91 protein-coding genes, 7 tRNA genes, 10 rRNA genes and 1 riboswitch (2 of these 109 only partly in view) are annotated in these 115,343 nt (G+C 62.4%); of the genes, 49 read left to right on the forward strand and 59 right to left on the reverse strand.

Annotation, left to right across the window (positions count from 1 at the left end; translation table 11 throughout):
• From EWM63_RS08935 to rsmB, 3 genes are all read right to left on the reverse strand, one after another.
• On the reverse strand, positions 1 to 111 hold the 5' end (the start) of the coding sequence (locus EWM63_RS08935; RefSeq protein ID WP_130186218.1) for a sensor histidine kinase. Its footprint begins 2,199 nt before the window's first position; only the first 111 of its 2,310 coding nucleotides appear in the window; its start codon is at positions 109 to 111; its stop codon lies off the left edge, out of view.
• Positions 112 to 651 (reverse strand): DUF4390 domain-containing protein, encoded by a 540-nt coding sequence (locus EWM63_RS08940; protein WP_229487818.1) that lies wholly within the window; start codon positions 649 to 651, stop codon positions 112 to 114. It lies immediately after the preceding gene.
• A 203-nt stretch (positions 652 to 854) separates the two neighbouring features.
• Complete coding sequence (rsmB, locus tag EWM63_RS08945) at positions 855 to 2,168, reverse strand: 16S rRNA (cytosine(967)-C(5))-methyltransferase RsmB (protein WP_229487936.1); 1,314 nt, start codon at positions 2,166 to 2,168, stop codon at positions 855 to 857.
• 546 nt (positions 2,169 to 2,714) lie between these two features.
• Here rsmB and argS point away from each other — a divergent pair.
• The 7 genes from argS to EWM63_RS08980 are packed head-to-tail and all read left to right on the forward strand — an operon-like array spanning position 2,715 to position 8,972.
• Positions 2,715 to 4,427, forward strand: coding sequence for an arginine--tRNA ligase (gene argS / locus EWM63_RS08950; RefSeq protein WP_130186220.1), 1,713 nt, complete (start codon positions 2,715 to 2,717; stop codon positions 4,425 to 4,427).
• A gap of 25 nt (positions 4,428 to 4,452) precedes the next feature.
• Positions 4,453 to 5,133, forward strand: coding sequence for an SPOR domain-containing protein (locus tag EWM63_RS08955; RefSeq protein ID WP_130186221.1), 681 nt, complete (start codon positions 4,453 to 4,455; stop codon positions 5,131 to 5,133).
• A 10-nt stretch (positions 5,134 to 5,143) separates the two neighbouring features.
• Positions 5,144 to 5,827 (forward strand): thiol:disulfide interchange protein DsbA/DsbL, encoded by a 684-nt coding sequence (locus tag EWM63_RS08960; protein WP_130186222.1) that lies wholly within the window; start codon positions 5,144 to 5,146, stop codon positions 5,825 to 5,827.
• Positions 5,827 to 6,669, forward strand: a complete 843-nt coding sequence (locus EWM63_RS08965; protein WP_130186223.1) for an SDR family oxidoreductase — start codon at positions 5,827 to 5,829, stop codon at positions 6,667 to 6,669. Before EWM63_RS08960 ends, EWM63_RS08965 begins: the two co-directional genes overlap by 1 nt.
• Positions 6,666 to 7,478 carry a biotin--[acetyl-CoA-carboxylase] ligase gene (locus tag EWM63_RS08970; RefSeq protein ID WP_229487819.1) on the forward strand — a complete coding sequence of 271 codons (813 nt, stop codon included), beginning with the start codon at positions 6,666 to 6,668 and terminating at the stop codon, positions 7,476 to 7,478. The genes EWM63_RS08965 and EWM63_RS08970 overlap by 4 nt, the downstream gene beginning before the upstream one ends.
• A 20-nt stretch (positions 7,479 to 7,498) precedes the next feature.
• Entirely contained in the window at positions 7,499 to 8,281 is a 783-nt protein-coding gene (locus EWM63_RS08975) for a type III pantothenate kinase (RefSeq protein ID WP_130186224.1), read from the forward strand.
• Entirely contained in the window at positions 8,268 to 8,972 is a 705-nt protein-coding gene (locus tag EWM63_RS08980) for an SPOR domain-containing protein (protein ID WP_229487820.1), read from the forward strand. The genes EWM63_RS08975 and EWM63_RS08980 overlap by 14 nt, the downstream gene beginning before the upstream one ends.
• 115 nt (positions 8,973 to 9,087) lie before the next feature.
• On the opposite strand, the gene EWM63_RS08985 is transcribed toward EWM63_RS08980, so the two are convergent.
• The 6 genes from EWM63_RS08985 to EWM63_RS09010 form a co-directional block, all read right to left on the reverse strand.
• Positions 9,088 to 10,116, reverse strand: a complete 1,029-nt coding sequence (locus EWM63_RS08985; protein ID WP_443094124.1) for a septal ring lytic transglycosylase RlpA family protein — start codon at positions 10,114 to 10,116, stop codon at positions 9,088 to 9,090.
• Positions 10,117 to 10,136: 20 nt separating this feature from the next.
• A complete protein-coding gene (gene rodA / locus EWM63_RS08990; RefSeq protein WP_130186226.1) occupies positions 10,137 to 11,252 on the reverse strand; it encodes a rod shape-determining protein RodA in 1,116 nt (371 codons plus the stop codon).
• A 1-nt stretch (position 11,253) separates the two neighbouring features.
• On the reverse strand, positions 11,254 to 13,473 hold the full coding sequence (gene mrdA / locus EWM63_RS08995; protein WP_130186227.1) for a penicillin-binding protein 2: 2,220 nt from the start codon (positions 13,471 to 13,473) through the stop codon (positions 11,254 to 11,256).
• A gap of 17 nt (positions 13,474 to 13,490) precedes the next feature.
• Positions 13,491 to 14,003, reverse strand: a complete 513-nt coding sequence (mreD, locus tag EWM63_RS09000; protein ID WP_130186228.1) for a rod shape-determining protein MreD — start codon at positions 14,001 to 14,003, stop codon at positions 13,491 to 13,493.
• On the reverse strand, positions 14,000 to 15,157 hold the full coding sequence (gene mreC / locus EWM63_RS09005) for a rod shape-determining protein MreC (RefSeq protein ID WP_130186229.1): 1,158 nt from the start codon (positions 15,155 to 15,157) through the stop codon (positions 14,000 to 14,002). The genes mreD and mreC overlap by 4 nt, the downstream gene beginning before the upstream one ends.
• A gap of 148 nt (positions 15,158 to 15,305) precedes the next feature.
• The gene (locus tag EWM63_RS09010; protein WP_050409489.1) at positions 15,306 to 16,349 is read right to left on the reverse strand and encodes a rod shape-determining protein; all 1,044 of its coding nucleotides are present in this window, start codon (positions 16,347 to 16,349) and stop codon (positions 15,306 to 15,308) included.
• A gap of 357 nt (positions 16,350 to 16,706) precedes the next feature.
• On the opposite strand from EWM63_RS09010, the gene gatC reads away from it, so the two are divergent.
• From gatC to EWM63_RS09030, 4 genes are all read left to right on the forward strand, one after another.
• Positions 16,707 to 17,006, forward strand: a complete 300-nt coding sequence (gene gatC, locus EWM63_RS09015; protein WP_130186230.1) for an Asp-tRNA(Asn)/Glu-tRNA(Gln) amidotransferase subunit GatC — start codon at positions 16,707 to 16,709, stop codon at positions 17,004 to 17,006.
• Between the two features lie 24 nt (positions 17,007 to 17,030).
• Positions 17,031 to 18,515, forward strand: coding sequence for an Asp-tRNA(Asn)/Glu-tRNA(Gln) amidotransferase subunit GatA (gene gatA, locus EWM63_RS09020; protein ID WP_207221315.1), 1,485 nt, complete (start codon positions 17,031 to 17,033; stop codon positions 18,513 to 18,515).
• Between the two features lie 2 nt (positions 18,516 to 18,517).
• Positions 18,518 to 19,996, forward strand: a complete 1,479-nt coding sequence (gatB, locus tag EWM63_RS09025; protein ID WP_259772512.1) for an Asp-tRNA(Asn)/Glu-tRNA(Gln) amidotransferase subunit GatB — start codon at positions 18,518 to 18,520, stop codon at positions 19,994 to 19,996.
• 87 nt (positions 19,997 to 20,083) lie between these two features.
• Positions 20,084 to 21,103 carry a DUF1176 domain-containing protein gene (locus EWM63_RS09030; RefSeq protein ID WP_130186232.1) on the forward strand — a complete coding sequence of 340 codons (1,020 nt, stop codon included), beginning with the start codon at positions 20,084 to 20,086 and terminating at the stop codon, positions 21,101 to 21,103.
• Positions 21,104 to 21,174: 71 nt separating this feature from the next.
• Here EWM63_RS09030 and EWM63_RS09035 read toward each other — a convergent pair whose 3' ends face one another.
• From EWM63_RS09035 to pyrE, 4 genes are all read right to left on the reverse strand, one after another.
• Positions 21,175 to 21,696: a pyridoxamine 5'-phosphate oxidase family protein gene (locus EWM63_RS09035; protein ID WP_130186233.1), complete on the reverse strand. Its 522-nt coding sequence runs from the start codon at positions 21,694 to 21,696 to the stop codon at positions 21,175 to 21,177.
• A gap of 65 nt (positions 21,697 to 21,761) precedes the next feature.
• On the reverse strand, positions 21,762 to 22,655 hold the full coding sequence (locus tag EWM63_RS09040) for an alpha/beta fold hydrolase (protein WP_229487824.1): 894 nt from the start codon (positions 22,653 to 22,655) through the stop codon (positions 21,762 to 21,764).
• A gap of 15 nt (positions 22,656 to 22,670) precedes the next feature.
• Positions 22,671 to 23,036: a hypothetical protein gene (locus EWM63_RS09045; protein ID WP_130186234.1), complete on the reverse strand. Its 366-nt coding sequence runs from the start codon at positions 23,034 to 23,036 to the stop codon at positions 22,671 to 22,673.
• A gap of 102 nt (positions 23,037 to 23,138) precedes the next feature.
• The gene (pyrE, locus tag EWM63_RS09050) at positions 23,139 to 23,795 is read right to left on the reverse strand and encodes an orotate phosphoribosyltransferase (RefSeq protein ID WP_130186235.1); all 657 of its coding nucleotides are present in this window, start codon (positions 23,793 to 23,795) and stop codon (positions 23,139 to 23,141) included.
• 39 nt (positions 23,796 to 23,834) lie between these two features.
• Between pyrE and EWM63_RS09055 the strand changes: the two genes are divergently transcribed.
• Entirely contained in the window at positions 23,835 to 24,605 is a 771-nt protein-coding gene (locus tag EWM63_RS09055) for an exodeoxyribonuclease III (RefSeq protein WP_130186236.1), read from the forward strand.
• A 16-nt stretch (positions 24,606 to 24,621) separates the two neighbouring features.
• Here the strand turns inward: EWM63_RS09055 and EWM63_RS09060 are convergent, their stop codons facing one another.
• The 12 genes from EWM63_RS09060 to EWM63_RS09115 form a co-directional block, all read right to left on the reverse strand.
• The gene (locus EWM63_RS09060) at positions 24,622 to 25,530 is read right to left on the reverse strand and encodes a pseudouridine synthase (protein WP_229487825.1); all 909 of its coding nucleotides are present in this window, start codon (positions 25,528 to 25,530) and stop codon (positions 24,622 to 24,624) included.
• Between the two features lie 32 nt (positions 25,531 to 25,562).
• On the reverse strand, positions 25,563 to 26,471 hold the full coding sequence (locus EWM63_RS09065) for a M48 family metallopeptidase (RefSeq protein ID WP_130186237.1): 909 nt from the start codon (positions 26,469 to 26,471) through the stop codon (positions 25,563 to 25,565).
• A gap of 80 nt (positions 26,472 to 26,551) precedes the next feature.
• Complete coding sequence (gene metW / locus EWM63_RS09070) at positions 26,552 to 27,166, reverse strand: methionine biosynthesis protein MetW (RefSeq protein ID WP_130186238.1); 615 nt, start codon at positions 27,164 to 27,166, stop codon at positions 26,552 to 26,554.
• On the reverse strand, positions 27,163 to 28,341 hold the full coding sequence (metX, locus tag EWM63_RS09075; protein ID WP_130186239.1) for a homoserine O-succinyltransferase MetX: 1,179 nt from the start codon (positions 28,339 to 28,341) through the stop codon (positions 27,163 to 27,165). Before metX ends, metW begins: the two co-directional genes overlap by 4 nt.
• 81 nt (positions 28,342 to 28,422) lie before the next feature.
• Positions 28,423 to 30,168 (reverse strand): phosphoenolpyruvate--protein phosphotransferase, encoded by a 1,746-nt coding sequence (ptsP, locus tag EWM63_RS09080; protein ID WP_130186240.1) that lies wholly within the window; start codon positions 30,166 to 30,168, stop codon positions 28,423 to 28,425.
• A 24-nt stretch (positions 30,169 to 30,192) separates the two neighbouring features.
• Entirely contained in the window at positions 30,193 to 30,462 is a 270-nt protein-coding gene (locus tag EWM63_RS09085) for an HPr family phosphocarrier protein (RefSeq protein WP_130186241.1), read from the reverse strand.
• Positions 30,463 to 30,476: 14 nt separating this feature from the next.
• Positions 30,477 to 30,878, reverse strand: coding sequence for a PTS sugar transporter subunit IIA (locus EWM63_RS09090; protein ID WP_130186242.1), 402 nt, complete (start codon positions 30,876 to 30,878; stop codon positions 30,477 to 30,479).
• Between the two features lie 11 nt (positions 30,879 to 30,889).
• A complete protein-coding gene (gshB, locus tag EWM63_RS09095) occupies positions 30,890 to 31,831 on the reverse strand; it encodes a glutathione synthase (RefSeq protein WP_130186243.1) in 942 nt (313 codons plus the stop codon).
• Positions 31,832 to 32,018: 187 nt separating this feature from the next.
• On the reverse strand, positions 32,019 to 33,317 hold the full coding sequence (gshA, locus tag EWM63_RS09100) for a glutamate--cysteine ligase (RefSeq protein WP_130186244.1): 1,299 nt from the start codon (positions 33,315 to 33,317) through the stop codon (positions 32,019 to 32,021).
• Between the two features lie 181 nt (positions 33,318 to 33,498).
• Positions 33,499 to 35,034, reverse strand: a complete 1,536-nt coding sequence (amt, locus tag EWM63_RS09105) for an ammonium transporter (protein WP_130186245.1) — start codon at positions 35,032 to 35,034, stop codon at positions 33,499 to 33,501.
• A 21-nt stretch (positions 35,035 to 35,055) separates the two neighbouring features.
• Positions 35,056 to 35,394, reverse strand: a complete 339-nt coding sequence (locus tag EWM63_RS09110; protein ID WP_130186246.1) for a P-II family nitrogen regulator — start codon at positions 35,392 to 35,394, stop codon at positions 35,056 to 35,058.
• A gap of 18 nt (positions 35,395 to 35,412) precedes the next feature.
• Complete coding sequence (locus EWM63_RS09115; RefSeq protein ID WP_130186247.1) at positions 35,413 to 36,171, reverse strand: TorF family putative porin; 759 nt, start codon at positions 36,169 to 36,171, stop codon at positions 35,413 to 35,415.
• A gap of 205 nt (positions 36,172 to 36,376) precedes the next feature.
• Here EWM63_RS09115 and EWM63_RS09120 point away from each other — a divergent pair, with 205 nt between their 5' ends.
• From EWM63_RS09120 to EWM63_RS09140, 5 genes are all read left to right on the forward strand, one after another.
• Positions 36,377 to 36,631 carry an accessory factor UbiK family protein gene (locus EWM63_RS09120; protein ID WP_130186248.1) on the forward strand — a complete coding sequence of 85 codons (255 nt, stop codon included), beginning with the start codon at positions 36,377 to 36,379 and terminating at the stop codon, positions 36,629 to 36,631.
• 94 nt (positions 36,632 to 36,725) lie between these two features.
• On the forward strand, positions 36,726 to 38,237 hold the full coding sequence (locus tag EWM63_RS09125; RefSeq protein WP_130186249.1) for a YifB family Mg chelatase-like AAA ATPase: 1,512 nt from the start codon (positions 36,726 to 36,728) through the stop codon (positions 38,235 to 38,237).
• A gap of 47 nt (positions 38,238 to 38,284) precedes the next feature.
• Positions 38,285 to 38,788, forward strand: coding sequence for a hypothetical protein (locus tag EWM63_RS09130; protein ID WP_130186250.1), 504 nt, complete (start codon positions 38,285 to 38,287; stop codon positions 38,786 to 38,788).
• Between the two features lie 78 nt (positions 38,789 to 38,866).
• Positions 38,867 to 39,217 carry a DUF1840 domain-containing protein gene (locus tag EWM63_RS09135; protein ID WP_130186251.1) on the forward strand — a complete coding sequence of 117 codons (351 nt, stop codon included), beginning with the start codon at positions 38,867 to 38,869 and terminating at the stop codon, positions 39,215 to 39,217.
• Positions 39,218 to 39,320: 103 nt separating this feature from the next.
• Positions 39,321 to 40,340 (forward strand): IS110 family RNA-guided transposase, encoded by a 1,020-nt coding sequence (locus EWM63_RS09140; RefSeq protein ID WP_130185598.1) that lies wholly within the window; start codon positions 39,321 to 39,323, stop codon positions 40,338 to 40,340.
• Positions 40,341 to 40,769: 429 nt separating this feature from the next.
• On the opposite strand, the gene rrf (EWM63_RS09145) is transcribed toward EWM63_RS09140, so the two are convergent.
• From rrf (EWM63_RS09145) to EWM63_RS09185, 9 genes are all read right to left on the reverse strand, one after another.
• Positions 40,770 to 40,882, reverse strand: a 5S ribosomal RNA gene (rrf, locus tag EWM63_RS09145).
• A 144-nt stretch (positions 40,883 to 41,026) separates the two neighbouring features.
• Positions 41,027 to 43,902 (reverse strand): 23S ribosomal RNA (locus EWM63_RS09150).
• A 218-nt stretch (positions 43,903 to 44,120) separates the two neighbouring features.
• Positions 44,121 to 44,196 (reverse strand) — tRNA-Ala (locus tag EWM63_RS09155).
• Between the two features lie 13 nt (positions 44,197 to 44,209).
• A tRNA-Ile gene (locus EWM63_RS09160) sits at positions 44,210 to 44,286 on the reverse strand.
• 95 nt (positions 44,287 to 44,381) lie between these two features.
• Positions 44,382 to 45,912 (reverse strand): 16S ribosomal RNA (locus EWM63_RS09165).
• The 16S, 23S and 5S rRNA genes sit together here with 2 tRNA genes alongside, the layout of an rRNA operon.
• Before the next feature lie 378 nt (positions 45,913 to 46,290).
• Positions 46,291 to 47,025 (reverse strand): phosphatase PAP2 family protein, encoded by a 735-nt coding sequence (locus EWM63_RS09170; protein WP_130186252.1) that lies wholly within the window; start codon positions 47,023 to 47,025, stop codon positions 46,291 to 46,293.
• A gap of 4 nt (positions 47,026 to 47,029) precedes the next feature.
• Positions 47,030 to 48,670, reverse strand: a complete 1,641-nt coding sequence (locus tag EWM63_RS09175; protein WP_229487826.1) for a phosphoethanolamine transferase — start codon at positions 48,668 to 48,670, stop codon at positions 47,030 to 47,032.
• Between the two features lie 78 nt (positions 48,671 to 48,748).
• A complete protein-coding gene (locus tag EWM63_RS09180) occupies positions 48,749 to 50,041 on the reverse strand; it encodes a sensor histidine kinase (RefSeq protein ID WP_130186253.1) in 1,293 nt (430 codons plus the stop codon).
• Positions 50,034 to 50,717, reverse strand: coding sequence for a response regulator transcription factor (locus tag EWM63_RS09185; protein ID WP_130186254.1), 684 nt, complete (start codon positions 50,715 to 50,717; stop codon positions 50,034 to 50,036). The genes EWM63_RS09180 and EWM63_RS09185 overlap by 8 nt, the downstream gene beginning before the upstream one ends.
• Positions 50,718 to 50,760: 43 nt before the next feature.
• On the opposite strand from EWM63_RS09185, the gene cobT reads away from it, so the two are divergent.
• The 15 genes from cobT (at position 50,761) to EWM63_RS09260 (ending at position 66,130) form a co-directional block, all read left to right on the forward strand.
• Positions 50,761 to 51,792 carry a nicotinate-nucleotide--dimethylbenzimidazole phosphoribosyltransferase gene (gene cobT / locus EWM63_RS09190; protein ID WP_130186255.1) on the forward strand — a complete coding sequence of 344 codons (1,032 nt, stop codon included), beginning with the start codon at positions 50,761 to 50,763 and terminating at the stop codon, positions 51,790 to 51,792.
• A gap of 2 nt (positions 51,793 to 51,794) precedes the next feature.
• Complete coding sequence (locus tag EWM63_RS09195) at positions 51,795 to 52,559, forward strand: adenosylcobinamide-GDP ribazoletransferase (RefSeq protein ID WP_130186256.1); 765 nt, start codon at positions 51,795 to 51,797, stop codon at positions 52,557 to 52,559.
• Positions 52,550 to 53,095, forward strand: coding sequence for a histidine phosphatase family protein (locus tag EWM63_RS09200; RefSeq protein ID WP_130186257.1), 546 nt, complete (start codon positions 52,550 to 52,552; stop codon positions 53,093 to 53,095). The genes EWM63_RS09195 and EWM63_RS09200 overlap by 10 nt, the downstream gene beginning before the upstream one ends.
• 33 nt (positions 53,096 to 53,128) lie before the next feature.
• A riboswitch (cobalamin riboswitch) is annotated at positions 53,129 to 53,359 on the forward strand.
• A 71-nt stretch (positions 53,360 to 53,430) separates the two neighbouring features.
• Positions 53,431 to 55,269 carry a TonB-dependent receptor domain-containing protein gene (locus EWM63_RS09205; protein ID WP_130186258.1) on the forward strand — a complete coding sequence of 613 codons (1,839 nt, stop codon included), beginning with the start codon at positions 53,431 to 53,433 and terminating at the stop codon, positions 55,267 to 55,269.
• A gap of 73 nt (positions 55,270 to 55,342) precedes the next feature.
• Positions 55,343 to 56,365 carry a FecCD family ABC transporter permease gene (locus EWM63_RS09210; RefSeq protein ID WP_130186259.1) on the forward strand — a complete coding sequence of 341 codons (1,023 nt, stop codon included), beginning with the start codon at positions 55,343 to 55,345 and terminating at the stop codon, positions 56,363 to 56,365.
• A complete protein-coding gene (locus EWM63_RS09215) occupies positions 56,365 to 57,138 on the forward strand; it encodes an ABC transporter ATP-binding protein (protein WP_130190286.1) in 774 nt (257 codons plus the stop codon). Before EWM63_RS09210 ends, EWM63_RS09215 begins: the two co-directional genes overlap by 1 nt.
• Positions 57,135 to 57,755, forward strand: a complete 621-nt coding sequence (gene cobO / locus EWM63_RS09220; RefSeq protein ID WP_130186260.1) for a cob(I)yrinic acid a,c-diamide adenosyltransferase — start codon at positions 57,135 to 57,137, stop codon at positions 57,753 to 57,755. The genes EWM63_RS09215 and cobO overlap by 4 nt, the downstream gene beginning before the upstream one ends.
• Positions 57,755 to 59,056, forward strand: a complete 1,302-nt coding sequence (locus tag EWM63_RS09225; protein WP_130186261.1) for a cobyrinic acid a,c-diamide synthase CobB — start codon at positions 57,755 to 57,757, stop codon at positions 59,054 to 59,056. The genes cobO and EWM63_RS09225 overlap by 1 nt, the downstream gene beginning before the upstream one ends.
• Positions 59,053 to 59,610 carry a bifunctional adenosylcobinamide kinase/adenosylcobinamide-phosphate guanylyltransferase gene (gene cobU / locus EWM63_RS09230; RefSeq protein ID WP_130186262.1) on the forward strand — a complete coding sequence of 186 codons (558 nt, stop codon included), beginning with the start codon at positions 59,053 to 59,055 and terminating at the stop codon, positions 59,608 to 59,610. Before EWM63_RS09225 ends, cobU begins: the two co-directional genes overlap by 4 nt.
• The gene (locus EWM63_RS09235) at positions 59,604 to 60,560 is read left to right on the forward strand and encodes a CobD/CbiB family cobalamin biosynthesis protein (RefSeq protein WP_130186263.1); all 957 of its coding nucleotides are present in this window, start codon (positions 59,604 to 59,606) and stop codon (positions 60,558 to 60,560) included. The genes cobU and EWM63_RS09235 overlap by 7 nt, the downstream gene beginning before the upstream one ends.
• Positions 60,553 to 61,539 carry a threonine-phosphate decarboxylase CobD gene (cobD, locus tag EWM63_RS09240; RefSeq protein ID WP_130186264.1) on the forward strand — a complete coding sequence of 329 codons (987 nt, stop codon included), beginning with the start codon at positions 60,553 to 60,555 and terminating at the stop codon, positions 61,537 to 61,539. Before EWM63_RS09235 ends, cobD begins: the two co-directional genes overlap by 8 nt.
• Positions 61,536 to 62,420, forward strand: a complete 885-nt coding sequence (locus EWM63_RS09245) for a cobalamin-binding protein (protein ID WP_130186265.1) — start codon at positions 61,536 to 61,538, stop codon at positions 62,418 to 62,420. Before cobD ends, EWM63_RS09245 begins: the two co-directional genes overlap by 4 nt.
• A gap of 1 nt (position 62,421) precedes the next feature.
• Positions 62,422 to 63,864: a cobyric acid synthase gene (locus EWM63_RS09250; protein ID WP_130186266.1), complete on the forward strand. Its 1,443-nt coding sequence runs from the start codon at positions 62,422 to 62,424 to the stop codon at positions 63,862 to 63,864.
• A gap of 87 nt (positions 63,865 to 63,951) precedes the next feature.
• A complete protein-coding gene (locus tag EWM63_RS09255; RefSeq protein WP_130186267.1) occupies positions 63,952 to 65,409 on the forward strand; it encodes a DHA2 family efflux MFS transporter permease subunit in 1,458 nt (485 codons plus the stop codon).
• A gap of 79 nt (positions 65,410 to 65,488) precedes the next feature.
• Positions 65,489 to 66,130, forward strand: a complete 642-nt coding sequence (locus EWM63_RS09260) for a glutathione S-transferase family protein (RefSeq protein ID WP_130186268.1) — start codon at positions 65,489 to 65,491, stop codon at positions 66,128 to 66,130.
• A 152-nt stretch (positions 66,131 to 66,282) separates the two neighbouring features.
• On the opposite strand, the gene EWM63_RS09265 is transcribed toward EWM63_RS09260, so the two are convergent.
• The 15 genes from EWM63_RS09265 to EWM63_RS09335 form a co-directional block, all read right to left on the reverse strand.
• The gene (locus EWM63_RS09265; protein WP_130186269.1) at positions 66,283 to 66,738 is read right to left on the reverse strand and encodes a hypothetical protein; all 456 of its coding nucleotides are present in this window, start codon (positions 66,736 to 66,738) and stop codon (positions 66,283 to 66,285) included.
• Between the two features lie 169 nt (positions 66,739 to 66,907).
• Positions 66,908 to 67,020: ribosomal RNA gene (gene rrf / locus EWM63_RS09270) — 5S ribosomal RNA — on the reverse strand.
• Positions 67,021 to 67,141: 121 nt separating this feature from the next.
• Positions 67,142 to 67,254: ribosomal RNA gene (rrf, locus tag EWM63_RS09275) — 5S ribosomal RNA — on the reverse strand.
• A gap of 144 nt (positions 67,255 to 67,398) precedes the next feature.
• Positions 67,399 to 70,274: ribosomal RNA gene (locus tag EWM63_RS09280) — 23S ribosomal RNA — on the reverse strand.
• Positions 70,275 to 70,483: 209 nt separating this feature from the next.
• Positions 70,484 to 70,559 (reverse strand) — tRNA-Ala (locus EWM63_RS09285).
• Positions 70,560 to 70,597: 38 nt separating this feature from the next.
• A tRNA-Ile gene (locus EWM63_RS09290) sits at positions 70,598 to 70,674 on the reverse strand.
• Between the two features lie 107 nt (positions 70,675 to 70,781).
• A 16S ribosomal RNA gene (locus EWM63_RS09295) occupies positions 70,782 to 72,312 on the reverse strand.
• 392 nt (positions 72,313 to 72,704) lie between these two features.
• The gene (locus EWM63_RS09300) at positions 72,705 to 75,050 is read right to left on the reverse strand and encodes a penicillin acylase family protein (RefSeq protein ID WP_165390787.1); all 2,346 of its coding nucleotides are present in this window, start codon (positions 75,048 to 75,050) and stop codon (positions 72,705 to 72,707) included.
• Positions 75,051 to 75,184: 134 nt separating this feature from the next.
• Positions 75,185 to 77,629, reverse strand: a complete 2,445-nt coding sequence (locus EWM63_RS09305; protein ID WP_229487827.1) for a penicillin acylase family protein — start codon at positions 77,627 to 77,629, stop codon at positions 75,185 to 75,187.
• Between the two features lie 473 nt (positions 77,630 to 78,102).
• A 5S ribosomal RNA gene (gene rrf / locus EWM63_RS09310) occupies positions 78,103 to 78,215 on the reverse strand.
• A gap of 143 nt (positions 78,216 to 78,358) precedes the next feature.
• A 23S ribosomal RNA gene (locus EWM63_RS09315) occupies positions 78,359 to 81,234 on the reverse strand.
• Positions 81,235 to 81,441: 207 nt separating this feature from the next.
• A tRNA-Ala gene (locus EWM63_RS09320) sits at positions 81,442 to 81,517 on the reverse strand.
• Between the two features lie 27 nt (positions 81,518 to 81,544).
• A tRNA-Ile gene (locus EWM63_RS09325) sits at positions 81,545 to 81,621 on the reverse strand.
• 97 nt (positions 81,622 to 81,718) lie between these two features.
• Positions 81,719 to 83,249 (reverse strand): 16S ribosomal RNA (locus EWM63_RS09330).
• A gap of 390 nt (positions 83,250 to 83,639) precedes the next feature.
• The gene (locus EWM63_RS09335; RefSeq protein WP_130186271.1) at positions 83,640 to 84,416 is read right to left on the reverse strand and encodes an enoyl-CoA hydratase; all 777 of its coding nucleotides are present in this window, start codon (positions 84,414 to 84,416) and stop codon (positions 83,640 to 83,642) included.
• Between the two features lie 89 nt (positions 84,417 to 84,505).
• On the opposite strand from EWM63_RS09335, the gene EWM63_RS09340 reads away from it, so the two are divergent.
• A complete protein-coding gene (locus EWM63_RS09340; protein WP_130186272.1) occupies positions 84,506 to 85,777 on the forward strand; it encodes an MFS transporter in 1,272 nt (423 codons plus the stop codon).
• A 51-nt stretch (positions 85,778 to 85,828) separates the two neighbouring features.
• Positions 85,829 to 86,266 carry a universal stress protein gene (locus EWM63_RS09345; RefSeq protein ID WP_130186273.1) on the forward strand — a complete coding sequence of 146 codons (438 nt, stop codon included), beginning with the start codon at positions 85,829 to 85,831 and terminating at the stop codon, positions 86,264 to 86,266.
• 6 nt (positions 86,267 to 86,272) lie between these two features.
• Here EWM63_RS09345 and mltA read toward each other — a convergent pair whose 3' ends face one another.
• Positions 86,273 to 87,511: a murein transglycosylase A gene (mltA, locus tag EWM63_RS09350; RefSeq protein WP_130186274.1), complete on the reverse strand. Its 1,239-nt coding sequence runs from the start codon at positions 87,509 to 87,511 to the stop codon at positions 86,273 to 86,275.
• 141 nt (positions 87,512 to 87,652) lie between these two features.
• Positions 87,653 to 88,027 carry a Co2+/Mg2+ efflux facilitator ApaG/CorD gene (gene apaG, locus EWM63_RS09355; protein ID WP_130186275.1) on the reverse strand — a complete coding sequence of 125 codons (375 nt, stop codon included), beginning with the start codon at positions 88,025 to 88,027 and terminating at the stop codon, positions 87,653 to 87,655.
• A 184-nt stretch (positions 88,028 to 88,211) separates the two neighbouring features.
• On the opposite strand from apaG, the gene rpe reads away from it, so the two are divergent.
• From rpe to trpC, 7 genes are all read left to right on the forward strand, one after another.
• Positions 88,212 to 88,877: a ribulose-phosphate 3-epimerase gene (rpe, locus tag EWM63_RS09360; RefSeq protein ID WP_130186276.1), complete on the forward strand. Its 666-nt coding sequence runs from the start codon at positions 88,212 to 88,214 to the stop codon at positions 88,875 to 88,877.
• Between the two features lie 2 nt (positions 88,878 to 88,879).
• Positions 88,880 to 89,629, forward strand: a complete 750-nt coding sequence (locus EWM63_RS09365) for a phosphoglycolate phosphatase (protein WP_130186277.1) — start codon at positions 88,880 to 88,882, stop codon at positions 89,627 to 89,629.
• A 237-nt stretch (positions 89,630 to 89,866) separates the two neighbouring features.
• On the forward strand, positions 89,867 to 91,363 hold the full coding sequence (trpE, locus tag EWM63_RS09370) for an anthranilate synthase component I (RefSeq protein ID WP_130186278.1): 1,497 nt from the start codon (positions 89,867 to 89,869) through the stop codon (positions 91,361 to 91,363).
• A gap of 1 nt (position 91,364) precedes the next feature.
• Positions 91,365 to 91,949, forward strand: a complete 585-nt coding sequence (locus tag EWM63_RS09375; RefSeq protein WP_130186279.1) for an anthranilate synthase component II — start codon at positions 91,365 to 91,367, stop codon at positions 91,947 to 91,949.
• 2 nt (positions 91,950 to 91,951) lie between these two features.
• Positions 91,952 to 92,989, forward strand: coding sequence for an anthranilate phosphoribosyltransferase (gene trpD / locus EWM63_RS09380; RefSeq protein ID WP_130186280.1), 1,038 nt, complete (start codon positions 91,952 to 91,954; stop codon positions 92,987 to 92,989).
• Between the two features lie 13 nt (positions 92,990 to 93,002).
• Positions 93,003 to 93,701, forward strand: a complete 699-nt coding sequence (locus tag EWM63_RS09385) for a LysE family translocator (RefSeq protein ID WP_130186281.1) — start codon at positions 93,003 to 93,005, stop codon at positions 93,699 to 93,701.
• Between the two features lie 19 nt (positions 93,702 to 93,720).
• A complete protein-coding gene (gene trpC / locus EWM63_RS09390) occupies positions 93,721 to 94,521 on the forward strand; it encodes an indole-3-glycerol phosphate synthase TrpC (RefSeq protein ID WP_130186282.1) in 801 nt (266 codons plus the stop codon).
• A gap of 173 nt (positions 94,522 to 94,694) precedes the next feature.
• On the opposite strand, the gene EWM63_RS09395 is transcribed toward trpC, so the two are convergent.
• The 6 genes from EWM63_RS09395 to EWM63_RS09420 all read right to left on the reverse strand — a co-directional run bounded on the left by EWM63_RS09395 (position 94,695) and on the right by EWM63_RS09420 (position 101,916).
• Positions 94,695 to 96,530 (reverse strand): M61 family metallopeptidase, encoded by a 1,836-nt coding sequence (locus tag EWM63_RS09395; protein WP_130186283.1) that lies wholly within the window; start codon positions 96,528 to 96,530, stop codon positions 94,695 to 94,697.
• Positions 96,527 to 97,138 (reverse strand): nucleotidyltransferase family protein, encoded by a 612-nt coding sequence (locus tag EWM63_RS09400; RefSeq protein WP_229487828.1) that lies wholly within the window; start codon positions 97,136 to 97,138, stop codon positions 96,527 to 96,529. Before EWM63_RS09400 ends, EWM63_RS09395 begins: the two co-directional genes overlap by 4 nt.
• Before the next feature lie 3 nt (positions 97,139 to 97,141).
• Positions 97,142 to 99,382: a xanthine dehydrogenase family protein molybdopterin-binding subunit gene (locus EWM63_RS09405; RefSeq protein WP_130186284.1), complete on the reverse strand. Its 2,241-nt coding sequence runs from the start codon at positions 99,380 to 99,382 to the stop codon at positions 97,142 to 97,144.
• Between the two features lie 10 nt (positions 99,383 to 99,392).
• Entirely contained in the window at positions 99,393 to 99,851 is a 459-nt protein-coding gene (locus EWM63_RS09410; protein ID WP_130186285.1) for a (2Fe-2S)-binding protein, read from the reverse strand.
• A gap of 82 nt (positions 99,852 to 99,933) precedes the next feature.
• Positions 99,934 to 100,656, reverse strand: coding sequence for a DsbC family protein (locus EWM63_RS09415; RefSeq protein WP_130186286.1), 723 nt, complete (start codon positions 100,654 to 100,656; stop codon positions 99,934 to 99,936).
• A 45-nt stretch (positions 100,657 to 100,701) separates the two neighbouring features.
• Positions 100,702 to 101,916, reverse strand: coding sequence for an FAD-dependent monooxygenase (locus EWM63_RS09420; RefSeq protein ID WP_130186287.1), 1,215 nt, complete (start codon positions 101,914 to 101,916; stop codon positions 100,702 to 100,704).
• Between the two features lie 264 nt (positions 101,917 to 102,180).
• Between EWM63_RS09420 and EWM63_RS09425 the strand changes: the two genes are divergently transcribed.
• The 6 genes from EWM63_RS09425 (at position 102,181) to EWM63_RS09450 (ending at position 108,477) form a co-directional block, all read left to right on the forward strand.
• A tRNA-Phe gene (locus tag EWM63_RS09425) sits at positions 102,181 to 102,256 on the forward strand.
• A gap of 366 nt (positions 102,257 to 102,622) precedes the next feature.
• A complete protein-coding gene (locus EWM63_RS09430) occupies positions 102,623 to 103,312 on the forward strand; it encodes a YajG family lipoprotein (protein ID WP_207221265.1) in 690 nt (229 codons plus the stop codon).
• 26 nt (positions 103,313 to 103,338) lie between these two features.
• Positions 103,339 to 104,199 (forward strand): hypothetical protein, encoded by an 861-nt coding sequence (locus EWM63_RS09435; RefSeq protein ID WP_130186288.1) that lies wholly within the window; start codon positions 103,339 to 103,341, stop codon positions 104,197 to 104,199.
• 741 nt (positions 104,200 to 104,940) lie between these two features.
• Entirely contained in the window at positions 104,941 to 106,284 is a 1,344-nt protein-coding gene (gene gdhA / locus EWM63_RS09440; RefSeq protein WP_130186289.1) for an NADP-specific glutamate dehydrogenase, read from the forward strand.
• A gap of 350 nt (positions 106,285 to 106,634) precedes the next feature.
• Entirely contained in the window at positions 106,635 to 107,597 is a 963-nt protein-coding gene (locus EWM63_RS32020; RefSeq protein ID WP_207221266.1) for a hypothetical protein, read from the forward strand.
• A 370-nt stretch (positions 107,598 to 107,967) separates the two neighbouring features.
• On the forward strand, positions 107,968 to 108,477 hold the full coding sequence (locus EWM63_RS09450) for a host attachment protein (protein ID WP_130186290.1): 510 nt from the start codon (positions 107,968 to 107,970) through the stop codon (positions 108,475 to 108,477).
• A gap of 278 nt (positions 108,478 to 108,755) precedes the next feature.
• Here the strand turns inward: EWM63_RS09450 and EWM63_RS09455 are convergent, their stop codons facing one another.
• Positions 108,756 to 110,759, reverse strand: coding sequence for an LTA synthase family protein (locus EWM63_RS09455; RefSeq protein ID WP_229487829.1), 2,004 nt, complete (start codon positions 110,757 to 110,759; stop codon positions 108,756 to 108,758).
• 207 nt (positions 110,760 to 110,966) lie between these two features.
• On the opposite strand from EWM63_RS09455, the gene EWM63_RS09460 reads away from it, so the two are divergent.
• Positions 110,967 to 114,398 (forward strand): hybrid sensor histidine kinase/response regulator, encoded by a 3,432-nt coding sequence (locus EWM63_RS09460; RefSeq protein ID WP_130186291.1) that lies wholly within the window; start codon positions 110,967 to 110,969, stop codon positions 114,396 to 114,398.
• Positions 114,379 to 115,305: a response regulator transcription factor gene (locus EWM63_RS09465; protein WP_130186292.1), complete on the forward strand. Its 927-nt coding sequence runs from the start codon at positions 114,379 to 114,381 to the stop codon at positions 115,303 to 115,305. The genes EWM63_RS09460 and EWM63_RS09465 overlap by 20 nt, the downstream gene beginning before the upstream one ends.
• 18 nt (positions 115,306 to 115,323) lie before the next feature.
• Here EWM63_RS09465 and urtE read toward each other — a convergent pair whose 3' ends face one another.
• A protein-coding gene (gene urtE, locus EWM63_RS09470; RefSeq protein ID WP_130186293.1) for an urea ABC transporter ATP-binding subunit UrtE crosses the window boundary here: on the reverse strand, positions 115,324 to 115,343 show its final stretch. Its footprint extends 679 nt past the window's final position; 20 of the gene's 699 nt are visible here — the last part of the coding sequence; its start codon lies beyond the right edge, outside the window; it ends in the stop codon at positions 115,324 to 115,326.

Raw genomic sequence — 115,343 nt, forward strand, 5'->3', positions numbered from 1 at the left:
ATAATAACGGTCGAAGAAACCGGAACTGTCGGAAGCGGACGCCAGCAGGAACAGCAAGATGCTGCACACGGCCCCTGCAACGACGAACAGATACCGCAAGGTCTGGGTCACTTACTCCGCCCTGTACTGGAAGGTTCTCTTTTGCGAAGCCAGGTTCCAGTCGCGGTTGTTGAAGGCATTGAGCTGGATCGGCTTGGGCAGGTAGTCGCGGTCCATGCCCATGCTGAGGGTGACGTTATAGATTTCGCCCACCTTCAGCGCGCCCCGCGGGGCCACGACCCAGCGCGTGGGGCGCCGGATGAAAAACAGGGCATCTTCCAGGGAATCGAAATTCTGCCGCACGCTGCCTTCGATCTGCACGTGGTACTGGCGCGTCAGCACATTGTACCAAAGCTTGTGGGTGCGTCTGGCGGTCACGGCCTTCTCGTCGAACCAGTACCAGCGCGGCCGGGTGAACGTGATCTGCGTGGCGAAATTCACGGGCACGCCGTATTGCAGCGCGTCTTCCAGGCCGTGGTTCAGGTCGAACGAGTACGCGGCGGACAGGCGGTAGCCCTCTTCCGCCGCTTCGATGTAGGCACGGGTGATTTCGACGGTTCCTTCGGCGGCGCGCGCCGCCTGCGGCAGGGCGCAGGCCAGCATCAGCAGCATTTGCCAGCAGAGGAATCGAACGAATCTGGGGATCACTTGCGCTTGGGTTGGTGCTTTAGTTGGTTAAGGCCGAAAACAGGGGCTAAAAGCCGGAAGCCAAGCCGGGAGCCAGTCAGCCAGGCGCCAAAGAGCCTGGACTGGCCGGAAATTCCACGCGCCACCGGAATCATGCATCCTTCGAATCGTGCCTCCTTCGAACCAGACTATGCATCCTTGCGGAACAACGCGTAAAACAATCCATCGTGATCCTGTTCGGCCCCACCCGCGGGCAGCAGCTGACCGGGCGCATCGAGTCGCGTGGCGCGATTGCGCACCGCGAAAGCGGCCGCCTGCGCCTCGGATTCCTGCGGCCACAACGAACATGTCACGAACAGCAATTTACCATTGGGCCGCAGCATCTGCCAAAGATTGTCGAGAATTTGCCCGGAAAGTGTTGCAAGTTGGAGCGTATCGCCCTTGCGGCGCAGCCAGCGGATATCCGGATGGCGGCGCACGATGCCCGAGGCCGTGCACGGCACGTCGGCCAGGATGCGGTCGAAAGGCTGGCCGTCCCACCACTCGCGGCCCTGGGCTGCGGCCGCCTGCAGCGTGGCCGACAGTTGCAGCCGGTCCAGGTTCTCGCGCACGCGCGCCAGCCGCTGCGGGTCCACGTCCAGCGCCGTCAGGTCGGCATCGGCCAGCTCCAGGATATGGCCGGTCTTGCCGCCGGGCGCGGCGCAGGCATCCAGCACGCGCATGCCGTCCTGGACATCGAGCAGCTGCGCGGCAAGCTGGGCGCCGGCATCCTGTACCGACACGAGGCCGGCATCGAACCCGGGAATCAGGTGCACGCCCATCGGCTTGTCGAGGCGCACCGCGTGCTCGCCGATGCGGCGCGCGCCGATGCCGGCCTGCGCGAGTAACTCCAGGTAAGCATCGACAGTGCCCTTGCGGGTATTCACGCGCAGCGTCAGCGGTGGCGCCACGTTGCCGGCCGCGAGTACCTGCTCCCATTCCTGCGGATACGCGGTGATGGCGGCATCGATCCACCACTGCGGGTAGTTCCACTGCGCCACCGGCTGCTGCAGCACATCGGCCAGCAGCGCCTGCTGTTCGCGCAGGAAGCGGCGCAGCAGCGCATTGACCATGCCTTTCGCGCGCGCCGTATCGGGGTGCGAACCGGCCGCGGTCACGGCCTGGTCGACGACGGTGAAGGCTTCGTAGGGCGCCGGCCCGTCTTCGCCCGCCCCCATCAGCGGCAGCGCGGCGGCCAGCAGCGCCCCCACCAGCGGATCGGGTGCCTTCGGCGCCATCGCGGCCACCAATGCATCGCTGCGGCCAAGCTGGCGCATCGCGCGGTAAGCCACGTCCTGGATGGCACCGCGCGCCTGCGGCGTGGTGGCAGGGTTGGCGAACACGCCGGCCAGTGCCTGCGGCAGCGCCATACCGCCGCGCACCTGGACCACGGCGGTCGCCGCGCCCAGCAGCGCAAAGGCCAGCGAATCGGACTTCAGCTCGGCCTGGAATTCCGTTTGCAGCCGCGGCTTGAGGTCGCGGTGGTGGCTGGCGCGCGGGCCGGGTGGCGCTTCCGGACGGGGCCGCGGCCGCGGCGGCTCGGCCGGGCGCGGCGCGGACTTGCGCTCCGCACCCCTGGCGCGGGTGCCTTCCCAGGGGCTCGATGCCGGCCGCTGCTGAGCCGCCGGCGTGGCTGGCGTGGCTGGCGTGGCTGGCTTTGCGGCTGGCTTTGCGGCTGGCTTTGCAGCAGGTGCCGACGACGGCTTTACCGCGGGCTTTGCGGCGGGCTTCGCTGCCCCGGTGGCGTTGGCCGGCGCCGGTTTGCGGGCGGCCGGCTTTTTGGTGGCCGGGGCTGGCTTGCTCTTCAGCGACAGCGTCGGGCGCTTGTTCATCGTGTTCTTTCGTGGTGCTCTGTCAAGGGCAGGATTGTAGCAGTGCGGCGCGGCCCGCCGCGCCACTTGTCATTTATCAAAGGGGAACGCAAACCGGTATAATGTCCGATCTTCGAGACGCGTTCTGCGCGTTTTTTACACCGATTTACTTCCGTTCAGATCCGTACGAATCCGCCCATGCTCGCCCAACAAAAACAACAGATCGCCGCCCTGTTCCAGGCCGCCCTCGCCCCCCTGCTGGAAGGCACTTCCGTGACCGCCAACGTGGTGCTCGAGCGCCCGCGCGACCCGGCGCATGGCGACGTTGCCTGCAACATCGCCATGCAACTGGCGAAGCAGCTGAAAATGAACCCGCGCGAACTGGCCACGAAAATCGTCGCCGCGCTGCTGGAAAATCCCGATGGCAAAGGGCTGGTCGCCTCGGCGGACATCGCCGGCCCCGGCTTCATCAACCTGCGCGTGGCCGACGCCGCCAAGCAGGCCATCGTCCGGACCGTGCTGGCGCAAGGCGCTGCCTATGGCCGCGGCGAAGCAGGCACCGGCAAGAGCGTGATCATCGAATTCGTGTCGGCCAACCCGACCGGGCCGCTGCACGTGGGCCACGGCCGCCAGGCGGCGCTGGGCGATGCGCTGTCGGCGCTGTTCGAGGCGCAGGGCTTCGGCGTGACGCGCGAGTTCTATTACAACGATGCCGGCGTGCAGATTCACACGCTGGCCACCTCCACGCAGGCGCGTGCGCGCGGCCTGAAGCCGGGCGACGCCGGCTGGCCCGAATCGGCCTATAACGGCGACTACATCGCCGACATCGCCGCCGACTTCCTGGCGAAAAAGACAGTGTCCGCCAGCGATGGCGCGCCGGTCACCGGTTCCGGCGACGTGGAAGACCTGGAATCGATCCGCGCGTTTGCCGTGACCTACCTGCGCAACGAGCAGGATATCGACCTGCAGGCGTTCGGCGTGAAGTTCGACAATTACTACCTGGAGTCCTCGCTGTACAAGGACGGCAAGGTGGAAGCGGCGGTCGGCGCGCTGGTGGCGAACGGCCACACGTACGAGGATGGCGGTGCGCTGTGGCTGCGCACCACTGACTACGGCGACGACAAGGACCGCGTGATGCGCAAGACCGACGGCACGTTCACGTACTTCGTGCCGGACGTGGCTTACCATATCGTCAAGTTCCAGCGCGGCTTCACGCAGGCGATCAACGTGCAGGGCTCCGACCACCACGGCACCATTGCGCGCGTGCGCGCCGGCCTGCAGGCGGTGGGCCTGGGCATCCCGCAGGGCTACCCCGACTACGTGCTGCACAAGATGGTCACCGTCATGAAGGATGGCGCCGAAGTAAAGATCTCCAAGCGCGCCGGCTCCTATGTCACGGTGCGCGACCTGATCGAATGGTCGGGCGGCGGCGACATCGCCAAGGGCCGCGATGCCGTGCGCTTCTTCCTCATCTCGCGCAAGGCCGATACGGAGTTCGTATTCGACGTGGACGTGGCGCTGAAGACTTCCGACGAGAACCCGGTGTATTACGTGCAGTACGCGCATGCGCGCATCTGCTCCGCGCTGGCCAACTGGGGCGGCGACGAGGCGCAACTGGCCGGCGTCGACCTGTCGCTGCTGACGGCGCCGCACGAGGCCAGCCTGCTGGCCAAGCTGGCCGAGTACCCGGAAATGCTGCAGCGCGCCCAGGCCGAGCTGGGCCCGCACCAGGTCGCGTTCTACCTGCGCGAGCTGGCCGGCGAACTGCACAGCTATTACTTCGCCCACAAGTGGCTGCTCGATGACGACGAGGCATTGAAGCTGGCCCGCCTGGCGCTGGCGGTGGCGACCCGCCAGGTGCTGCGCAACGGCCTGGCGCTGATCGGCGTATCCGCGCCGGAGAAAATGTAAGACGACTGAAAGGACTTCCCGCACAATGAGTTTCCGCACTTCCCCCCTGCTGCGCACGCGCCAGCAGGGCAGCACGCTGGTCGGCATCATCATCGGCCTGGTCATTGGTCTCGTCATCGCGGTCATCGTGGCGCTGGTCATCACCAAGGGGCAGTCCCCGTTCACCGAACGCACGGCGCGCGCCAACAAGCCGGCCGAATCGTCCGGCCAGATCGCCGATCCGAACAAGCCGATGTACGGCAACCGCGAAGCGGCGCGCAGCGCCAACCGCGACTTCGAACGCGAGCAGAAACAGCCGCAGGCGGCACCGGCACCCACGCCGGCCGCCGATCCGCTGCAAGCCGTGGTGGACCGTATCCAGAATGGCGGCGAGCCGAAGGCCGGCACGCCGGCCTCGCCGGTACCGCCCAACACGGCCGCGCCGCCGACGCAATCGGCCGCTCCTGCGCCATCCCCGGCGGGCGAGGACAAGTGGGTGTATTACCTGCAGGCCGGCGCCTACCGTGAAACGGCCGATGCCGAAGCCGTGCGCGCCAAGCTGGCGCTGCTGGGCTTTGAAGCGTCCGTTACCGACCGCACCACCGATTCGGGCGTGCTGCACCGCGTGCGCGTGGGTCCGTTCACGCAGGTCGAGGCGATGAACAAGGTGCGCGGCAAGCTGTCCGAGAACGGCGTCGATGTCGCCGTCGTCCGCAACCAGAAATGATGGAGCCCTCATGCGCTTGTTGAAGCCGACCTTGAAGCAGATCCTCTCCGCCACCGTGTTCGCCTTCTTCGCCGCCGGCGCGGCCGCCTCGCCCGCCGCGCCGAAGGAAGGCGCCGAGTACAAGGCGCTGCCGACGCCGCAGCCGACCGACACCGGCAAGAAGGTCGAGGTGATCGAGTTCTTCGCCTACTGGTGCCCGCATTGCCACACATTCGATCCGACCCTGTCGGCCTGGGTGAAGAAGCAGGGCGACAACATCGTCTTCAAGCGCGTGCACGTGCCCTACAACGAGCGCCTGGCGCCGCAGCAGAAGCTGTACTACTCGCTGGAATCGCTCGGCCTGGCCGATGCGCTGCAGCCGAAGGTGCTGGCGGCACTGCACGGCGGTGGCCAGACCTTTACCCGCGACGACGAAGTATTCGACTGGGTGGCGAAGCATGGCGTCGACCGCCAGAAGTTCATCGACACCTATCGCTCGTTCGGCGTGGCCGGCAAGGTGCGCCGCTCGGCCGCGCTGATGGAAAGCTACAAGGTCGAGTACTGGCCGCTGATCATCGTCGATGGCCGCTGGCAGGCGTCGCCCAGCCTGACGGGCGAAGCCAACAAGAACCTCGATACCGAGGCCGCGCAGCAGCAGGCCACCACGCAGGTGCTCGACTTCCTCGTCGCGAAGGCGAAGGCCGAGAAAAAATAATGGCTGATGTATTGGCCAGCGTATCGGCCAAGGCATCGGCCACCGCATTGACCAAGCTTTCGGCCGCTGCCGGCCCGCGCGTGTTCATCACGGGCGCTTCCAGCGGTATCGGCGCCGCCCTCGCCGCCCGGTATGCGGCGCAAGGCGCCACCCTCGGCCTGTTTGCCCGCCGCGAGCCGGTATTGCGCGAACTGGCCGCGTCCCTCCCCTTCCCCGAAAAGCACAGCATTCATGCCGGCGACGTCTGCGACCACGCGGCGCTCGCCGCCGCGGCCCGCGCCTTCATCGCGCACGCCGGCGGCATCGACATCGTGATCGCCAGTGCCGGCATCTCGCACGGCACGCTGACCGAAGTGCCCGAAGACTTGCCGGTCTTCGAAACGATCATCGCCACCAACGTGACCGCCACGGTGGCCACGTTCGCGCCCTTCATCGAGGCGATGCGCGAACAGGGCCACGGCACGCTCGTCGGTATCGCCAGCGTGGCCGGCGTGCGCGGGTTGCCGGGCGGCGGCGCCTACAGTGCCTCGAAGGCCGCCGTCGTCACGTATTGCGAAGCGCTGCGGCTGGAAATGCGCCGTCACGGCATTCGCGTGGTCACGATCGCCCCCGGCTACATCGACACGCCGATGACCCGCCAGAACAAGTACCACATGCCATTCCTGATGACGCCGGAACGCTTTGCCGCCAGCGCGGTGCGGGCGATTGCCGGCGGCGTGCGCTACCGTGTGATTCCGTGGCAGATGGGCGTGGTGGCAAGGCTGCTGCGCTGGCTGCCGGACGCGCTGTATGATCTGGCCTTTGCCCGCGCGCCGCGCAAGGCGCGCAAATCCGCATCATGACCGATTCCATGTCCTTCGCCCCCGCTTCGCTCCTGGACCCTGGCAGCATCGGCGCGCGCTGCGCCGCCAGCGCTTCCCACGTGGCCATCGAGGCCGTGGCGGAAACCGGTTCCACCAATGCCGACCTGCTGGCCCGCCTGCCGGCCGGCACGCTCTCCGGCCCCGTGCTGAGGATCGCCGACGTGCAGACGGCCGGCCGTGGCCGCGCCGGGCGCCCATGGCTGTCGGCACCCGGCGCATCGCTGACGTTTTCGCTGGCATGGCCGTTCAAGGGGCCGCTGCAGCGGCTGGCCGGGCTGCCGCTGGCGGTGGGCGTGGCGCTGGCCGAAACGGTGGCGTCGCTCGACGTGCCGGTGCAGCTGAAATGGCCGAACGACCTGATGAAGGATGGCGCCAAGCTGGCCGGCATTCTCGTCGAGACGGGCACCGCGCCCGATGGCACGCTGTGGGCCGTGATCGGCTGCGGCATGAACCTTGTCATGCCCGACGATATGGAGGCGCAGATCGGCCGCGCCGTCGCGTCGGCGCCCTGGCTGGCGCGGATGGATCGCAACGCGCTGGTGGCGCTGCTGCTGTCGCGCCTGGCCGCCGTACTGGCGGAGTTCGACGATACGGGCTTTGCGCCGTTCCGCGACCGGTGGAATGCGCTGCAGGCATGGCGCGGCGAGCCCGTCAATATCCTGGACCAGGGCAACATCATCCAGCAAGGGATCGCCGCCGGTGTCGACGACGCCGGCCGGCTGCTGCTCGATACGCCTGGCGGCCGCGTGGCCGTGCTGTCAGGCGACGTGTCGCTGAGGCTTGCGTGATGGTGGCGGCGACGGTGGACATGAAAGCGGAATCTGCCGGCACCTGGCTGCTGCTCGATGCCGGCAATACCCGCGTCAAGTGGGCGCTGGCCGATGCCGACGCGCCGCTGGGCCAGTGGCGCGTGCAGGGCGCGATGGCGCATGGCCTGCTCGACACCTTGATCGCCGAGTGGCAGGCGGCGGGTATCGTGCCAGCACGGGTGCTGGCGGCCAACGTGGCCGGTGGCGGCGTGCGCGCCGCGATCGAAGGCGCGCTGCGCGTTTGCGCGCCGGCCGCGGCGGTCGAATGGTTCGCCGCCGTGCCCTCGCGCGCCGGCATCGTCAACGGCTATGCCAATCCCGCGCAACTGGGCTGCGACCGTTTTGCCGCCGCGATCGGCGTGCGCGCGCTGGTACCTGGCCGCCCCGTGGTCATCGCCAACTGCGGCACGGCGACCACGGTGGATGCCGTGACGGCGGACGGCACGTTCATCGGTGGCATGATCCTGCCGGGGCTGCGACTGATGTCCGGCGCGCTGGCGCGCAACACGGCGCAGCTGCCGCAGATCGACGCGGGTACCGTACTGCCGCCGACGTTCGCGGACAACACGCATGATGCGATCCTGTCCGGCTGCCTGGCCGCCCAGGCCGGCGCAATCGAACGCGCGGTGGGCGCCCTTGGCGGTGCCGCATGTATCATCTCCGGTGGCGCCGCTCCCCTGATCGCCCCGGCATTGAACGTGCCTGCGCGCCATGTGGACAATATCGTGATGCTCGGCCTGCACGCGGCGCTGCTGGCCGGCGAAATGGGTGAAACATGCTGACTACGCCATGCTGAAATTCTGCTTCTTCGCGCTGCTGGCCGCGAACGTGGCACTGTTCGCCGTCGGCAAGGGCCTGGTGGGCGACGTGGCCGAAGGCGAACGGGAACCCGCGCGCATGGAAAAGCAGCTCAATGCCAAAGCGCTGAAAGTGATTGCGCCCACGCAGGCTGTCGCGGCCGCCGCGCAAGCCGCTCCGCCCGGCCCGGCGCCGAAGGATGAAGCGGTGGCTGTGGCCTGCATCGAAGTCGGCAACTTCGTGCTGGCCGAGGCGCGCCGCTTCGAGGCCGAACTGGCACCGCTGGAACTGGGGGACCGCCAGTCGCGTCGTAACGTGCAAGGGCAGGATGTGTCGGGCTACGTCGTCAACATCCCGCCCTTCCCCAACCGGGACGCGGCGAACCGCAAGGCCGCCGAGCTGCGCGCGAAAGGCGTGGAAAACTTCTACATCATCCCCGATGGCCAGCCGATGAAGCTGGCGATCTCGCTGGGCGTGTTCAAGCAGGAAGCGGCCGCGCAGACGCAGCTCGCGGCACTGGTCAAGCAGGGCGTCACCGGCGCCCGCATCAGCCCGCGCTATGCTCCATCGAAGCAGCTCGTCTTCCAGTTCCGCGACATCGGTGCCACCACCCGTGCCCGGCTAGAGAAAATCGCCGCCGGCTTCAAGGAACAGCAGCTGCGCAAGTGCCAATGAAAAATTGCCTGAAACCGGGGGCGCGGCAGGGGTTTCGCAGAGCATGCTCTGCGCCTGCCAAGCAGTATTGGCATGCATGCCAATACTCCTTCCAGACCCGGTTTCGGCAATTTTGTTAATTCACTTCGCGCTGCACGATAAGGGGCTTGAGCTGCAGCGCGGTGGGCAGCCGTGCGGCGGCCGCGGCGGCTTCTTCGCGTGAGCCGTACGGGCCGCCGTACAGACGGTACAGCGAGCCGGCCTGCACCACGGCGAAGTCGCTGCCGCGGGTTGCCCCGGCAAGCCGTTCGCGCATCCTGGCGGCACTGTTTTCCTTGGCATAGGCACCCAGCTGCAGGTAGTAGCCGCTGGACGATGGCGCGGCCGTGTCGGTTGCCGTGTCACGCGACAGGATGAAGTCTTCCAGTTCGTCCGGCCCCGCGCCCGGCAGCAGCGGCGCTCCCGGCCGCAGTGCGCTGGCCGGCACGCCCTCGACGGCCGCGATGACGGCACCGGCCTTGCGTGCCGCGACCATCCGCTCGATCTCGTCCGGCATGATGCGCGTGACTTCCAGCTCGCTGCTGCCATTGAGCAGCAAGCCCAGTTTCAGCGCCGCCGTGTAGGAAACATCGATCACGCGCGACGACTTGAACGGCCCGCGGTCGTTGACCCGCACCACGACCGACTTGCCGGTCGCCAGGTTCGTGACCCGCGCATACGAAGGGATCGGCAGGGTCGGGTGGGCGGCCGACATCTTGTACATGTCATACAGTTCGCCGGACGACGTGCGCTGCCCATGGAACTTCTTGCCATACCAGGTGCCCATGCCGCGCACCGTGTACGGCTTGTCGTTCGGGATCGGCTCGTAGGTGGTGCCGAACACGGTGTACGGCCGGTTGGAGCGTGGCAGCAGCGGATCGTTGCGCACTTCGGCATCGGGCGTCTGCAGCAGGTTCGGCGGCGGGTTCTCGCCCGGGCCGTCGTCCTTGTAGTAGCCGCCGCGGCCGGAGCCGGCCGGCGGCAGCACGGGCACGCCGGCTTCGCGCTGCTTCGGCTTGACCTTCGGTGCACCCGGCAAGTGGCTCACGACCTCGGGGCCGCCGCAGCCGGCCAGCGCCAGCAGCGCCGTCAGCAGCGTGCACGAACCTGCGCGCGACAAGGACAAAGACAAAAACCGGCGCGCCATCAGGTCTGCACCAGCTTACGGTGACGCTGCACGCTCATCAGGATCCCGGACACGATCCCCAGCGTCAGCAAGGCGGTGCCGCCATAGCTCATGAAAGGCAGCGGCACGCCCACCACGGGCAGGATGCCGCTCACCATTCCCATGTTCACAAAGGCATAAGTAAAGAAAATCATCGTCATCGCTCCTGCCAGCAGGCGTGTGAAGAAATTGGGTGCGTTGGCCGCGATCATCATGCCACGGCCGATCAGCAGCAGGTATAGCAGCAGCAGGAACAGGTTGCCCGCCAGGCCAAACTCCTCCGAGTAGACGGAGAAGATGAAGTCGGTGGTGCGTTCGGGAATGAATTCCAGGTGCGTTTGCGTGCCCTTCGTCCACCCTTTCCCCATGATGCCGCCCGAGCCGATCGCGATCGTCGACTGGATGATGTGGAAGCCCTTGCCCAGCGGGTCGGCGGTCGGATCGATCAGCGTCATCACGCGTTCACGCTGGTAATCGTGCATCATCGACCAGGCCACCGGCATGAAGCACGCGCCCGCCACCACCAGCGCAAGCATTGCGCGCCATGGCAGTCCGGCGAGGTAGATGACCGCGAATCCCGCGGCCACCACCAGCAGCGAGGTGCCGAGATCCGGCTGGCGCATCACCAGGCCCACGGGCACCATCAGCAGCAAGGCACCGACGAGGTAGGAGTGCCAGCGCAGGTGCCCCTGCTGGTTCTGGAAATACCAGGCCAGCATCAGCGGCACGGCGATCTTGGCCAGTTCGGAGGGCTGGATGTCGATGAAGCCGATATGCAGCCAGCGCCGCGCGCCGAGCTTGATGGTGCCGAACAGCGCCACCGCGACCAGCAGCAGCACGGTCACCGTGTAGGCAGGCACCGCGATCCGCATCAGGTTCTGCGGCGAGATATTCGATGTGATCCACATGACGAGCACGCACATCGCGATATTGCGCAACTGGTCCTCGATCTTGCCTTCGATACCCAGGCTGGCCGAGAACAACGTGATCAGGCTGGTCGTCAGCAGCAGCACGAGCAGGAGCAGCAGCGGCGGATCGAATACCGCCACATAGGGTTTCACGCGCCGCCACAGCGAGCGTCGTTCGTTGATGCGCATATTATTCCCAGTTCCTTGGCGGGACGGCCGGCGCCGCGGCCGGTGCCCTGGCAGCCGGTGCCCTGGCGGCGGGCTGCGATGGCGACGGCGACGGTGCGGGCGCGCGGCCGGCAGGCGGAGCCGTCGTCGCCGGACGTACCGGCATCAGCCCCGGCCCGGGCGGCGTCGCGGCGGGCCGGCCGGCCGCGTTCGGCGCCGCGCCGGCGGCCGGTTGCGCCGGCGTCCCCGCAGGTGGCTGTGCACCGGCCTGGCCCGCCAGCTGTTCACGCGCCAGCGCCGCCTCTTCCTCGGCAAGCGGGCCTTCGATGGGCTCGAACACTTCAGCGTCCTCCTTGGGTACCTTGTCCGTGTTCTTCTCGGTCGGCCGCTTGCCGAGTATGTAGTAATCGAGCACCTTGCGGGCGATCGGCGCCGCCACGGCGCCGCCGAAGCCTGCATTCTCCACCACCATGGCGAGCACGATGCGCGGCTTTTCCGCCGGGGCGAAGGCCACGAACAGCGCGTTGTCGCGCAGGCGCTCGGCCAGTGTCTTGGCGTTGTACTTCTCGTTCTTGCGAATGCCCACGACCTGCGCGGTACCCGTCTTGCCGCCCACGGTGTAGCCCACGCCGGCGAACGCGCGGGTGGCGGTGCCGCCCTGCTCGCTCACCACGCCCACCATCGCATCCTTGATGAGGTCGATGTTCTGCTGCTTCAGCGGAATGCGGTAGCTTTCCTTTGGCACGGTCAGCGTGCGGGCGCGCGTGCCGCCATCCTCGATGATCTTGACGAGGTGCGGCTTCATGACGACACCATTGTTGGCCAGGTTCGCCACGGCGTGCGCGATCTGCAGCGGCGTGTACGAGTTGTAGCCGGAACCGTTCGACACCGAGATCGTGTCCCCGCCCACCCACTTGCCCGCCGCCGGGTTCTTCTTGTAGCGCGACTGCTTCCATGCCTTCGACGGCAGCACGCCGGTCTTTTCGTTATCGAGGTCGATGCCGGTCTTCTGGCCGAAGCCGAACGGCTTCATGAAGTCGTGGATCATGTCGATCCCCATGTCGCGGCCCAGGTGGTAGTAATACGTGTTGCACGACACGACGATCGACTTGCGCAGGTCCACCGTGCCGTGGCCGTGCACCACGTCGTCGCGGAATTTGTGGGTGCCCAGGTACATGTAGCCCGGATCGAAGATCGCCTGCGACGGCGTGCGCTTGCCAGTCTCCAGCGCGGCCAGCGCCATGAACGGCTTGAAGGTGGAACCCGGCGCATAGGTGCCGGACAGCGGCCGGTTCACCATCGGCCGGTCCAGCGAAGTATTGAGTTCATTCCAGCTCTGCGTGTCGATGCCGTCGACGAACAGGTTCGGATCGTAGCCCGGTCGCGACACGTAGGCCAGCACGTCGCCGGTCGACGGTTCGATCGCCACCAATGCGCCGCGCCATTCGCCGAACGCTTCTTCGGCGATCTTTTGCAGCTCGATGTCGATCGACAGGATCAGGTTGCTGCCGGAGGTCGGCGGCTTGCGCGACAGCGTGCGGATCGCGCGGCCGCCGGCGGACACCTCCACTTCCTCGTAGCCGGTGATGCCATGCAGGTGCTTTTCGTAGCTCTTCTCCAGGCCTTCCTTGCCGATGTAGTCCGTACCGTTGTAGTTGGCCGCGTCCTCGCGCTCCTCGATCGCCTTGGCCTCCTTCTGGTTGATGCGGCCGATGTAGCCGATCACGTGCGAGGCCGCCTCACCCAGCGGGTAGTTGCGGAACAGGCGTGCCTGCACTTCGACGCCGGGGTAGCGGAAACGGTTCGCCGTGAAGCGCGCCACTTCCTCGTCGGACAGCCGGGTGCGCAGCGGAATGCTGGCGAAGTTCTTCGACTCGTCCATCAGCTTCCTGAAGCGGCGGCGGTCCTTCGGCGTCACTTCCACGATCAGGGCCAGTGAATCGATCATTTCCTCGAGAGGCACGCGCAGCTTCGACGGCGTGATCTCGAGCGTGTAGGCCGAATAGTTGCGCGCCAGGACCACGCCGTTGCGGTCGAGGATCAGCCCACGGTTCGGCTGGACCGGCACCACGGCGATCCGGTTGTCCTCCGCCTGCGCCATGTAGTCGCTGTGCCGGATCACCTGCAGCCAGACCAGGCGCGCAAGCAGCAGCGCGAAGCAGATGAAGACGAGGGAGCCGAGCAGCGTCAGCCGCACCCGGAACAGGTGCAGTTCGCGCTCGTTGTTCTTCAGCTCTGTCATGATTGGCTATCGGCGCATCAGATCGGACGGGTATGGTCCTTGTCGACCGCGCGCCGCTGCGGCGCCAGCAGCAGCACCGTGATCAGGGGCCACAGCAGGGCCGACACGAAGCTTTCGACGAAGTAGAACCAGCCGGGAAACTTGCCGGAGACAATAAAGCGCACCAGCAACTGCACCGCCTGTGCCAGCAGCAGCAGCGGCAGCACATGCATCGCCTGGGTACTGATGCGGAACCACAGCACGCGCCGGTGCATCATGATCGCGCAGTAGGACAGCAGTGTATACGCCAGCGCGTTCTCGCCGAGCAGGGTGGCATCGTGCACGTCCATCAGCAGGCCGAGGCAGAACGCCGTGCCGATCCCGACCCGGCGAGGCTGGTGCACACCCCAGAACACGAGCACCAGCGCCACGAAATCGGGTGCGGCGATGAACTGGCCCCAGGGCATCAGGTTCAGCAGGAACGCGGCAATCAGGCTGATCGCGATGAAGATGGGGCTGACGGGCAGCAGGATGTACTGTGGACGGTTCATCGGGTCTCCCTCGGCGCCACGGGCGCGGGTGCTGTTGCCGGTGCGGCTGCACGTGGCGCCGGCGTGGCGGCCGGCGTCGTCGCCAGCGGTTGCGGCGGCGCGGCGGGCCGCAGGCCGGGTCCGGCCGCGGGTGCATTCGCGGCGGCGGGTATGGCGGCCGGCGCATTGACCGCCGCGTTGACCGCTGTATTTACCATCGCGGCACCGGCAGCGGCCGGCGCCCCGCCGGCGGTGGTGCCCTGCGCCCCGGCGGCCGCATCAGCCGCCTTTTTCTTCTTCACCGGCTTGGTCGTATCTTCTTCCGGTGGCCGCGGCGGCATCTCCGGCAGCGACATCAGCACCAGCAGCTGCGTATTGCGCTCGATGCCGGCCAGCGGCTGGCAGACCACGCGGCCGAACATGCCGTTCGCGCTGTTCTCGACCTGGATGACGCGGGCCACCGCCAGGCCGGCCGGATACACGCCATCGATGCCGGACGTGATCAGGATGTCGCCCACCACCACGTCGGCATTGGGTGCCATGAAGCGCAGGTCGAGGTTGCCGGACTGGCCGCGGCCGTAGGCCACGCTGCGCAAGCCGTTGCGCAGCACCTGCACGGGGATGGCCTGCTCCTTGTCGGTCAGCAGCGTGACTTCGGACGTGAAGGGAAACACGCGCGTCACCTGCCCTACCACGCCCTGGTTGTCGATCACCGGCAGCCCGGCCCGCACGCCCTGCTGCGTGCCGCGGTTCAGGATCACCTTGCGGGTGAACACGTCGCGCGCGTCGTAGAGGATTTCGGCCAGCATCGTCTTGCCGGGCACCTTTTCACGGGCTTCGAGCAACTTGCGCAGTTGCGCATTCTCGGCCTGCGTGAGCTGCGCCTGCTGCAGCGTCTGCGCCATGGCGATCTGCTGCGTCTTCAGTTCGCGCACCTGCCGTTCCAGGCCGGACAGCGTGGAAAAATACGTGCCCACGCCCAGCAGCGCATCGCGCGGCAGCATCGCCACCACCTGCAGCGGGTACAGCACGGTACCGACCACCTGGCGCACGACGGTCAGCGCGCCCACGCGCGAATCGAACAACAGCAATGCGATCGAAATGCACGCGCAGATCATCATCTTGGCGCGCGCGGACGCCCCTTGCTTGAAGAGTGGCGGCGGACTGTATTCCATAGATCCTGAAAGGACGCGAGCGGCCGTGCGCAATGCACGGGCCGCCCTGGTATTTCCAACGTTATTGCTAATGCTCTGCCAACGCTATTGCAAACGCCCGGTTGCGATCACCTGCAACGATCGATCGCGACCACGGTCGTGGCAGCGATCACTCGTAGGAGAAGATCGATCCCAGCTGGTCCATGCGTTCCAGCGCCATGCCCGAACCGCGCACCACGCAGGTCAGCGGATCTTCGGCCACCAGCACCGGCAGGCCGGTTTCTTCCATCAGCAGGCGATCCAGGTCGCGCAGCAGCGCACCACCGCCCGTCAGCATCATGCCCTTTTCGGCGATATCGGCGCCCAGTTCCGGCGGCGTCTGTTCCAGCGCGTTCTTCACGGCCGACACGATATTGTTCAGCGGGTCGGTCAGCGCTTCGAGGATCTCGTTCGACGAGATCGTGAACGAACGGGGAATGCCTTCGGACAGGTTGCGGCCCTTGACTTCCATTTCCTTCACTTCGGAGCCCGGGAACGCGGAGCCGATCGCCTTCTTGATCGCCTCGGCCGTCTGTTCGCCGATCAGCATGCCGTAGTTGCGGCGGATGTAGTTGACGATCGCTTCATCGAACTTGTCGCCACCCACGCGCACCGAGCCCTTGTAGACCATGCCGCCCAGCGAGATGATGCCCACCTCGGTGGTGCCGCCGCCGATGTCGACCACCATCGAACCCGTTGCGTCGGAGACCGGCAGACCGGCGCCGATCGCGGCCGCCATCGGTTCCTCGATCAGGTACACCTGCGAAGCGCCGGCACCGAGTGCCGATTCGCGGATCGCGCGGCGTTCCACCTGGGTCGAACCGCACGGCACGCAAATGATGATGCGTGGCGACGGGCGGAAGAACTTCGAATCGTGCACCATGCGGATGAACTGCTTGAGCATCTGCTCGGTCACGGTGAAGTCGGCGATCACGCCATCCTTCATCGGGCGGATCGCCTCGATGTTGCCAGGCACCTTGCCCAGCATCTGCTTGGCTTCCTTGCCTACCGCCTGGATGGTCTTCTTGCCGTTCGGGCCGCCTTCCTGGCGGATCGCCACCACGGATGGCTCGTCGAGCACGATGCCCGAGCCGCGCACGTAGATGAGGGTATTTGCCGTGCCGAGGTCAATGGCCAGGTCGGACGAGATGTACCTGCGTAAAAAACCAAACATGAGTATCCTGTAGCGCTTGCCCGCGCGTGGGCAGTTAAAAGTAGCCAGTACTGCGTCGTCCAGTACTGCGTTGTCCTGTAATGCGTCGTGCTGTGGCGTCGTGCCGTGGCGCCGGGCTCGCAACCGGGCTTGCAACCGGGTCCTGCCCTATATGGCGGCCACCGGGATGCCGGCAACGCATCAACCCGGCATTCTACCTTATAATTCACGGGCTATTTGCCCTGAATCCACTCAAATGTGCGGACCCCGAAGCCTGTGTTTATGCAGGTTTGCCGGGGTTTTAGGGCGAGATGGCCGATGTTACAAAAGTCTTTTGAAATCCCCTGTTTCTAAATCCTGCGCTTCGCGCCCGAAATCATGTCCCTGACAACGAACGACGTAAACCGCATCGCCAAGCTGGCGCAACTGGAAATGGACGAGCAGCATTCCGCGGCGATGCTGGACAAGCTGAACGGCATTTTCGCGCTGGCCGAGCAGATGCAGGCCGTGGATACCGAAGGCGTGCCGCCGCTGGCGCACCCGCTGGCCGCGCACATGCAGGTCGCGCTGCGCCTGCGTGAAGACGTGCCGACGGAACCGAACCGCCGCGACGATTACCAGCAGGTGGCGCCGAAGACCGAGGACGGCCTGTACCTGGTACCGAAGGTGATCGACTAACATTTCGCCGCAGACCATATGATCATCCATACCAAGACCCTCAAAGAACTGTCCGCGCTGCTGCAGTCGAAAGAGATCTCCGCCACTGAGCTGGCGACCCATTACCTCGACCGTATCGAGGCCAGCGACCTGAACGCATTCCTGCACGTCGACCGCGCGCTCACGCTGGCCCAGGCCGCCGATGCCGATACCCGCCTGGCGGCCGGCAACGCCCATGCACTGACCGGCGTGCCGATCGCCCACAAGGATATCTTCGTGACCCGCGGCTGGCGCTCCACCGCCGGCTCGAAGATGCTGGCCAATTACACGAGCCCGTTCGATGCCACCGTGGTCGAGAAGCTGCACGGCGTCGGCATGGTTCACCTGGGCAAGCTCAATTGCGACGAGTTCGCAATGGGTTCGTCGAACGAGAATTCGGCCTTCGGTGCCGTGAAGAACCCGTGGGACGCGAATGCCGTGCCCGGCGGTTCGTCGGGCGGCTCCGCCGCGGCCGTGGCCGCGCGCCTGGCGCCGGCCGTGACCGGTACCGACACGGGCGGCTCGATCCGCCAGCCGGCGTCGTTCTGCGGCATCACCGGCATCAAGCCCACCTACGGCCGCGTATCGCGCTTCGGCATGATCGCGTTTGCCTCGTCGCTGGACCAGGGCGGCCCGATGGCGCAAACCGCCGAGGATTGCGCCTTGCTGCTGTCGGCCATGGCCGGTTACGACGAGCGCGATTCGACGAGCCTGGCACCGGAACAAGGCGGCGTGCATGAAGACTTCACGCGCAACCTGAACGAGCCGTTGACGGGCCTGCGCATCGGCGTGCCGAAGGAATACTTTGGCGAAGGCCTTTCCGCCGACGTGGAACAGGCCGTGCGCGCCGCGCTGGAACAGTTCGTGAAGCTGGGCGCCACGCTCGTCGACATCTCGCTGCCCAACACCGCGCTGTCGATCCCGGCCTACTACATGATCGCGCCGGCCGAGGCATCGTCGAACCTGTCGCGCTTCGATGGCGTGCGCTACGGCTTCCGCGCCGAGGGCTATAAGGATCTGCAGGATATGTACAGGAAGACGCGCGCCCAGGGCTTCGGCCCCGAGGTGCAGCGCCGCATCATGGTCGGCACCTACGTGCTGTGCCATGGCTACTACGATGCCTACTATGTGAAAGCGCAGAAGATCCGCCGCCTGATCGCCGACGATTTCGCCAAGGTGCTTTCCGGTCCGGACGCCGTGTGCGACGTCATCATGGGCCCGGTGGCCCCGACCGTGGCCTGGGACCTGGGCTCGAAGGCGGACGACCCGGTGGCGAACTACCTGGCCGACATCTTCACGCTGTCCACCAGCCTGGCCGGCCTGCCCGGCATGTCGATCCCCTGCGGCTTCGGCCAGGGCGACAAGAATGCGAACCGGCCGGTGGGCCTGCAACTCATCGGCAATTACTTCGCCGAGGCGAAGCTGCTGAACATCGCCCACCAGTTCCAGCAGGCGACCGACTGGCACACGCGCGCGCCCGCGGGCATCTGAAGATCAAAGGAAGAACAGCTATGGAATGGGAAGTCGTCATCGGTCTCGAGAACCACGTGCAGCTCACGACCGATTCGAAAATCTTCAGCGGCTCGCCGACCGCGTTTGGCGCCGAGCCGAACACGCAGGCCAGCCCGGTGGACCTGGCATTGCCGGGCGTGCTGCCGGTGATGAACAAGCAGGCCGTCGATCGCGCGATCCGCTTCGGCCTGGCCGTGGGCGCGAAGATCGCGCCGCAATCGATCTTCGCCCGCAAGAATTATTTTTACCCCGACCTGCCGAAGGGTTACCAGATCAGCCAGATGGATGACCCGGTCGTGCAGGGCGGCTCGCTGACGTTCGGCTTCGAGAAGGATGGCAAGTTCGTCACCAGGACCGTGAACCTGACGCGCGCCCACCTCGAGGAAGATGCCGGCAAATCGCTGCACGAGGATTACCATGGCATGTCCGGCATCGACCTGAACCGTGCCGGCACGCCGCTGCTGGAAATCGTGTCCGAGCCGGAAATCCGCTCGGCGCAGGAAGCGGTGGCGTATGCCAAGGCGCTGCATGGCCTGGTGATGTGGCTGGGCGTTTGCGACGGCAATATGCAGGAAGGCTCGTTCCGCTGCGACGTCAACGTGTCCGTGCGCCCGAAAGGCCAGACCGAGTTCGGCACGCGCTGCGAGATCAAGAACCTGAACTCGTTCCGCTTCATCGAAGAAGCGGTCAATGTGGAAGTACGCCGCCAGATCGAGCTGATCGAGGATGGCGGCAAGGTAGTGCAAGCCACGCGCCTGTACGACCCGGACCGCAAGGAAACCCGCGAAATGCGCAGCAAGGAAGATGCGCAGGACTACCGCTACTTCCCCGACCCGGACCTGCCGCCGCTGGCCATTTCCGAGGAATGGATCGAGCGCGTGAAGGCGGCGATGCCGGAACTGCCGGCCGTGATGCGCGAGCGCTTCGTCAATGAATACAAGCTGCCGGAATACGATTCGCTGGTGCTGACGTCGTCGAAGGCGATGGCCACGTACTTCGAAGCCGTGGTGGCGGCGGCCGGCCAGGAAAATGCCAAGGCCGCCGCCAACTGGCTGATGGGCGACGTGTCATCCACGCTGAATCGCAACGACGTCGACATCGCCGACGCGCCCGTGAAGCCGGCGCAGCTGGCGCTGATGCTGAAGCGGATTGCCGACGGCACGATCTCGAACAAGGCCGCCAAGGAAGTGTTCCAGGCGCTGTGGGAAGCGAACTCGGACGACGCGGCGCTGGTCGATGCCATCATCAAGGAAAAAGACCTCGGCCAGGTATCCGATGCGGGCGCCCTGGTGGCGATCGTCGACGAAGTCCTCGCCAACAATGCCAAGTCGGTGGAGCAGTACCGCGCCGGCAAGGAAGCGGCGATCAATGCGCTGATCGGCCAAGCGATGAAGGCTTCCAAGGGCAAGGCCAACCCGGCCCAGCTGACGGAGTTGTTGAAGGCAAAGCTGGCTGGTTGAGCCCCCCAGCGTTGCCGGCCCAAAACCGGTGACAGACACCGGTTTTCAAAAAAGGCGCTGCGGCGCCTTTTTTGTTATCTTCTCGGCATGAGAACCCCGATCACCATGCTGCTGGCCACCCTGGCCTTCCCCGCGCTGGCCGGCGAACCGGCCGGCATCCACTTCACCCATCACGACTGGGAAGTCGCGTGCGACAACACGCGCACCTGCCGCGCCGCCGGCTACCAGTCGGAGGAAACCAAAGGCCCCGCCATCTCGGTGCTGCTCGAGCGCAAGGCGGGCCCGCGGCAGCCCGTGAAAGCCTTGCTGCAAACCGGCACGTACGACGACGACGCGCCCGCGCCGAAAGACGCGCTGACGATGCGTATCGATGGCAAGCCGCTGGGTGAGCCGGACCTGGCGGACGACGGCAATTACCGGCTCACGGCGGCGCAGACCGCCGCGCTGCTGACCGCCCTGGCGAAGAACAGCAAGCTGCAGTGGACGGACGGTACCACGACGTGGACGCTGTCCGGCAAGGGTGCCGCGGCCGTGCTGCTGAAGATGGATGAGTTCCAGGGCCGCCTTGGCACCGCTGGTGCCCTGGTGCGCAAGGGCGCGAAAAGCGAGGATGCCGTGCCGGCGCCGCTGCCGGCGCCGGAAGTATCGCCCGCCTCGGCCGGATCCACCGAAGTGAACCTGGCGCCAGCCGCGCGCACGGCGCTGCTGCGCGAGCTGCGCGGCACGCTCGGGGCCGACGATTGCGATGCCCTGCAGGCGGACCAGCTGATGGCGCTGCGCCTGACGCCGGACAAGCTGCTCATCCACATGCCTTGCTGGGCCGGCGCCTACAACGAGGGCTCGGCCTACTGGGTGGCGAACAAGGCCGCCCCCTACGCGCCCGTGCTGGTGACCCTGGCCGCCAGCGACTACGCGGCCGGCACCATCAGCGCCAGCCAGAAAGGCCGCGGGCTGGGCGACTGCTGGTCGAAGCAGGAGTGGACGTGGGATGGCCGCCGCTTCGCGCCGACGCTGGCGGCGACCACGGGCATGTGCCGGCTGGTGGCCGCCGGCGGCGCCTGGGAATTGCCGACCTGGGTGGCAAAGGTCACCCGCGGCCTGCGCTGAGGTGTTCTCCACTGCAGCGCCCCGCGCTGCAGTGCTCTCGCCGCAGTGCCCCCCGATAAGGCGCTCCCTCGTCAGGGCGCCACGCGCCCCTCGATCGAATCGTCCATCGTCTTGCCGATGGCGGCGCCCACCATGATCTTCAGGCCGGCCACGAGGTTGCCATGCTTGTTGTCCCAGTAGTAGCCATCGGTGGGCACCACGCGGATCAGCGTGATGCGCGGGTCGCCCAGCCCACCCGTGAACCACGTGGCCAGTTCCGGGCTCCACAGTTCGCGGATCCGGTTCGGGTCCGTCGAGATCGTGGCGATACCGTCCAGGTACAGGAAGCCGGCATGTTTCGACGCCTGGAAATACAGGCGCACTTTCGGGTCCGCCGCGACTTCCGCGTTCTTGTGGCTGTCGGCAGCGCTCATGAACCACAGGCTGCCGGCCGCGTCGACATCGAGCACGGACATCGGCCGCGCATCGGTGCCGCTGCTGACGAAGAAACAGCTGGCCGCGTCGTCGACGATGTGCCGGATGCGCTTGACGGCGTCGTGCCCCGTCAGGTCCTTGTGGGTCTGTTCCGCCTGGTTGCGATTGATCGAATCCATGACATCCTCCAGTTCGTGGGAGACTTCGATGCTAGCGGCATTTTGACCGGCGGTATGTGGTGTTTTTAACCTTCCCGTTCTTCCAGCACGCGGGCGATCCACTCGTCGATGCCGGTAAAGAGATCATCCCGGTTCAGCTCGTTGAAATTCTCGTGGCGGTTGTTCGCCTCGATCCGGCAGGTCAGCAGGTGCGGCGGCACGGCGCGCAGCAGTTGCTGGCAAGCGTTCGTGTCGGCCAGCTGGTCCTGCCCCGCCAGCACGACATACAGCGGATGCCGCCAGCCCTCCAGGGCCAGGCCGCGCTGCGCATGCTGCAGCGCATGGCCGAAGCGCATGGTGATCTCGGTGGCGCGAATACCGTCCGCTTCGTCGCGGTGATGGCGCGCCGTGATGGCCGCATCGTGCGTCAGCACATCGGTCAGCGGCGCCAGCGGCACTTTCATCGCCGGGGCCAGCCGGGCCAGCACGCTGGACAGCTTTTGCAGCACGGCCGGCACGGGCACCGCGTTGACGTAATAAGGTGAAGAAAGAATAAAGCCGGCAACGCCGTCGCCGCCTTGCAGCCCGAACTTCGTCGCGACCAGGCCGCCCATCGAATGCGCGATGACGAACACGGGTATGCCCGGCCAGCGCGCGCGGATCCAGTCGAGGAACAGGCCGGTCTCCTCGACGAAGATGTCGAAATCGGGAATGTCGGCGCGCTTGCCCGCGCCATGGCCGCACAGGTCGAATGCCACGGTGGCAATGCCGCGTGCGCGGAAGTACAGGGCCGGCGTGACCCAGTCGCCGCCATGGGCCATGCCGCCGTGCAGCGCCAGCAGGATGGCCAGGGGTGCCGCCGCTGCGGGCGGTTCCCAGATGCGCACGGTGCGCGTGGCGCCGCCACGGCCGGAGAACGTGTCGAGCCGGTCTTCGGAAAAGCGCATCGGCCGCTGAGGATCGTCCCTGGAATCAGCCATGGATCGGCCGGCGGATCAGCCCGTGATACTGAGCGTGATCCCCATGTTGACGAACAGGGTCAGGTCGGCGATCGAGAAATCGAGCGCGTCGTCCGGCCCCACGTCCGTGACCGCGATGCGCAGTTCGGCGGCCAGCGGCGGCATGTCGAACGTGATGCCGCGGGACTCGCATTCGTGCAGCCAGGCGCGCAGGTGCCGCATCAGGGCGACCGGATTCGCGTCCTGCCCCAGGTCCACGTAAAAACCGGCATCGATGCGCACGCGGCCATCCGGGCGCACGTCGCCCTTCTGCCAGCTGTGCTCGGGCTCGCTGGGCAGGCCGTCGCGCACGTCGGCAACGAATGCTTCGTCGCCGTAAACCTTCAGGGATGCCTTGTTCATCGCCACCTCCTCGCGTTGCCGCTATTTTCGTTGCCTCTATTTAAGCACAACGGGAGGAGGATGCGAATGGGTCGTAAACGTTCGAGAACGTTCAGGAAACGTTCAGGAGACGCCGTAGCGGTCGCGGTAGGCGGCCACCGCATCCTTGTGCTGTGCCAGCGCCGGGTCGGCGGACAGGTAGCCCAGCAAATCGGCCAGGCTGCCGATCGAGATCACGGGAATGCCGTAGTTCTTGCTCACTTCCTGCACGGCGGACAGTTCGGACACGACACCGTCCTTGCCGCCCCGCTCCATCCGGTCCAGCGCGATCAGCACGGCGCATGGCTCGGCGCCGGCGTTGCGGATCATCTCGACCGATTCGCGCACCGAGGTGCCCGCCGAGATCACGTCGTCGATGATGACGACCTTGCCGGTGAGTTTCGCGCCGACGAGCGTGCCGCCTTCGCCGTGATCCTTGGCTTCCTTGCGGTTATAGGCGAACGACGTGTTGCGGCCCTTGCCGGCCAGCGCCATCGCCGTGGCCGAGGCCAGCGTGATGCCCTTGTAGGCAGGGCCGAACAGCATGTCGAATTCCACGCCGGAATCGAGCAGGGTCTGGGCGTAGAAGTCGGCCACTTTCGCCAGCGTGGCGCCGTCGTGGAACAGGCCTGCGTTGAAGAAATAGGGCGACTGGCGCCCCGCCTTGGTGGTGAATTCGCCGAATTTCAGCACTCCCGCCGAGACGGAAAACGCGATAAACTGTTGCCTCAAATTATTCATATGCTGGTCCTGTTTCTAAAAGTGCCCGTATTTTAATCCATGCCAAAGATCATTTCCGCCAACCTGAATGGCATCCGCTCCGCCGCCAAGAAGGGCTTTTTCGACTGGATGGGCACCCAGTCCGCCGATTTCATCTGCGTGCAGGAGCTCAAGTGCGTCGCCAGCGACATGACGGACGAGTTCCGCAATCCGCACGGCTACCACGGCCATTTCCACTATGCCGAGAAGAAGGGCTACTCGGGCACCGGCATTTACAGCAAGATCGCGCCGGACGCAGTGAAGATCGGCTTCGGCAGCCCAGAATTCGATGCTGAGGGCCGTTATGTGCGCTGCGATTTCGGCGACCTGACGGTCATTTCCGTGTACTGCCCGTCCGGCTCGTCGTCGCCGGAACGCCAGGAAGCGAAATTCCGCTTCATGGACCTGTTCCTGCCCCACCTGGTCGAACTGCGCGCCGAAGGCCGCGAAGTCGTCATCTGCGGTGACTGGAACATCGCCCACAAGGAAATCGACCTGAAGAACTGGAAGGGCAACCTGAAGAATTCCGGCTTCCTGCCGGAAGAGCGCGCGTGGCTGACGCGCATCTTCGACGAGTGCGGCTACGTGGACGTGCACCGCGGCCTCGATCCGCGCCCGGAGCAATACACATGGTGGAGCAACCGCGGCCAGGCTTACGCGAAGAACGTGGGCTGGCGCATCGACTACCATGTGGCCACCCCCGGCATCGCCGGCTGCGCGCAAGCCGTTTCCGTCTACAAGGACGTAAAATTCTCCGATCACGCGCCACTGATCATCGACTACCTGCGCTGAGAATCCGCTTGGCAGCCTACAGGGTACGCCGGCTTTCAAAGTAACGCCATTCCCCGGTCAGCGGATCGGGAAAGCCGATCGCCCGCGCCAGCAGTTTCAATGGCGCCGACACATCCTCGCCCTTGCACGGCAGCGCCACCGGATAGAACGCGTCGTTGACGATCGGAATGCCCAGCGCGGCCAGGTGCACGCGCAGCTGGTGCTGCCGCCCCGTGTGCGGCCACAGGCGGTACAGCACGTGCTCGCCCCGCTGCTCGACGACATCGATCATCGTTTCCGAATTCGGCTCGCCCGGTTCTTCCTTCATCGTGAAGAATTTATCGCCCTGCACCATGCGGCTGCGGTAGCTGAACGGGAACTGGCGGTCCGGCAGCGGGCCGGCCAGCGCCTCGTATTCCTTTTGCACGACACGCTGCTGGAACAGCGACTGGTAGGCGCCCCTGCTGTCGAGGTTGCAGGAAAAGACGACGACGCCAGCTGTTTCGCGGTCGAGCCGGTGGATCGGCACGAGTTCCTCGATGCCGAGCTTCGCGCGCAGGCGCACCAGCAGTGTCTCCTTCAGGAAGCGGCCGGTGGGAATCGTCGGCAGGAAATGCGGCTTGTCGGCCACCACGATGTGCTCATCCCGGTACAGCACTTCCTCCTCGAACGGAATCGGCGCTTCGGCTTCCAGCTCGCGGTAGTAAAAGATGCGCAGGTTGCGCTTGTAGGGCGAATCGGGAGCCAGCGCCCTGCCCTGCGCGTCGACGACGTCGCCGCGCGCCATCCGTTCGCGCCATTGCGCCTCGGTCACGGCGGGATAGTTGGCCACCATGAAGGTGATCAGGTCGGGCCAGTCGCCCTCGGGCAGCCACAGGTAGCTGGGCGTGACGCCATCGCGCATCGGCAATGGCGCCTTGCCGTGAAACTTGACGGTGGAAGACATGCAGGAAACGGTAAGACGCGCAGTGCGTCGCTTTATGACTTGGGCAGCGGCGTGGTGCGGTAAGCCGGCAGCTTCGCCACCGTGGTGCCCTTCGTGCGCGCATACACCGGCAGCACCAGCGGCATGCTCTTGTTCATTTCCCCGATGCGGGTTTCGCCGCTCGGGTGGGTGGACAGGAATTCGATGGGCGCGCGCGCATTGACGGCGCCCATCTTCTGCCACAACGCGATGCCGGCGCGCGGATCGAAGCCGGCGCGCGCGGCCAGGTCGATGCCCACCAGGTCGGCCTCGGTTTCCTCGCCACGCGAGAATTTCAGCACGGCTGCCTGGGCCGCCATGCGGCCACCGAAATCAGTGAGGTTCGGGTCGATGCCGAACAGCGCCGAGGCGGCAATGCCGCCCACCTTGCCGGCGATCGCCGCCAGCTGCGATTCGCCCTGCCGCTTGCGCGCATGTTCACGCAGCGCATGGGCGATTTCGTGGCCCATCACCATGGCCACTTCGTCATCCGTCATGTTCAGCTTTGTGAGGATGCCGGTGAAGAAGGCGATGCGCCCGCCCGGCATGCAGAAGGCATTCACCTGGTCGGAATTGAGCAGGTTCACTTCCCAGTTCCAGTCCGCCGCTTCGGGATTCCAGCGGCCCACATGCGGGATGATGCGTTTCGCAATGGCGCGCAGGCGCTGCACCTGCGGATGGCTGTCGTCGACCAGCGCATTCTTCTGGTCGGCTTCCTTGATCAGCGCATCGTATTGCAGCTTTGACTGCTGGTTGACGGCCTGCTCGTCGGACAGCACGCGCAGGCGCGACAGGCGCGTGACGGGAATGCCGTCCGACGCGGGCGCGGCGGCCTGGTGCGCCGGCGCGGATTGATGGGCTGCCGCCAGCTGCATGCTGGAGGCGAGGGCAATGAGAGCCAGGCTATGTTTGAGTGATTTCATGATTTGTATCCATACGACCGTGACATTCTGACAAAATTCACGGCCGTTCGTCACACGATATCACACGCCGCTACCGCCCGTTAGCGCCCGTTCTTCTTGCGCAGCCGGAACACGGCCAGTTCCCCGCGCAGGTTCGGCAGGAAGTCGACGATCCGCCCGTCGGCCAGCGCCACGTATTCCAGCACTTCGACACCCACTTCGGCGGCCAGCGCGCGGAAGTCCTCGATCGTGGCGCAGCGCACGTTCGGCGTGTCGTACCACTGGTACGGCAGCGTCTTCGACACGGGCATCCGGCCCTTCAGCAATGCCACGCGGTGCGGCCAGTAGGCAAAGTTCGGGAACGATACGATCGCCTCGTTACCGACGCGAACGATGTCGCGCAGCAGCGCTTCCACGTGCTGCATCATCTGCAGCGCCGACAGGCACAGCACCGTGTCGAACGAGTTGTCGCCGAAAAGTGCCAGGCCGCCCTTCTCGAAATCCTGCTGGATCACGCGCACGCCGCGCTGGGTGCTTTCCAGCACCTTGTCGTCTGCCAGTTCCAGGCCATAGCCGGTGCAGTGCTTGTCCGTCTGCAGGTAATCCATCATGAAGCCGTCGCCGCAGCCCACGTCCAGTACGTGCGCACCAGGCTGTATCCAGTGGGCGATGAAGGCCAGGTCGGGGCGCGATCGTTTCAGGTCATCGAACGTCATGCCGCACCTCCTTTCGAACCGGCGGCAGTCTCGCCGTGGATCTGCCCGAAGTACGCCCGCACCATGCCCATGTAGCGTGGATCCTCCAGCAGGAAGGCATCGTGGCCATGCGGCGCATCGATTTCCGCGTACGTGACTTCGCGGCGGTTGGCCAGCAGTGCCTGCACGATCTCGCGCGAGCGCTCCGGCGAGAAACGCCAGTCGGTGGTAAACGACGCCAGGAAGAATTTCGCCGTGGTTTTTGCCAGCGTGCGCGTCAGGTTGCCGTCGTGCAGCCGCGCCGGGTCGAAGTAGTCGAGCGCTTTCGTGATCAGCAGGTAGGTGTTGGCGTCGAAGTACGTGGCGAACTTGTCGCCCTGGTAGCGCAGGTACGATTCGATCTCGAAGTCGATGCCGAAGCCGAATTTGTAGCCGACGGTCTCGGCCCCGCCCTTCTCCGCCATGTTCCTCAGCTTGCGGCCGAATTTCTCGGCCATGTCGTCGTCCGACAGGTAGGTGATGTGGCCGACCATCCGCGCCACCTTCAGGCCGTTCTTCGGCACCACGCCGTGCTCGTAGAAATCGCCGCCGTGGTAGTCCGGATCGGACAGGATGGCCTGGCGTGCCACGTCGTTGAAGGCGATGTTCTGCGCCGACAGCTTGGGCGTGGAAGCAATGACCACGCAATGGCGCAGCCGGTCCGGATACATGATGCTCCAGGCAAGCGCCTGCATGCCGCCCAGCGAACCGCCCATCACGGCGGCGAACTGGCCAATGCCCAGGCGGTCGGCGAGGCGCGCCTGCGCGGTCACCCAGTCTTCCACCGTCACCACGGGGAACGCGGCGCCGTAAGGCTTGCCGGTGGCCGGGTTGGCATGCATCGGGCCGGTGGAGCCGAAGCACGAGCCGAGGTTGTTGACGCCGATGACGAAGAACCTGTTCGTGTCGACCGGCTTGCCGGGGCCGACCATGTTGTCCCACCAGCCCACGTTCTTCGGGTCGCCGGCATACCAGCCGGCCACGTGGTGCGAGGCATTGAGCGCGTGGCAGATCAGCACCGCGTTCGATTTGTCGGCATTCAGGGTGCCATAGGTTTCATACATCAGCGTGTACTCGCGCAGCGACGCACCGCTTTGCAGGGGCAAGGGTTCCGCGAACGCCATGGCTTGCGGAGAGACGATTCCTATCGAGGACATGTTTTCGAGTTATTGTGTACTGCGCGGCCCCGCGGGCCAGTGATGATGGCGGGGCCCGAATGGGGGCACCCGCTATGGTTTCTACATCGTCTGCAGAGACAGGACGGCATCCGCGATGACGTCCGGGTCCATGGAACGAAGTATCTTGCGCGTATGCGGCAGGATCCGGGCCAGGTCGGTGTTGAGGATCTCCTGCTTCACCGACAGCAATTGCGCCGGGTGCATCGAGAAATCGCGCAGGCCCATGCCGAGCAGCAGGCGGGTGAGCTTCACGTCGCCCGCCATCTCGCCGCACACGGCAACATCGATACCGGCCTTGTGGCCGGCGGCTATGGTCATCGAAATCAGTTGCAGTACGGCGGGATGCAGGGGATTGTAAAGGTGCGCCACCTCATAATCAACCCGGTCGATGGCCAGTGTGTACTGAATGAGGTCGTTCGTGCCGATCGACAGGAACTTCATCTTCCGCACGAACATCGGCAGCGCCAGCGCGGCGGCGGGGATTTCGATCATGGCACCCACGTCCACGCCGGGGTCGTACTTGATGTTCGCTTCGCGCAGTTCGGCCTTGGCCAGCTCGATCATCGCCAGCGACTGGTCGATCTCGTGCGAATGCGCCAGCATTGGAATCAGGATGCGCAGCTTGCCGAACGCGGAAGCGCGCAGGATGGCGCGCAGCTGCGTGAGGAAGATCTGTGGCTCGGACAGGCAGTAGCGGATCGCGCGCAGGCCCAGCGCCGGATTCAGGGCGGTGTGCTCGGTGGTGTCCAGCGGCTTGTCGGCGCCGATGTCGAGCGTGCGGATCGTGACCGGCCGCCCCTTCATCGCCACGACGGCGCGCCGGTACTGCTCGAACTGCTCGTCTTCCGACGGCATGTCGCTGGCGCGGCCCATGAACAGGAATTCGGAGCGGAACAGGCCCACGCCATTGGCGCCCGCTTCCAGCGCGGGGCCGCAATCGTCCGGCAGCTCGATGTTGGCCAGCAGCGTGATCGCCGTGCCGTCCTTCGTGACGGCGGGGGTCTTTTTCAGCTTCGAGAGTTTTTTCCGGGCCCGCTGCGCGGCCAGCTGGCGTTCGCGGTACTGTTCCAGCACCAGCGCGCTGGGGCTGACGATGACCACGCCGGCATCGCCGTCGATGATTACCCAGTCATCCTGCTCGATCAGGCTGGAGGCCTGCGACACGCCGACCGCGGCCGGGATATCGAGACTGCGCGCCACGATCGCCGTGTGCGAGTTCTGCCCGCCCACGTCGGTGACGAAACCGATGAACGAGCGGTCGCGGAACTTGAGCATGTCCGCCGGCGAGATGTCGTGCGCCACCACCACCATCTGTGCCTGGAATTCGTCGTCGTCCGGCTCCACCGGCACGGGCAGCGGCTCGCTGCCCAGCAGGATCTTCAGCACCCGCTCGGCCACCTGCTGGATGTCGACCTTGCGCTCGCGGAGGTAGGCATCCTCGATCTCGTCGAACTGCGCCGACAGTTCCTCGATCTGCGTGACGAGGGCCCACTCGGCGTTGTAGTGGCGGCTGCGGATGATGTCCAGCGGCGCCTCGGAGATCATCGGATCGGACAGGATCAGCGCATGGACGTCGATGAACGCGCCCAGCTCGGTCGGCGCATCCTTCGGCAATTCATTCCACAGCGTTTGCAGTTCGCGGTGCACGGTGGCCAGCGCCGACTGCAGGCGCACCACTTCCGCTTCCACGTGTTCCTCGGCGATCAGGTAATGCTTGACGTCCAGCGCGGCCGGCGCAAGGATCTGGGCGCGGCCGATGGCAATGCCGCGCGAGACCGGAATGCCGTGCAGTGTGAACGATGCCATCGGTGCTCCCCGGTCAAACGGCATTTACTCGCCTTCGCCGAACTTGTCGTTGACCAGCCCGGCAAGCGCGGTGATGCACTCCTGTTCGTCGGCCCCATCCGCTTCCAGCGTGACCTTGGCGCCCTTGCCGGCGGCCAGCATCATGACGCCCATGATCGATTTGGCATTGATGCGCCGGCCATTGCGGGTCAGCCAGACATCGCTCTTGAAACGTGCGGCCAGCTGGGTGAACTTGGCGGAAGCACGCGCGTGCAGACCGAGCTTGTTGATGATTTCGAGTTCTTGCTGAATCATGTTTGCTTGTTTGTTTAGTTGACCCGAATCCGGTTGTCCACCCGCACGGCACCGCTCTGCGCGCCGGCGAGCGCCATTTCCACCACCACGTCGAGCGTATCCATGCGATAGGTGATCGCCCGCAGCAGCATCGGCAGGCTGATGCCGGCAATGACTTCCACGTGACCCGCATCGGCGAGCTTGTTGCAGCAATTGGCCGGCGTGCCGCCCTTCACGTCGGTGATCACCAGCACGCCGGAGCCGTCGTCCAGCCGCTTGATCGCCGCCGCGGCCAGCGCCTGCACGTCGCCCAGGTCCTGGTCCGCCACCACGTCGATCGCTTCGAGGTGCTCGACCTTGTTGCGGAACACGTGGGCGACCGCCGCAAGGAATGCCTCGCCCAGCGGCGCGTGCGTCATCAGTAGAATGCCAACCATATTCGTCCCTGTCAGGCTGCCTGTTCGACCGCGTCGATGAACATGGCGGCTACCTGGAAGCCTGTCTGCTGCGTGATCTCCTGGAAGCAGGTCGGGCTGGTGACGTTCACTTCGGTCAGGTAGTCGCCGATCACGTCCAATCCTACCAGCAATAAGCCGCGCTCGGCCAATACCGGACCGATCGCCTCGGCAATTTCACGGTCGCGCTCCGTGAGCGGCTGGGCCACGCCGATGCCGCCGGCCGCCAGGTTGCCGCGCACCTCGCTGCCCTGCGGAATGCGGGCCAGCGAGAACGGCACCGGCTTGCCGCCGATGACGAGGATGCGCTTGTCGCCCTTGACGATCTCGGGAATATAGCGCTGCGCCATGATCGTCTGGCGGCCATTCTGCGACAGGGTTTCGATGATCGAACCAAGGTTCAGCGCATCCGCCTTGACCCGGAAGATGCCCGTGCCGCCCATGCCGTCCAGCGGCTTGAAGATCACATCGCCATGCTCGGCGTGGAAGGCGCGCAGGCGCGTTTCATCGGACGTGACGATCGTCGGCGACGTGAATTGCGAGAATTGCGCGATCGACAGCTTTTCGTTGTGGTCGCGGATCGCCTGCGGGCTGTTGAGCACTTTGACGCCCTGCTTTTCGGCGAGCTGCAACAGGTAGGTGCCGTACACGTATTCCATGTCGAACGGCGGATCCTTCCGCTCCAGGATCACGTCGAATTCGCCCAGCGCCACGTCTTCCGACGGCGCCGCCTCGTACCAGTCTTCCTGCCCGCCACCGGTCATGGTGATGCGTGAAACCCAGGCGCGGACGATGCCGTTCTCCAGCGCCATGTGGCGCTGCTGGAACGCGTACACCTCGTGGCCGCGCTTTGCAGCCTCGGCCATCATCGCGTACGTGGAGTCCTTGTAGATCTTGAAGTTCGCCAACGGGTCGGCAAGAAAAGCGATTTTCATGGGCACATCCATTCTGGGTAATGGCTGATTCTAGCCGAGATTGCAAAGCGTCATCGGTTCAGCCCAGCACCCGCCAACCCGTGGCGCTGCACCAAATCGGTGACTACATCGGTGACAGGCGCCAGTTCTTTGGAACATTTCCTGAAAACGGGTGTCTGTCACCGGTTTTCAGGAAACATCGGGCGCCTCAGTACACTTCGGGATTCGGATCGGTGCGTTCCATTTCCAGCGACGCGGCCAGCAGCGCCAGCCGGGCCACCACGCCGTACACGTAGAACCGGTTCGGCGCGGCGGTGCCGGGCTTGGCCTTCAGATCGGGCACGGCGTGCTGCTGCGCGAACGCCAGCGGCACGAACTCCGAGCCCGGCGCGTTCAGGTTCTGGTCCACGCCCCGCTCCGCGTGCACGCGGTAGAAGCCGCCGACCACGTAGCGGTCGATCATGTAGACCACCGGCTCGGCCACCGCGTCCTTGATGCTCTCGAACGTGGGCACGCCTTCCTGGATGTTCAGCTCGCTGATGACCTGGCCATCCTTGACCACCGACATGCGCTCGCGCTGCTGCGGCGACAGGTCCTTCAGCTCGGCCGCGTCGCGGATGCTGATGATGCCCTTGCCGTAGGTGCCCGCATCCGGCTTGATGATGACGAACGGCTTTTCCTTGATCCCGTATTCCTTGTATTTCTTGCGGATCTTGGCCAGCACCGCGTCGACATTGCCCGCCAGGCAATCCTGGCCTTCGCCCGATTGCAGGTCGACTTCGCCGCAGCGGGCATGGAACGGGTTCACCATCCATGGATCGACGCCGATCAGCTTGCCGAATTTCTTGGCCACTTCGTCGTAGGCGGTGAAATGGTTGTGCTTGCGGCGCATGCCCCAGCCGGCGTGCAGCGGCGGCAGCAGGCTTTGTTCATGGATGTTTTGCAGGATGTCCGGCGTGCCGATCGACAGGTCGTTGTTCAGCAGGATCGTGCACGGATCGAAGTCCTTCAGCCCCACGCGGCGGCCGTTGGTCGAGCGCTCGAGCGGCTCGACGACGAGCATGTTCCCGTCCGGCAGCGCCAGCGGCGTAGGCTGCGTGATCGACGGATCCAGCGTGCCCAGCCGCACGTGCAGGCCCGTCTGGCGGAAGATCTGCGCCAGGCGCGCCACGTTTTCCAGGTAAGTGGGATGGCGGTTGTAGCTTTCGGGGATCACCAGCAGGTTGCGGGCATCGGGGCAATATTTGTCGATCGCGGCCATCGCGGCCTGCACCGACAGCGGGAGCATTTCGCTGGCCAGGTAGTGGAAACCGCCGGGGAACAGGTTCGTGTCCACTGGGGCGAGCTTGTAGCCGGCATTGCGCAGGTCGACCGAACAATAGAACGGCGGCGTGTGTTCCTGCCATTCCAGCCGGAACCAGCGCTCGATGGCGGGGGTCGCGGCCAGGATTTTTTCTTCGAGATCGAGCAGCGGTCCGGTCAGGGCCGTGACGAGGTGGGGAACCATGCTTACTTCCTTGTAGTGATGGGCGAACTGCGTGCCCGCCTTGCAATTCTGAAGGCGGACTCACCAAATCAGGGCAAAAATGCCATTTTAAAGGTGCGCAAAGCAAAAAAGCGCCCCGGAGGGCGCTTTTGGCGGTAAAACCGCGGTGTTGAGCGGTTGTAGAGCGAGAAACCGCGTGCTATCAGATGTGATATGCCGTTTCGCCGTGGCTGTTGATGTCCAGGCCTTCACGCTCCTGTTCTTCCGGCACGCGCAGGCCGATGACGATGTCGACCAGCTTGTAGGCGATGAAGGCCACGATGCCCGACCACAGGATCGTGACGCCCACGCCGATCAGCTGGGTGACCACCTGGCCGCCGATCGAGTAGTCGGCGGAAGCCTTGTTGGCAACGTAATCCCAGATGCCCTGCCCGCCCAGCGACGGCGCAGCGAACACGCCCGTCAGCACCGCGCCCAAAATACCGCCCACGCCGTGCACGCCGAACACGTCCAGCGAGTCGTCGGCGCCCAGCATGCGCTTCAGGCCGTTCACGCCCCACAGGCAGACCACGCCGGCCAGCAGGCCGATGACCAGGCCGCCCATCGGGCCGACGAAGCCGGCGGCCGGGGTGATGGCCACCAGGCCGGCAACGGCACCGGAGACGGCACCCAGCATCGATGGCTTGCCCTTGAAGATCCATTCGGCGAACAGCCAGGACACGGTGGCGGCGGCAGTCGCCAGCAGCGTGTTCACGAAGGCCAGTGCGGCGATGTCGCCCGCTTCCAGCGCGGAACCGGCGTTGAAGCCGAACCAGCCCACCCACAGCAGCGAGGCGCCGATCATCGTCATCACGAGCGAATGCGGTGCCATCGATTCACGGCCGTAACCCACACGCTTGCCCATCATGTAGGCACCGACCAGGCCGGCGACAGCGGCATTGATGTGCACCACGGTGCCGCCGGCGAAGTCCAGCGCGCCGTGGCCCCACAGGTAGCCGCCCTTGGCGGTCACGGTGGCCAGCGAGGCCGCATCGGTGATCGCATCCGGGCCGCTCCAGAACCAGACCATGTGCGCCATCGGCAGGTAGGCAAAGGTGAACCAGATCACGATGAAAGCCAGCACGGCGGCGAATTTCGCGCGCTCGGCGAAGGCGCCCACGATCAGGCCGCAGGTAATGGCCGCAAACGTGCCCTGGAACGCGACGAAGATGAATTCGGGGATGACGACGCCCTTGCTGAACGTGGCCGCATAGGCGAACGTTCCGGCGACCGGGTCGTAGATGCCGTTCAGCAGCGCGCGGCTGAAGCCGCCGAAGAACGCATTGCCTTCGGTGAACGCGATCGAATAGCCGTACAGGCACCACAGCACGATGATCAGCGAGAAGATCGTGAAGATCTGCATCAGGATGGACAGCATGTTCTTCGAGCGCACCAGGCCGCCGTAGAACAGGGCCAGGCCGGGAATCGACATCATGATGACCAGCAGCGTGGACACGAACATCCAGCTCGTATCGCCCTTGTGCGGCGTGGGGGCGGCGGCTGGTGCCGCTTCGGCGGCGGCCGGTGCGGCCGCGGCTGGTGCCAGGGCCGGTGCGGCTTCAGCCGCGGCGGGCGCGGTGGCCGTTGCGGTGGCAGCCGGCGCATCGGCCGTGGCCGTATCCTGCGCCCAGGCCGGCGCGGCGCTGAACGCCATCAGCATGGCTGCCCCGGCCAGCCATTTGGTGATCATTTTCTTCATCTGATTCCCCTTTTTTTGTCTTTAGAGAGCGTCGTTGCCGGTTTCGCCGGTACGGATACGAATGACCTGTTCCAGGTTATAAACGAAAATCTTGCCGTCGCCGATCTTGCCCGTGCGGGCAGCCGTTTCGATGGCTTCGATGGCCTGCTCGACGATCGCGTCGTCGACCGCCGCTTCGATCTTGGTCTTGGGCAGGAAGTCGACCACGTATTCGGCGCCGCGGTACAGCTCCGTATGGCCTTTCTGGCGACCGAAGCCCTTGACTTCGGTAACGGTGATGCCTTGCACGTTGATCGCGGAGAGGGCTTCGCGCACCTCGTCCAGCTTGAACGGCTTGATGATGGCGGTAATCATTTTCATGGCAGGCCTCGTTTTATATCAGAAGGTTTTGGACAGGGTCAGCACGGCGCCGGATTTCCCCAGATCCTTGCCGTTCGGTGCGAAATACGCTTTGGCATCGGTATCGACATAGGCCAGCGATACGGTGGCGATGCCGAAGTCCTTGGTGATGCCCACTTTCCAGTCGGTGTAGCTGGAAAAATCGTTGTTCTTGACTTTCTGGTGGCCCACGTGCAGGTTCAGGATGAAGCCTTCACCCAGCTCCTGGTTGACGGAGGCATCCAGGTACTGGCTGTTCTTGCTGTCGGCAAAGCCGAACAGGTTCGTCAGCGAATGGGAGTATTTCAGCGTGGCGGGGCCAAAGCCGACCTGGCCGTACAATTCGAAGGTGTTGGCGCTGGTGGGCAGCGAGTTCGAAGGGTAGATATAGCCGAGGCCGCCGACGTCGTACGTGAAGCCGGAGCCGAGCTCTCCGCGCTTGCCCGCGTACACGTCCCATTCGACGCTGCCGTCGCCGCCGCCGTCCTTGACCCACTTGATGGTGGACAGCCAGGTACCGGCGTAGAAACCTGTCGGGTTGTTGACCCAGTCGGCGCCGCCCTGCAGCGCGGGTTTCAGGCGTGTCTGCGAAATGCCGCGGTAACGGTAATCGCTGGTGACGGCCGCGTTGAAGCTGATCTCATTGTCCGGTTTCGCCTCGGGTGCCGCGGCGGCTTCCTGTGCCTGTGCCTGGCCCATCGCGATGCACGCGAACAGGACGGCGATGGACAGGGCGGAGCGCTTGCTCGGGTATGACATGGCGATTTCCTTTTGAGTGAACTTTTATTGCGGTTTAAAATTCGTCTGACTCGTTGTCCCTTTAGCTAAAGCAGAATGCGTGCCAGCAAACAGTTGCTGAGCCGATAGCCTAGGCCTGGAGTGCGACGCCCCTTTCGCACCAAATAATCTTCGTACTGGCACCATTGTGGTGCATTCGTGCGAAAAACCTCACCTGGAGCCCACCGTGGACATGAACGCCTTTTTCACCGACCTGCAATCCAAGATCAACAACGTCATCGAGAACTCGCCCGCCAAGGATATCGAGCGCAACGTGAAGGCAATGATGACGCAGGGCTTTTCCAAGCTCGACCTCGTGACACGCGAAGAGTTCGACATCCAGGCCCAGGTGCTGGCCAAGACCCGTTCCCGCCTGGAGCTGCTGGAAACGCGCCTGGCCGAACTCGAAGCGAAAATCGCCGCCGAAAAAGCGCCGCTGTAAAGATTTTTCCCTTTGTCGCGGCACAAGGCCGCGCCCGCTGCAACGGCCTACGATGCAAGATCGTTTGTCCATCCACAGCTTGCAGCGGGGAATCATGAGCCTGGCCGTCCTGAAAAGCCGTGCGCTGAACGGCATTGAAGCGCCTGAAGTCAGCGTCGAGATCCATCTCGCCAACGGCTTGCCGGCGTTTCACATCGTTGGGCTGGCCGAAACCGAAGTCAAGGAAGCGCGCGACCGCGTGCGTGCCGCCATCGTCAACGCCGGCTTTGAAATGCCCGCGCACCGCATCACCGTCAACCTGGCGCCGGCCGACCTGCCCAAGGAATCGGGCCGTTTCGACTTGCCGATCGCGCTTGGCATCCTGGCCGCTTCCGGCCAGATCCCCGCCCCGCCATTGGCCCGCTACGAATTTGCCGGTGAACTGTCGCTGACAGGTGAGTTGCGGCCGATCCGCGGCGCGCTGGCGATGACGTTCGCAATGCAGCGCGCGCACACGTGCAATGCCTTCATCCTGCCGCGGGCCAACGCGGACGAGGCAGCCCTCGTCGATGGCGCGGCGGTGTACCCGGCCGCCACGCTGCTGGAAGTGTGCAACCATTTCTGTGCGGCGGACGATTCGGCGCGGCTTGCCCGGCATCGCCCCGCCCCGCGTCCGCAGCTTGTGGACTACCCGGATTTTGCGGAAGTGAAAGGACAGTGGCATGCGAAGCGCGCGCTGGAGATAGCGGCTGCCGGCTCGCACAGCATCGTGATGGTTGGGCCGCCAGGCGCGGGCAAGACGATGCTGGCGTTGCGCTTCCCGGGCTTGCTGCCATCGATGACGAACGACGAAGCGCTGGAAGCCGCCGCCGTGCAGTCGCTGACAGGCACCTTCACGGCGGCGGCATGGAAGCGGCGGCCCTTCCGCGCGCCGCATCACACGTCATCCGGCGTGGCGCTCGTGGGCGGCGGCAGCGTGCCACGGCCGGGCGAGATCTCGCTGGCACATTGCGGTGTCTTGTTCCTCGATGAATTGCCCGAGTTCGACCGCCGCGTGCTCGAAGTACTGCGCGAGCCGCTCGAATCGGGGCGGGTGACGATTTCACGTGCAGCGCGGCAGGCCGAGTTTCCCGCGCGGTTCCAGCTGATCGCCGCGATGAACCCTTGCCCTTGCGGATATCACGGCCAGCTTTCCGGTAAATGCAAGTGTTCGATGGATACGATCACGCGTTACCAGGACCGCATTTCCGGCCCGCTACTGGACCGTATCGACATGCAGATCGACGTCGGCCCGGTGCCGACCGATACCCTGCACACGGCCGAGGATGGCGAGCCTTCGCAGGTGATCGCCGCCCGGGTGGAGGCCGCTTTCCAGCGGCAGCTGGACCGCCAGAACAAGAGCAACCGCCATCTCACGTCGCGCGAGATCGACCGGTACTGCAAGCCCGAGCGTTCCGGGCAGGACATGCTGCACAAGGCCATGCTGCAATTCCACTGGTCGGCGCGCGCCTATCACCGCGTGCTCCGGGTGGCGCGCACGGTGGCCGACCTGGCCGGTTCGGAAACCGTGCTGGCGAAGCACGTGCTCGAAGCCATCCAGTTTCGTCGCGTATTGCGCGCATCCTGACGCCTGCTCAGATGGCGTCGGGTTCCTGACGCTGCTACCATCGTGGCATGAGACTTCATCTTTCGATTCCCTTGGCCGTGGCCGTTGCCACGGTACTCGGCGCCTGCAGCCCGCAGTTCAACTGGCGCGATTACCGTGCCGCCGATGCACCCTATTCCGTCATGTTCCCCGGGAAGCCTGCGTCGCACACGCGTACCGTGACGCTCGAAGGCCACCAGGCCGCCATGACGATGACGGCCGCCGAAGTCGAAGGAACGATGTTTGCCGTCGGCACCACCGAACTGGCCGATGCGGCGCAGGCCAAGGATGCCGCGCGGTCGATGCAGGCCGCGATGGTGCGCAATATCGCCGGCAAGATATCGAAGGAAACACCGCACGCGGATGGCGTGGAACTGGAAGCCCATGGTGCGAACAATGGGCGCCCGATGCAGTTGCACGGCAGGTTTTTGTCCCGTGGCAAGCGCGCTTACCAGGTTGTCGTCATCGGGCCGGAGCGCGCCGTGGACGCAGAGAATATTGACACTTTCATTCGTTCATTTAAGCTGAACTGAAACGCTGGCGTGCGTGCCGGTGTCTCGCGGCAAGCCGTGATATCGTTGGATCATTACAACAATAGATCAGGAAGCGCCATGTTAATCACATTCAAATCCCAGTCTTTTTCCGATGTCACGATGTACCAGGAGCATGCTCAGCGGATCCTGGATGTGCTGAACAAGAACCACACGCGTGGCGTCATCACGGCCGCCGAGGCAGCCCATGCCGTGCAACTGCTGGAGCAGGAAATCACGCTGAGCAAGCTGCACCCGGAGGTGGATGCCGGGCACGCCAATCACTCGCACCCGCATCATTTGCCCGAGGAAGACGAGTCCACGGAGATGGCCGACAAAAACCACATCGGCTTCGCGCAGCGGGCATTCCCCTTGCTGGAGATGCTGCGTGCGGCCCGGGATGGCGGCGACAGCATCGTCTGGGGAGTCTGAAGTTCCGGCAAAACCAATGGGATGGACGCCCCCACCCTAAAACGGCATCAATGTGCCAAAGTGGAGTTGTCGAGAAACCACTTAGCTAGAGGGGGGCGTCACCATGAAGATTACGGTATGCGGTGTTGATTTGGCAAAGGAAGTTTTCCAATTCCACGGTGTGAATGCGGCTGGCAAGGTGGAGAAGCGTATCCAGCTGAGGCGTGGCAAGGTAATGGAATTTTTCGCCAACATGGCACCGTGCCTGATCGGGATGGAGGCATGTGGGAGCGCGCATTACTGGGCGCGGCAGTTACAAAGCCTGGGGCACACGGTCAAGCTGATAGCTCCGCAGTTCGTCAAGCCGTACGTGAAGACCAACAAGCACGATGCAGCAGATGCAGAAGCGATCTGCGAAGCAGTGCAACGACCAAGCATGCGTTTCGTGCCGATCAAGAATATCGAACAGCAGGCGATCCTTGCTGTCCACACGGCCCGGGCAGGATTCGTCAAGCAGCGCACGGCGCAGGCTAATCAGATTCGCGGGCTATTGGCGGAGTTTGGATTGATCGTGCCAAAGGGCCTGGCCCTGCTTAAGGAGCGGGTGCCGACATTGCTCGATGAAGCGAAGGATGAACTGCCCGGCGCGTTCCGCCAGACCATCCTCGAACTTCTTGATCACTTGAACGTATTGGACAAGCGAGTTAAGCAATTCGAGCTGGAGATCCAGAATTGGCATCGCTCGAATTCGATGTCTCAGCGACTAGAGAAGATACCGGGCATTGGTCCGATTACAGCGAGCGCATTGGTGGCAGCGATCGGTAACGCCAAGCACTTCGCCAACGGCCGACAGCTCGCTGCATGGCTTGGCCTGGTGCCGAAACAGCATTCAACGGGCGGCCGAACCAACCTTCTTGGCATCAGCAAACGAGGCGATACGTATCTGCGGACGTTGCTCATTCATGGCGCCCGAGCAGTAATCCGGCACGCAGCCAACAAGATCAAGCAAGACTGGCTTCATTCGCTACTTAGCCGGCGACACAAGAATATCGCTGCCGTGGCCTTGGCCAACAAAAATGCAAGAACAGTGTGGGCGTTGTTAGCACATGACAGAGAGTTCCGGGTCGATTACGCTGCCGCGTAATCGACCCGGTTAAGGGTCCCTTGTCGAAGGGAGGCAAACAGTTTTTGGAAGCAGTGCCGGTACATTCCACCGATTGCACAAGCGATCAAGCAGTGATGGCAAACTAGGTAAGACCGTGGTTGGCTAAGCCCGTCTGTCACCAAGCACTTCGAGTGCGTTAAACCGCCGGGGCGTCGACCAGCAAATCCCATCAGGGACAGTGGCATCGGCCACATCAAAGTCCGAATGTACGGGTGCAATCTTTACCTAAAGCCGTCATGAAAAGAAAGCTTGGCATACCGGGGGCGTCCATGTACGGTGACAGACACCAGTTCTTCCGCAATTTTTGTTCCGAAAAACGGGTGTCTCTCACCGGTTTTACTGCTAAAACGGCATTCCAAATGCAAAAAACCCCGCCAGCACACGCTAACGGGGTTTTTCTATATAACAGCCTGACGATAACCTACTTTCACACTGGTTGCAGCACTATCATCGGCGCAAAGTCGTTTCACGGTCCTGTTCGGGATGGGAAGGGGTGGGACCGACTTGCTATGGTCATCAGGCATGACTTGTACGCAGTGCCGTTCCCTATGGGGCAACGTCACTGCTCAATCTGGAAGAAGTAAGTTTGGGTTGTAGTGTTGAACTACGTCTCATCAAAGAGTAAATGCAAGGAATCATTATTGATTCATAACCGTCAAGGTTATAGGGACAAGCCGTACGGGCAATTAGTATCAGTTAGCTTAATGCATTACTGCACTTCCACACCTGACCTATCAACGTCCTGGTCTCGAACGACCCTTCAAGGAGCTCAAGGCTCCGGGAAATCTCATCTTAAGGCAAGTTTCCCGCTTAGATGCTTTCAGCGGTTATCTCTTCCGAACTTAGCTACCCGGCAATGCCACTGGCGTGACAACCGGTACACCAGAGGTTCGTCCACTCCGGTCCTCTCGTACTAGGAGCAGCCCCCTTCAAATTTCCAACGCCCACGGCAGATAGGGACCAAACTGTCTCACGACGTTTTAAACCCAGCTCACGTACCACTTTAAATGGCGAACAGCCATACCCTTGGGACCGGCTACAGCCCCAGGATGTGATGAGCCGACATCGAGGTGCCAAACTCCCCCGTCGATATGAACTCTTGGGAGGAATCAGCCTGTTATCCCCAGAGTACCTTTTATCCGTTGAGCGATGGCCCTTCCATACAGAACCACCGGATCACTATGTCCTACTTTCGTACCTGCTCGACTTGTCGGTCTCGCAGTTAAGCACGCTTATGCCATTGCACTATTAGCACGATGTCCGACCGTACCTAGCGTACCTTCGAACTCCTCCGTTACACTTTAGGAGGAGACCGCCCCAGTCAAACTGCCTACCATGCACTGTCCCCGATCCGGATAACGGACCAAGGTTAGAACCTCAAACAAACCAGGGTGGTATTTCAAGGTTGGCTCCACGAGAACTGGCGTCCCCGCTTCAAAGCCTCCCACCTATCCTACACAGATTGGTTCAAAGTCCAATGCAAAGCTACAGTAAAGGTTCATGGGGTCTTTCCGTCTAGCCGCGGGTAGATTGCATCATCACAAACACTTCAACTTCGCTGAGTCTCGGGAGGAGACAGTGTGGCCATCGTTACGCCATTCGTGCAGGTCGGAACTTACCCGACAAGGAATTTCGCTACCTTAGGACCGTTATAGTTACGGCCGCCGTTTACTGGGACTTCAATCAAGAGCTTGCACCCCATCATTTAATCTTCCAGCACCGGGCAGGCGTCACACCCTATACGTCCACTTTCGTGTTTGCAGAGTGCTGTGTTTTTATTAAACAGTCGCAGCCACCATTTTATTGCAACCCTGTCACCCTTCCACAGTAAAGTGGTCAAGCTACTGGGGCGTACCTTTTCCCGAAGTTACGGTACCAATTTGCCGAGTTCCTTCTCCCGAGTTCTCTCAAGCGCCTTAGAATACTCATCTCGCCCACCTGTGTCGGTTTGCGGTACGGTCTCGTATGACTGAAGCTTAGAGGCTTTTCTTGGAACCACTTCCGATTGCTACAGGGTCAATGACCCTTCGTCCCAGTCCCTTGAATTATGTGCCCGGATTTGCCTAAGCACCTTCTATGAACCAGAAACTGACTATTCCAACAGTCAGACAACCTTCCGCGATCCGTCCCCCCATCGCATCATACGACGGTGCAGGAATATTAACCTGCTTCCCATCAGCTACGCATCTCTGCCTCGCCTTAGGGGCCGACTCACCCTGCTCCGATGAACGTTGAACAGGAAACCTTGGGCTTACGGCGTGCGGGCTTTTCACCCGCATTATCGCTACTCATGTCAGCATTCGCACTTCTGATACCTCCAGCATCCTTTACAAGACACCTTCGCAGGCTTACAGAACGCTCTCCTACCATATGTACAAGTACATATCCGCAGCTTCGGTGACTGGCTTAGCCCCGTTACATCTTCCGCGCAGGACGACTCGATCAGTGAGCTATTACGCTTTCTTTAAATGATGGCTGCTTCTAAGCCAACATCCTGACTGTTTTAGCCTTCCCACTTCGTTTTCCACTTAGCCAATCTTTGGGACCTTAGCTGGCGGTCTGGGTTGTTTCCCTCTTGACACCGGACGTTAGCACCCGATGTCTGTCTCCCAAGCTCGCACTCATCGGTATTCGGAGTTTGCAATGGTTTGGTAAGTCGCGATGACCCCCTAGCCATAACAGTGCTCTACCCCCGATGGTGATACTTGAGGCACTACCTAAATAGTTTTCGGAGAGAACCAGCTATTTCCAAGTTTGTTTAGCCTTTCACCCCTATCCACAGCTCATCCCCTAATTTTTCAACATTAGTGGGTTCGGTCCTCCAGTGCGTGTTACCGCACCTTCAACCTGGCCATGGATAGATCACTTGGTTTCGGGTCTACACCCAGCAACTAACGCCCTGTTCGGACTCGATTTCTCTGCGGCTCCCCTATTCGGTTAACCTCGCTACTGAATGTAAGTCGCTGACCCATTATACAAAAGGTACGCCGTCACGGAACAAGTCCGCTCCGACTGTTTGTATGCACACGGTTTCAGGATCTATTTCACTCCCCTCCCGGGGTTCTTTTCGCCTTTCCCTCACGGTACTGGTTCACTATCGGTCGATTACGAGTATTTAGCCTTGGAGGATGGTCCCCCCATATTCAGACAGGATTTCTCGTGTCCCGCCCTACTTGTCGCATGCTTAGTACCACCGGTCTGGTTTCGCGTACGGGGCTATCACCCGCTATGGCCGCAGTTTCCAATGCGTTCCACTACCAGTCCGACTATCACATGCAGGCTCTTCCCATTTCGCTCGCCACTACTTTGGGAATCTCGGTTGATTTCTTTTCCTGCAGCTACTTAGATGTTTCAGTTCGCCGCGTTCGCTTCACACACCTATGTATTCAGTGAGTGATGACCTATAAGGCCGGGTTTCCCCATTCGGAAATCTTCGGATCAATGCTCGTTTGTCAGCTCCCCGAAGCTTATCGCAGACTTCTACGTCCTTCATCGCCTGTAATCGCCAAGGCATCCACCATGTGCACTTATTCACTTGTCCCTATAACCTTGACGGCTATAGCTACAAGCATTTACTACTGTGTTTGATGAGTTTTTTGTATGCGTCCTTTCGGACACTACCCTAAGTGTGCGATGTCTCGCACGCTTAATAAAACTTTACTTCTTCCAGATTGTTAAAGAACGAAACAGCAGCAGTCTCTAAAAGACTAAACATAAAAGTGACGCGTCACACTTATGTTTAATATCTCGAGTAGATCTTGGTGGAGGATGACGGGATCGAACCGACGACCCCCTGCTTGCAAAGCAGGTGCTCTCCCAGCTGAGCTAATCCCCCTGGGCTTGATACGTGGTGGGTCTGGTTGGGCTCGAACCAACGACCCCCGCGTTATCAACACGGTGCTCTAACCAGCTGAGCTACAGACCCGCATTGTTACCAGCGGTGCTACTGTTTCTTCTTCATTCGACAGTCGATAAGTGTGAGCGTTTGATGCACGATCTTGCGATCCGTGCCGACTCTAGAAAGGAGGTGATCCAGCCGCACCTTCCGATACGGCTACCTTGTTACGACTTCACCCCAGTCACGAATCCTACCGTGGTAAGCGCCCTCCTTGCGGTTAAGCTACCTACTTCTGGTAAAACCCGCTCCCATGGTGTGACGGGCGGTGTGTACAAGACCCGGGAACGTATTCACCGCGACATGCTGATCCGCGATTACTAGCGATTCCAACTTCATGCAGTCGAGTTGCAGACTACAATCTGGACTACGATACACTTTCTGGGATTAGCTCCCCCTCGCGGGTTGGCGGCCCTCTGTATGTACCATTGTATGACGTGTGAAGCCCTACCCATAAGGGCCATGAGGACTTGACGTCATCCCCACCTTCCTCCGGTTTGTCACCGGCAGTCTCATTAGAGTGCTCTTTCGTAGCAACTAATGACAAGGGTTGCGCTCGTTGCGGGACTTAACCCAACATCTCACGACACGAGCTGACGACAGCCATGCAGCACCTGTGTTCAGGTTCCCTTTCGGGCACTCCCAGATCTCTCCGGGATTCCTGACATGTCAAGGGTAGGTAAGGTTTTTCGCGTTGCATCGAATTAATCCACATCATCCACCGCTTGTGCGGGTCCCCGTCAATTCCTTTGAGTTTTAATCTTGCGACCGTACTCCCCAGGCGGTCTACTTCACGCGTTAGCTGCGTTACTAAGTCAATTAAGACCCAACAACTAGTAGACATCGTTTAGGGCGTGGACTACCAGGGTATCTAATCCTGTTTGCTCCCCACGCTTTCGTGCATGAGCGTCAGTCTTGACCCAGGGGGCTGCCTTCGCCATCGGTGTTCCTCCACATCTCTACGCATTTCACTGCTACACGTGGAATTCTACCCCCCTCTGCCAAACTCTAGCCTTGCAGTCTCCATTGCCATTCCCAGGTTAAGCCCGGGGATTTCACAACAGACTTACAAAACCGCCTGCGCACGCTTTACGCCCAGTAATTCCGATTAACGCTTGCACCCTACGTATTACCGCGGCTGCTGGCACGTAGTTAGCCGGTGCTTATTCTTCAGGTACCGTCATGAGGCACGGATATTAGCCGTACCCTTTTCTTCCCTGACAAAAGAGCTTTACAACCCGAAGGCCTTCTTCACTCACGCGGCATTGCTGGATCAGGGTTGCCCCCATTGTCCAAAATTCCCCACTGCTGCCTCCCGTAGGAGTCTGGACCGTGTCTCAGTTCCAGTGTGGCTGGTCGTCCTCTCAGACCAGCTACTGATCGTCGCCTTGGTGAGCCTTTACCTCACCAACTAGCTAATCAGATATCGGCCGCTCCAGGAGCATGAGGTCTTGCGATCCCCCACTTTCATCCATAGATCGTATGCGGTATTAGCGTAACTTTCGCTACGTTATCCCCCACTCTTGGGCACGTTCCGATATATTACTCACCCGTTCGCCACTCGCCACCAGGCCGAAGCCCGTGCTGCCGTTCGACTTGCATGTGTAAAGCATGCCGCCAGCGTTCAATCTGAGCCAGGATCAAACTCTTCAGTTTAATCTCTGTTTTCGCGAACCACCGAAATGGTTCTTATCAGTCCACTGGACTGATAAGCTCACTCAAATAACTGACGAATCATCCGAAGATGATTACGTTTATTACTTGTGTAAGCGTTTGTTGCTATATTTTGAGCATTCCGGACCAAAGTCCGGAGGCACATCGCATCAAACGCCCACACTTATCGACTGTTGATTGTTAAAGAATTCTTCGCTTTTCAGCGGCGCCGCATTTCCGGTTGAACCCGGCGACAAATCGTTGTGTTTGTCAGCAGCAGAGAGATGAGATTATGCGGTGTTTCGTGCAGCTCGTCAACCCCTCGGTTTGTATCGCAATGTTTCGCTAGCGATTCAAACTACCCTTCGCATCGTTTTGTTTTCACTCATACGCTGCGGCAGGGACGGAATTATAGCCAGTGGCTTTCGGCCTTGCAAGCCCCTTCGCATTCATTGAATAAATAACCAGAACCATGGCACAGGCAATCCATGCGGACCATAGCGTATGGGTCAGGAAATGCGCACCGCGCAACTGCTGCATCCAGCCGACGGTCATCCCGACGAACAGCATGCCAATCGCAACGCCGATACTCTTTCTCCGACTGTACGGCCACCAGAATGCCGCGATCGAAACCAGCCATAGCGCACTCGATGCATGCCCCGCCGGCATGCAATGCCCTGGGCTGGTCGCGGCAGGTACCCACTCCAGCAAGCGGACATATGGCTCGGAACCGCGATAACGCTGCAAATCCCATGGACAGTGCGAAATACTGAACCGTTTGAACACGGTAATCATGGATGGCACCAGTACGGCCGAGATGGCGACAACCCGCAGCCCGATCCGGCGCGATTCGCTCCAGTAATGCGACGGCCGCACCGTATCCCATGAGGCGAGCACGACAGCCAGCGCGGCCATTGCCGACAGTACCGTCTTGAGGATGACATGATTGAATGTCTCCGTCAGCCATGCGTGCTGCATCGGAAAAGTGCGCGTCGCCTTATCGAAGGCCAGATCAGCCAGCGCCAGGTCGATATCGGTGAACTGGCCGATCCACAGGATCAGCAGGGCGGACAGCAGCAAGCCGCCGGCCGCAATCGAGCCATTACGGAAACGCATGACGTCAGTTACCACGCGTGCACGGATGGATCACATCGAGCTTCGGGTTATAGACGGCCGTGCTCACATTGAGCATTCCCAGCACCGTATGGAACACGTTATCGTGCGAAAACGGCTGGGCGGCGCGGGCCGCCAGGCAACTGTGATCGATATGGAATCGCTGGCGGAAGCCATCGGACAACCACATCATCATCGGCACTTGTCGCTGCTCGGCCGGAGAAATGATATAGGGCGCCCCATGCAGGTACATATTGTGCTCGCCCAGCGATTCGCCATGATCCGAGAAATACAGCATGCCCGTATCGACGCCGTCTTCTATGGCGGCGGCACGCAGCAGGTCGATCGTCCTGCTCAATACCAGGTCGGTGTACAGGATCGTATTGTCGTAGGCATTCATGATCGATTCGCGCGTGCACTCTTCCAGCTCGTTGGTCTGGCAGACAGGCCCGAACCTGCCGGATCCGGCCGGATAACGCTTCCAGTATTCAGGGCCATGGCTGCCTTTCTGGTGCAGCACGATGACCATATCCCGCTTGGCGTCGCGGATCATTTGCCGCAAGCTTTCCAGCAAGCGCTCGTCGTAGCATTCCTCGGGCCCGCATGACGGATCGCCGGGCCGCGGTTGCGACACGTCCTCATAACGCACCCGGTCGCAAGCGCCCTTGCAGCCGGAATTATTGTCACGCCAGAGAACATCGAAGCCCGCATGCTGCAACACGTCCAGCAACCCTTCCCGGCTGCTTGCCTTGTCGGCCGTATAGCCATCGCGGCCGAGATTGGAAAATACGCAAGGCACCGACACCGCTGTCGCCGTGCCGCATGAACCCACATCGCGGAAATTGACGAGGCCAGCTTGCGCCGACAGGTGCGGATTCGTCTGGCGGCCATAGCCATTCAGCGAAAAATTCATCGCCCGCGCGGTTTCACCGACGACGAGGATCGTCACCGTTCGCCTGCCTGGCACGGCCCATTTGATGCCGCGGCCTGCATCCGTGCCCAGTGGCGCGATCACGGCCGGCGTCGCCCATTTGCGCTTCAGGTAGCCGTGCGTTGCCTGGAACATATTGGTGGGCGTCAGCAGGAAGCGCAGCTCGCGGTGCTCGCGCACTGCCGGCGCCAGTGTCTTGAACAGCAGTATCAGCAGCCCGGCAATCGCCAGCAACGACAGTACGACCGTGCCCAGCTTCAGCAGCAGATCGCGCCGCACCGGCAAAAATCGTAGCGGCAACCGCCATACCAGCAGTGAAGGCAGGATACCCAGCAGCGTGACAGTCTGCAGCATCTGCCAGCTCAGCAGCTCCTGCGCTTCCCGGGAATCCGTCTCGACCACGTTCTGCACCATCGACGCGTCGATCGCCACCCCGTACCGGCTCATGAAATACGACGCAGCCGAGGCACCGAGGAACAGTGCCATCAATACGGGCTTGATGACAAACCGAAAATTGACCAGCGTGAGCACTGCATTGAACAGCAATACAAGGGCGACGAATGCGCCGGCGTAAACCGGCAGGTTGCCGAGCCTGATTCCGCCGGTTGCGGAAAAAAACGTTTTCCAGAAGCTGCCGTTATAGGCCAGCACGAGGAAGGTCGAAGCGCACAGCGTCAGCATGGGGGCGCCGATGCGCGGCAGCGTGGAAATTTTCACCGTTGAAACTCCGGAATCGAAGCATCAACGATATCGCCTGGTAAGTAAACGTTGCGTCAAGCACCGGTTAAGCACGGGTTAACGCGCAGCGGGACCTTCATGGGAAACAGGGCTGGACTGCACGGCGCCATCGGGAAACCTGATTTCGATGCAGCTCCCAGCCGCCACTTCCCTCAGGACAAGCGTGGCACCAAGATGGGCGCAGATCCGCTGCACGAGTCCCAGCCCCAAGCCGGTACCCGAGGAGCCCCGCGCATCGGCGGGAATCGGCTCGTTACGCAGGCGTGCCCGGGCTGCCGGGGGCAAGCCCGGGCCAGTATCCTCGACGATCACGCTGCGCCCTTCCAGCCGCACTTCGACATACCCCCGCTCCGTGTACTGGCAGGCGTTGCGGACCAGGTTGCCGATCGCCGCCAGCACCAGTTCGCGCACGCCATGCAGGACAAAGTCTTCGCCACCGCCATAGCGCAGCTGGACAGGGCGGCCGGCGACGAGCCCCTGGTTTTGTGACACCTCTTCCAGCGCCAAGGCCTGCGCTTCAATGCGCGACCACTCCAGCCGTTCCGGCGAACGTGCCAGCCGCAAGAGCATGGACGTGACGTCGCTGGCATTGCGCGCGGCACGGTAGATCCGTTCGGCCGGCGCATGCAGTACCGGATCGTGCTCCGTCTGCGCCAGCAATACTTCGGCTGCGCCGGCGATCACCGTCAGCGGCGTGCGCAGTTCGTGGCTGACATCGCCGGTGAAAAAGCGCTCGCGATCAAGGAACTGCTGCAGCTCCGCCGTGTGGCCGGCGATCGTGCGCGACAGCAGCCCCAGTTCATCGCCACGCTCCTGCAACGGCAGCTGCGCCGCGCGCGCATCCACGGCTTCGGCCAGCTCGACGATCGGGTTGACGATGCGGTTGCCCAGGAAGCGGCCCAGTATCACGGCAAAGCCCATGAAGCCCAGGAACGCCACCGCGAACATCGAATAGACCACCAGCTCGATCTTTTCATAGGCGCTGTCGTGATCGACCACGGCGAACTCGCCTTCGGCGTTGCGGCCCTTCAACACGTGCAGGTCGACGCCATCGACCGTTACTTCATGCACGCCTTCCGCCAGGGGCCGCAAGGAACGGGGAATGCCTGCCTCGACGTGGTAGCTGAGACCCGCCGGCATCTCCACCGGCAAACCACCCGCATGGCGCGGGCCGGCCCATGCGGCCACTTCTTCGAGGCGCTCGTCGACGAGACGCACCTCGATGCCCTCGACGGCCAGCGCGGCAATCACCGCGAAGAATACCGACGACACGGTGGCAAACGTCAGATACGCCCGCGTAATGCGCCTGCGCAGCGATTCCTCCTTCTGCTGCGGTTCCTGCTTACGCATCGGCTGCCACGAGCTTGTAGCCGATCTTCGAGATCGTGTGCAGCATCGGGTGCGGGAAGGGCTTGTCCAGCGCCTGCCGCAGGGCGTGGATGTGCACGCGCAGCGCATCGGTATCGGGCGGATTGTCGCCCCACACCTCGTGCAGTACCTGCTCGCGCGACACCACCTTGGGCGCCTCCCGAATCAGCAGCCGCAGGATCGTATAACCGGTTTTCGTCAGCACCAGCGGGCGGCCGGCACGTTTCGCCTCGAACGTTTCGGTGTTGAAGGCAAGGTCGCCGAACACCAGCACCGCGTTCGCGGCATGCGTGCCCCTGGCCCGCCGCACCAGCGCTTTCAGGCGCACTTCCAGCTCGACCATGGAAAACGGCTTGACGAGGTAATCGTCGGCGCCGCTGTCGAAGCCGGCCACCTTGTCTTCCAGCGTGTCGCGCGCGGTCAGCATCAGCACTGGCAGATCCTTGCGCAACTCGCCGCGCAGCTTCTGGCACAGCTCCAGGCCATTCAGGCCCGGCAGCATCACATCCAGCACCACGGCGTCGTATTCGTGCTGGGCAACCAGCGCCAGCCCACCGTAACCGTTGGCCGCCGAATCGAGCACATGCCCTTTCGGCTCGAGAAAGCCATACAGGTTGGCAACGATATCCGGGTTGTCTTCAATGATGAGGATGCGCATCGCCCCATTATAATTCGCGCTTTCCCCATCGGACCGCCCCCCCATGAAACTGCCCAATATCGCTTCCACGGCCGATGCCGAGCTGGCGGCACGCCTCGTGCACGCCATCGACAACAAGACCAAGCCGCCCGGCAGCCTGGGCATGCTGGAAACGCTGGCGCACCAGGTCGGCCTCATCCAGCGCACCACGGCGCCGGTGATCGAAGCACCGGCCATCCTCGTATTCGCGGGCGACCACGGCGTGGTGGCCGAGGGCGTTTCCGCCTTCCCGCAGGATGTGACATGGCAGATGGTCGAGAACTTCCTGGCCGGCGGCGCTGCCATCAACGTGTTCGCCGCGCAGAACGGCTGCATGCTGCAGGTCGTCGATGCCGGCGTGGCGCACGACTTCGGCCCCCGCCCCGGCCTCGTGGACCGCAAGATCGCCCATGGCACACGCAATTTCGCGGTGGCGCAGGCGATGACGGCCGAACAGTGTGCACAGGCGCTGGCACACGGGGCGGCGCTCGTCGATACGCTGCCGGGCAACGTGATCGGCTTCGGCGAAATGGGCATCGGCAATACCACGGCCGCCGCCGCGCTGATGCACAAGCTGGCCGGCATCCCGGCCGTGGCGTGCGTGGGCGCCGGCACCGGGCTGACACCGGAAGGCGTGCTGCACAAGGCGCGCGTCATCGAGGCGGCCGCCGCACGCCATGCCGGCGTGACGGCGCCGCTGGACGTGCTGGCCACGTTCGGCGGCTTCGAGATCGCCATGATGGCTGGCGCCATGCTGCGCGCGGCCGAGCGCCGCATGGTGCTGCTGATCGACGGCTTCATCGTCACCAGCGCCCTGCTCGTGGCCGCGCGGCTGCGGCCGCCGATCCTCGACTACTGCGTGTTCGCGCACTGCTCCAACGAGAATGGCCACCGGCAATTGCTCGAAACGCTCGGCGGCAAGCCGCTGCTGCAGCTGGACCTGCGCCTGGGCGAAGGCACCGGCAGCGCGCTCGCCCTGCCGCTGCTGCACGCGGCGGTGAATTTCCTGAACCGCATGGCCACGTTCGCATCGGCCCAGGTCAGCGGAAAGCGCTGAACATGCTGCAGGTGCGGCTGTTCTTCATCGCGCTGCAATTCTTCACGCGCCTGCCGATTCCCCGCTGGGTAGGGTTCGAGCCGCACTGGCTGCACCACGCCTCGCGCTACTTCCCGCTGGTGGGCCTCGTCGTCGGCGTCATCGTGGCGGCCGTTTACTGGGCCGCCGCGCAAGTGCTGCCGCCGGCGATCGCCGTGCTGCTGTCCACCGCAGCCGGCATCTACCTCACCGGCGCCTTCCATGAAGACGGTTTCGCCGATACCTGCGACGGCATGGGGGGCGGCCTGACGCGCGAACGGGCGCTGGAAATCATGAAGGATTCGCGGATCGGCGCCTATGGCGCGATCGGTATCCTCCTCCTGCTGGCCATCAAATGCGCCGCGCTGGCACACCTTTCACCGCTCGCGACGGTCGCTGCTTTATGTGTAGCGCATCCGCTGTCCCGGCTGATGGCGGCAAGCCTGATCTGGCGCATGGACTATGCCCGCGCCGAGGGCAAGGCCAAGCCGATGGCGCAACAAATGACCGGCACCGAGTTCGCCATCGCCACGCTGTGCTGCGTGCCGGCCGTGGCAGCAGCCGGGGGCCTGGGCTGGCTCGACTGGCGCGGCATCGTCCTCGGCATCGTGGCGATGGTGTTCGTCACGTTGTGGTTTGCTCGCAAGCTGCGCCAACGGCTTGGCGGCTACACGGGCGATTGCCTCGGTGCGGTCCAGCAGATGGCCGAAGCGGCTTTCTACCTGTGCGTGCTGGCGCGATGGAACTGATTCTCGTCAGACATCCGCGCCCGGTCGTGGCGGAAGGCATCTGCTACGGCAGCAGCGACCTGCCGGCCGATCCGGACGAGCTGGCCCGCGTGCATGCATCGCTCCGTGCCGGCGGCCTGCCGGGCGATGTCCCCGTTTTTTCCAGCCCCCTGCGGCGCTGTGCCGACCTCGCCCGGCTGCTGTCGCCCAGCGTCACTTTTGATGCCCGCCTGGCCGAGATGGATTTCGGCAGCTGGGAAGGGCGCAGCTGGAACGATATCCCGCGCGCCGATGTCGACGCCTGGGCGGCCGACCTGCTCCACTACCGGCCCGGCGGCGGCGAGACCGTGTTCGAGGTGGCCCTGCGCGTTGCGGCCGCGCTCGACGCGATACGGGCGCACGGCGCCGAGCGTGCCATCGTCATCTGCCATGCCGGCACCATGCGCCTGTTTGCCGCGCTGGCCGACGGCACGCCAGCCGGGCAGGCCGCGCTCGCCGCCGCCTCGAAGGCGCACCGCATCGGCTACGGCGAAACCCACCGCCTGGGTCTTTACTGAATCTTTTCATGATACCGGCCCCTCCGCGATACCTTATAATTGCGCGGTTTTGGTGCCCGCGTTCGAGTCCTCGAGCGCAGTTAAACGGGAAATACGAAGCCTGACCATGGTCGGCCAACGTATGCTGCCCCCGCAACGGTAAGCAGGCAGCCGCGCGCGAAGTTCGCCGCGGCAGCCGTCCGCGACAACCACTGTGCAAACGCATGGGAAGGTCGGACGGTGATGCCCGCCAGCCCGGATACCGGCCAAACCAGGTGGAGCCACGCACAGCGTGCGGCTCTGTTCAATCCGGCCTGCGGGGACGTTGGCCGGTTGCTACTTTACAAAGATTTGCCATGACCTCTTCCGTAGCATCCCAGGCGGCGCTCGCGTCGCTGGCGCTCGCCATTGCCGCGCCGGCCGCCCACGCCCAGGCCACCGCCATCGATTCGATCATCGTCACCGCTACCCGCACCCCGCAGCTGGCCAGCGAAGTGATCAGCGATACCGTCACGATCACGGCCGAGCAGATCGCCAACTCCGGCGCCGGCTCCATCACCGAACTGCTGCAGCGCCAGCGCGGCCTCGAAGTTACCCGCAACGGCGGCCCCGGCGCCGCGTCGAACGTGTTCATTCGCGGCGCGAACGGCAACCAGAGCGTGGTGCTGGTGGACGGCATCCGCATCGCCTCCGCCTCGACCGGCTCGGCCAGCTGGAACGGTATTCCATTGTCGGCCATCGACCGTATCGAGATCGTGTACGGCCCGCTGTCCACGCTGTACGGCGCCGATGCGATCGGCGGCGTGATCCAGCTGTTCACGAAAAAAGGCGAAGGCGCGCCATCCATCAGTGCTTCGGTCGGCGGCGGCAGCGATAAAATGTTCGCAGCCGATGCCTCCGTTTCCGGCGGCACGAACCAGTTGAGCTACGCGTTCTCCGTCTCGAAGGAGCGTTCGGACGGCTTCTCGGCCACGCGCCGGCCCAGTTCCAGCTTCGATCCCGACGACGATGGCTACGATCGCAAGAGCGCGGCCGGCCAGGTGGCCTACAAGCTGGCCCCCGGCCACGAACTGGGCGCCATGTTCCTGTACACCGATACCGAATCGGACTACGACGACGCGAACTTCGATGCCTACAGCACGCAAAAGGTGAGCAATGTGGGCATCTACGCCCGCAACCAGTTCCTGCCCTTCTGGACGATGCTGGTGCAGGCTTCGCAGTCGCGCGACAAGTCCGGTTCATTCTATGACGTGGGTCCGTTCGGTTCCAGCCAGATCGACACCACGACCAGCACGTTCACGGTGCAGAACGATTTCCGCATCGGCAGCGACAACCTGCAAGTGCTGTACGAACACCGCAAGGAAGAACTCGACGGCTCGACCGCCGCCCTGAACCGCGCGCGCCACACCAACGCGTTTGCCGCCAACTACAGCCTGAAGCGTGGCGCGCACCTGGCCAACGTGGGCGTGCGTCACGATAACAACTCGGAATACGGCTCGAAGACCACTGGCTCGATCGGCTACGGCTACCGCTTCACCAGTGCGCTGCGCGCCGAAGCCAGCTTCGCTACTAGCTTCCGCGCACCGTCGTTCAACGAACTGTACTACCCGAGCTACGGCAACGAGGACAACAAGCCGGAAGAAGGCCGCAACGCCGAAGCGGGCCTGCGCTACGACGACGGCACCACGAAACTGGGTGCCGTGTACTACCGCAACAAGCTGGACAACCTGCTGCTGAACACCAACCCCTGCCCTTACGCCGGCTACCCATACGGCTGCGCCTACAACATCAACGAGGCGCTGCTGGAAGGCGTGTCGCTGTCGGCCGAGCGCCAGATGGGCAACCTGCTGCTGATCGCCAATGCCGACTTCCAGGACCCGAAGGACGAGACCACCGGCAAGCGCCTGCAGCGCCGCGCCAAGCGCCACGCCAACTTCGTGGCCGAATACGACCTGGGCGCCGTGCGCGGGGGCGTGGAGCTGCAACTGTCGTCGAGCCGTTTCGACGACGCGGCCAACCGCAACCGCCTGCCCGGCTACGCGGTAGTAAACCTGTATGGCACGTACCGCTTCAACCAGGACTGGTCGGCGCTGGTGCGCTGGAACAACGTGGGCGACAAGAACTACGAGCTGGCCCGCTATTACCAGACCGGCGGCTCGAACGTGTTCGCCGCGCTGCGCTACGGCTTCAAGTAATTCCCGTATCAAACCAGTAGTGCTAAGCTGCCGGGCGCGTCGATGCGCCCGGCGCTTCATCCACAGGCAGAACATGCATCCACTTTCCGCCCACCTGCGTTACCGCACCGGCGTGGTCACCGCCGGCCTGCTGCTGGCGTCGATCACCAGCCTGCTGTTCGCGGGCGTCACGGGCTCCGTTGCCATCCCGCTCGCCGACCTGCCCGGCGCGCTGCAAGAATTACTCAACGGCCGCGCCGAGACGCTGGCCGCCACCCTGCTCGACCTGCGCGCGAGCCGCGCGCTGACCGCCTTCGTAACCGGCGCCACGCTGTCGCTGGCCGGCGTCATGATGCAGACCCTGCTCCGCAATCCGCTCGCGGACCCCTATGTGCTCGGCATCTCCGCCGGTTCGGCCGTCGGCGCCCTGTTGGCGCTGATGCTGATGTGCGCCGCATGGATGGTCGACGCGGCCGCCTTCATCGGTGCGGTAGCCATCTCCATGCTGCTGTATGTGCTGGCACGCCGCGACATGCGCGGCGGCAGCGCCGCCGAGGGCGGCACCGCATTGCTGCTGCTGACCGGTACCATCCTGTCCGCCGGTTGCGCGGCGCTGATCATGCTGATGCTGTCGATCGCCCCGGAAAGCCGGCTGCGCAGCATGGTGTTCTGGATGATCGGCGACCTGTCCGGCGCGCCGCTGCGCTGGCTGCCGTGGATCGTGCTGGCCGCCGGCCTGGCATTCGCGCTGCGCACGGCCCGCTCGATGAACGTGCTGGCCCTGCATGCCGAAGCGGCCAGCACGCTGGGCATCCGCGTGGGCGTATTGCGCAAGGGCCTGTTCTTCTGTTCCGGCCTGCTGACGGCCAGCGCGGTCACCACCGCGGGCAGCATCGGCTTTGTCGGGCTGATCGTGCCGCACGCCTGCCGCTTTGCATTCGGGCCGGACCACCGCGTGCTGATCCCGGCCGCCACGCTGGCCGGCGGTGCCTACCTCGTGCTGGCCGATACGCTGGCACGCACCGTCATCGCGCCGCAGCAGTTGCCGGTGGGCGTGGTGACGGCGTTGATCGGCACGCCCGTCTTCCTGTATCAACTGCACCGGCTGCGCAAATGATGATCGCCACAGACAATCTCCGCCTGGCCATCGGCTCGCGCGTGCTGGCCGAAAAGCTCGACTGGCAAGTCGCCGACGGCGAATGCTGGAGCGTGATCGGCCGCAATGGCGCCGGCAAAAGCACCCTGATGCGCACGCTCGCCGGCCTGCGCGAGCCCGATGGCGGCCGCGTGCTGTTGCGCGGCCGCGCGCTCGGCGACTGGCCGCTCGAAGCGCTGGCACGCGAGCGCGCCTTTCTTGCGCAATCGCGCAGCGACGCGTTTGCCTACTCGGTTCTGGAAACCGTGCTGTCCGCCCGCCACCCCTACCACGGCAAGCGTTACTGGGAAGACAGCGACGACCACACCATCGCGATGCGCATGCTGGCCGCGATGGAGGTCGAGGACCTGGCGGCGCGCGACGTGCGCACGCTGTCCGGCGGCGAGCGCCAGCGCGTGGCCATCGCCGCGCTGCTGGCGCAAGACACGCCGCTGCTGCTGCTCGACGAACCGGCCAACGCTCTGGACCTGGCCCACCAGGTGAGCGTGATGGGTTTGCTGGCGAAACTGTGCCGCGAACAGCGCAAGACCATCGTCATGATCGGTCACGACCTGAACCTGGCGCACGGTATTTCCACGCATGCCCTGCTGCTCATGGGCGACGGCCGCTGGCTAGCCGGCCCGCGCGACGACGTGATGCGCGCCGACATCCTTTCCGACTATCTGCACCACCCGATCGAAACGGTGCGCCACGGCGCCCGCACGATCTTCATACCTACAGAGGCCACCGCATGACCACTCCCGACGACACCGCGGCATTGAACGAGCGCCACCGCGCACGGATGGAACGCAAGAAGGCGATCATCGACGCGAAGATCGCCGCTGCCGACAAGCAGATCGGCATCATCATCGTCAATACCGGCAACGGCAAGGGCAAGAGCTCGAGCGGCTTCGGCATGGCGGTGCGCGCGCTGGGCCATGGTATGAAGGTGGGCATCGTGCAGTTCATCAAGGGTGCGATGGCCACGGGCGAGGAACGTTTCCTGCGCCGCTTCCCCGACGAAGTGAGCTTCCACGCGATGGGCGAAGGCTATACGTGGGAAACGCAGGACCGCGAACGCGACATCGCCAAGGCACGCGAAGCGTGGGAACAGGCCAAGCTGTTCCTGGCCGATCCGGCCATCGGCATGGTGGTGCTCGATGAACTGAATATCGCGCTGAAATACCGCTACCTGGACGTGGACACGGTCATTGCCGACCTGCTGGAACGCCCGGCCATGCAGCACGTGGTCATCACGGGCCGTGGCGCGCCGCCGGAGCTGATCGAGATCGCCGATACCGTCACTGAAATGAACGTGGTCAAGCACGCGTTCAAGGCCGGCATCGGCGCGCAGGCCGGAACGGAGTGGTGATGGGCACCCGCGCGGTATTGATCGCCGCCGTGGCTTCCGGCCAGGGCAAGACCACCGTCACGGCGGCACTGGCGCGCAAGCTGGTGCGCGCCGGCCGCCGCGTGCGCGTGTTCAAATGCGGGCCCGATTTCATCGACCCGATGCTGCTTGGCCGCGCCAGCGGCGCGCCCGTGGAATCGCTGGACCTGTGGATGGTGGGCCGCGAACGCTGCCAGCGGCTGCTGGCCCAAGCGGCGCGGGAAGTGGACGATATCCTGATCGAAGGCGTGATGGGCCTGTATGACGGCACCCCCTCCGCCGCCGACCTGGCTCGCGAATTCGGCGTGCCCGTGCTGGCCGTGATCGACGCCGGCGCCATGGCGCAAACGGCGGGCGCGCTGGTGCACGGCCTGCGCGACTACGGCCCGGTCACGATGGCGGGCGTGATCGCCAACCGTGTCGGCAGCGCCGGCCATGCAGCCATGGTCAAGGCGTCGCTGCGCGACATCCCGCTGTTCGCCACCTTGCCGAAGCAGGCCCGCTCGCTGCCGGAACGGCACCTGGGCCTGGTGCTGCCGGATGAAGTCGACGAAGTCGATGCGATCCTCGACGAACTGGCCGACCAGCTCTTGTTCGACGCAGCCGCGTGGGACGCCTTGCCGCTCGTGGAATTTTCCGCGCCCGCGCCGGAGGAAGCCGTTGCGCCAGCATTGGCCGGCAAGACCGTGGCGATTGCGCGCGATGCGGCCTTCGTGTTCGTCTATGCGGCCAATCTCGACGTGATGCAACGGCTCGGCGCCAGCATCGTGTATTTCTCGCCGCTGGCCGACGAACCGGTGCCGCCCGAAGCGGACGCTGTCTACCTGCCAGGCGGTTACCCCGAACTGCATGCGCCGCGCCTGGCCGAAGCCGGTATCTGGCGCGCATCGATCCGTGCCGCCCATGCGGATGGCGTGCCGATCCTGGCCGAATGCGGCGGCATGATGGCGCTGGCAGAAACGCTGGACGATGGCGCCACCGATGCCCACAACCCGTGGCCCATGGCCGGGCTGCTGCCGGGCCGCGTGTTCGTGCAGAAACGGCTGGCCGGCCTCGGGCCGCAGGCCATGCCCACGCCGCAGGGCACGCTGCGCGGCCACACGTTCCACTATTCCCGGCTGGAGTCCAACGCGCCCGTAATGGAATACACCAGCAAGAACCCGTCCGGCGCGCAGGGCGAGGCGGTCTACCGGATCGGCTCCCTGACGGCTTCCTATTTCCACGGTTATTTCCCGTCGAACGTGGAAGCGGTGGCGGCGCTGCTGTCGAGGCCTGCGCGATGAGCCGCACGCTCGTGCTGGGTGGCGCCCGCTCCGGCAAGAGCGCGCATGCGGAGCGGCTGGCTGCGCAGTCGGGCAAGGAAATCGTCTACGTGGCCACGGCCGGTGCCGGCGATACCGAGATGGCACAGCGGATCGCACTGCACCGTGCCGGAAGGCCGGCCGGCTGGACCACGGTCGAGGAACCGCTTGCACTGGCGGCGGTGCTCGGACAATGGCGCGCGCCGCACCGGCTGGTACTGGTCGACTGCCTGACACTGTGGCTGACGAACCTGCTGTTCGCGGACGGTACGGAATATCCGGACGTGGGCACGATCGCCCTGCCGCGGCGCTTCCATGACGAACGTGCCGCCCTGCTGGCGCAGCTGGAGCAAAATCACGGTGACGTTGTTTTCGTGTCGAACGAAGTGGGCATGGGCATCGTGCCGTTCGGTGCCGTCACGCGCGCTTTCGCGGATGAAGCGGGCCGGCTGAACCAGGCCGTGGCCGCCGCCTGCGACAACGTGGTCTTCGTCGCGGCCGGCCTGCCGCTGGTGCTGAAAGGCGCGCCATGCTGAGCGGGCTGTCGTGGCCCGAAGTCGCGGCGCTGCTGGCGGCCGGCGTGCTGCTCGACCTGCTGCTCGGTGAAGCGCGGCGCTTCCACCCACTGGTCGGCTTCGGCAACCTGGCCAGCGCAATCGAGCGCCGCCTGAACAAAGGCAACGGGCGGCTCCCGCGCGGTGCGCTCGGCTGGGCACTGGCCGTGCTGCCGCTGACGGTACTGGCAGGGTGGCTGTGCGGCGTCGCCGGCGCCCTCGCCCATGCGGCGATGCTGTATTTCTGCATCGGCCTGCGCAGCCTGCGTGATCACAACCTGCCGATCGCCGCCGCACTGCGCGGCGGCGACCTGCCCGCGGCGCGCGAACTGACGGGCCGCATCGTCAGCCGCGACACGTTCGATGCGAACGAAGCGGATCTCGCCAAAGCCAGCGCGGAGTCGCTGCTGGAGAACGGCAACGACGCCGTGTTCGGCACGCTGTTCTGGTTCGCCGTGGCCGGCGGCCCCGGCGCCGTGCTGTTCCGCCTCGCCAACACGCTCGACGCCATGTGGGGCTACCGGAACGCGCGCTTCCTGTACTTTGGCCGCGTCGCGGCCCGCGTCGACGATGCGTTGAACTATGTGCCGGCGCGGTTGACGGCGCTATCCTATGTGCTGCTGGCGCCGGGTACCCCGGGCAAGCGCCTCGCATGGCGCTGCTGGCGCGAACAGGCGCCAGCATGGAGCAGCCCGAATGCCGGCCCGGTGATGGCCAGCGGCGCCGGCGCCCTCGGCCTGGCGCTCGGTGGCGCGGCGCGCTATGACGGCGAGATCGAGCAACGCCCGCCGCTGGGCCAGGGCGCACCGGCAACGGCAGGCGACATCGAACGCGCATGGCGGCTCGTGTGGCGCACCACGCTGCTGTGGCTCGTGCTGTCCGCACTGGTCGCGGCGGCGATCGTGATGGCGCCGGAGGTGTGGCATGCCTGAACACGGCGGCAACCTGCGCGATGCGGCGCGGCTGTATGGCCATGCAAACTGGCTGGACCTGTCGGCCGGCCTGAACCCGCACTGGTATCCGGCGCCCGACCTGCCGGGCAATGCGTGGCATCGGCTGCCGGAGCGGGACGATGAACTCGTGGCGGCGGCCTGCCGCTACTATGGCGCGCCGCGCATGCTGGCGGTGGCGGGAACGCAGGCTGCGATCCAGGCATTGCCGCGGTTGCGCGCGCCGTCGCGGATCGCCGTATCGGCGCCGTCGTACGCGGAGCACGCGCATCACTGGTCGCGCCACGGGCACAATGCCTGCCTCGTGCCGTATGCGGCGCTTGGCGAAGCGGTCGACAGCAGCGACGTGGTCGTCGTCTGCAATCCGAACAACCCGACCGGCGCGACGGTCTCCCGCGACGCGTTGTTGCGGTGGGCGGGATCGCTGGCGGCACGGGGCGGCTGGCTCGTGGTCGACGAAGCGTTCGCCGACATGGACAACGCCCACAGCGTGGCAGACGAGGCGGACCGCCCCGGCCTGGTCGTGCTGCGCTCGGTCGGCAAGTTTTTCGGGCTGGCCGGGCTGCGCCTCGGCTTCGTGGCCGCGCAAGCCGACCTGCTGGCGGCACTCGATGAAGAACTGGGACCATGGCAGGTCAGCGGCCCCGCCCAGCTGGTCGGCAAGGCTGCGCTGCTGGACGACACCTGGCACCGGCAGACACGCAGGGCGCTGGACGCCGCCGGCAGCCGGCTCGATGCCCTGCTGGCTGCGCACGGCATCGTGTCTTCCGGCACGAGCCTGTTCCGCTGGTGGGCCGAGCCCGCGCCGGAAGCATTTCACGAACACATGGCCCGGCGCGGCATCTGGGTGCGGCTGTTCAGCACCGGCCCGCGGGGCATCCGCCTCGGCCTGCCGCCGGACGAAGCGGCATGGTTGCGCCTCGCCGGCGCACTGGAAGAATGGACGAAGGAAACACGATGAAGAAACCCGCTTTGCTATTTACCCTGCTGCCGGCCCTGCTGGCGGTTTTCTCCGCGCATGCGGCGGTGTCCGTGCGCGATGACGATGGCAAGATGGTCACGCTGGCAAAGCCGGCCGAGCGCGTGATCTCGATGTCCCCGCACGTGACGGAGCTGCTCTTTGCGGCCGGCGCGGGCGGCAAGATCGTCGGGGCCGTCGACTACAGCGACTATCCGGAAGCGGCCAAGGCGATTCCGCGCGTGGGCAGCAACCGCGAAGTGGACCTGGAACGGGTGCTGGCCCTGAAGCCCGACCTGATCGTGGTGTGGCGCCACGGCAGCTCGGAGCGGCAGGTCGAACTGCTGCGCAAACTGGGCATCCCGCTGTTCCACAGTGAGCCGACACGGCTCGACAGGATTCCCGACAACGTGATTGCGATGGGCAAGCTCGCGGGTACGGAACCGGTTGCCGAATCGGCGGCCGCCGACCTGCGCAAGCGCCTGGCGGCGGTACGCGCGAAGTACGCGGGCCGCCCGCCGGTGCGCGTGTTCTACCAGGTGTGGGACAAGCCCCTGTACACGCTCAATGGCGCGCACATCGTCAGCGATGCGCTGCGCCTGTGCGGCGGCGAGAACATCTTTGCATCGCAAAAGACAACGGCGCCGGTGGTCAGTGTGGAGGCGGTGCTGAAGGAAGATCCGGAAGCCGTGTTCAGCACGGCCGAAAAGGAACAGGGCGGCGCGGCCATGTGGAAGCAGTATCCGAACATGCTGGCCACGAAGAACGACAACCTGTTCACCATCGATGGCCACCTGGTGAACCGCGCCGGGCCGCGCATGGTCCAGGGTGCCGAAACGCTGTGCGAAAAGCTCGAGATCGCACGCCAGCACCGGAAGCGCTGACATGCATTTTCCATTCAAGACGCTGATGGTGCAAGGCACCACGTCCGACGCCGGCAAGACCACGGTGGTGGCGGCGCTGTGCCGGCTGCTGAAGCGCAACGGTGTCTCCGTCGTACCGTTCAAGCCGCAGAACATGGCGCTGAACAGCGCCGTCACGGCTGATGGCGGCGAGATCGGCCGCGCCCAGGCCCTGCAGGCGCAAGCCGCAGGCATTGCGCCACATACGGATATGAACCCGGTGCTGCTGAAGCCCTCTTCCGACATCGGTGCGCAAGTGATCATCCACGGCAAGGTGCGCGCCGAGATGAACGCGCGCGACTACCACCAGTACAAGACAGTGGCGATGGCGGCCGTGCTCGAATCGCATGCGCGGCTCGCCGCGCAGTACGACGTGGTCATCGTCGAAGGCGCCGGCAGCCCGGCGGAGATCAACCTGCGCGACCGCGACATCGCCAACATGGGCTTTGCCGAGGCGGTCGATTGCCCGGTGGTGATCGTGGCGGACATCGACCGCGGCGGTGTGTTCGCGCACCTGGTGGGCACGCTGTCGTGCCTGTCGGAGAGCGAGCGGGCGCGCGTGATCGGCTTCGTCATCAACCGCTTCCGGGGCGACATCAAACTGCTGGAACCGGGTCTCGACTGGCTGGAAGCGCAGACCGGCAAGCCGGTGCTGGCCGTGCTGCCTTACCTGCATGGCCTGTTCCTCGACGCGGAAGATGCGGTGCAGCCCACGCAGGAGCACCGCGGCGCGTTCCGCGTGGTGGTGCCCAGCCTGCCGCGGATGAGCAACCACACGGACTTCGACGCGCTGCGCGCCCATCCGGACGTGGACCTGCAATTCATCCGCGAAGGCCACGCCATTCCGCCCGCCGACCTGATCGTCCTCCCGGGCAGCAAGAACACACGCGGCGACCTGGCCTGGCTGCGGGCACAGGGCTGGCCGCAGCGCATCGCACACCATCTGCGCTACGGCGGCAAGGTGATCGGCATTTGCGGGGGCTTCCAGATGCTGGGGCAATCGGTCGGCGATCCGCTTGGCGTGGAGGGCGTGCCCGGCGATTCGCCGGGCCTGGGCCTGCTCGACATGACGACCGCGATGTCGCAGGTAAAGCGGCTGCAGCAGGTGCAGGGCAATTGCCTGTTCGCGGATGCGCCGGTCGCCGGCTACGAGATACACATGGGTGTCTCGAGTGGCGAAGCGCTGGCGCAGCCGGCATTCGAGATCGACGGCCGCCCGGAAGGCGCGATGTCGCCGGACAGCCAGGTGCTGGGCACCTACCTGCACGGCGTGTTCGACACGCCGGGGGCATGCTCCGCGCTGCTGCGCTGGGCGGGGCTGGGCAGCGACCGGAGCGTGGACCTGGGCGCGCTGCGCGAAGCGAGCCTGGAGCGGCTGGCCGATGCGACCACCCCATTGCTCGAGGCGCTGCTCCCCAACAAGTAGGGGCACGGCGACCGCGCGCTTCGCGCTTTGCCGCTTTGTGCAACAATCGCTGGACGTATCTCATGCAGGCCCTTCTGCCGTCGTTCCATGTCCAGCCAAGAATCCATCACCAAGCGCTACCTGCCCTGGGTCGTTGCCACGGCCCTCTTCATGGAGCAACTCGACTCCACGATCGTCAATACCGCCATCCCCAGCATGGCCGCAAGCCTGATGGTGACGCCCTTGAGCCTCAAGGCGGTTGTCACCAGCTATATCCTCAGCCTCGCGGTGGCGATTCCCGTCAGCGGCTGGATGGCGGACCGCTACGGCACCCGGCGCGTGTTCATGACGGCGATCGGCATCTTCACCGTGGCATCGGTCCTGTGCGGCCTTTCCGTGAATTCTCCCATGCTGGTGGCGTCGCGATTGCTGCAGGGCTTCGGGGCGGCGATGATGATGCCGGTGGGCCGGCTGACGATCGTGCGCACGTTTCCCAAGGCGGAGCTGCTGACGGCCATGAACTTCGTGATCATTCCCGCCTTGATCGGGCCTTTGCTCGGCCCCACCGTCGGCGGCTTGATCGTGCACTGGATGTCGTGGCGGGAGATCTTCTTCATCAACGTGCCGGTGGGCCTGGTGGCGATCTGGCTCGCCCACAAATACATGCCCGACTATAAGGGCGATGAACCACGGCCGCTCGATGTGATGGGCCTTATCCTGTTCGGTACCGGTGTCGCCCTGCTGTCATGGCTGCTGGAGATCTTTGGCGAGCACCGGCTCGACATCACGTCGTGGGGCGTGCTGTTCGTGATTTCGATCTGCCTGCTGGCCGCCTATGCCTGGCATGCCACGCGTGAGCAATTCCCGCTGCTGCGGCTGCAGTTGTTCAGGATACGCACGTTCCGCGTGTCGGTGCTGGGTGGCTTCTTCACGCGCCTCGGCGTGGGCGGCCTGCCCTTCCTGCTGCCGCTGCTGTACCAGCTGGGCCTCGGCCTGCCGGCATGGCAATCGGGCTTGCTGATGATGCCCTCGGCGGCGGCGGCCATGTTCATGAAGTTTTTCTCGGCGCGGCTGCTGGCGAAATTCGGCTATCGGCAAGTGCTGATCGTGAATACGGCGATGATCGGCGTGACGATCGCGATGTTCTCGTTCGTCCAGCTGGGCACACCGCTGTGGGCGATCGTAATGCTGTCGTTGTGCCAGGGTTTCTTCAACTCGCTGCAATTTTCCAGCATGAATTCGATCGCCTATGCGGACGTCGACCAGAAGGATTCCGGCATGGCCAGCACGATGGCCAGCTCGATGCAGCAACTGTCGATGAGCTTTGGCCTGGCCTGCGGGTCGCTGATCACCGGCTGGTACCTGGGCGACATGCCGCAGACGGACCGCGTGGTGCTGACGAGCGCCCTGCACCACGCCTTCCTTACGCTGGCTGGCTTGACGATCCTGTCGGCCGGCATGTTCTGGACATTGAAGAAGAACGACGGCGAAAGCATCAGCCGCGGCACGAAGACCGCCGAGGCGGGAACGGTGGTGGCGGCCACGGAACAATCCGCGGCGCAGTAACCGCGATGACGACAAAGTTATCGTCGCGGGTGTCACGCCTTGAATTATCATGACGATATGATAATCAACCGGAGGTTGCATGGTTCGTCTTCACTGCTTTGCCCAATCGGGAAACGCCTTCAAGGTGGCGTTCATGCTGCGTGCGCTGGATGTGCCGTTCGAGGCCGTTCATGTGGATTTCCTGAACGGGATTACTGCCGATCCAGCCTGGCGCGACGACCATAACGAGATGGGCGAAGCGCCCATCCTCGAAGACGGGCCGCTGCGCCTGACCCAGTCCGGGGCCATCCTCACTTACCTGGCGAAAAAGCACGGAAGGTTCGGCGGCGCCACCGAAAGCGAGCAGCTCGAAGTGCTGCGCTGGCTGCTGTTCGACAACCACAAGTTCACCAGCTACTTCGCCACCTACCGGTTCATGAAGGCGCTGGCGAAAACGCCGCCAGATCCTGCCATCATGAAGTTCCTGCTGGGCCGGATCGAAGGCGCCTTCAAGGTCGTCGACAAGCACCTGGCCACCCGCGAATACATCGTCGGCGACAACCCGACCATCGCGGATTTTTCGCTGAGCGGTTATCACTTCTTTCCGCAGGAAGAAAGCGGCATCGACGTGGCGGCGCGCTGGCCGAACATCGGCGCCTGGGTCGAGCGCCTGAAGGGTATTCCTGGCTGGGCATCGCCTTATGAAGTCATGCCGGGTGAGCAGTTGCCACCGCGGTGGTAGCAGGCTCGCGGCCGAGCGTTAGCGATTACCGGACCTTGTCGAGTTCTGAATACTTCGGGCTGCCGTAAGGTTGCCGATCAGTGCGACAGTACGATGCCGGTGAGTGAACTGCGAAATTTCATGCGACGTGCCTTCTACGTGAAGTCGGTAAGTTACTCGCCTTCTGCGCGTTGCATGTTATTGATATCCTGCGTTGGCACTTGCAGCCAGTCACGCTGGGCCGCCTCTATGGCGCCGCGTTCCTTGCGCGAGACTGCCAGCCATTTCTCTCCATATGATTTCCAGCGGCCATCCAGCCCTAAAACCGCGGAAATTTCGCACGTATCGCAACTGCCGCCGTTGTCGAACATGACAAGCAGATAGCGATTCGTGCCTGCAGCCACGCAGCGCAGCGACGAGGCGATACGCATTTCGTCATTGTCGTGCTCGTATTTGCGCAGATCGAGTGTCACAGGTTTTTTGCCCGGCTGGACAATACGCAGTTCCTGTTCGCCGCAGCCGCGATTCATCTGCACCACCGCGTTTTCGTCGATGTCGGGAGTCTGGCAATACGAGCGCACGGTGATCTTCGCCTCACCACACTGCGCATCATTGCCATACCAGTGCATTTCCGGCTCCGCCGCAGCGGCGAGACCATGGCACATGGATCAGTGAGGTCAGCCAATATTTACGAGTCTGCACACAATCGAATTCCCTGTCGACTGGTTGATTCAAGCACCACCATCGAAAAAAACAAAAGCCCCGGCAGCATGCGCTGGCGGGGCTCTCTAATAACTAGTCTGACGATAACCTACTTTCACACTGGTTGCAGCACTATCATCGGCGCATTATCGTTTCACGGTCCTGTTCGGGATGGGAAGGGGTGGTACCGACATGCTGTGGTCATCAGACTTGACCTGCTCGGCTCGCGCATTTGGCGCGGTGCCGGAATTCTGTTTTATTGCCTCGACTACTCTCACACTTAATGAAAAAGGCCACTGCGTTCACGCAGTGGCCCCTCTCGGTATAACAGCCTGACGATAACCTACTTTCACACTGGTTGCAGCACTATCATCGGCGCAAAGTCGTTTCACGGTCCTGTTCGGGATGGGAAGGGGTGGGACCGACTTGCTATGGTCATCAGGCATGACTTGTACGCAGTGCCGTTCCCTATGGGGCAACGTCACTGCTCAATCTGGAAGAAGTAAGTTTGGGTTGTAGTGTTGAACTACGTCTCATCAAAGAGTAAATGCAAGGAATCATCATTGATTCATAACCGTCAAGGTTATAGGGACAAGCCGTACGGGCAATTAGTATCAGTTAGCTTAATGCATTACTGCACTTCCACACCTGACCTATCAACGTCCTGGTCTCGAACGACCCTTCAAGGAGCTCAAGGCTCCGGGAAATCTCATCTTAAGGCAAGTTTCCCGCTTAGATGCTTTCAGCGGTTATCTCTTCCGAACTTAGCTACCCGGCAATGCCACTGGCGTGACAACCGGTACACCAGAGGTTCGTCCACTCCGGTCCTCTCGTACTAGGAGCAGCCCCCTTCAAATTTCCAACGCCCACGGCAGATAGGGACCAAACTGTCTCACGACGTTTTAAACCCAGCTCACGTACCACTTTAAATGGCGAACAGCCATACCCTTGGGACCGGCTACAGCCCCAGGATGTGATGAGCCGACATCGAGGTGCCAAACTCCCCCGTCGATATGAACTCTTGGGAGGAATCAGCCTGTTATCCCCAGAGTACCTTTTATCCGTTGAGCGATGGCCCTTCCATACAGAACCACCGGATCACTATGTCCTACTTTCGTACCTGCTCGACTTGTCGGTCTCGCAGTTAAGCACGCTTATGCCATTGCACTATTAGCACGATGTCCGACCGTACCTAGCGTACCTTCGAACTCCTCCGTTACACTTTAGGAGGAGACCGCCCCAGTCAAACTGCCTACCATGCACTGTCCCCGATCCGGATAACGGACCAAGGTTAGAACCTCAAACAAACCAGGGTGGTATTTCAAGGTTGGCTCCACGAGAACTGGCGTCCCCGCTTCAAAGCCTCCCACCTATCCTACACAGATTGGTTCAAAGTCCAATGCAAAGCTACAGTAAAGGTTCATGGGGTCTTTCCGTCTAGCCGCGGGTAGATTGCATCATCACAAACACTTCAACTTCGCTGAGTCTCGGGAGGAGACAGTGTGGCCATCGTTACGCCATTCGTGCAGGTCGGAACTTACCCGACAAGGAATTTCGCTACCTTAGGACCGTTATAGTTACGGCCGCCGTTTACTGGGACTTCAATCAAGAGCTTGCACCCCATCATTTAATCTTCCAGCACCGGGCAGGCGTCACACCCTATACGTCCACTTTCGTGTTTGCAGAGTGCTGTGTTTTTATTAAACAGTCGCAGCCACCATTTTATTGCAACCCTGTCACCCTTCTGCAGTAAAGCAGTCAAGCTACTGGGGCGTACCTTTTCCCGAAGTTACGGTACCAATTTGCCGAGTTCCTTCTCCCGAGTTCTCTCAAGCGCCTTAGAATACTCATCTCGCCCACCTGTGTCGGTTTGCGGTACGGTCTCGTATGACTGAAGCTTAGAGGCTTTTCTTGGAACCACTTCCGATTGCTACAGGATCAATGATCCTTCGTCCCAGTCCCTTGAATTACGTGCCCGGATTTGCCTAAGCACCTTCTATGAACCAGAAACTGACTATTCCAACAGTCAGACAACCTTCCGCGATCCGTCCCCCCATCGCATCATACGACGGTGCAGGAATATTAACCTGCTTCCCATCAGCTACGCATCTCTGCCTCGCCTTAGGGGCCGACTCACCCTGCTCCGATGAACGTTGAACAGGAAACCTTGGGCTTACGGCGTGCGGGCTTTTCACCCGCATTATCGCTACTCATGTCAGCATTCGCACTTCTGATACCTCCAGCATCCTTTACAAGACACCTTCGCAGGCTTACAGAACGCTCTCCTACCATATGCATAAATGCATATCCGCAGCTTCGGTGACTGGCTTAGCCCCGTTACATCTTCCGCGCAGGACGACTCGATCAGTGAGCTATTACGCTTTCTTTAAATGATGGCTGCTTCTAAGCCAACATCCTGACTGTTTTAGCCTTCCCACTTCGTTTTCCACTTAGCCAATCTTTGGGACCTTAGCTGGCGGTCTGGGTTGTTTCCCTCTTGACACCGGACGTTAGCACCCGATGTCTGTCTCCCAAGCTCGCACTCATCGGTATTCGGAGTTTGCAATGGTTTGGTAAGTCGCGATGACCCCCTAGCCATAACAGTGCTCTACCCCCGATGGTGATACTTGAGGCACTACCTAAATAGTTTTCGGAGAGAACCAGCTATTTCCAAGTTTGTTTAGCCTTTCACCCCTATCCACAGCTCATCCCCTAATTTTTCAACATTAGTGGGTTCGGTCCTCCAGTGCGTGTTACCGCACCTTCAACCTGGCCATGGATAGATCACTTGGTTTCGGGTCTACACCCAGCAACTAACGCCCTGTTCGGACTCGATTTCTCTGCGGCTCCCCTATTCGGTTAACCTCGCTACTGAATGTAAGTCGCTGACCCATTATACAAAAGGTACGCCGTCACGGAACAAGTCCGCTCCGACTGTTTGTATGCACACGGTTTCAGGATCTATTTCACTCCCCTCCCGGGGTTCTTTTCGCCTTTCCCTCACGGTACTGGTTCACTATCGGTCGATTACGAGTATTTAGCCTTGGAGGATGGTCCCCCCATATTCAGACAGGATTTCTCGTGTCCCGCCCTACTTGTCGCATGCTTAGTACCACCGGTCTGGTTTCGCGTACGGGGCTATCACCCGCTATGGCCGCAGTTTCCAATGCGTTCCACTACCAGTCCGACTATCACATGCAGGCTCTTCCCATTTCGCTCGCCACTACTTTGGGAATCTCGGTTGATTTCTTTTCCTGCAGCTACTTAGATGTTTCAGTTCGCCGCGTTCGCTTCACACACCTATGTATTCAGTGAGTGATGACCTATAAGGCCGGGTTTCCCCATTCGGAAATCTTCGGATCAATGCTCGTTTGTCAGCTCCCCGAAGCTTATCGCAGACTTCTACGTCCTTCATCGCCTGTAATCGCCAAGGCATCCACCATGTGCACTTATTCACTTGTCCCTATAACCTTGACGGCTATAGCTACAAGCATTTACTACTGTGTTTGATGAGTTTTTTGTATGCGTCCTTTCGGACACTACCCTAAGTGTGCGATGTCTCGCACGCTTAATAAAACTTTACTTCTTCCAGATTGTTAAAGAACGAAACAGCAGTGATCTCTAAAAGATCAAATCTAAATCTCAGGACTTAGATTTGACATCTCAAAAACTTGGTGGAGGATGACGGGATCGAACCGACGACCCCCTGCTTGCAAAGCAGGTGCTCTCCCAGCTGAGCTAATCCCCCGGGGATACAACTTGTGCACGATATTGATAGATACGACGTGGTGGGTCTGGTTGGGCTCGAACCAACGACCCCCGCGTTATCAACACGGTGCTCTAACCAGCTGAGCTACAGACCCGCGTAGTTGATACCTGCGTACCTAGCGGTGCTACTGTTTCTTCTTCATTCGACAGTCGATAAGTGTGAGCGTTTGATGCACGATCTTGCGATCCGTGCCAACTCTAGAAAGGAGGTGATCCAGCCGCACCTTCCGATACGGCTACCTTGTTACGACTTCACCCCAGTCACGAATCCTACCGTGGTAAGCGCCCTCCTTACGGTTAAGCTACCTACTTCTGGTAAAACCCGCTCCCATGGTGTGACGGGCGGTGTGTACAAGACCCGGGAACGTATTCACCGCGACATGCTGATCCGCGATTACTAGCGATTCCAACTTCATGCAGTCGAGTTGCAGACTACAATCCGGACTACGATACACTTTCTGGGATTAGCTCCCCCTCGCGGGTTGGCGGCCCTCTGTATGTACCATTGTATGACGTGTGAAGCCCTACCCATAAGGGCCATGAGGACTTGACGTCATCCCCACCTTCCTCCGGTTTGTCACCGGCAGTCTCATTAGAGTGCTCTTTCGTAGCAACTAATGACAAGGGTTGCGCTCGTTGCGGGACTTAACCCAACATCTCACGACACGAGCTGACGACAGCCATGCAGCACCTGTGTTCAGGTTCCCTTTCGGGCACTCCCGGATCTCTCCAGGATTCCTGACATGTCAAGGGTAGGTAAGGTTTTTCGCGTTGCATCGAATTAATCCACATCATCCACCGCTTGTGCGGGTCCCCGTCAATTCCTTTGAGTTTTAATCTTGCGACCGTACTCCCCAGGCGGTCTACTTCACGCGTTAGCTGCGTTACTAAGTCAATTAAGACCCAACAACTAGTAGACATCGTTTAGGGCGTGGACTACCAGGGTATCTAATCCTGTTTGCTCCCCACGCTTTCGTGCATGAGCGTCAGTCTTGACCCAGGGGGCTGCCTTCGCCATCGGTGTTCCTCCACATCTCTACGCATTTCACTGCTACACGTGGAATTCTACCCCCCTCTGCCAAACTCTAGCCTTGCAGTCTCCATTGCCATTCCCAGGTTAAGCCCGGGGATTTCACAACAGACTTACAAAACCGCCTGCGCACGCTTTACGCCCAGTAATTCCGATTAACGCTTGCACCCTACGTATTACCGCGGCTGCTGGCACGTAGTTAGCCGGTGCTTATTCTTCAGGTACCGTCATGAGGCACGGATATTAGCCGTACCCTTTTCTTCCCTGACAAAAGAGCTTTACAACCCGAAGGCCTTCTTCACTCACGCGGCATTGCTGGATCAGGGTTGCCCCCATTGTCCAAAATTCCCCACTGCTGCCTCCCGTAGGAGTCTGGACCGTGTCTCAGTTCCAGTGTGGCTGGTCGTCCTCTCAGACCAGCTACTGATCGTCGCCTTGGTGAGCCTTTACCTCACCAACTAGCTAATCAGATATCGGCCGCTCCAGGAGCACAAGGCCTTGCGGTCCCCTGCTTTCATCCTTGGATCGTATGCGGTATTAGCGTAACTTTCGCTACGTTATCCCCCACTCTTGGGCACGTTCCGATATATTACTCACCCGTTCGCCACTCGCCGCCAGGCCGAAGCCCGCGCTGCCGTTCGACTTGCATGTGTAAAGCATGCCGCCAGCGTTCAATCTGAGCCAGGATCAAACTCTTCAGTTTAATCTCTGTTTTATGTCGTTTCCGACATGGTCACTCACTCAAATAACTGACGAATCATCCGAAGATGATTACGTTTATTACTTGTGTAAGCGTTTGTTGCTATATTTTGAGCATTCCGGATCGAAGTCCGGAGGCACATCACATCAAACGCCCACACTTATCGACTGTTGATTGTTAAAGAATTCTTCGCTTTTCAGCGGTTCTGCATTTCGGGATCAACCCGTAGACAAATCGTTGTGTTTGTCAGCAGCAGAGAGGCAAGATTATCGAGTGTTTCGTGCGATTCGTCAAGCTTCTTTCTGCCCCGCCTCAACTTGCTTGTTTCACTTTCGTGACAGCTGCGTTGCTGCGAGGGACAGAACTATAACAAACGCACTGCTCGTCGGCAAGGGCTATTTTTCAGAAACTGTCGCCCGCTGATAGCCTCCATCCTCCTCTATTTGTTCCCGCGTGAATGGCAATGGCACGAGGCGCTTCTCGGCGTACAACGGCAGCTGGTCCGCATAGTACGGCGAGGCGGGATCGGTCGACTGGCCATACGCGAGCAGCCCCCGTGCGACAGGCCCGTTGTTATCGAAGCCGACCAGTTGCAGATAGCTGGTACCCCATGCCACGTCCCGATAGCCCTGCTCCGTCAATGGGGACTTCATGTGCAATGCGTTGTAGACAGCATCGATGTCACCGATCCCGCCGTGAACTGGATACCGCACGTTTTGGCGCACTTCGACCTGGTGCTCGCCCAGCGCGGCATCCAGTGGCATGCCCAGCGCCGACAATCGCAATGCGGTTTCCCGCAACGCCGCAAGCATTGGTGCGAGCGCCGCAGGGGCCACACCGCGCGGTGTATGCACCGGATCGGCTGCATCGAACGGCACGGCCCACTTGTCGGGAATGTCGGCAGCCTCCAGCCAGAATTCGCGGAACAGGACCGCACCCTTGCTGTCAAGGTTGACTCTACGGTCCCAGCCGGCGATCGCCGCGCACGCGGCAGCCAGGTGCTGGTCCATTGTGCCGCGGCAGCCCGCCAGCAGGTCGGGCACCACGAGCTCCGCGGCATGGACCCGGTTTGAAAACAGCAGCGCTTCCAGGTCGTCGATCCCGAGGCGGCCGCGCTCGGCCAACCGTTCGTCCAGTTGCAGGAATCCCAGGCGGGTACGCAGGTGCTGCGGCACGCCGACTGGACCATACAAGGGCGAAAAGCCGCTGCCTGGTCCAGTCAACAATTGACGGCTGTTGGTCAGCCAATAGCCGTCGTTCGAATTGGCCACGTAGTCGCGCCGGATCAGCGCCGGCGCGCTGCTGCCGGCGAATATGCCGGGTGGGGCATTGGTGTCCTGACCCCAATGGCAAGTCTTGCGGGATCCATCGAATACCAGCAACGGCGCGAACAGCAGGCAGTCGGGCGCAAACTTTTCCGGTACGACGTGGGGCACCACGCTGTAGTCGACGAAGAGCGCATTGCCATGCCGGTCCGCGGCGATGGTGTTCACCCACGGCAGCCCCATGCGGCCCATCGCCGTCTGCAGAGCCGGAGCGCCGTCGGCCTTGCCCATCGCGATCCACTGCTCGATCAGGCGCGTGTTATGGCGATTGGGATCACCAAGCACGAGCATTGCGTTCTCGCCCAGCGGCAATCCCGCCGCCGCCATTTCAATGCCCAGCGCCGTGTCGCGGAATGTCTTGCGCTTGGTGCGGAGTGTACCGTCGGCCTGCAGCGATTGCACTGTAACGACCCGCGTCGATATTTTTGTCGGCACGCCGTCCAGCAGGTAGGTTGAACCGCTGGGGTCGCTGTTGTCCAGCTGCAGGCGGAACGTGGTGAAGTGCGCAGCCTTCGTTACCGTATGGGTCCAGGCAACGTCCTTGTTGAAACCGATGACGACGATCGGAATGCCGCCCAGGCTCACGCCCATCGCGTCATAAACGCCTGGCACGGTCAGGTGCACCTGATAGAACCGGTCGGTGTTGAACCAGGGGTAGTGAGGATTGGCCAGCAAGATTCCCCTGCCATCGATGGACGCGTCGCCGCCCAGTGCGATCGCATTGCTGCCGAGACCTTCGTTATTCCGGGCGGGGAATGGAGCGTCGCCACTTGCCGGGCCTTGCTGTTCGTCCCGCGCGGCTGCCACGATCTCGCGCGCAAACAACTGGCCGGAGGCATGCAGTGCCTTCTCCGCGATCATCAGGCGGACGTCATCGACCGTGATCGGCTTTACCCAGGCGGCACCCCGGCAGGCAGCCGGCAGGTCGCCCGCCTTTTCCCGCAAATAGCGGTTATATCCCGCCGCATAACCCGACAACAGCGCAGTCGCCTCGGCGCTCCCCTCCTGGTAGCCGCCGCGCAGCCGCTCGGGATCGAGATAGGCCTTGAAGAAAAAGTCGCTTTCTTCATTGCGCAGGTCGAAATTGTGCAGGTTGAGGTAGTCGATGACGACGCTGTATTCGCCGTCCACGCCGGCCGTCGGTTTCGCCTCGCCGCCGAAGTAGCGGGATCGCTCGCCGCGAACGGTAAGGATGCTGTCCGCCAGCATGCACACATTATCCTGCGCATATGCGTAAGCCAGCCCGAACCCGAGGCCGGCGAAGTCGCTTGCACGGATATGCACGATGCCATGGGAAGTGCGCGTCACTTCGGCGGTCAGGCCGGCGCGCCCGGCCGGGGCCGGTGGCGCGCCGTGGCTGTTTCCATCGCAGGCCGCCAACAGCCAGCACGGCAGAAAACACAGTATCGCGATCATCGATATCCGCATGATAGTCCCCCATGTGTCGACCCATCATGGAGAAGCGGGTACCAACGATCTTGACAGGTATCAAACGCGCGCACGTAACTTGCCGCTTGACTGATACCTGCTTTCGGACTTGCGTTGCGAGTTCAGCGCTCGGTCAATACCTGCGAACCGATGCGCTCGGCCTTGATCTGGGCTTCCGTGAACGGCAACCCAGGCAGGCGCTTTTGCGTGAACAGGGGCAGCTGGTCGGCGTAGTACGGCGACTTGGGATTGACCGACTGCCCATACACGAGCAAACCTTTCGCTACGGGACCCGAGTTGTCGAACCCTACCAGCTGGACATAGCTGGTACCCCACTCGACATCCTGGTAGCCCCTCGATGTCAGCGTGCCGCGCATGGTCAGCGTGTTGTACGTTCCATCCTCGTCGCCCTGGCCACCATGGAGTGCATGGCGCTTGTTGTTGCGCAGCTCCGTCTGGTAGTCACCCAGGCGGCCATACAGCGGCATACCCAAGGATTGCAGCTTTGCGCTGGCGGTACGCAGCGCTGTCATCAGTGCTGGGTGCGTGGACGTGGCGATGTCGCGCGGCGTATTGACCGGATCGGCGGGATTGAACGGCGTTGCCCACAGATTCGGCGTGGTACGGGCGATGTTCCAGAATTCGCGGAACAGCACCGTGCCGCGGCTGTCGACATCCGCCTTCCTGTCCCACGCTGCCAATGTCGCACAAGGCGCGAGCGCGCGCACATCGAGCGACTTCACGCAGGCTTGCAACAGCGATGGCATCACCAGGTCCGCCGCATAGACGCGGTTATCGAACATCAGCTGCTGCACGTCGTCCATTCGCAGGAACTGGCGCTCCACGAGCATGTTCTCGATCTGCCTGAAGCCGAGGCGCGTCCGCAGCGTTTGCATCGTGCCGGCCTGGCCGTACAGCGGTGAATAGCCGAATGGCGCGGGACCGGTCAAGGGCTCTTTCGCATTGCTCAGCCAATATGAATCGTTCGAATTGGCCACATAATCCTGGCGCACGGTTGCCGGCGCATTGGCTTCGCCGAAGATGCCTGCCGGCGCGTCGGGGTCTTGCCCCCAGCCGCAGGCACTGGTGCTGCCGTTGAAGGCAAGCAGTTCAGGGACGATCAGGCATTCGGACTCAGGCATGAATTTGTCGGTCGTCATGTGGGGCACCACGCTGCCGTCGCTATACAGCGCATTGCCCTTGCGGTCCGCCGCGACCGTATTCACCCATGGCAAACCCTTCACCGCGTGGATTGCGCTCTGCAGTTCGTTGACGTCGCCAGCCTGGCCCATTTTCAGCCACTGTTCCGCGAGGCGGGTATTGCTGCGGTTGGCGTCGCCGAGCACGAACGCGCTTTGGGACGTCCAGCCGATGCCGGCCTGCGGCAGGACGATCACCGCGCCTTGGTGGCTGAAATAAAAGGTGCGCTTCTTCACTGCCAGCGAGCCATCCTGCTGGAGCACGTCGACGGTCACGGTGCGCTCCGTCATCTTGCGCGGAGCGCCATCGAAATAATAGGTCGTACCGGTAGGGTCGGATGGATCGAGCGCCAGACCGAACGTCGTAAAGTGCCGCGCGGCAGTCACGGTATGCGTCCACGCGACATTCCGGTTGAAGCCGATGGAAACGACCGGCAAGCCGCCGAGGCTGACGCCCATCGCATCGTAACGCCCAGGAATGGTCAGGTGCACCTGGTAAAAGCGGTCGGTGCTGGTCCACGGATAGTGCGGATTGCCGAGCAGGATACCCTTGCCATTCGCGCTGGCTTCACTGCCGATCGCCAATGCATTGCTGCCGACACCGGCGGGAATACCGGTCGGCATCGCGCTAACGGCTTTTGGCATGACCTTCGCCAGGCTGACCGGCTCATCCGGATCGCGCGATGCCCCCACGATAGCGGCGGCAAACGCCTCGCCGCTCGCATGCAGCGCCTTTTCCGCAATCATCAGGTAAACGTCGTCGACTGTGATCGGCTTCACCCATGCAGCGCCCTTGCACGCGGCAGGAAGGTTGCCAGGTTTATCCTTCAAGTAGCGGTTGTATCCCTCCGCAAAACCGGCCAGCAATTCACCCACGTCGGCCGAACCAGCCGCATAACCTGCGCGCAATTGCTCAAGGTCGATATAACCCTTGAAGAAAAAGTCACTTTGCTCATTCGGCAGCTTGAAGAAAGTATCGAGTGCTGCGCCATACTCGCCGTTTTTCGGCTGGGTGGCGGGTGCGTTTCCACCAAAGTAACGGGAGCGCTCGCCGCGTACGGTCAGAATAGTATCGGCAAGCATGCAGACGTTATCTTCCGCATATGCATACGCGGCGCCATAACCCAGGCTGCGGTAGTCAGTCGCCTTGACGTGGACTACCCCGCGAGTAGTACGCGTGATTTCCGTGCGCACAGGAGCGGCCGCGGCAGCATAGTCGGCTGCAACCAGGGCAGTCACTAGCGAGACTGTTGTAAGCTTCATTGAACCTCCAAAGATATCGTTATTAGAAATTTGTTCTGCGAGGATATCAGCGTGCGAGCTCTGCCACAGATGGAGGCTTGCAAATAAATATTTTTGACGCAACATCCAAGCCGCGCGATGTTATATGTTCTAATTGTCGATCCGCCTTCGACATTCAAATCCCAGCCTTGAAATTCCACTGAAGAAATTCATCGCAATTTCTAAAATGGAATAATTGGATAATATGGGAAATATTAATTTCCTGTATGGCAGGATGTTTTGACAATGCGACTATCCCGGTAGAGCGCTTGGACAACACTGCTTATTTGACACAGTACGGATACTGTTCTGCTCGCAGCGATAAGCTGCAGGCATCTCCAGTTCCGCTACAGGTTTCTACCGATCCAGGCTTTTTCGATCTGATAGCAAAAAACCCCACCAGCACACGCTGGCGGGGTTTTACTTGTACAGCCCAAAACCAGTGACAGGCACCAAAAATTTTGAAACATTTCCCAGAAACCGGGGTCTGTCACCGGTTTTCAAATCGCCAAAGCAAAAAACCCCGCCAGCACATGCTAACGGGGTTTTTCTATATAACAGCCTGACGATAACCTACTTTCACACTGGTTGCAGCACTATCATCGGCGCAAAGTCGTTTCACGGTCCTGTTCGGGATGGGAAGGGGTGGGACCGACTTGCTATGGTCATCAGGCATGACTTGTACGCAGTGCCGTTCCCTATGGGGCAACGTCACTGCTCAATCCGGAAGAAGTAAAGTTGGGTTGTAGTATTTAAATACATCTCATCAAAGAGTAAATGCAAGGAATCATCATGATTCATAACCGTCAAGGTTATAGGGACAAGCCGTACGGGCAATTAGTATCAGTTAGCTTAATGCATTACTGCACTTCCACACCTGACCTATCAACGTCCTGGTCTCGAACGACCCTTCAAGGAGCTCAAGGCTCCGGGAAATCTCATCTTAAGGCAAGTTTCCCGCTTAGATGCTTTCAGCGGTTATCTCTTCCGAACTTAGCTACCCGGCAATGCCACTGGCGTGACAACCGGTACACCAGAGGTTCGTCCACTCCGGTCCTCTCGTACTAGGAGCAGCCCCCTTCAAATTTCCAACGCCCACGGCAGATAGGGACCAAACTGTCTCACGACGTTTTAAACCCAGCTCACGTACCACTTTAAATGGCGAACAGCCATACCCTTGGGACCGGCTACAGCCCCAGGATGTGATGAGCCGACATCGAGGTGCCAAACTCCCCCGTCGATATGAACTCTTGGGAGGAATCAGCCTGTTATCCCCAGAGTACCTTTTATCCGTTGAGCGATGGCCCTTCCATACAGAACCACCGGATCACTATGTCCTACTTTCGTACCTGCTCGACTTGTCGGTCTCGCAGTTAAGCACGCTTATGCCATTGCACTATTAGCACGATGTCCGACCGTACCTAGCGTACCTTCGAACTCCTCCGTTACACTTTAGGAGGAGACCGCCCCAGTCAAACTGCCTACCATGCACTGTCCCCGATCCGGATAACGGACCAAGGTTAGAACCTCAAACAAACCAGGGTGGTATTTCAAGGTTGGCTCCACGAGAACTGGCGTCCCCGCTTCAAAGCCTCCCACCTATCCTACACAGATTGGTTCAAAGTCCAATGCAAAGCTACAGTAAAGGTTCATGGGGTCTTTCCGTCTAGCCGCGGGTAGATTGCATCATCACAAACACTTCAACTTCGCTGAGTCTCGGGAGGAGACAGTGTGGCCATCGTTACGCCATTCGTGCAGGTCGGAACTTACCCGACAAGGAATTTCGCTACCTTAGGACCGTTATAGTTACGGCCGCCGTTTACTGGGACTTCAATCAAGAGCTTGCACCCCATCATTTAATCTTCCAGCACCGGGCAGGCGTCACACCCTATACGTCCACTTTCGTGTTTGCAGAGTGCTGTGTTTTTATTAAACAGTCGCAGCCACCATTTTATTGCAACCCTGTCACCCTTCCACAGTAAAGTGGTCAAGCTACTGGGGCGTACCTTTTCCCGAAGTTACGGTACCAATTTGCCGAGTTCCTTCTCCCGAGTTCTCTCAAGCGCCTTAGAATACTCATCTCGCCCACCTGTGTCGGTTTGCGGTACGGTCTCGTATGACTGAAGCTTAGAGGCTTTTCTTGGAACCACTTCCGATTGCTACAGGATCAATGATCCTTCGTCCCAGTCCCTTGAATTACGTGCCCGGATTTGCCTAAGCACCTTCTATGAACCAGAAACTGACTATTCCAACAGTCAGACAACCTTCCGCGATCCGTCCCCCCATCGCATCATACGACGGTGCAGGAATATTAACCTGCTTCCCATCAGCTACGCATCTCTGCCTCGCCTTAGGGGCCGACTCACCCTGCTCCGATGAACGTTGAACAGGAAACCTTGGGCTTACGGCGTGCGGGCTTTTCACCCGCATTATCGCTACTCATGTCAGCATTCGCACTTCTGATACCTCCAGCATCCTTTACAAGACACCTTCGCAGGCTTACAGAACGCTCTCCTACCATATGCATAAATGCATATCCGCAGCTTCGGTGACTGGCTTAGCCCCGTTACATCTTCCGCGCAGGACGACTCGATCAGTGAGCTATTACGCTTTCTTTAAATGATGGCTGCTTCTAAGCCAACATCCTGACTGTTTTAGCCTTCCCACTTCGTTTTCCACTTAGCCAATCTTTGGGACCTTAGCTGGCGGTCTGGGTTGTTTCCCTCTTGACACCGGACGTTAGCACCCGATGTCTGTCTCCCAAGCTCGCACTCATCGGTATTCGGAGTTTGCAATGGTTTGGTAAGTCGCGATGACCCCCTAGCCATAACAGTGCTCTACCCCCGATGGTGATACTTGAGGCACTACCTAAATAGTTTTCGGAGAGAACCAGCTATTTCCAAGTTTGTTTAGCCTTTCACCCCTATCCACAGCTCATCCCCTAATTTTTCAACATTAGTGGGTTCGGTCCTCCAGTGCGTGTTACCGCACCTTCAACCTGGCCATGGATAGATCACTTGGTTTCGGGTCTACACCCAGCAACTAGCGCCCTGTTCGGACTCGATTTCTCTGCGGCTCCCCTATATGGTTAACCTCGCTACTGAATGTAAGTCGCTGACCCATTATACAAAAGGTACGCCGTCACGGAACAAGTCCGCTCCGACTGTTTGTATGCACACGGTTTCAGGATCTATTTCACTCCCCTCCCGGGGTTCTTTTCGCCTTTCCCTCACGGTACTGGTTCACTATCGGTCGATTACGAGTATTTAGCCTTGGAGGATGGTCCCCCCATATTCAGACAGGATTTCTCGTGTCCCGCCCTACTTGTCGCATGCTTAGTACCACCGGTCTGGTTTCGCGTACGGGGCTATCACCCGCTATGGCCGCAGTTTCCAATGCGTTCCACTACCAGTCCGACTATCACATGCAGGCTCTTCCCATTTCGCTCGCCACTACTTTGGGAATCTCGGTTGATTTCTTTTCCTGCAGCTACTTAGATGTTTCAGTTCGCCGCGTTCGCTTCACACACCTATGTATTCAGTGAGTGATGACCTATAAGGCCGGGTTTCCCCATTCGGAAATCTTCGGATCAATGCTCGTTTGTCAGCTCCCCGAAGCTTATCGCAGACTTCTACGTCCTTCATCGCCTGTAATCGCCAAGGCATCCACCATGTGCACTTATTCACTTGTCCCTATAACCTTGACGGCTATAGCTACAAGCATTTACTACTGTGTTTGATGAGTTTTTTGTATGCGTCCTTTCGGACACTACCCTAAGTGTGCGATGTCTCGCACGCTTAATAAAACTTTACTTCTTCCAGATTGTTAAAGAACGAAACAGCAGTGATCTCTAAAAGATCAAATCTAAATCTCAGGACTTAGATTTGACATCTTAAACTTGGTGGAGGATGACGGGATCGAACCGACGACCCCCTGCTTGCAAAGCAGGTGCTCTCCCAGCTGAGCTAATCCCCCATGGGATACAACTTTGTGCTTGATACGTGGTGGGTCTGGTTGGGCTCGAACCAACGACCCCCGCGTTATCAACACGGTGCTCTAACCAGCTGAGCTACAGACCCGCATTGTTACCTAGCGGTGCTACTGTTTCTTCTTCATTCGACAGTCGATAAGTGTGAGCGTTTGATGCACGATCTTGACGATCCGTGCCGACTCTAGAAAGGAGGTGATCCAGCCGCACCTTCCGATACGGCTACCTTGTTACGACTTCACCCCAGTCACGAATCCTACCGTGGTAAGCGCCCTCCTTGCGGTTAAGCTACCTACTTCTGGTAAAACCCGCTCCCATGGTGTGACGGGCGGTGTGTACAAGACCCGGGAACGTATTCACCGCGACATGCTGATCCGCGATTACTAGCGATTCCAACTTCATGCAGTCGAGTTGCAGACTACAATCCGGACTACGATACACTTTCTGGGATTAGCTCCCCCTCGCGGGTTGGCGGCCCTCTGTATGTACCATTGTATGACGTGTGAAGCCCTACCCATAAGGGCCATGAGGACTTGACGTCATCCCCACCTTCCTCCGGTTTGTCACCGGCAGTCTCATTAGAGTGCTCTTTCGTAGCAACTAATGACAAGGGTTGCGCTCGTTGCGGGACTTAACCCAACATCTCACGACACGAGCTGACGACAGCCATGCAGCACCTGTGTTCAGGCTCCCTTTCGGGCACTCCCGGATCTCTCCAGGATTCCTGACATGTCAAGGGTAGGTAAGGTTTTTCGCGTTGCATCGAATTAATCCACATCATCCACCGCTTGTGCGGGTCCCCGTCAATTCCTTTGAGTTTTAATCTTGCGACCGTACTCCCCAGGCGGTCTACTTCACGCGTTAGCTGCGTTACTAAGTCAATTAAGACCCAACAACTAGTAGACATCGTTTAGGGCGTGGACTACCAGGGTATCTAATCCTGTTTGCTCCCCACGCTTTCGTGCATGAGCGTCAGTCTTGACCCAGGGGGCTGCCTTCGCCATCGGTGTTCCTCCACATCTCTACGCATTTCACTGCTACACGTGGAATTCTACCCCCCTCTGCCAAACTCTAGCCTTGCAGTCTCCATTGCCATTCCCAGGTTAAGCCCGGGGATTTCACAACAGACTTACAAAACCGCCTGCGCACGCTTTACGCCCAGTAATTCCGATTAACGCTTGCACCCTACGTATTACCGCGGCTGCTGGCACGTAGTTAGCCGGTGCTTATTCTTCAGGTACCGTCATGAGGCACGGATATTAGCCGTACCCTTTTCTTCCCTGACAAAAGAGCTTTACAACCCGAAGGCCTTCTTCACTCACGCGGCATTGCTGGATCAGGGTTGCCCCCATTGTCCAAAATTCCCCACTGCTGCCTCCCGTAGGAGTCTGGACCGTGTCTCAGTTCCAGTGTGGCTGGTCGTCCTCTCAGACCAGCTACTGATCGTCGCCTTGGTGAGCCTTTACCTCACCAACTAGCTAATCAGATATCGGCCGCTCCAGGAGCACAAGGCCTTGCGGTCCCCTGCTTTCATCCTTGGATCGTATGCGGTATTAGCGTAACTTTCGCTACGTTATCCCCCACTCTTGGGCACGTTCCGATATATTACTCACCCGTTCGCCACTCGCCGCCAGGCCGAAGCCCGCGCTGCCGTTCGACTTGCATGTGTAAAGCATGCCGCCAGCGTTCAATCTGAGCCAGGATCAAACTCTTCAGTTTAATCTCTGTTTTCGCGAACCACCGAAATGGTTCTTATCAGTCCACTGGACTGATAAGCTCACTCAAATAACTGACGAATCATCCGAAGATGATTACATTTATTACTTGTGTAAGCGTTTGTTGCTATATTTTGAGCATTCCGAACCGAAGTCCGGAGGCACATCACATCAAACGCCCACACTTATCGACTGTTGATTGTTAAAGAATTCTTCGCTTTTCAGCGGTTCTGCATTTCGGGATCAACCCGTAGACAAATCGTTGTGTTTGTCAGCAGCAGAGAGGCAAGATTATCGAGTGTTTCGTGCGATTCGTCAAGCTTCTTTCTGCCCCGCCTCAACTTGCTTGTTTCACTTTCGTGACAGCTGCGTTGCTGCGAGGGACAGAACTATATCAAAGCCCCTCGAAGTTTGGCAAGCGCTTTTCGAGGAAGGCATGCATGCCTTCGCGTTGGGCCGGCGTGCCGAACGCGGCATGGAACAGCCGGCGCTCGTAGCGCACACCTTCCGTCAGCGGTATTTCATAGGCGACGTTAACCGCCTCCTTGATCTGCATGGCCACCGACAGCGGCATCGAGGCGATCGTAGTTGCCGCCGCCAGCGCTTCTTCAAGCAGCTTGTCCGCCGGGACCACGCGCGATACGAGGCCGGTGCGCTCCGCTTCCGCCGCATCGATGGTACGTGCCGTCAGCAGCATGTCCATCGCCTTGGCCTTGCCAACCGCACGGGGCAGCCGCTGCGTGGCGCCGGCGCCCGGCGTGACACCGATCTTGATTTCCGGCTGGCCGAATTTCGCCGTGTCCGCCGCGATCACGAAATCGCACATCATCGCCAGTTCGCAGCCGCCGCCCAGCGCATAGCCGGCGACCGCGCCGATGACCGGCGTGCGCACCTTCAGGATGTGCTCCCAGTTGCGGGTAATGTAGTTGTCCCGGTAAGTGTCCTGGTAGGTGTAGTCGATCATCGCCGGAATGTCCGCGCCTGCCGCGAAGGCCTTTTCGCTGCCGGTCAAGACGATGCAGCCGATCTGCGGATCCTTGTCGAAGCCGGCGAATGCCTCGCCCAGCTCGTTCATCATGCGGTCATTCAGCGCATTGAGCGCCTTGGGTCGGTTCAGGCGGATCAGCGCCACCTTGCCATGGACTTCGACGATCAGGTCTTCATATTGCATGCTTTTCTCCGGGACGATTCGATCGGGCGATTGTAGCGCCATCAGCGAGGCATTCCCATACCGCCATGGCTGCTATGATCCGCCAACCGATGGCCCTACCACTTCTCTCCTCGATCGTCGAACGCTGGCGCAGCGATGCGCTCCTGTCCAGTACCGACTTCCGCCGCTACTGGGCCAGCATGGTGCTGACGAGCTTTGGCTCGCAGATTGGCACGCTTGCTCTACCCCTCTGCGCGGTATTGCTGCTGCACGCGACGCCGGCGCAAATGGGCATGCTGACCGCCTGCCAGGCAATTCCGTTCGCGATTCTTGCGCTGCCCGCGGGCGTACTGCTGGACCGCAGCCGCAAGCTGCCGATCCTGCTGGGCAGCAAGGCAGCCCAGGGCATTTCACTCGCCTCGATTCCCGTCGCGTGGTGGTTCGACCTGCTGGGCATGCCGTGGCTGTATGCGGTGGCAGCCGTCCAGGGCGCATGCAGTGTCATCGGCGGCGGCGCGGAGCAAATTTTCCTCACGCTGCTTGTTGGCCGCGAGAGGATGGTCGAAGCACAGTCCCGCTTCGCCAGCACCGATTCCATTTCGCGCCTGCTGGCGCCCGGCCTTGCCGGCATCCTGATCCAGTGGCTGACGGCACCGGTGGCGATCATCGCCAACGCGGCCACGTTCTTCATCTCGGTCTGGAACATCGGCCGCGTGAAGATGCGCGAAGCAGTGCCGCCGCGCAGCGAGCGGCATCCGCTGCACGACGTTCGCGCCGGCTTTGCCTTCATCTGGAAACAGCCGCTGCTGCGGGCGCTGGCCTGGGTCGCCGGCGCCTGGCACATCCTTTTCTATGGCTACTCGGCGCTGCTCGTGCTGTTCGCCACGCGCGAGCTGGGCATGAGCGCGGGCACGCTCGGCATGGCGCAGATGCTCGGCGGGATGGGCGTCTTCGTCAGTTCCCTGCTGTTGCGGCCATTGAACCGGCGCTATGGCGCCGGCATCACCATCATGATCGGCACGGCATCCATGGCGCTCGGCTTCGTGCTGATGCCGCTGATCCCCCGCGACCTGTTCGGCGATGCCCGGTTCAGTGCGGCAGCCTATGCCGTACTGATATTCTTCTTCGACCTGGGAGCCATGCTGTTCTTCGTGCCCTACCAGGCGCTGCGCCAGAGCGTGACTCCGGATGAGATGCTGGGCCGGATGATCTCCACGATGCGTTTCCTGACGGTGGCGGTAGCGCCGCTGGGTGCGCTCGTTGCCGGCTATGCGGGCGACCATCTCGGCGTGCGGCCGGCGTTGTACTGCATTGCCGTGGGTGGCGTGCTGCTGACCGCCGGGGTAGTCTCATCGCGCGCGATCCGAAGCGTGCGCCCCTGACACGATGCTGGCAATACACTGGTGCATTGCCAACTTTGCAAGGGGACCATCATGTTCAAGAACATCCTGTTACCCACCGATGGGTCCGACCTGGCCGTAAAAGCCACCGACCTCGCGATCCGCTTCGCCCAGGTGCATGGCGCGCGCATCATCTCGATCTGCGTGGCCCAGCCGTTCCCGTTCGTGCCGATGGCCGAAGGCGCGGTGGTACCGGACGCGGCAGTGTTTGAAACCCAGATCGCCACCACCGCCCAGGCGCACATCAACAAGGTGGCGGCTGCGTGCGCCACGGCCGGCGTGCCGTTCGAAGGCGTCGTCGTCAATTCCCACACGCCGTACAAGGAAATCATCGATGCCGCGCAAAAGCACAATTGCGACATCATCCTGATGGCCTCGCACGGCCGCACGGGCTTGAACAAACTGTTCCTTGGCAGCGAAACGCAGAAAGTGCTGGCGCACACGGAGCTGCCGGTACTGGTGCTTCGTTAATCTGTCCTAGCGGGTCTGGCGCGGCAGCAGCACCCATACTTCGCCGCGCTGCTTCATCCGGCCCGCGTTCTCCGCCGCTTCGGTTCCGAAGCCAAAGAAGAAGTCGACCCGGATGGCGCCGCGAATCGCGCCACCGGTGTCCTGCGCCATCACGAGCCGCTGCAGCGGAATCTCGCTGGCGGCCTGCGTGGTGGACAGGTACAGGGGCACGCCGGCGGGTATCTGCGTCGTGTCCACGGCCACCGAGCGCTGCGGCGTCAATGGCACACCCAGCGAACCTTTCGGCCCCACGTTCGGGTCCGGCAGTTTTTCCTCCCTGAAGAATACATAGCTCGGATTGACGTTCAGCAGTTCCTGCCTGCGCGTCGGGTGACCGGCGATCCACGCCTTGATGCCCTGGGCGGACGCCTGCTCGGAAGTCAGCTCGCCCTGCTCGATCAGCCACTTGCCGATCGACTTGTAGGGATGGCCGTTCTGGTCGGCATACGCCACGCGCACGGTTTCGCCACTGTCGAGCTGGACGCGGCCGGAGCCCTGCACCTCGAGGAAGAACGCTTCCACCGGGTCGTCGACCCACAGCAGTTCCTTGCCACTGAAATCGGCACGCGCGATCTCGGCACGGCTGGCGTACGGCACCACCTTCCTGCCCTGCAGCCGACCGCGCAACCTCTTGCCCTTCAGTTCCGGATAAACGCCGGCCAGGTCGATCGTCAGCATATCGTCCGGCACTTTATATAGAGGCGTCTGGTACGGGCCACCCTGCCTGCGCGCACCGCGCAGCAACGGCTCGTAGTAGCCGGTGACCAGGCCGCTGTCAGCACCGTCCGGCGCGATCACGCGATGCGGCACGAGGAAGGTTTCAAAGAACAGCCGCACGGCTCGCTCGTCACCGGCGTTGACGGTGCGGGCGATCGCGCAGGCCTCCTTCCACTCCGCGCGCCTGCCGATCACGGAACAGGACGACTGGAAGGCGGGCCAGGCGGCACGCAAGTCGTCGCGCGACCAGCCTGGCAGATCGGAAAAGCTGCCTGGCACGAACGCCGTTTTCGATGGCGGCGCCGGCGGCTGGGCCGGCTCCGCGGGTGGCTGGGGCACAGACGGGGGCACCGGCTGGGGCGCCGGCTGCGGTACCGGTGAAGGCTGGGGCGCGGGCGGCGCCACGCAACCGGCGAGCAGGACTGCCGATACGGCGATGCAGCTCAACGGCTGGAAAATACGGGGTAGACTACGGCGTACGAAAAACATGGAGGCGGTATGTGGATTCTGATAGTCGAGGCGTTGGTGGCGCTGTTCCTGCTCGTGTTCATCGTCTGGTGGACGATGCCGGGAAAGAAAAAGACGCCGCCGGCCAAACGGCCGGACCAGCCTGAATGATGCGATTGTAGATCAGTGGAGCGAGTGCGGCAGCGTGAGCACGAATTCCGGAATCTTGACTTCGAACTGGTGGCCATCCTCGGCCACACAGAAGTATTCTCCTACCATCGACCCCTGCGGCGTCTGCAATGCCGTGCCGCTCGTGTATTCGAACTGTTCGCCCGGCTGCAGCAATGGCTGGTGCCCCACCACGCCGAGGCCGCGCACTTCCTGCTTGTGATTGTTCGCGTCGGTAATCACCCAATGCCGCGAGATCAACTGCGCGGCGACCGTGCCGGTGTTCCTGATCGTGATCGAGTACGTGAACACGAAGTTGGTGCGTTCCGGATCGGACTGTTCAGGCAGGAACTGGGTCCTGACCGACACATCGAATGCATATTGGGCCATCGGTAATCCTTTGTTGCCGGCGCATTCGCCAGGATTCGCCATGGAATGTGCCGAAATTTCAAATGTAGCGTTTTATTAACCTGGTTGCACATTGCACCCGAATTCGCTCCGTTGCGCAAGGTGCGCTCCGCACATAACGGGAGAGCAGCGTAAAATAACGCATCTTTTTGCCATCCCCCCTGTCATGACTACTTTCCGCATCGCCCCCAGCATCCTGTCCGCCGACTTCGCCCGCCTGGGCGAGGAAGTGAAGAACGTCGTCGCCGCCGGCGCCGACATCATCCACTTCGACGTGATGGACAATCACTATGTGCCGAACCTCACGATCGGCCCGCTGGTACTCCAGGCGATCCGCCCGCATGTGCAGGTGCCGATCGACGTGCACCTGATGGTCAAGCCGGTCGACCGCATCATTCCCGACTTTGCCAAGGCGGGCGCGAACATCATCACGTTCCACCCCGAAGCATCCGAGCACATCGACCGCTCGCTGCAGCTGATCCGCGACAACGGCTGCAAGGCCGGCCTCGTGTTCAACCCGACCACGCCCCTGCATTACATCGAACATGTGATGGACAAGATCGACATGATCCTGATTATGTCGATCAATCCGGGCTTTGGGGGCCAGACGTTCATTCCGCAAACGCTGAAGAAAATCGCGCAGGCCCGCCGCCTGATCGACGAGTCGGGCCGCGACATCCTGCTGGAAGTCGATGGCGGGATCAAGATCGACAACATTGCCGAGGTGGCAAAGGCTGGTGCGGACACGTTCGTGGCCGGCTCGGCGATCTTCGGCAAGCCCGACTACAAGGCCGTCATCGACGCGATGCGCACCCAACTGGCGACGGTGTAAGCATGACGGCGGCAGCTCACCCCCTGGCCGGCGTGCGCGCCGCCATCATCGACCTGGACGGCACGATGCTCGACACCGTGCCGGACTTCCACGTGGCCATCAACCGCATGCGCGAAGAGCTGGGCCTGGAAGCCATCACGGCCGAGCAGATCAAGAACATGGTTGGCAAGGGCTCGGAAAACCTGATCCGCAGCGTGCTGTCGCTCGACCATGACGATGCCGCCGTCGAACAGCACTTCGCCGCGGCGATGGACGCCTACCAGCGGCACTACCTGGCGATCAATGGCCACCACAGCACGCTGTATCCAGACGTGGCCGCCGGCCTGACGGAACTGAAGGATGCCGGCATCCGCCTCGCCTGTGTGACGAACAAGCCGCTCGCATTCGCCTTGCCGCTGCTGAAGCTGAAGGAACTCGATGGCTACTTCGAGGTGATCTACGGCGGCGATTCGTTCGAGAAGAAAAAGCCCGATCCGCTGCCGCTGATGAAAGCGTGCGAATACTTCGGCCTGCCGCCGCACCAGGTGGTGGCGATCGGCGACTCGTCGAACGACGCGCAGGCGGCCCGCGCGGCCGGTTGCCCGGTGCTGACGGTGCCGTATGGCTATAACCACGGCGAGTCTATACACGAGACGGATTCCGATGGTATAGTGGAAACGCTGCTGCATGCTGCACAGTTAATCAACGCGCACAATCAGCAGAATCAATCTCAAGCGAATCAATCTCAGCCGGATCAACCGGCTGCAACTTAAAACCGAACGCTCGTCAAACGATGTTTCTCAACAAAAGACACAACGTTACTCACCAGGGATCGATCGAGGCCTGGCTGTGGCGACGCTGGCAATCCTTGGCAAACTAAGCCGCATTGATTGCTGCCGTCGGAGACTTCGCGCGACTACCCACCTTTTCGCTTTCTCCCGGCAGGTTTTTTGAACCTCACCGCCACCATCACGCCCAAAATGGGTTCGCGTGGCGGGTTGGAGAGAACCATGACCGAACTCGAATTCAAATCGCTGGCCACGCAAGGCTACAACCGTATCCCCCTGATCGCGGAAGCGTTCGCCGACCTGGAAACGCCGCTGTCGCTGTACCTGAAGCTGGCGCAGAGCCAGAACAACGGCAAGAACACGTTCCTGCTTGAGTCCGTCGTCGGCGGCGAACGCTTCGGCCGCTATTCGTTCATCGGCCTGCCGGCGAAAACGCTGCTGCGCACCGTGGGCAGCCGCACCGAGATCGTCAAGGGCGGCGAAGTCATCGAAACGCATGATGGCAATCCCCTCGAATTCATCGAGCAGTACCAGGCCCGCTTCAAGGTCGCGCTGCGCCCGGGCATGCCCCGCTTCGTGGGCGGCCTGGCCGGCTACTTCGGCTACGACACCGTGCGCTTCATTGAAAAGAAGCTGGCCAACAGTGCGCAGAAGGATGACCTGGGCTTGCCCGACATCCAGCTGATGGTCACCGAAGAACTGGCCGTCATCGACAACCTCTCGGGCAAGCTGTACCTGATCGTGTATGCCGATACCGCGCAGCCGGAATCGTTCTCGAAGGCGCGCGTGCGACTGAAGGAACTGAAAGCGCTGCTGCGCCGCGGCGTGGATGCGCCCGTCACGTCGTCGTCGGTGCGCACCGAAGCGATCCGCGACTTCGACAAGGAATCATACCTGGCCGCCGTGGCCAAGGCGAAGGAATACGTGATGGCCGGCGACCTGATGCAGGTGCAGATCGGCCAGCGCATCCGCAAGCCCTACGTGGATTCGCCGCTCACGCTGTACCGCGCGCTGCGTTCGCTGAACCCGTCGCCGTACATGTACTTCTATAACTTCGGCGACATGCAGATCGTCGGCGCCTCTCCCGAGATCCTCGTGCGTAACGAAACGCTTCCGGACGGTGAAAAGAAAGTCACGCTGCGCCCGATCGCCGGCACGCGCCCACGCGGCGCCACGCCGGAGAAAGACGCGCAACTGGCCGAGGAACTGCTGGCCGACCCGAAGGAAATCGCCGAGCACGTGATGCTGATCGACCTGGCGCGCAACGACCTGGGCCGCATCGCCGAAATCGGCAGCGTGAAGGTCACGGACAAGATGGTCATCGAAAAGTATTCGCACGTGCAGCACATCGTGTCGAACGTCGAGGGCAAGCTGAAGTCCGGCATGTCGAACCTGGACGTGCTGCGCGCCACCTTCCCGGCCGGCACGCTGACCGGTGCGCCGAAAGTGCGCGCGATGGAAGTGATCGACGAACTGGAAATCTCCAAGCGCGGCATCTATGGCGGCGCCTGCGGCTACCTGTCGTTCGGCGGCGAGATGGACGTGGCGATCGCGATCCGCACCGGCGTGATCAAGGATGGCATGCTGTATGTGCAGGCCGCGGCCGGCATCGTGGCCGACTCGATACCCGAGATGGAATGGCTGGAAACGGAAAACAAGGCGCGCGCCGTGCTGCGCGCCGCCGAACAAGTGCAAGATGGCCTGGATGGGGAGTTCTGACATGCTGCTGATGATCGACAATTACGACTCCTTCACCTACAACATCGTGCAGTACTTCGGCGAACTGGGTGAAGACGTGCGGGTGCACCGCAACGACGAGATCACGATCGAGGAGATCGAAGCCCTGAACCCGGACCGGATCTGCATCTCGCCGGGCCCGAAGGATCCTGCGCAGGCCGGCATCTCGGTGGCGGTGCTGAAGCACTTCGCCGGCAAGAAGCCGATCCTCGGCGTGTGCCTGGGCCACCAGGCCATCGGCGAAGCGTTCGGCGGCAAGGTCATCCGCGCCAAGGAAGTCATGCACGGTAAAACGTCGCCGATCGCCCATACCGGCGAAGGCGTGTTCAAGGATCTGCCGAGCCCGTTCACGGTGATCCGCTACCACTCGCTGGCGATCGAACGCGCGTCGCTGCCCGCCTGCCTGGAAGTGACGGCGTGGACGGACGATGGCGAAATCATGGGCGTGCGCCACAAGGACTTCGACATCGAAGGCGTGCAGTTCCATCCCGAATCGATCCTCTCCGAACATGGCCATGCCATGCTGAAGAACTTCCTCAATCGCACGTCGTCGAGCGCAAAGGAATGACCATGCCGATCACCCACCAGGAAGCCCTGATCCGCTGCATCGAACACCGCGAGATCTTCCACGACGAAATGCTGCACCTGTTCCGCCAGATCATGAGCGGAGAAATGTCGCCCGTGATGGTGGCCGCGCTGACGATGGGCCTGCGCGTGAAGAAGGAAACCATTGGCGAGATCACCGCGGCGGCGCAGGTGATGCGCGAATTCTCGACCAAGGTGCCGATGGCGGACACCTCGAACCTGCTCGACATCGTGGGCACCGGCGGCGATGGCGCGCACACGTTCAACATCAGCAGCGCGGCAATGTTCGTGGCCGCCGCCGCCGGTGCGCGCATCGCCAAGCATGGCGGGCGCAGCGTGTCCTCGTCGTCCGGCAGCGCGGACCTGATCGAATCGCTGGGCGCCAACATCAACCTGAAGCCGGAGCAGATCGCGCAATCGATCGCGCAGACGGGCATCGGCTTCATGTTCGCGCCGAACCACCACGCCGCGATGAAGCACGTGGCGCCGGTGCGCCGCGAACTGGGCGTGCGCTCCATCTTCAATATCCTCGGGCCGCTCACCAACCCGGCCGGCGCACCGAACATACTGATGGGCGTGTTCCACCCGGACCTCGTCGGCATCCAGGTGCGCGTGCTGCAGCGCCTCGGCGCGGAACACGCGATCGTGGTGTATGGCCGCGACAACATGGATGAAGTGTCGCTGGGCGCCGGCACGCTGGTCGGCGAACTGGTCGACGGCGAAATCCGCGAATATGAAATCCACCCGGAAGACTTCGGTCTCGCGATGGTGGCCAGCCGCAACCTGAAAGTGGCCAATGCCGCCGAATCCAAGGCCAAGGTGCTGGGCGTGCTGTCCGGCGAAACCGGTGCGGCTACTGACATCGTGGCGCTCAATGCCGGCACCGCGCTGTATGCGGCCGGCGTTGCGCCATCGATCGAGGTGGGCCTGATCAAGGCACGCCAGGCGATCGAGTCGGGCGCCGCGCTGGCCAAGCTGAAGCAGTTCGTCGAGGTCACGCAGGCGCTCGGCGCCGCCAACTGAACGGAGCCAGCCCATGTTCGGCATCCACGACCTGACGCTGTTCATCGTTTCCGGGCTGCTGCTGAACATCATGCCCGGGCCGGATTCGCTGCTGATCATGGCGCGCAGTGCCACGCAAGGATGGCGTGCCGGCGTGGCCGCCTCGCTTGGCATCGGTGCCGGCACGATGGTGCACGTGCTGGCCGCTGCGCTGGGCCTGTCCGCCCTGCTGGCCACGTCCGCCACCGCATTCACCGTGGTGAAGTGGGTCGGCGCCGCGTATATCGTGTGGTGCGGCATCCAGATGCTGCGCGCGCGCCTGAAAGAAGAGCCGGCGATGCCCGAATTAACCCCAGGAGCAACACCTGGGGTCAGACCCGCCGGGTCTGACCCCGGATTCTTTCCTTTGGGTGAAAAGTCTCCGCAGTATTCACGCATCTTCGCGCAAGGCTTTCTGACCAATGTGCTGAACCCGAAAGTGGCACTGTTCTTCCTTGCCTTCGTGCCCCAGTTCATCGACGCCGATGCGTCGAACAAGCCGCTGGCTTTCATCATCCTGGGCTGCATCTTCAACTTCAACGGCATGTTGTGGTGTAACGGCCTGGCGCTGTTCACCGCTTTCGCCAGTTCGAAGCTGAAGGTCAAGCCACGCGTGGCGCTGTGGCTGAACCGCGTCACCGGCGGCCTGTTCCTGGCGCTGGGCGCACGCCTTGCCCTCGCCGACCGTCATTAATTAGCAAAAGCGGTAAACCATGTCCGATATCCTGAACAAGATCCTGGCCGTCAAGGCCGACGAAGTGGCGGCGGCCAAGAAGTATCGCAGCCTGGCCAGCCTGCGCGCCGACGTGGAAGGCGACCGCGAGTCGCGCGCCGCGATCCGCGGTTTCGAAGCGAGCCTGCGCGGCAAGATCGCCGCCGGCCAGGCCGGCGTCATCGCCGAAATCAAGAAGGCCTCGCCATCGAAAGGCGTGATCCGTGCGGATTTCCGCCCCGCCGACATCGCGCAAAGCTACGCCGAAGGCGGCGCCGCCTGCCTGTCGGTACTGACGGACGAGCAGTTTTTCCAGGGTTCCGTCGAATACCTGAAGCAGGCGCGGGCCGCGTGCGCGCTGCCGGTGATCCGCAAGGATTTCCTGGTCGATCTCTATCAGGTCTACGAAGCGCGCGCGATGGGCGCCGACTGCATCCTGCTGATCGTGGCCGGCCTCGATCACGGCCTGATGGCGGAGATGGAAGCGTGCGCGCACGAGCTGGGCATGGATGTGCTGGTGGAGTCGCACGATGGCGATGAACTGACCGCCGCGCTGAAGCTGAAGACCAACCTCATCGGCATCAACAACCGCAACCTGCGCACGTTCGACGTCTCGCTCGATGCCACGCTGGACCTGCTGCCCCGTATTCCGGCGGAGCGGATGGTGGTCACGGAGTCCGGCATCCTCGGTGGCGCCGACGTGCAGCGGATGCGCGAGGCGAACGTCAATGCCTTCCTCGTCGGCGAAGCGTTCATGCGCGCGGAAAATCCTGGCGCCGAACTGCGCCGGCTGTTCAGCTGATATCCAACGCGTGGCGGAACGTAGCCACTGGCCATGGAAAACCGGTGTCTGACACCATTTCCGCAGGAAATGGTGTCAGACACCGGTTCTCGGCAGCCAACTGCTACCGGTTCAGGAAATGGTCGGTCCGCCGCAGCGGTCAGACACCGGTTTCGCCCACAGCAGTGTTACCTTCAGCGCAGCATCGTCGGCCGTGCCGCCGCCGGCTTGCGTGCCGTGTCGATCGCCAGCGTAATGCCCGGCACCCGGTCGCCCAGCAAGCGCACCGCAAACGTCATCAACTCATCGCGGCGAAACGCGTGCACCTGCACCGTGTCGCCCACCGCATAGCGGGACAGCAGCGCTTCCAGGTTCGATGGATTGCCGGTCACGCGCAGGCCGTCGATGGCCACGAGCAGGTCGCCTGCGGAGAGGCCGGCACGGTGCGCCGCGCCGCCCTCGTGGACGGCGGACAGTTTCGCATCCGCGCCATCGCGGCCGATATTGGCATCGAGGCTCGGCTTCGCGAGCTTGCGCTCATCCGTGTACTTCACGCCGAACGGCGCCAGCAGCTTCGCCAGCGGCACGTCCTCGGTACCGCGGACGTACTTCTCGAAATAGCTCTTCAGCTTCATGCCGCTGATCTCGTCGAACAGCGCTTCCACGTCGCGCGGCGTCACGCCACGGCGGCCGTCCGGATAGAAGTCGCGGCCGTAGCGCTGCCACAGCGCCAGCATGATGTCGTCAAGCGAGCGCTTGCCGGCCGTTTTCTGGCGGATCGTGAGATCGAGCCCCAGGCCCACGAGCGAACCCTTGGCGTAATAGCTGACGATCGCATTGGGGGCGTTTTCATCCTGCCGGTAGTACTTGCTCCAGGCGTCGAAACTCGAATCGGCCACGCTCTGCTTGGTGCGGCCGGCGCTGCGCAGCACACTGCCCACGGTCTTGCCCAGCATCTTGAAATACATCGCTTCGCTGATCAGCCCCGAGCGGACGAGGAACAGGTCATCGTAGTAGCTGGTGAACCCTTCGAACAGCCACAGCAGCGGCGTGTAGTTTTCCACCTGCAGGTCGTACGGCGCGAACACGGCAGGCTTGATGCGCTTGACGTTCCAGGTGTGGAAGTATTCGTGGCTGCACAAACCGAGGAACTTGATGTAGCCCTCGCTGCGCTCTTTCCCGGCCGACGCGGTGGTCGGCAGGTCAGCGCGGGCGCAGATCAGCGCCGTCGAGGCGCGGTGTTCCAGGCCGCCATAGCCGTCGCCGACCGCCAGCGTCATGAACACATAGCGGTCCATCGGCGCCTTTTTCGTTTTCGGCTCGAAGAACGCGATCTGGGTTTCGCAGATCGCCTTCAGGTCGGCGCACAGCCGGGGCATGTCCAGGTTCGGCACGCGGCCGGTGATCACCACGTCGTGCGGCACGCCGTGCGCGGTAAACGTGGCCAGCGCGAAGTCGCCCATTTCCACCGGGCTGTCGATCAGCTCATCGTAGTCGGCCGCCACGTAGGTGCCGAAGCCGTAGCGCTTCGCCTTCAGCTCCGGCAGCGCGGTGGCCAAGCGCCACATGCGGGCCGATTCATCGGCCGGGCGCTGGATGTCGACCACGTGCGGCACATTCTCCTGCCCGGCCACGCGCAGGAACACGCTGGTGCCGTTGAAGAAGCCATGCGTCTGGTCCAGGTGCGCGGCGCGTACCGACAGGTCCCACGCATACACGTCATACCGGACCGTGAGCGCTCCCTCGACGGGCGGTGCCTGCCATGAATGCTTGTCCAGCTTCTCCAGCGGTACCGGTGCACCGGCCGCCTCGGCGCGGATCTGCACGATGTTGCGGGCGAACTCGCGGATCATATAGCTGCCCGGAATCCAGGCGGGCAAGGCCAGCACCTGGCCATCCGGAGAAGGCTGCTGCACGGTCAGCGTCACCTCGAACAGGTGGGCGGCGAGATCCTTCGGTGCGATGGCATACGCCACGGCGGGTGCCGCGACGCGCGGCGGCTTTATCTTGGTCGGCGTTTTGTTTTTCATTGCAGGTCGGGCGGCGTATCGATGTCGAGCAGGATGCCCGGGTCATCCACCACCACTTCGTTGACGATATTATCCCTTACGATACCGCGCGCGCCCCGGTCTCCAGCCAGCGCGAGCAGTTGCGGCAGGTGGCGGCGACTGAACGCGACCGGATTGCCACGCTCATTTCCAACCTCCTTCCGGTACACCGGCACCGCGATATCGGCGCCCTGCTCCACCGTCCGTGCCAGCGCGGCAATGGTGGCCGGCCGCACGCGCGGCATGTCGCCCAGCGCCACGACCCAGCCCGCCGCCGCGTCCGCGTGCCGGAGCCCGTGGACGAGCGACGCGGCCATGCCGCTGTCGGCTTCGGTACATTCAACCACTTCGCACCCCAGCGCCGCGAGCTGCGCGGCGACGGCATCGCCGCCATCGCGCACCACGGCCACCACGCGTGGCAGCACGGCCAGCAGGTGCCGCGCACTGTGCACGACGACCGGCTCGCCATCGATCGGCTGCAGCAGCTTGTTGCGCTGCCCCAGCGGATCGAAGCGCCTGCCGCGCCCGGCGGCTAGCAGGATGCCAACGATGGCATTGGCCGCCACGGTGTTGGTCATGCCTTGGGTCATGCCTTAGGCCACCTGCGGCGCTGCCGCCGCGGCCAGATCGAACGGCAGCTTGCGCAGCCGCTTGCCCGTGACACGGAACACGGCATTCGCGAATGCCGGCGCCAGCGGCGGCAGGCCCGGTTCACCCATGCCCGTCGGCGGCTCGTTCGACGGCACGATGTGCACCTCGACCTGCGGCATATCGGGCATGCGCGCCACCGTGTAGTCGCTGAGCTGGCCCTGTTCCACGATACCATCCTTCAACGTGATGGCGGCGCCCGGCAGCGTGGTGCCAACGGCCATCAGCACGGCGCCCTGCACCTGCGCCTCGATGGTCAGCGGGTTGACCGGCTGGTTGCAGTGCACGGCCGCCGTCACCTTGTGCAGCTTCGGCGTGCCGTTCTCCACCGACGCCGTGACCACGTAGGCCACCACGGTGCCGAACGATTCGTGCACCGCCACGCCGTAGGCCTGGCCTTCCGGCAGTTTTACGCGGCCGTAGCCGGACTTGCCCACGGCCAGGTCGAGCGCCAGGTGATGGCGCTTGTGCTCCGCCGGGATCAGCTTCTTGCGGTAAGCCACCGGATCCATGCCGGCCAGGGTGGCCGCCTCGTCGACCAGCGTTTCCATCACGAACGCGGTGTGCGTCGAACCGACCGAACGCCACCACAGCACCGGCACGTTGGCCTGCGCGTTGTGGACCGACAGGTTCATCGGCACCTTGTAGGGCTCGCCCATGCCTTCGACCATCGTGGCATCGACACCGTTCTTCACCATCATGGGCTCGAACGCCGTGCCGGTGATGATCGACTGGCCGACGATCACGTGGTCCCAGCCCACGATATCGCCCTTGGCATCGAGCCCCAGTTCGGCGCGGTGCACGTGCGACGGGCGATAGTAGCCGCCCTTGATGTCATCCTCGCGGCTCCAGATCACCTTCACGGGGCCTGCCTTGCCGGCCTTGGCATACGCCTTTGCCACGTTCACCGCTTCCACGATGTAGTCGGACGACGGCACGGCGCGCCGGCCGAAACCGCCGCCGGCCATCATCGTGTGCAAGGTCACCTGCTCCGGTTTCAGGCCGGCAGTCCTTGCCGCCGCGGCTTGGTCCATCGTCTGGAACTGGCTGCCGGCCCAGATCGTGCAGCCGTCGCGTTTCAAGTCCACCACGCAGTTCAGCGGTTCCATCGGCGCATGCGCCAGGTAGGGGAATTCGTAGACGGCGGAGATCTTCTTCGGCGCCGCGGCCAGCTTCGACACATCGGCCTTTTTCGCCACCGCGCCCGGTTTCGCGGCCAGCGCGCGGAAGGCGGTGAACTGCTCTTCGGTACTCACCTTTTCCACGCCGTCCGTATCCCAGTCGATCGCCAGCGCATCGCGGCCCTGCTTGGCCTGCCAGTACCCTTCCGCGATGACGGCCACGCCCGTGCCGCCGCGATCCACGTCGACCGGCACCACGGCGATCACGCCCTTGATCGTCTTTGCCTTCTCGGCATCGAACTTCTTCACCTTCGCGCCAAACACGGGCGGGCGCGCCACCACGGCCACCTTCGTGCCGGCCGGCTTGAAGTCCATGCCGAACTGCTGGCTGCCGTTCGACTTGGCGCGCGCATCCAGGCGCGGCATGGGCTTGCCGATGAAGCGGAATTTCTCCACGTTCTTCAGCACCACGAGTTGCGGCACCGGCTGCCTCATCGCCGCGTCGGCCATCTGGCCATAGGTCGCCTTTTTCCCGCCAGGCGCGGTGAGCACGCCCTTCGACGCCTTCACCTGGTTTACCGGCACCTTCCACTGTTCGGCCGCCGCGGCGACCAGCATCGCGCGCGCCTTCGCGCCGATCTCGCGGTACTGCACCCAGGAGTGGGCCACGGAGCCGGAACCGCCGGTGATCTGGATGCCGAACGCCGGATCCTTGTAGGCCTCGCCGGCCGGTGCCAGCGCGCCGCGGATCTGCGCCCAGTCGGCATCGAGTTCCTCGGCGATCAGCATCGGCAGCGCCGTATGCACGCCCTGGCCGAATTCCAGGCGATTCACCTGCACGGTGACCGTGTTGTCCGGCGCGATACGCAGGAAAGCGTTCGGTTGTTGCGATGGCTTTTGTTCCGCGGCGCGGGCCATGCGGCCACCGCCCGTGAACGTGAAGCCGAGCACCAGGCCGGCGCCGGCCGCCTTCATGAAGCCGCGGCGGGAGGTCGGGGCGACGGTGTCCACCGCATCGGCGGCACTCACCGCCATGTCATCGCCATTGAGCCATTCTTTGCGCATGGGGTCTCCTTCAGGCGAGCGACTTCGCCGCGTCCTTGATGGCGAGGCGAATGCGTTGATAGGTGCCACAGCGGCAGATGTTGCCGGCCATGGCGCCGTCGATGTCGGCATCGGTCGGCTTGCGGTTGGTTTTCAGCAGGGCAGCGGCGCTCATCACCTGCCCGCTTTGACAGTAGCCGCACTGCGGCACGTCGTGCTTGACCCATGCATCCTGCACGGCCTTGCCCACCTTGTCGTGCTCCATCGCTTCGATCGTGGTGATCTTCTGGCCCACGGCGGCCGAGATCGGCGTCACGCACGAGCGGATCGGCTGGCCGCCCAGGTGCACGGTGCAGGCGCCGCACAGCGCCGCGCCGCAGCCGAACTTCGTGCCGGTCATGTTCAGGTTGTCGCGCAACGCCCACAGGATCGGCGTCGACGGATCGGCGTCGACCTGCGTGTCGCGCCCGTTGATGTTCAGGGTGACCATGGATAACTCCCAGTTCTGGATTCTTGTAATGGAAAAACGGCGCGCTTCGTGGGCGCGCCGCCTTGGTGCAAATGCGGTGGAATTACTTGATCGCGGCGAACTTCGCTTCCATCGCCGCCACGTCGATGGCGCCCGGAACACGGCTGCCATCGGCAAAGAAGATCGCCGGCGTGCCTTCCAGCCCGAGCTTGTTCCCCAGCGCGAGCACCTTGTCGTTCGGTGCGGCGCAGCCTTCCGGCGCCGCAGGTGCCTGCTTGTTGTTCAGCATCCAGTCGTCCCAGGCGCGGTTGCGGTCCGCCGCGCACCAGATATTGCGCGACTTCACCGTGGAGTCGGGCGACAGGATGTTGTACATGAAGGTGTAGACGGTAATGTTGTCCACCTTCGCCAGCGTCTCGCGGCGGAATTTCTTGCAGTAGCCGCAGTTCGGGTCTTCGAAGATCGCCACCACGCGCTTGCCGTTGCCCTTCACGGTCTTGAGCGCCAGCTCCAGCGGCAGGTCCGAGAACTTGATGCGGTTGACTTCGTCGATACGCGCCTGCGTGACGTCTTCCCGTGTTTTCAGGTTGAAGATGTGGCCAGCGAACAGATAGGTGCCGGTCTTGTCGGTGTAGCGGATCTCGTTGCCGATGCGGATTTCGTACAGCCCCGAATACGGCGTGGCGCGGATCGCATCGATCTTGATGTTGGGGCCCAGCTTGGGTTCGACGTTCTTGCGGATGGCGGCTTCGGTGCCGTCGTCGGCGCCCGCGCACGACATCAGCAGCGCCGATGCCAGCACGAGGGCGGTCTTGATGAACTTCATAAACTCTCCGGTGGGGCTGGCGCGACGATCGCCGCGCCGTTGCAATCAATGCCGGCCCAGCGCGTGCGACATCAGCGAACGCTTGACGAATGGCAATTTATCCAGCAAGTTTAGCCCGAAATTGCGTACGGCGCGAACCGGTTCGAGGTTGGCGCCGAACAGGCGCTGCAAGCCGTCGGTGGTGGCTTGCATCAGCAGCACTTCTTCCTTGCGCGAACGGGCATAGCGGGCAAGCACCCGGTCATCGCCGATCGAGCGGTGTTCCTCGCGTTCGGCCATGGCACGCACCAGGTCGCGCACATCGCCAAAGCCCAGGTTCATGCCATGGCCCGCCAGCGGATGCACCACGTGGGCGGCATCGCCGATCAAGGCCACGCGCTGCGCCACCAGCGAGTGGGGGCGCACGAGCGTCAGCGGGAATGCACGTACCGATTCGGGCAGCACGGGTGTGAGCTTGCCGAGCTTGTCCGCGGCGAATTCGGCGAGCCGGTCGGCCAGCGCCTGCGCGCCTTCGCTGCTCAACTGGTCGGCCAGCATGTCCGGTGCGGACCAGACGAGCGACACGCGGTTGCCCGGCAGCGGCAGCAACGCCACGATGCCGCGATCGCACGTGAACCACTGGAATGCATTACCGTGGTGCGGCAGCGCCGTGTCGAAATTGGCGACCACGCCTTTCTGGCCGTAGGGCTTGTAATCGAGGCCGATGTCGCACTGGCCGCGGACCCAGGACTGGGCGCCATCCGCGCCCACGACGAGCGATGCCTTCACGGCGGTGCCATCGGCAAGCTGCACGGCGGCGCCATCCTCGCTGGTCTTCAGCGCCACCGCACGGCCCGTCACGACATGCACGTTCTGGGCAAAGCGCAGCGCCGCACCGAGCGCATCGTTCAGGTTGCGGTCTTCGACGATCCAGGCCAGCGTGTTCGCGTGGGCGCCATAGGCATCGAAGTTCAGGTGGCCGGGTTGCTCGCCATCGCCCTTGATGACCATGCCATCGACCGGGGCGATGCGCAGCTGGTCCATCGCGCCCCACACCTTCAGGTTCGACAGCAGTTCGTGCGCCGTATGGTTCAGTGCATACACCCGCACGTCCCAGCTGGGCTCGAGGCCATCGGGCTTTGGCGCAGCGGGTGGGCCGAGCAGGGTAACGCTTTGCCCGGCCTGGGCGAAGGCCAGCGCGGCCGCCTTGGCGATCGCGCCGTTGCCGACGATGCAGACCGCCGTCTGCACGTGGTGCTTGGAGGAGGATGGCGTGTTCATGTTGCCATTATAACTTTCACCAGCAAGCGGGGCGCGCGGGGTGCGCTGCCGGGGACGGGCCGGGATGGCTCAGTCCCATACGCGGGCCATCCCCGCCGGATTGGCGATGCGCTCCCCTACTTCCAGCGCCGCGATGCTGCCATGCCTTGCGTCTGCTACACGCTTCGCCGCCATTGATGCAGCCGCAAGGATTGCCGGGTCGGCTTGCGGAACTTTGCAAAGCCTATTGCAACTCTGCATTGACCTGCTATAATGCGGCCTCTTGGCCTGGTAGCTCAGTTGGTAGAGCAGAGGATTGAAAATCCTTGTGTCGGTGGTTCGATTCCGCCCCGGGCCACCAAGAATTCAGCAGTAATATAAAAACGCCACCTTCGGGTGGCGTTTTTGTTTCCAGACGGGAAATTCCCTCGTCTGGCTTATATTCCCCCATCTCTCGCGGCCCCTCCTCCCTTGCCGTAACGTCTCGATGACATCGCCTCATCCCCGAGGCTATTCCACCTCCAGCTCGCCTGCGGAATACGGTCATGTGGCGAATATGCTACTTCCAAGCAATATTAAAAAAATATAGGCAATCCGTCGACACGCGCTTGTGTTTTAATTACGCCTCAGAAATTAATTCAATTAGGAAAACAAAGTTTTCCATAATCAAGCTCGCTTTCGTCGACCCGGAATGATGGGTGAGCGTCTCAAGACTGCACAAACTTTTATGAAATACAATTTTTCCATTGCCGGCATCGCATTCGCAGCCTTACTCACCGGCTGCATGACGCCGCCCCAGCTGGCTGTACCCGTCTCGCCAACCGCGTTCGCCGCCCCGGCCAACAGCTACGGTATCGTCATGACCGCCCTGCCCGCCGTCGATACCCAGTTCCCTGGCGCTGGCTGCCTGCTGTGCATGGCCGCAGCCTCGGTCGCCAATTCGAGCCTGACCAGCTACACGAAGACACTGCAAACCGAAGACCTCGGCAAGGTGCACCTGGAGGTCGCCGAGGCGCTCAGGAAGAAAGGCGCTTCCGTGAAGATGATCGACAATATCGACTTCAGCAAGCTGCCCGACAACAACAACACGAAACCGAACTTCGCCCGCAAGGATTTCACGGGCCTGAAGGCCCAATATAACGTCGACAAACTGATGGTGATCAGCGTGACGATGGTCGGCATCGAGCGCAGCTATGCATCCTACGTTCCCACGAGCGACCCGAAAGCACGTGTGGCGGGTGTCAGCTATATCGTCAACCTGAACGACAATTCGCTCGAGTGGTACCTGCCGCTGGACGTGAGCAAGGCCTCCGACGGCAAATGGGACGAACCACCGAAATTCCCGGGCCTGACCAATGCCTATTTCCAGTCCCTTGAACTGGCAAAGGACCGGATCGTGAAGCCGCTGGCTCAGTAATCGCCACTCCGAAAAGACCAGTCACCATGGCAACATCATTCCCGCGCTTCTACGTTTCCCTTCTTGCCGGCGCGATGCTGGCAATTCCTGCGCAGGCCTTCGATACGGCACCGGACGCGAAGCATGAACAGCTTTGCCTGCGCGGCCCCACCGCCGCGGCGGTTTCATTCCGTGGCGCCGTCAATTACGACAAGGCCGGCGGCAAGGCAGGCATGATGATGTATCCGGCGCCAGGCCTGGCCGGTCTTGTAGCAGCCATCGCGACGCATGCCGCCGTGTCGGCCAGCGTGCGCGAAAGCGAGAAGCAGAAGTTGCGCGAGGAGAGCGATGCCGTCGTGGCGCCGTATCTCGGCGTGCTGGGCCAGTACAAGCACGAAGAATTGATGCGGGCATCGCTGGTGGCGATGAAGAGCGGTGGCCAGAAGCGTGTCATTCCCCTCGAGGATGCGACGGTTGCCGGCGAACTGCTTGTCGACACCGTACCAACGTTCTACCTCACGCAGGACCAGCGGGCGATCATCGTGGAGAACGCTGTCCGCATCGAGCGCGGCACCGGCGGCACCTATGAAAAGGTCATCCGTGTGATCTCGCCCGCGCAGGACGAAAAGGCCGGCGCCGGCCTGTGGCTGGGAAACGAAGCCGCTCTCCTGAAGGCGGAAAGCGCGCGCATCTACGCCCAGTCGCTGGACATTGCCATCGACGACCTGCATGCGCCCACGGAACGCACCGAACCCTTCAAGACCGTGCGCTACGACGAAGGCGGCACGGAGAAAATGGAGCGGGCCCAGGTCATCGGCCAGCAATGCAGCCACCTTGTGCTGCGCACGCTGCGCGGTGACCTGCTCGCCGTTCCACGCAAGCTGTCCGGAGACGGTTGCAGGAGCTGACCGGTCAGCTTGCCGTAAGTATTGCGCTGGCGCCGGCGAGCAAGGTGGTCAGGGCGGAAAACAAGTTCCAGCAGCGTGAACTCCCAGCTGTCCCTGCGACAGCGCGCATGGAAATCGGGGCCGCTGCCGGCCTGCGTCATGCGACGGCATACCCGCGCCGTTCGGCAACGCAGGCCGGCGGAAGCCTGGAGCGATTTCGCAAATGTCCGATCGCCGTGCCATCCATGGCATCGAGCCGCATGCCCCGTTTACCCTCCACGTAGCGCACTCATCGCTCATGCGCAATGCGCGATGGCCTGATGCGCGCGACACCCTTCGCCACACCAGTCGCCCAAACCCAGCACGACGCTGTTCAGGCCAGGCCGGCAATGCCGGCAGTCCACCACCAGCCCTGGGCTGGCTTGCCAGCCACGCCTGCAGGTGCTTTGCCTTCACCAATCGCACTTCGCCAGTGGAGCGCCTGTCCGTTCGTGGGCGCCGGCACCCGCAAGCCAAGCCATTGACTGGCCATCCAAAAATGGCCTCGCCTGTACAAGCCGTGGACGTGGTTTCCAGCAATCACAACGATGATCTCGAAAACTTTACCCACTAAAATTTTGCCGCCACGTCTTTTGCCGAAGCATCTTTATTTGTTATTATCGAATTGCAATGCACTGAAATAGTGCAGATTGACTCGCACGAGCACCATGCTTCCCTTCGCCGTCACTTCCGCAGCGACGCCTTTCGTTCTTTGGAATTCATATGAAATACGCCTCCGTACACCAGTTCTTGCAGCACGTTTCCGACCGCAATCCAGGCCAGCCTGAGTTCTTGCAGGCCGTTACCGAAGTGATGGAAAGCCTGTGGCCGTTCATCGAAACGCATCCAAAATATGCCGAGCAGGGCTTGCTGGACCGCCTGGTCGAGCCCGAGCGCGTGGTGATGTTCCGCGTTTCGTGGGTGGACGACCATGGCCAGGTGCAGGTCAACCGCGGCTACCGCATCCAGCACAGCATGGCCATCGGCCCCTACAAGGGCGGCCTGCGCTTCCACCCGTCCGTCACCTTGTCCGTGCTGAAATTCCTCGCGTTCGAGCAGACGTTCAAGAACGCGCTGACGACACTGCCGATGGGCGGCGGCAAGGGCGGTTCCGATTTCGACCCGAAGGGCAAGAGCCCGGGCGAAGTGATGCGCTTCTGCCAGGCCTTCGTGAGCGAGCTGTTCCGTCATGTGGGTTCCGACACGGACGTGCCGGCCGGCGACATCGGCGTGGGCGGCCGCGAAGTGGGCTACATGGCCGGCATGATGAAAAAGCTGAGCAACCGCGCCGACTGTGTCTTCACCGGCAAGGGCCTGAGCTTCGGCGGCTCGCTGATCCGCCCGGAAGCCACCGGCTACGGCACCGTGTACTTCGCCGATGAGATGCTGAAAACGCGCGGCCGCACGTTCGAAGGCTTGCGCGTCAGCGTGTCCGGTTCCGGCAACGTGGCGCAATACGCCATCGAAAAGGCCATGGAACTGGGCGCCCGCGTCATCACCGTGTCCGATTCGAGCGGCACCGTGATCGATGAAGAAGGTTTCACGCTGGAAAAGCTGGCCACGCTGATGGAGGTGAAGAACCACCTGTATGGCCGCGTCAGCGATTATGCCGAGCGCACCGGCAGCCGCTTCGAAGCGGGCGTGCGGCCATGGCACATCCCCGTGGACGTGGCGCTGCCGTGCGCCACGCAGAATGAACTGGATGCGGACGATGCCGCCACGCTGATCAGGAACGGCGTACTGTGCGTGGCCGAAGGCGCGAACATGCCGTCGACGATCGAGGCGGCGAAGGCGTTCGAGGCCGCCGGCGTGCTGTATGCGCCGGGCAAGGCCAGCAACGCCGGTGGTGTCGCCACGTCCGGCCTGGAGATGAGCCAGAACGCCGAGCGCATCAGCTGGCCACGCGAGGAAGTGGACGGCCGCCTGCTGCAGATCATGCAGGGCATCCACGCGGCCTGCCTGAAGTACGGCGCGCGGCCGGACGGCACTGTGAGCTACGTGGACGGCGCCAACATCGCCGGCTTCGTCAAGGTCGCCGATGCGATGCTGGCGCAGGGTGTGATCTGAGCACTCCAGGCTAATCAGGCGTAACGACCGCCAATACGCCACCCGCAGCTATTACATTGACGCTACCCTCGGGTAGCGTTTTTTTATCCCTGAGGCTTCACAGGAAGATCCAGGCTGCAATATAGGCGATTGCAATTGAAATATGAGTTGTGTACATTTAAGAGAGATCGATGACTCAGCTGTCGCCCTTGGTTATATGTTGGAAGTCGCAGCATTTTCCACAAACGAACATTCTTGCATCGTGTCAAAGAAAATTAACTTAGGAAATTCTCACGAGGCTGGCATGTGCTTCTTGTATAGCCAGATTTCCACTCTTATCACTGCCTGCATCACGTAATCTACTAGAAAATATGCCCACTTTGATCACATCGAAATTACCAGTTCCGAAATCATGGGATGAATTTGAGGATATTACATTATCAGCTTCCAAGCTTCGATGGGGACACCCTAACTTTTTCCGCCACGGACGCTCTGGTCAACAGCAACATGGCGTGGACATTTTCGGCGAGGATGAGGTTCACAGACCGATCGGAATTCAATGCAAGAATACTATAGCTGCGATTTCAGAAAATGTTCTTTTGGCAGAGATTAAAAACGCAGAGTCCTTCCATCCGCCGCTCTCGGCACTTTACATTGCAACTTCCGTAGATCACGACAGCAAACTGCAAGGCCGCGCAAGAATTATCTCATCCGAAAGGGTTTCACAAAATAAATTTCCTGTGCATGTACTGTTTTGGAAAGACATAACCGGAGATCTCGCGAAAGACGAGGAAGAATTTATAAAGTATTTCGGAAATTTTTTCGTTCAAACGGCTCAACCGCAAACTCATCCCGCAAATGGGAATCCCACTTTCACCATTGACGAAATGGAAATTGTCAGACACCCGGCATTTGCAGGAAAGAGCATACCGCGGAAAAATATTCTAAAGTGGAGTACTGTCGTTGCTTCGCTAGGCGCACTGGGGCTAATGCTGACATTCTCGAAAGTACTTGGCCCCAACTCCGGCAATTGGACCCCGTTAGCCATGCTATTATGCATGAGCGGGCTAGTATTGGCCATTATCTCAGAAGTACTATCAAAGAGAAAATTTGAGTATTTCCTTAGGGGCAAATACTATCTTGAGGCAAGCACGTCTGACCGAATTCACCTCAACAGCCTTACCGCAACATGTCCTTGGTGTGCGTCGAAAATGCACCTGCGTCACATTGGCCCGAAAAACGGGGTTAAAGATGATATCTTTATATGCGAAAGAAATCCACGTCAGCACACGATCTTACTGGACCCGACAGTACTTCCAGAAATAAAAGATTGATTAAATTCTGGTGCCTAATGCTGCTGTGAACTCGGCAGTGAAGCGCACAGGTAGCGCTTTTTCCTTCAAGTTTTCTGTCCACTGCTCCCCAGGGACGTGACCTGTCCCGACAAAATACCCGTGCCGGCGCGCATCCTCACCGCTGCCTCGCCCAGCCCCGTTCCACCCATGCATGGCTTACCGCCCCGCGTTGGTGCGCCGGGGTTCCGGCACCAGGGCTATACTGGCCTTGCCATGACCGGACGGCCAGAAGCTTCCGGCATTCCCGGCCCGCGCGGCGGGCATTCGGATTTCATGGCACATGCGCCCGTTTTCGCGAGCGATATCGCCGCGGGAACGCTCTATTTACGATCACTCAGATAGGGACAAGATGAAACCAACCTGGATTATCACGGCCAACGCTGGCCGGGCACGCATCTTCGAACAAGCCACCTTGACCGAACCGCTGCAGGAAATCGAAGACATGGTCAGCCCCGGCGCCAAGCAGAGCATCTCGGAAGTCGTTACCGACCAGGCAGGCCCCACGGCCGCAGCCAAGAGCGGCCACAATATCAACAGCGGCAACCAGGCTCCCGGCATCGCGCACAATGCCAATTCGGGCGCACCCAACAAGCAGTACCAGCCGGCCGTCACGCCTGCAGAGCAGGAAGCCGACCGCTTCGCCAAGGATATCTCCGCCTACCTGCTCAAGGCGAAGGAGGAAGGCCGCTTCGGGCAACTCGTCATTTCTGCATCGCCGCAGTTTCTGGGCACGCTGCGCTCGAACATCGATTCGAACCTGAAAGACCTGATCAAGTCCGAATTCAACAAGGACTACACGCACTTCAACGGTCCGCAGCTGCGCGAGCAGTTGCAGGCGCTGAAGGACAAGCAGGAATAAGCTGGTTACCGCGGGCGCCAAGTGCGCCCGCATCGGCAGCGCACCTGTCATCCTGGCTTTGTGCAGATTAGCGCTGGCAGTCAGCATCGGGATTGGCCTTGTACCCTAAACCGATGCCGATGCCGATGCCCGGGCCACCGCCAACGCCAGCGCCTCCGACCTGCCACTCCCACGGTTATCCTTGCGTCGGCCTCTCCTGCCGGCCTCGCCCCAGTGCCGCGTGTCCGCGGTGAATCGTCGCGCCGGCCGGTACCGGTACCCGGTCGAACGCGCTGTACCTATCTAGCCAACACGCCTGGCGGCGGCAGCCGGTACAGCCCTTCACGGTACATCAGCGAAGGCAGCATCACGTGCGCCATCGCCTGGTCCACCTGGGCCTTCGTCGGCGTGCCGGCATCGCTGTCGAACGCCCCGGTAGCGGTATCGTAACGGCCCAGCAGCGGGCTGCCGGAGGGGCGCAGGATCGTGGCGCTGCTGCCTTCCAGGTAGGCAAAGTAATTGTTGAACTGCAGGAGCGCACGCCCCGGCGACGTGCTGTCGCGCACCAGGTCGCGACCAATCATCGGGTGCTCGCTGGCCACACCCATCAGCGACAGCAGCGTGGGGCCCAGGTCGACCTGGCTGGCCATCGTGGTGATGCGCTTCGGCGTGATGTCCGCGCCCAGGATGAGGCCGGGGATGTGGAACTTCTTGACCGGCACGAGGGCGTTGCCGTACACGCGGTTGTCATGGTCGGCCACGATCAGGAACACCGTATCCTTCCAGTAGTCTTCCCGCTTCGCGGCGGCGATGAACTTGCCGAGCGCGAAGTCGGCGTATTTGACGGCATTGTTGACCGTCTGCTTGTCGGCATCGTGCCGGGCGATTTTGCCGTCCGGGTACTCGAACGGCTCGTGGTTCGACGACGTGAAGATCAGGCTGAAGAATGGCTTGCCCTGCGCATGCAGCACGTTCAGGCGCTCGAGCGACTTGTCGAACAGGTCTTCGTCGGATGCGCCCCAGCTGCCCGTGAATTTCGGCTTCATCTGCTTGCGGTCGACGATCTTCTGGAAGCCGTTACCCGTAAAGAAGCTGCGCATATTGTCGAAATGCGCCTCGCCGCCGTAGACGAATTCCGTGTGATAGCCCTGCTGCCCCAGCCCGGCCGCCAGCGTGTAGAAATTCGTTTGCGACAGCGACAGCTTGACCACGCTGCGCGCGGGCGTGGGCGCATAGCCCGCCACCACCGCCTCGATGCCGCGCACCGAGCGGGTACCGGTCGCATACAACTGCTCGAACCACCAGCCTTCGCCCTTGAGCTTTTCCAGCTCGGGCGTCAGCGGCAGGCCGCCCAGCGATGCCACGAATGTGGCACCCAGGCTCTCCTCCAGCACGATCACCAGGTTCAACGGCCGTTCGCGGCGGATCGCCGGCTCCTGGACATGTAGCGTAGGCAGCGCCGGATCCTTGAACTGGTAGCCCCGCAGCCATGGCACCGACCTTACTTCAGCCAGCACGCGGCCGCGGTCCATGTCGCCATAGATTTCCGACGAGGTTTTCTCCTCCATCATCGATGCCACGCCTTCCAGCACCGACCACGGCGAATTGATGATCAGCGAATTGACCATTGCATCGCTCGTCAGCGCGAACAGCGCCGCGTTGGCCGGGCGGTGCGCGGTGGTGGAGCGGATCTGCATGACGACGGCCAGCACGATCAGCGGCCACGTCAGCAGCAGTTTCCTGGCCCGCCACATCGTGATGCCTGCAGCGCCCGCCCGCAGCAGGCGGTGGATCGCCACGCCCAGCACCACCGTGCCCGCCATGCCGAGCAGCACGGCGGTGCGAAAGCCGTTCCACAACGTGGCGCACACCTCGACGGGATCGGACAGGTATTCGACGAACAGGCGGTTCGGGCGCACGTCGTACTGCATCACGAACTGCGGCGTGGACAGTTCCATGAACACGACGAATACCAGCGCCACCGTTGCCCATGTCAATGTCACACCGCGCCACAGTGCGGCCAGCGGGCGGTAGGCCAGCAGCGGTGCCAGCAGCAAAGGGATCGCCAGCAGGTAGCCAAGCAGGATCAGGTCGGCACGGACGCCTTGCAGCAACATCTGCACGGGAATGCCTTCGGCGACCACGCGCGGCCACTGCCAGGCCATCAGGCCGATGCGCGATAGCGACAGCACGGCCAGGCCAATGATCAGCATGCGCAGCAGGATCGCATAGGGCCCGGCCCAGGAAAAGCGTTGCAACGGCCGGGTTGCCAGCTCGTGCAGGATGGGATTCTTTCTAAACATTGACTTTTCCCACGAGAACTTTTTTGAATGGCGGTCGGCCATTCTACGCTCGTGGTAGCGCTAATTTCAATTGAATAGTGACTCGAATCATGCAACGGCTGAGCGGGCAAAGTTCTTGCATATCAGATAGTTATGCGTACCGCCCCGCGCGCCATCCCGGCGCGCAGCCTTCCTGCCGCCCTAAATTGGGGCACCGATACTGCCACGATGACGACTGCCGCACCAAAACAGAGCACGCATGCGGAAAGCGAGCCGCCACAGCGCATCATCAAGATCCGCCGCGACTACAACACGTGGGTAGCGAACGAAACGATCGAGGATTACGCGTTGCGCTACACGCCACGGTCGTTCCGCAAGTGGTCGGTGTTCCGCGTGTCGAACACGGCGTTCGGCGCGATCTCGTTCCTCGTGCTCGAAGCGATCGGCGGCACCATCGCCGTCAACTACGGCTTTGTGAACGCGTTCTGGGCGATCCTCACCGTGGGCCTGATCATTTTTCTCACCGGCCTGCCGATCAGCTACTACGCGGCCCGCCACGGCGTGGACATGGACCTGCTCACGCGCGGCGCCGGTTTCGGCTACATCGGCTCGACCATTTCATCGTTCGTCTACGCATCGTTCACGTTCATCCTGTTCGCGCTGGAAGCGGCGATCATGGCCTATGCGCTGGAGCTGTATTTCCACCTGCCGCTGTATCTCGGCTACCTGGCCAGCGCGCTCGTCGTGATCCCGCTCGTCACGCATGGGGTCACGCTGATCAGCCGCATCCAGATGATCAGCCAGCCCGTCTGGCTGGTGCTGCTGGCGCTGCCGTTCATCGCCATCCTGCACAAGCAGCCCGAACTCATGGGCGAACTCGCGCACTTCACCGGGCAATCGCCCGCCAACGGCGGCTTCAACATGCTGATGTTCGGTGCCGCCACGGCCGTGGGCGTGGCGCTGATCACGCAGATCGGCGAACAGGTCGACTTCCTGCGCTTCATGCCGGAGCAGACTAGGGAAAACCGCTGGCGCTGGCACCTGGGCGTGCTGGCCGCCGGGCCAGGGTGGATCGTGCTCGGCATGCTGAAAATGCTGGGCGGCGCCCTGCTTGCACTGCTGGCGATCAAGGGCGGCGCATCGCTGGCCGAGGCGGTGAACCCGAACCGCATGTACCTCGCGGGCTTTTCCGAAGTGTTCGCCAACCCCACACTGGCCGTGCTGGCCACCGCGCTGTTCGTCATCATCTCGCAGGTGAAGATCAACATGACCAACGCCTACGCCGGTTCGCTGGCCTGGTCGAACTTCTTCGCGCGTCTCACGCACAGCCACCCGGGCCGCGTGGTGTGGGCCGTGTTCAACGCGCTGATCGCCGTACTGCTGATGGAACTCGACGTGTTCCAGGCCCTGGACCAGGTGCTCGGCCTGTATTCGAACATCGCCATCGCGTGGATCACGGCCGTCGTGGCGGATCTCGTCGTCAACAAGCCGCTGGGCCTGTCCCCGCCGGGCATCGAGTTTCGCCGCGCCTACCTGTACGACATCAACCCGGTCGGCGTGGGCGCGATGGTGCTGGCATCCGTGCTGTCCGTCGCGGCTTTCACGGGCCTGTTCGGCGCGCAGGCGCAGGCTTTTTCCGCCTTCATCGCGCTCGGCACCGCGCTTGTCGCATCGCCGCTGATCGCCTGGGCCACGGGTGGCCGCTATTACCTGTCACGCCCTGCGCACGGTTGGGGCGACGCGGTGACAAAGGTATGCTGCATCTGCGAAAAGGAATACGAGACGGAAGACATGGCGCACTGCCCCGCCTACCAGGGGCCGATCTGCTCGCTGTGCTGCTGCCTCGATGCCCGCTGCGACGATGCCTGCAAGCCGCACGCGCGTTTCGCGCACCAGTGGGAAGGCGCAATGAAAAAGCTGCTGCCGGCATCGATGTGGCCCTACATGACGAGCGGCCTCGGTCACTACCTGGTGCTGATGGTGGTGACGGTGCTGTTCACCGGCGCCCTGCTCGGCCTGTTGTACGTGCACGAGGAGAACGCGCTGGGCGTGGCCGGCGCCTCGCTGCTGCCGGCACTGCGGCTGGCCTACCTGAAGATCTTCGCGGCGCTGTTGCTGGTCAGCGGCATCGTCGCGTGGTGGCTCGTGCTCACGGGCGCCAGCCGGCGCGTGGCCCAGGAAGAATCGAACCGGCAAACGAGCTTGCTGCAACGCGAGATCGAACTGCATGGCCGCACGGACGCCGCGCTGCAGCTGGCGAAAAAGCAGGCCGACGCGGCGAACCAGGCCAAGAGCCGCTACATCGCCGGCATCAGCCACGAGATCCGCACGCCGCTGAACAGCATCCTCGGCTACGCGCAGCTGCTGGACAACGATCCCGCGATGCCCGCGCACCGGCAGGGGGCGATCCGCGTCATCCGCGGCAGCGGCGAACACCTGCTGTCGCTGATCGAGGGCACGCTGGACATCGCCCGCATTGAAGGCGGCAAGTTCAGCTTCGATATCCGCGCGCTCGATTTCCATGATTTCATCGGCCAGCTCGTGCGCATGTTCGAGCAGCAGGCGGCCGCCAAGGGCCTGGTGTTCCGTTATGAGCCGGCAGGAGAATTGCCGCTCGTCGTGCGCGCCGACCGCAAGCGGCTGGGCCAGATCCTCATCAACATCCTCGGCAACGCCGTGAAATTCACGGGGCACGGCACCGTCACGTTCCGCGTGCGCCACGCACGCGACCTCGCCACGTTCCACATCGAAGACACGGGGCCCGGCATCCTGCCCGACGAAGCCGAGCGCATCTTCGAACCCTTTTCACGGGGCAGCGCAGCCAATGGTCCCGGCGCGGCGCCGGGTACGGGCCTGGGCCTGCCGATCAGCAAGATGCTGACGCAGATGATGGGCGGCGAGCTCACGCTCGACAGCACGCCTGGCGCCGGCAGCACGTTCCGCATCCTGCTGCGGCTGCCGCGCGTGCATGGCGCTACGCCGGCCACGGCGCGCGGCCCCGCGCCGGTCGGCTACGCGGGCGCGCGCCGCAGGATCCTCGTCGTCGACAACGAGCAGGTCGACCGCGAACTGCTGGTCAACATCCTCGCGCCGCTGGGGTTTGAAACGGCGCAGGCCCAATCCGGCCACGAGTGCCTGGAACGCTACCGGGCATGGGCGCCGGACCTGATCCTGATGGACCTGGCCATGCCCGGCATCGACGGGTGGGAAGCAAGCCGCATCATCCGCCATGAGCACCGCTCGCCCGTGCCGATCCTGATCGTCTCGGCCAATGCGTACGACAAGGCGCTGGACAATCCGGCCGGCATCGCCACCGAGGATTTCATCGTCAAGCCGGTCAATGTGGCCGAACTGCTGGACCGCATCGGCCGGCGTCTCGGGCTCGAATGGATCGTGCATGCGCAAGCACCGGCCTCGGCGCCGCCGGCCCCGCCGCCGCCGATGCGCCTGCCGCCAGCCGCCGAGCTGGACGCACTGCGCGGGCAGATCGCCGCTGGCTACGTGCGCGGTATCCGCGCCCGGCTGGACGACATCGCCGCGCTTGGCCCCGATTACGACGCCTTCGTCGCGGCGATGCGCGGCCACGCCGCCCGCTTCGACCTGGAGGCGATGTCACGATTCCTGGAACAGGGAGAACACCATGTCAATCAAAGCACCTGACCGCCATGCAAGCCACGTCGTATTGATCGTCGACGACGTGCCGGAAAACCTGGCCGTGCTGCACGACGCGCTCGACGAAGCGGGTTTTACCGTCCTCGTCGCCAACAATGGCGCGGCCGCGCTGGAACGCGCCCGGCACCTCGTGCCGGACATCATCCTGCTCGATGCGGTGATGCCCGGCATGGATGGCTTCGAAGTGTGCCGCCACCTGCGTGCCGACATGGTCACGCGGGCGATCCCGATCGTCTTCATGACGGGCCTCACGGAACCCGAGCACGTGGTGGCCGCGTTCGACGCCGGCGGCACCGACTATGTCACGAAACCGGTGCGCCAGAGCGAAGTGCTGGCGCGCATCGGCGCCCACCTGCAAACGGCGCGGCTGATGAACCAGGCGCGCAGCGCGCTCGATGCGTTCGGCAACGCGATGCTGGCCGTCACGCCGCACAACGGCCGGATCGTGTGGCAGACACCGCTGGCGCGGCAGTGGATGGGCCAGTATTTCGAACCCGCCGACGCCACGCCACCGGTGCTCGGCGCCTGGCTGGCAGGTGACAAGACCGTGCCGCTGACGGTCATCCGCGGCGCCGCGCGGCTCGTGTTCACGGCCGCGGATCTCGGCAGCGAGCAATGGATGATCGTGCTGCGCGAGGAATCCGATACCGCGCGGATACAGGCCCTGATGGCCCTGCTGAAACTCACGCAGCGCGAATCCGAGGTGCTGCACTGGGTCATGATGGGCAAGACGAACAAGGATATCGGCGACATCCTCGGCACCAGCCCGCGTACCGTCAACAAGCACCTGGAACACGTGTTTCACAAGCTGGGCGTGGAGACGCGCACGGCCGCCGCCGCGCTGGCGCTGAACCGGATGCGGGCCAGCTCGCCGGCGGTGGTGGAAGCAGTGTGAGTCACCGCGCCGGTCGCCTTACACCGCCAGGTGCCGCC

It is taken from the genome of Pseudoduganella lutea (assembly GCF_004209755.1).
GTDB lineage: Bacteria > Pseudomonadota > Gammaproteobacteria > Burkholderiales > Burkholderiaceae_D > Rugamonas > Rugamonas lutea.

Coding starts and splice junctions, on each gene's coding strand:
- EWM63_RS08940 (WP_229487818.1), bottom strand. CDS start 651: ATGCTGCTGATGCTGGCCTGCGCCCTGCCGCAGGCGGCGCGCGCCGCC.
- argS (WP_130186220.1), top strand. CDS start 2,715: ATGCTCGCCCAACAAAAACAACAGATCGCCGCCCTGTTCCAGGCCGCC.
- EWM63_RS08955 (WP_130186221.1), top strand. CDS start 4,453: ATGAGTTTCCGCACTTCCCCCCTGCTGCGCACGCGCCAGCAGGGCAGC.
- EWM63_RS08960 (WP_130186222.1), top strand. CDS start 5,144: ATGCGCTTGTTGAAGCCGACCTTGAAGCAGATCCTCTCCGCCACCGTG.
- EWM63_RS08965 (WP_130186223.1), top strand. CDS start 5,827: ATGGCTGATGTATTGGCCAGCGTATCGGCCAAGGCATCGGCCACCGCA.
- EWM63_RS08970 (WP_229487819.1), top strand. CDS start 6,666: ATGACCGATTCCATGTCCTTCGCCCCCGCTTCGCTCCTGGACCCTGGC.
- EWM63_RS08975 (WP_130186224.1), top strand. CDS start 7,499: ATGAAAGCGGAATCTGCCGGCACCTGGCTGCTGCTCGATGCCGGCAAT.
- rodA (WP_130186226.1), bottom strand. CDS start 11,252: ATGCGCATCAACGAACGACGCTCGCTGTGGCGGCGCGTGAAACCCTAT.
- mrdA (WP_130186227.1), bottom strand. CDS start 13,473: ATGACAGAGCTGAAGAACAACGAGCGCGAACTGCACCTGTTCCGGGTG.
- mreD (WP_130186228.1), bottom strand. CDS start 14,003: ATGAACCGTCCACAGTACATCCTGCTGCCCGTCAGCCCCATCTTCATC.
- mreC (WP_130186229.1), bottom strand. CDS start 15,157: ATGGAATACAGTCCGCCGCCACTCTTCAAGCAAGGGGCGTCCGCGCGC.
- EWM63_RS09010 (WP_050409489.1), bottom strand. CDS start 16,349: ATGTTTGGTTTTTTACGCAGGTACATCTCGTCCGACCTGGCCATTGAC.
- gatC (WP_130186230.1), top strand. CDS start 16,707: ATGTCCCTGACAACGAACGACGTAAACCGCATCGCCAAGCTGGCGCAA.
- EWM63_RS09030 (WP_130186232.1), top strand. CDS start 20,084: ATGAGAACCCCGATCACCATGCTGCTGGCCACCCTGGCCTTCCCCGCG.
- EWM63_RS09035 (WP_130186233.1), bottom strand. CDS start 21,696: ATGGATTCGATCAATCGCAACCAGGCGGAACAGACCCACAAGGACCTG.
- EWM63_RS09040 (WP_229487824.1), bottom strand. CDS start 22,655: ATGGCTGATTCCAGGGACGATCCTCAGCGGCCGATGCGCTTTTCCGAA.
- EWM63_RS09045 (WP_130186234.1), bottom strand. CDS start 23,036: ATGAACAAGGCATCCCTGAAGGTTTACGGCGACGAAGCATTCGTTGCC.
- pyrE (WP_130186235.1), bottom strand. CDS start 23,795: ATGAATAATTTGAGGCAACAGTTTATCGCGTTTTCCGTCTCGGCGGGA.
- EWM63_RS09055 (WP_130186236.1), top strand. CDS start 23,835: ATGCCAAAGATCATTTCCGCCAACCTGAATGGCATCCGCTCCGCCGCC.
- EWM63_RS09060 (WP_229487825.1), bottom strand. CDS start 25,530: ATGTCTTCCACCGTCAAGTTTCACGGCAAGGCGCCATTGCCGATGCGC.
- EWM63_RS09065 (WP_130186237.1), bottom strand. CDS start 26,471: ATGAAATCACTCAAACATAGCCTGGCTCTCATTGCCCTCGCCTCCAGC.
- metW (WP_130186238.1), bottom strand. CDS start 27,166: ATGACGTTCGATGACCTGAAACGATCGCGCCCCGACCTGGCCTTCATC.
- metX (WP_130186239.1), bottom strand. CDS start 28,341: ATGTCCTCGATAGGAATCGTCTCTCCGCAAGCCATGGCGTTCGCGGAA.
- ptsP (WP_130186240.1), bottom strand. CDS start 30,168: ATGGCATCGTTCACACTGCACGGCATTCCGGTCTCGCGCGGCATTGCC.
- EWM63_RS09085 (WP_130186241.1), bottom strand. CDS start 30,462: ATGATTCAGCAAGAACTCGAAATCATCAACAAGCTCGGTCTGCACGCG.
- EWM63_RS09090 (WP_130186242.1), bottom strand. CDS start 30,878: ATGGTTGGCATTCTACTGATGACGCACGCGCCGCTGGGCGAGGCATTC.
- gshB (WP_130186243.1), bottom strand. CDS start 31,831: ATGAAAATCGCTTTTCTTGCCGACCCGTTGGCGAACTTCAAGATCTAC.
- gshA (WP_130186244.1), bottom strand. CDS start 33,317: ATGGTTCCCCACCTCGTCACGGCCCTGACCGGACCGCTGCTCGATCTC.
- amt (WP_130186245.1), bottom strand. CDS start 35,034: ATGAAGAAAATGATCACCAAATGGCTGGCCGGGGCAGCCATGCTGATG.
- EWM63_RS09110 (WP_130186246.1), bottom strand. CDS start 35,394: ATGAAAATGATTACCGCCATCATCAAGCCGTTCAAGCTGGACGAGGTG.
- EWM63_RS09115 (WP_130186247.1), bottom strand. CDS start 36,171: ATGTCATACCCGAGCAAGCGCTCCGCCCTGTCCATCGCCGTCCTGTTC.
- EWM63_RS09125 (WP_130186249.1), top strand. CDS start 36,726: ATGAGCCTGGCCGTCCTGAAAAGCCGTGCGCTGAACGGCATTGAAGCG.
- EWM63_RS09130 (WP_130186250.1), top strand. CDS start 38,285: ATGAGACTTCATCTTTCGATTCCCTTGGCCGTGGCCGTTGCCACGGTA.
- EWM63_RS09135 (WP_130186251.1), top strand. CDS start 38,867: ATGTTAATCACATTCAAATCCCAGTCTTTTTCCGATGTCACGATGTAC.
- EWM63_RS09140 (WP_130185598.1), top strand. CDS start 39,321: ATGAAGATTACGGTATGCGGTGTTGATTTGGCAAAGGAAGTTTTCCAA.
- EWM63_RS09170 (WP_130186252.1), bottom strand. CDS start 47,025: ATGCGTTTCCGTAATGGCTCGATTGCGGCCGGCGGCTTGCTGCTGTCC.
- EWM63_RS09180 (WP_130186253.1), bottom strand. CDS start 50,041: ATGCGTAAGCAGGAACCGCAGCAGAAGGAGGAATCGCTGCGCAGGCGC.
- EWM63_RS09185 (WP_130186254.1), bottom strand. CDS start 50,717: ATGCGCATCCTCATCATTGAAGACAACCCGGATATCGTTGCCAACCTG.
- cobT (WP_130186255.1), top strand. CDS start 50,761: ATGAAACTGCCCAATATCGCTTCCACGGCCGATGCCGAGCTGGCGGCA.
- EWM63_RS09195 (WP_130186256.1), top strand. CDS start 51,795: ATGCTGCAGGTGCGGCTGTTCTTCATCGCGCTGCAATTCTTCACGCGC.
- EWM63_RS09200 (WP_130186257.1), top strand. CDS start 52,550: ATGGAACTGATTCTCGTCAGACATCCGCGCCCGGTCGTGGCGGAAGGC.
- EWM63_RS09205 (WP_130186258.1), top strand. CDS start 53,431: ATGACCTCTTCCGTAGCATCCCAGGCGGCGCTCGCGTCGCTGGCGCTC.
- EWM63_RS09210 (WP_130186259.1), top strand. CDS start 55,343: ATGCATCCACTTTCCGCCCACCTGCGTTACCGCACCGGCGTGGTCACC.
- EWM63_RS09215 (WP_130190286.1), top strand. CDS start 56,365: ATGATCGCCACAGACAATCTCCGCCTGGCCATCGGCTCGCGCGTGCTG.
- cobO (WP_130186260.1), top strand. CDS start 57,135: ATGACCACTCCCGACGACACCGCGGCATTGAACGAGCGCCACCGCGCA.
- EWM63_RS09225 (WP_130186261.1), top strand. CDS start 57,755: ATGGGCACCCGCGCGGTATTGATCGCCGCCGTGGCTTCCGGCCAGGGC.
- cobU (WP_130186262.1), top strand. CDS start 59,053: ATGAGCCGCACGCTCGTGCTGGGTGGCGCCCGCTCCGGCAAGAGCGCG.
- EWM63_RS09235 (WP_130186263.1), top strand. CDS start 59,604: ATGCTGAGCGGGCTGTCGTGGCCCGAAGTCGCGGCGCTGCTGGCGGCC.
- cobD (WP_130186264.1), top strand. CDS start 60,553: ATGCCTGAACACGGCGGCAACCTGCGCGATGCGGCGCGGCTGTATGGC.
- EWM63_RS09245 (WP_130186265.1), top strand. CDS start 61,536: ATGAAGAAACCCGCTTTGCTATTTACCCTGCTGCCGGCCCTGCTGGCG.
- EWM63_RS09250 (WP_130186266.1), top strand. CDS start 62,422: ATGCATTTTCCATTCAAGACGCTGATGGTGCAAGGCACCACGTCCGAC.
- EWM63_RS09255 (WP_130186267.1), top strand. CDS start 63,952: ATGTCCAGCCAAGAATCCATCACCAAGCGCTACCTGCCCTGGGTCGTT.
- EWM63_RS09260 (WP_130186268.1), top strand. CDS start 65,489: ATGGTTCGTCTTCACTGCTTTGCCCAATCGGGAAACGCCTTCAAGGTG.
- EWM63_RS09265 (WP_130186269.1), bottom strand. CDS start 66,738: ATGCACTGGTATGGCAATGATGCGCAGTGTGGTGAGGCGAAGATCACC.
- EWM63_RS09300 (WP_165390787.1), bottom strand. CDS start 75,050: ATGATCGCGATACTGTGTTTTCTGCCGTGCTGGCTGTTGGCGGCCTGC.
- EWM63_RS09305 (WP_229487827.1), bottom strand. CDS start 77,629: ATGTTGCGTCAAAAATATTTATTTGCAAGCCTCCATCTGTGGCAGAGC.
- EWM63_RS09335 (WP_130186271.1), bottom strand. CDS start 84,416: ATGCAATATGAAGACCTGATCGTCGAAGTCCATGGCAAGGTGGCGCTG.
- EWM63_RS09340 (WP_130186272.1), top strand. CDS start 84,506: ATGGCCCTACCACTTCTCTCCTCGATCGTCGAACGCTGGCGCAGCGAT.
- EWM63_RS09345 (WP_130186273.1), top strand. CDS start 85,829: ATGTTCAAGAACATCCTGTTACCCACCGATGGGTCCGACCTGGCCGTA.
- mltA (WP_130186274.1), bottom strand. CDS start 87,511: ATGTTTTTCGTACGCCGTAGTCTACCCCGTATTTTCCAGCCGTTGAGC.
- apaG (WP_130186275.1), bottom strand. CDS start 88,027: ATGGCCCAATATGCATTCGATGTGTCGGTCAGGACCCAGTTCCTGCCT.
- rpe (WP_130186276.1), top strand. CDS start 88,212: ATGACTACTTTCCGCATCGCCCCCAGCATCCTGTCCGCCGACTTCGCC.
- EWM63_RS09365 (WP_130186277.1), top strand. CDS start 88,880: ATGACGGCGGCAGCTCACCCCCTGGCCGGCGTGCGCGCCGCCATCATC.
- trpE (WP_130186278.1), top strand. CDS start 89,867: ATGACCGAACTCGAATTCAAATCGCTGGCCACGCAAGGCTACAACCGT.
- EWM63_RS09375 (WP_130186279.1), top strand. CDS start 91,365: ATGCTGCTGATGATCGACAATTACGACTCCTTCACCTACAACATCGTG.
- trpD (WP_130186280.1), top strand. CDS start 91,952: ATGCCGATCACCCACCAGGAAGCCCTGATCCGCTGCATCGAACACCGC.
- EWM63_RS09385 (WP_130186281.1), top strand. CDS start 93,003: ATGTTCGGCATCCACGACCTGACGCTGTTCATCGTTTCCGGGCTGCTG.
- trpC (WP_130186282.1), top strand. CDS start 93,721: ATGTCCGATATCCTGAACAAGATCCTGGCCGTCAAGGCCGACGAAGTG.
- EWM63_RS09395 (WP_130186283.1), bottom strand. CDS start 96,530: ATGAAAAACAAAACGCCGACCAAGATAAAGCCGCCGCGCGTCGCGGCA.
- EWM63_RS09400 (WP_229487828.1), bottom strand. CDS start 97,138: ATGACCCAAGGCATGACCAACACCGTGGCGGCCAATGCCATCGTTGGC.
- EWM63_RS09405 (WP_130186284.1), bottom strand. CDS start 99,382: ATGCGCAAAGAATGGCTCAATGGCGATGACATGGCGGTGAGTGCCGCC.
- EWM63_RS09410 (WP_130186285.1), bottom strand. CDS start 99,851: ATGGTCACCCTGAACATCAACGGGCGCGACACGCAGGTCGACGCCGAT.
- EWM63_RS09415 (WP_130186286.1), bottom strand. CDS start 100,656: ATGAAGTTCATCAAGACCGCCCTCGTGCTGGCATCGGCGCTGCTGATG.
- EWM63_RS09420 (WP_130186287.1), bottom strand. CDS start 101,916: ATGAACACGCCATCCTCCTCCAAGCACCACGTGCAGACGGCGGTCTGC.
- EWM63_RS09430 (WP_207221265.1), top strand. CDS start 102,623: ATGAAATACAATTTTTCCATTGCCGGCATCGCATTCGCAGCCTTACTC.
- EWM63_RS09435 (WP_130186288.1), top strand. CDS start 103,339: ATGGCAACATCATTCCCGCGCTTCTACGTTTCCCTTCTTGCCGGCGCG.
- gdhA (WP_130186289.1), top strand. CDS start 104,941: ATGAAATACGCCTCCGTACACCAGTTCTTGCAGCACGTTTCCGACCGC.
- EWM63_RS32020 (WP_207221266.1), top strand. CDS start 106,635: ATGCCCACTTTGATCACATCGAAATTACCAGTTCCGAAATCATGGGAT.
- EWM63_RS09450 (WP_130186290.1), top strand. CDS start 107,968: ATGAAACCAACCTGGATTATCACGGCCAACGCTGGCCGGGCACGCATC.
- EWM63_RS09455 (WP_229487829.1), bottom strand. CDS start 110,759: ATGTTTAGAAAGAATCCCATCCTGCACGAGCTGGCAACCCGGCCGTTG.
- EWM63_RS09460 (WP_130186291.1), top strand. CDS start 110,967: ATGACGACTGCCGCACCAAAACAGAGCACGCATGCGGAAAGCGAGCCG.
- EWM63_RS09465 (WP_130186292.1), top strand. CDS start 114,379: ATGTCAATCAAAGCACCTGACCGCCATGCAAGCCACGTCGTATTGATC.